We start from the raw sequence: 85,444 nt of genomic DNA, 5'->3' as shown, positions 1-85,444 counted from the left end.
CCGCGAGGTAGTGGTAGGGGAGCATTGTAGCGTTGTCGAAGCTTCAGTACGTGAGTCGGAGTGGAGATGCTACAAAAGCAAATGTAGGCATAAGTAACGATAAACAAGGTGAAAAACCTTGTCACCGCAAGACTAAGGGTTCCTGATCAACGCTAATCGGATCAGGGTTAGTCGGGGCCTAAGGATAACCCGTGAGGGGATTCCGATGGGAAACGGATGGATAATTCCGTACCATTGTAAACTGCGAAGGAGGGACGAAGGAGCGTAAGGGCTGCGCACGGACGGAAGTGTGCGTTAAAGGTAGTAGGCTGTGAGGTGTTCAGGCAAATCCGGACACTGAGCTGAGAGCTGATAGTACTCTGAACCTTCGGGAGAGGAGATAATGCCCCCAAGCAAGCTTCCAAGAAAATCTTCTAAGCAAAAGGTATACAATGCCTGTACCGCAAACCGACACAGGTAGTCGAGGAGAGTATCCTAAGGTGCTCGAGTGAATCGTGGCTAAGGAATTAGGCAAAATAGTCCCGTAACTTCGGGAGAAGGGACGCCTCCCCATGCGAATGGGAGGCCGCAGTGAAGAGGCCCAGGCGACTGTTTAACAAAAACACAGGACTCTGCCAAGCTGAAAGGCTAAGTATAGGGTCTGACACCTGCCCGGTGCTGGAAGGTTAAGGGAGGGGGTTAGAGGCAACTCGAAGCTCTTGACTGAAGCCCCAGTAAACGGCGGCCGTAACTATAACGGTCCTAAGGTAGCGAAATTCCTTGTCGGGTAAGTTCCGACCTGCACGAATGGTGTAACGATCTGGGCACTGTCTCGGCCACGAGCTCGGTGAAATTGTAGTAACGGTGAAGATGCCGTTTACCCGCAGTGGGACGAAAAGACCCTGTGAACCTTCACTATAGCTTAGCATTGATACTGGGTAAATGATGTGTAGGATAGGTGGGAGGCTGAGAGACGGCTACGCTAGTAGTTGTGGAGCCAACGTTGAAATACCACCCTTTGTTTATTTAGTGTCTAATCCTGCGAGGGAGACAGTGCTTGGTGGGTAGTTTGACTGGGGCGGTCGCCTCCAAAAGAGTAACGGAGGCTTCCAAAGGTGCCCTCAGCACGCTTGGTAACCGTGCGTAGAGTGTATTAGCATAAGGGCGCTTGACTGCAAGACCGACAAGTCGAGCAGGTAGGAAACTAGGGTAAAGTGATCCGGTGGTTCCGCATGGAAGGGCCATCGCTCAAAGGATAAAAGGTACTCCGGGGATAACAGGCTGATCTCCCCCAAGAGCTCACATCGACGGGGAGGTTTGGCACCTCGATGTCGGCTCGTCACATCCTGGGCTGGAGAAGGTCCTAGGGTTGGGCTGTTCGCCCATTAAAGTGGTACGCGAGCTGGGTTCAGAACGTCGCAAGACAGTTCGGTCTCTATCTACTGTGGGCGTTAGATATTTGCGGAGGGCTGATACTAGTACGAGAGGACCGTATCGGACGAACCTCTAGTGTACCGGTTGTGCCGCCAGGTGCAGTGCCGGGTAGCTATGTTCGGTTGGGATAAGCGCTGAAAGCATCTAAGCGCGAAGCCTGCTTCAAGATGAGATATCTTTTAAGGGCAGTTGAAGATGACGACATTGATAGGTGGCAGGTGTAAAGATGGAGACATCATAGCCGAGCCATACTAATCGCCCGTAAACTTTCACAAGTTCTATACTGCTTAGTTGGTTGTTTGCAAAGATGGATGTTTGATTTGTTGCTGTTGTAGATAATACAGTTGTAAAGGGTCAATCGCCAAAATAAAGACAATCAATAGTTGTACAGCGAGCAGAAGCAATGTTAGCAAAGAACACTACTTATAATCAATTAGTAAATCAATGGGAGTTGGAGCAGTATTTCGATATTGCATTTCTATTCCGTTGTTACTTGCCTACAATACTGGCAGATATTTAGTTTGGTTAATTAAACAATTGAACAAAGATCTGCCAGTTATTTAGGGGCAAGAAAGCATAAACTAAAAGAGGCGAGGTGTTTATTGATTAATTAGCGTGCGTGTATGTGAATGTAAATTTTGAAACGCAAAAGGTATTGATGATACCTACGACAAAAATCTGGAAAAGAGCCTGTTTTGACCTTAATACTTATTACAAATGTTTAAATTGTTTGATTTCAATTACTTAAAAGTTCTACCATATAAGAGATAAAAACGATGCGATAAACAAGAAATACAGCGCTGTGTGCGATATGTGTGTTGTTTAAGCCGTTAAAATAATTTCTTTCTTGTCATTAATTTATTGATAACACAATAAATAACAAAACACAAACCAGAAGACAAAATTTGTTGGCTCAGGCCTAACAAAATAGGGCGGCAAAGCAACGAGGTGATTATAGCGGGGAGGCACCACCTCTTCCCATCCCGAACAGAGAAGTTAAGCTCCCCAGCGCCGATGGTACTGCCGTAAAGGTGGGAGAGTAGGACGTTGCCGTTTATTTTTACTTTTGTTTGTAGCAATTGTTTAGTGAGTTTAATAGTTAATTGTTTAATTAGTTTTTAACACAACACAGTTGCCAACAACAGTAAACGCTTTATTGCCCTTTTTTGGTTTGTGTTTTTTGTTTTTATAGCCCATCCTATAATAAACCGCAGTATGTAGTTTGCACCATGCGAAAACTCTGCTATGCGACCTATTGCCCAAACCATGAAATTTCGCCCGGCTAAAATTCAACGAGTAGCGGGTTAAAGGATGAGTAGGATTTAAAGGTTTACAGGATTAACCCACCCCTGCGCCTCTCCGGAGCTAATCTTGTAGGGGTTTTAAGGAGACTCCGACTTTGATGTAATAAAACCGCTCTAAAGCACCTGCTAAAATCTTGACTCCGGGCAATGGCTGTTTTTTAGATGGTGCAAACCCCAAAATTTTACTCAGGGCAAGAACAGCATCTTTTACCGTTGAAATTGTTTTTTTTGCTACTTGCTCTAAAGTTTTATTTCGGCGGGTTCAAAAACAGTTTCGGCTTTTTCATCCGGATTTTCGCGTATCAGGTAGGTCAACATTAATAGCTGCCATGCCACTATCGAATAAAAAGCTAAGGCATTTATGGTGACTTGTGTTTTAAATTCTAAATTTTTATTTTGGAGTTTTAAAAAATATTATGCTGGCGGTGGGCTTGGAGACGAGGAAATTAGATATAAAAAACAATTTATAGAATTATTACCAATACCCCAACTCACTCCATCTGAGCAGCAGCCCTTTATTCAATTAGTAGATGAAATATTGCTAAAAAAAGAAAAAGGCGAAGACACCACCGCCCTTGAAACCCAAATAGACCAACTTGTTTACCAGCTTTACGATTTAACCGAAGAGGAGATTAAAATTGTAGAGCAAGGCACTTAAATTGGCAGGGTAGCCGCAGTCAAAATGGTAAATATTTACCATTCCTAAAAAAAATAGATATGCTTAGGTGCAAATTTAGTAAGCTTATATGTACCTTTACAGCAGTTTTCACCTATACTTAACTAATTTATGAGCATAAAATTTACTCATATATTATTGCTGCTCGGCAGTATCGTTTTTCAAACTGCTATTGTTTTTGCCCAAGTTAATACAAGCATCCAACAAACAGCCCTGCAAACTTTGCAGTTAAACCATAAAAAATTGGGTTTTGCTGCCTCCGATATTGAAAGCCCCGTAATTACTGATAGTTATACCTCGGCGGGCGAAAAAGTATCGCATGTATATATTGGGCAAACCTATGCCGGAATTGAAGTGCAAGGCGCCGTTGCCAATTTTAATATTGCACCAAACGGGCAAGTGTTTAGCTGGTATCAAAGTTTTGTAAAAAATATTGCGGCAAAAATTAATACCACAAAGCCCAAAATTACGCGCGAGGCTGCTATAAAAACAGCTGCTTTGGCAATGGGTTTGCCAAAACCTAGCAATTTAAAACTGCTTAAGAAACAACCCTTGCCCAACCAATACGCCTTGTATAATACGGGCGACATATCGCAGGAAAATATTCCGGTAAAATTGATGTATTTTATTCCGGAGGGAAGCGAAAAAGCATTCCTGTCTTGGAATTTGAATATTAACCCCGCAACAGGCGGTAACTGGCTCGATTTATGGATTGATGCCATAGATGGTAGTTTGCTTGGAACCATTAGCTGGACAAAAAACTGCCAATTTGAAGAGCCGACAATTATTGGGGCGCATCCGGAAAAAACATTATCCGGAAATGCCCTGCATAACCACCATAGCAACTGCGAACACAGTTTTACTCCTTCGGCACAGCTATTATCTTCTTATGTAGCTCCAAATGATTACAAAGTTTATGCCGTACCTACCGAAAGCCCCAATCATGGGGGGCGCACAACGGTAAATGCCCCCTGGACAAGCGCAACCAATGCCTCGCCCTACGGCTGGCACGACACTAACGGCAGCAGCGGCGCCGAATACACCATAACGCGCGGCAATAATGTACTTGCCCAAGAAGACCAAAATGGCAATAACGGCACTGGTTACTCGCCTAACTCGCCTACTTTAGATTTTAATTATACGATTAACCTATCAAACCAGCCAAGCACCTACGTTGATGCCTCGTTGACCAACCTTTTTTATTGGAACAATATTATGCACGATATTATGTGGCAATACGGTTTTACGGCAGCAGCGGGCAATTTTCAAGAAAACAATTATGGCACGGGGGGTGCCGGCAGCGATTATGTTTTGGCAGATGGCCAAGACGGCAGTGGCACTAATAATGCTAATTTTAGCACGCCGGTAGATGGCAGCAAACCCCGGATGCAAATGTATTTATGGACATCGAGCAATACGCCCTATTTAATTGTAAACTCGCCCAGCAGCGTGCAAGGCTCTTACACCGCCGTACCTGCGGCATTTGGTCCTGCTTTGCCCAACTGGCCAAGCGGTATTACAGCCAATGTGGTAATAGCACAAGATAATGCCAGCCCATTTAGCGATGCTTGTTCGGGTTTAACTAACGGTAGTTCCATTAGTGGTAAAATAGCCTTAGTGGACAGGGGAAACTGCAATTTCAACCAAAAAGTGCTTAACTGCCAAGCGGCGGGTGCCGTTGCGGTTATTGTATGTAATAATGTGTCGGGCGCGCCTATACAAATGGGGGGCAGCGGCGCGGGCATTACAATTCCGTCGGTAATGATTGGCAAAGCCAACTGCGATGTGCTGCGTGTTTATTGCCCCAATTTAAATGCTACGCTTAGCAATACCGGCACCCCACCAAATTTAGACTGCTCGCTTGACAATGGTATAATATGCCATGAATATGGGCACGGCGTTTCGACACGTTTGACGGGCGGGCCTAACAACGTAAACTGCCTTAACAACCAAGAGCAGATGGGCGAAGGATGGAGCGATTATTTTGGAATAGCTTTAACCATGAAAACCGGAGATACCGGCCCAAAAGTGCGCGGTATGGCAACCTATGCTAACTCTGAACCCATAGACGGAAATGGCATTAGGCCGGCACCTTATAGCACCGATTTTTCAATTAACGACTATACCTACTCCGACCTTTGCGATGGCAATATAACAGTACCGCATGGCGTTGGTTTTATTTGGTGCACCATGCTTTGGGAAATGACCTGGGACCTAATCGGAAAACATGGCTTCAGTACCGACTTTTATAATGCAAACGGCACAGCAGGCAACCAAATTGCCATGCGTTTAATTGTTGAAGCCCTAAAACTGCAACCATGTAGCCCCGGATTTGTTGATGGCCGCGATGCCATAATATTGGCCGACCAAATTTATTATGGTGGTGCTAATAGTTGTACTATTTGGGGTGCTTTTGCCAAACGCGGCTTAGGCTATGGCGCATCGCAGGGTAGCTCGGGCAGCCGTTGCGATGGAACTGCTTCGTTTATTACGCCCAGTACTTGTTCGTTAAGTATTGAAAAAACAGCCGATTTTATTGATGAAGTTGAATCGGGCAAAACAATTACCTACAGCCTTACCGTTAGCAATATCCGCCCAGTTCCGGCAAATAATGTTATTGTCCGCGATACAATTCCGGCAGAACTCAACTACGAAACTAACTCCTTATCGTGCCCCGGAACAGTTACCGGGCAAGTTATCGTTATTAATTTAGGTACATTAAACGCCAACGAAGTTAAAACCTGTACCTACAAAGCTAAATTGCCCATAAACAAATACAGCACTGTGTATTTTACAGACGACTTGGAATTAGGAAGCGACAACTGGATAACCACCGCCGGCACCGGAAGTACAAACTGGGAATATATTAATAGCAATGCGTACAGCCCTACCCATTGTTTTTATGCCGCTAATGCAAGCACAGCCACCGACCAATACCTGCGGTCAAAAAACAAATACACTATTGCCGGCACCAAACCTATGCTAATTTTTAGGCATAAATATAATACCGAAGCTGGCTGGGATGGTGGCGTTGTTGAAATATCGGCCAACGGCACCAACTGGGGCGATATTGGCATCGAAGCTATTAAAAATGGGTACAACGATGTAATTGGCAACAACCCTGCCAGTGCCATTAGTAACCGCCCTGCTTTTTCGGGCAATAGCGACGGTTATATTTGGACAATGATTGACCTTGCCGACTACGTTGGGCAAACTATGTATTTTAGATTTAGATTTGCCACCGATGGTGCCCAAGGCGGCGATGGCTGGTATGTTGATAATATTGAAATTATTGACGGCTTATTGCTGCACAATACCGCTTGCGTAAGCGACCAAAGCGGCGGCAACGATTGTAGCAGTTACGATTTATTGGCTTACCCCAACCCTTGCTTAGCCGAGGCGGGTAATATAATTATACCCTCTGGAAGCACTTTGCCTTTAGAAATTTGCCAATATAGCGACTTAGGGGTATTTTCGCACAATTATAGCCCTGTGCAGTTTCCGCCGCCGGCAAATTATAAGTATGCCTATATTTTAACAAACGACAATGCGCCTATCTACTCAATTATAGATTATGGTTTGCTAACAAATGCCGATTTTGATTTTTCGAATCTTCCGGCCGGAAGCTACCGCATTTGGGGCTTTTCTTATAATCCGGATTTTGGCGCAAAAATTCCACTCAATACCTATATCCAGGCTAAACCAAGCGTACAACAAATTCAAAACGATATTACATTAAGCGGGCAAGTGTGTGGCCATTTAACAAACCAAGACGAAGAGGGCAATCCGATAATTGTAACGATTACTAATAACGCAATTGTGGTGCAGATAAAAACCAATTTACAAGGTGCATACAACACCAATTCTAATTTAATGCGCACCGACTTAAATAACGCCGGATTATTGCCTTTAACTCACCCGTATTCAAATGTGCCTTGGAATTATACCGGAACAGAAGCAGTAACAAGTTTTGCCCCTGATATTGTAGATTGGGTATTGGTTGAGGTGCGCCGCGCTGCCGATACAAGTATCATTGAGCGACATGCAGCCCTATTGCGCAACGACGGCACTGTAGTTGATGCGGATGGCATAACCAATGGCATTCGTTTTTACAATTTTGCTTGTAATACACCGTATTTTATTGTGGTGCGCCACCGCAACCATATAGATATTATTTCGAGCCAAGCGGTAATATTGCCCAACACAACGCCCCTTAATTTTACCGACCCAAATAGCGTACTACAAGGCGCGTTACAACTTGTTGCCGTAGGTAATACTTATGCCATGCGCGCCGGAGATGGCGATGGCAACGGAAACATAACAATTGCCGATTTTAATATTTACAACAGTCAATCGTCGGCAATTAATAAATACTACCAAGGCGATTTTAATATGGACAAAAATGTAACCATCACCGATTTTAACTTGTACAGCCCCAATGCAAGTCATATTGGGGTTAAGGCAATTAGGTATTAGAAAGATTGAGATTTTTTTAATTGCAAGAGCCTAAAAATCAACAATTTAAGTTGATTTTTAGGCTCTTGTAGCGTCTTGTTTTTTAATTAGGTTATTTCCGGATTATATTAAAACGGCTATTCTGTTAAGGATAAAAAATTAGTTCAAAAAAATATAAAAAAAAGTAAAAAAAAAGTACAATCTTTACAATTTACTTGAACCTTTGCGCTTTAATTTAAGTTTGTTGATTATTAGTTAGAAAGAACTTTTGTTGCAGCAGTTTTCATTTTTAAGAACCTAGAAGCAAGGTAAAAATCCGGATAAAAAATATATTCAACCATTGGGTTAAAAATTAGAAACAGCGTGCTGTTTTATAAATTTTTGCTCCAATCCGGAGTTTAAAATACGAGACAATAATTAGCAAAATAGCAATTAGTCTAGAAACAGCAATTAAACTTACTTGTCAATTAAAAAGCTTCATCTACATATTTATAAATTATCATGAAAATACGACTACCACACCTGCACGCTTTTTGGCCTTTTGCCCTTGCCTTTTTTACTCTTTTTACTATTATTGCCGGCATTTGGGCTTGTAGTAATACACTAGGAGACGCACTGACTGTTAAAAGCCGCAGCTTTACCGACGAGGTGAGCCAAAGGGAAAACCTAACCTTTACTTTTGACCGGGATGTTGTTACCGACTCTATGTTAAACCAATGGGATTCAACTGCCTACATCCATTTTGACCCGCCAATTAAGGGGCAATTCCAATGGAAAGCAACCAACGAGTTGGTTTTTTCGCCCTTGGCAGCCTTGCCACCCGGCACCGACTTTAAAGCTACGCCTACCAAGTTACTTGGCGAGCTTAAACCCGACAAGAAAGTGAAGGTAAAAACAGAAGCAATTTCTTTTCATACGCCCTATTTAGCCCTCGAAAGTACCCAAATGTACTGGAAACGGCCTGCTGCCGGCGAAAACAAAGGTGTTTTAGGGGCTGTTTTAGGCTTTAATTACGAAGTTGACCCTAAATCGCTGGCACAAAACTTAACCATCGAAATAGACAACAATACGTACCACCCCAAACTAATAACCAATAATGCCAGCACACAAATTGAGCTTGAAGTTGAAGGAGTGCCCTTAAACGAAAATACGCAGGCAATATTTACAGTAAACAAAGCCGTAACCTTACCCGGAGGCCTTTCGGCAACCAAATCAGACGTTACCATTAAAGCCCAGTCGTATGCGCCTGGCAGCATGACCGTTACAGACGTTTCGGCCTCGCACGACGGCGCCGAAGGCAGTGTTTATGTAGCATTAAATCAACAAATTACCGAAAATACTGCCTTAGAAAAATTAATTAGCTTTAAGCCGACAGTTAATTTTGAGGTAGATATGCTAACCAATGGTTTTGCCCTTCGCAGTGCCGATTTTGACATCACAAAAGTGTATGAAGTAACTATTGACGGCAAAATATCGGGGGTATTTGGCGGCGAAATGGGCAACGACGTAACCCAACAAATTGCTTTTGGTACAATTGAACCTACAATACGCTTTGCCGAGGCAAATGCCGTTTACCTTAGCAACCGAGGGGCTAAAAATATGGCTATCCAAATAATAAATGTACCCAAAGTTAAGGTGAGTATCAGCAAAATTTTTGAAAACAATTTATACGCCTTTTTCCGGACTGGCCAAGAGTATGGCTGGTACGATGAATACCACGAAGATGGCGATTATTACAATTATTTTGACTACGCTTATTATAATATTGACAATTACGGCTCTCCAGTTTACACCGCCGAAATTGCCACCAATAAACTTCAATCGGTTGGCAATGCCAATATGCGCTTGCTAAATATAGATTTTGCCGATAAACTACCCCAATTTGACGGCATTTATGTAGTTAAAATTGAAGATACCGAACACAAAATACGTACAATCGTCAAAAATATTTGCTTTCTCGGATTTGGGAATTATTGCAAAACACGAAAAAAACAGGTTACATGTATTTGTAAACTCTATACGCGATGCCACACCAATAAAAGGAGCACAAGTAAATTTTATTTCAAAAAGCAACCAGCGAATTTTTACTGCAACCACCAACGACCAGGGAGTAGCAATTTTTGACGACATGGCCAGCCGAACCCCCGGATTTACCGTAGGCATGTTAACCGTTGATTACCAAGACGACTATAATTTTTTAATGTTTGATAAAACAAACGTTGATTTGACCCGCTTTGAAATTGGCGGTAAAATGCCAAATGAAGCACAATACGAAGCGTTTATTTATGGCGGACGCGATATTTACCGCCCCGGAGAAACCATTAACTTAAATACTATTGTTCGGGATTTGGCGTGGAATACCCCTGTTAATATTCCGGTTAAATTTAAAGTATTACTACCCAATGGCCGCGAATATAAAACCATCCGGAAAACATTAAACGACCAAGGCGGAGCCGAAATAGCAGTCGAAATTCCGGCAAATATGGTTACCGGCACCTATAATGTTGAAGTATATACCGCTAATGATTTGCTGTTAGCAACAAAATCAATTAGTGTTGAAGAGTTTATGCCCGACCGTATAAAACTCGAAGTGAATGCAAGTGCCAAAGAATTTATGCCCGGAGAAATAATGATATTAGAAGGTACGGCTACGAACTTTTTTGGCCCGCCGGCTTCAAACCGGAATTATGAGGTTGAAATGATTTTAGAACGAATGCCTATGTTCCGCGATAAATTTCCGGATTACAATTTTAGTGTAAGCAGCAATCAATATTTAGAATCCGTAGTTAACGAAGGTAAAACTGACGAAAATGGGCGTATCTCTGAAGCGTTTGCCCTTAAAGAAACCTATGAAAATTTAGGCATCTTAGAGGGTAAATTTTATGTAACCGTTTTTGACGAAAATGGCCGCCCAGTAAGGCGTTTGGCTCCATTTAAAGCCATTACCCAATCTGTATTTTTTGGCATAAACACCCAAAACAGCTACGTAAACACGCGCAAACCGTTTAATATTCCGCTTATAGCCCTCGACAAAGATGGCAGTGATGCCAATGCCAAAGCCAATTTAAAAATTATACGTTATGAGTGGCGTACCGCCATACAACGCGCCGAAAATGGCACCCTTAGCTACGACTCGCAACGCGAAGAAATTGTTGAACTAAACAAAGTAGTTAATATTACCGGAAAACAAAACTACGAATTTATTCCACGGGTATCAGGCGATTATGAAATACGAATTAGCCCACAAAACGCCCCCGAAGCGTATGTAGCACAATCATTTTATGCTTACGGCTGGGGCGACACCCAAACAACTTCTTTTGAGGTAAACCGCGACGGCGCAATAGATATTAGCTTTGATAAAAAACAATACAATGTTGGCGAAAAAGCCAAAGTATTATTTAAAACACCCTTTGAAGGTAAAATGTTGGTAACACTCGAGCGCGACAAAATTATAAAACACATGTACGTTGAAACCGATAAAAAATCGCGCGAGCTAAGTTTTGATATTACAGCCGACCTTACCCCCAATATTTTTGTCTCGGCAACCCTTATACGCCCCTTGCGCGATATGAATGTGCCGCTAACCGTAGCACATGGCTACAATGTGGTAAAGGTAAATAATCCCAGCACAGAAATTCCGGTAAATATTACAGCAGCAAAAGCATCGCGCTCAGATACTAAACAACATATTAAAGTAAAAACCAAACCGGGCAGCGAAGTAACCCTTGCCGTAGTTGACGAAGGTATTTTACAACTTAAAAACTTTAAAACACCCGACGTACACGGCTACTTTTATCAACAACGCGCCCTTGAAGTAAAAAGTTACGACTTATACCCGTTTTTATTTCCCGAAATTCAAGGCGGCAGTTTGCTGACTGGCGGAGACGGCGGGTTTAATTTGGGCAAACGTTTGAACCCCTTTAGCAATAAACGTATAAAATTAGTGTCGTTTTGGAGTGGTCAAAAAAAGGCTGATGCTAATGGTGTAGTCGAATACGATATTGATATTCCGCATTTCTCGGGCGATTTGCGTGTTATGGCCGTTGCCTACAACAAAAATGCCTTTGGAAGTGCCGAACATAATATGATTGTTGCCGACCCCATTGTAGTTAGCACCGGGTTACCTCGCTTTTTAAGCCCCGGCGATACGACTTTAATGCCTGTAACCTTAGCAAATACCACCGATAAAAATGCCGAAGCCCAATTGCGTGTAGAAGCCGAAGGCCCCGTAACTGTAGTTGGCAATGGCAAAACCAATTTAATGCTCAATGCCAACAGCGAAGGAAAAGCCGAGTTTAAAGTAGTAGCTAATAATAGTGTTGGCGTTGCTAAAGTGCGCGTAATAGCCGAAGCTATGGGCGAAAAATTTAAAGAGGAGATTGAACTTCCTATCCGGCCAGCCGCTACCTTGCAAAAACAATTTACATCGGGCGTAATTGCCGGAGGAAATACACAAAAAATAACATTGCCTCATAATTTTATTCCGGAAAGCATAGATGGCAGTTTAGTTATTAGCCGAAGCCCATTAACTGAATTTGGAGACGATTTGCAATATTTAATTGGCTATCCGCACGGCTGTTTAGAACAAACTATTTCGAAAGCATTTCCGCAAATTTATGCGCAAGACCTCATTAAAAATTTACGCCCTAAAAATGTTTTAACTTCTGACTTAGCCAACGAAAACAACCCCAATTACAATGTACAAACAGCTATCCGGAAAGTTGAAAGTATGCAGTTGCCCAATGGCGGCATATCGTATTGGCCGGGTGCACAAGATGAAAACTGGTGGGCTACAGTTTTTGCCGGACACTTTTTAACAGAAGCAAAGGCAGCAGGTTTTGAAACAAACCCAACTGTTCAAGAAAAATTGGTGGGGTATTTAAAACAAAAACTATCGAAAAAAACCACTTTCACCTATTATTACTGGAGCACAGGCAATACCCGCAAATCGGACACAAAAGCCAATCGCGAAGCCATATATTCCTTATATGTTTTAGCCCTAATGAACAAGGCCGATATGCCTACCATGAACTACTACAAAGCCAATACTAAATTGCTAACCCCCGACAGTAAATACCTACTGGCTGCCGCCTTTAACCTTGCCGGAGACCGCGAAAAAGCAAAAGCAGTAATGCCCGAAACTTACCCCAACGAAAAATCAGACAGGGAAGATTTTGAAAGTTTTGCCAGCCCCTTGCGCGACAAAGCCATTGCCCTCTGCACATGGCGCAAACCGACCCCAACCACCCGCAAATTGGTGTGTTGAGCAAACAGTTAATTACCGACTATAAAAAAGCCCAATACAAAAACACCCAAGAGCGCGTGTTTACTATATTGGCATTTGGCAAAATTGCACGCTTAGCAAACAACAGCAACGCAACTGCAACTGTTACCGTAAATGGCAAAAATGTTGGCAGTACAAGCGACAGCCCTTTAAAACTATCGTATAATACTTTGCAAACAAATACCGTTTCAATCGAGGTCTCCGGAACCGGCAATATGTACTATTTTTATGGCTTGGAAGGTTTAAGCAAGGACGGCACTTACAAAGAAACCGACCAAAATTTGATGGTTCGTAAAACCTTTTTAGACCGAACAGGTAAACCCATTTTAGGCCGTACCTTTAACCAAAATGATCTGTTTGTGGTTAAATTGACGCTTCAAACGAAAGGAGTTGAGCAAATTGAAAATATTGTGCTAACAGATATTTTACCCGGAGGTTTTGAAATTGAAAACTCACGTATCAGCGATTTGCCCGATATGGAATTTACCCAAGATGGTGCATTGCCTACCCATAAAGACATTAGAGACGACCGGATTAATTTGTACGTTAATGCCGAACGCAAAGCCCAGGATTATTTTTATTTGGTTCGGGCTGTTTCGCCAGGTACTTACCGCATGGGGCCTGTTAGTGCCGATGCCATGTATAATAACGAATATTACTCGGCTCACGGCGGAGGAACGATAACTATAAATAAAGCAATGTAGTGGCGTAATTTATCCGGATGAATAAATTAAAATCCGGATAGAGAGGTCGCAAAACAAAAGGCAAAGAATTTATTAGTTCTTTGCCTTTTGTTTATTTATATCCTACCTTTGCAAAAACAATAACGGCAAAATATTACTATCACTACTAAAATGGCAAAACCTAAATATAAATGTTACGTGGTTTGGGAAGGCCAAAAACCCGGCATTTATAACTCGTGGGATGATTGCCAAAAAGCAATATTTGGGTATCCGGGAGCTAAATTTAAGGGCTTTTACTCGTGGCAAGAGGGAGAAATTGCCTTTGCCCAAGGCCCAGAAACATATTATGGTAAAGAAAAGACAACCGGAAAAGGAACAGAATTATCAATTTTTGAAACGGAAGAACCCAAATCAGCAGTTGTTGGCACCAAATTACCCATTTTAGACAGTATTACGGTAGATGCTGCTTGTAGTGGCTACCCCGGACCTGTTGAGTACAAGGGTGTACATACCCGCACAAAACAAGTAATTTTTCATCAAGGGCCTTTTGCTTATGGCAATGTAAATTTAGGCGAATTTTTGGCCATTGTACACGCCTTGGCCTATTGTGAAAAAAATGGTTTTACCTACCCTATTTACTCTGACTCACTTACAGCGCGGTCGTGGGTGAAAAAAGGCATTATTAAAAGCCAACACCCCCGCGTGCCACAAAACAAACCCCTTTGGGATATGGTTGACAGGGCTTTGCTATGGTTGCAAAAATATACAGCCAAACATTTTGAAGGCCGCGTTTTAAAATGGGAAACCACCCTTTGGGGCGAAAACCCCGCCGATTTTGGACGAAAATAAGGGCTAAAAAAAACCTGATGTTAATGAGCCTCCCAAGGATTTGAACCCTCGACCTGCTGATTACGAATCAGCTGCTCTACCGCTGAGCTAAGGAGGCAATTTTTGTTAAAAGAACAACATAAAATTGAACAAATGCCGGCATATTATTTTATTAATCCTTTTGCCCTTAAATAATCTTCAAATTCTATTTCATTTAACACTTTGTCGTATCTGCTATTAACCTTCTTGATTTTCTTATCATCAATTATGTTTTGCAGAAAATTGTTAAAATCTTTGTTTTCACTTGCCAATCTATCCATGGCATCAATATCAAGTTCTTTTTTACTTGTTGCCATTACAATTATTTGACTGCTTTCAATATTTTCGGGTTCAAGTTTTATTAAACCAATTCCAAAAAAGTTTGCTAATCTTCTTACCTCTTCAATAACATCGTTATCTAATTCAAGTGTAACCAAATAACCTTCATTCGCCCAACTTGAATTTGAAACTGCTTGGAAATAAGCCTCACGCAAGTTACTAAAATCTAATTTTATTTTCATCTCAAAAGAAAACAACTTCGTTGCTGTTATGGCAAAATCATTTTGAAATTCTATTACAACTTTTTCATATTCTCTTATTTTGTCATTAAAAGAAAAATAGACCCCAACTAAATCCGGATGAATCCATTTATTATATCCCTTTTTATTCTTGTTTGAATTTTCATGATAAATTGTTTTCAGTTTTGCACCTCGAAAATGATAAAATGTGTCTGCAAATTTTACTAAAACTGGGTGCAAGTCTCTTTCATTGTATTTTTCAGTTTTAATTGCAATAGGTTCATCAATTTTATTGGGTGTTTCTTCCGGTTCATTCATTTCTATATTTGCAGGACCTAATTTTTTGAGCCAAAAGCGAATGGGGCGTTTTCCGACCGCCTCGAAAACAGTATTTTTATTATCTCTTATATCAACATATAGCCTTGCGGCAACAGATGCCCAAGGTGTTTTACCTTTTGTTTTCAATTGCTTGTCAAATCCAAATTCAACGGCCTTTTCCCAAATCTCATTTTGAGTTAAGGGCCTATTGCTGCTTTAATTGTTTGCGTTGCTAATTCTAAGAAATTCATAGGTTTTTTTATGTTTTTAGTTGTTAGTTTTCAATTCCGGATGTATTAAGCTGCAAGTCCTGTTTTGTTTAATTAATATGGTGGCGATATGGTAATTTCATCCTCTTCGCCAAAATCGAAATCGGGTTCTGGTTCGGCGGATAGGGCGTTTTCGGTGGTATCGGCATCTAAAAATTTTGCGGCTTCGTGGTACAAAGCTTCGGCATTAAGTGGGGCAACGCCTACGGCCTCGCATACCAAGCCGGCGGCAATATTTGCCAATTCGGCGGTAGCAAAGGGGTCTAATCCTAAAGCCAATCCGGCGGCCATTACACTGATAACGGTATCGCCCGCTCCCGAAACATCGACAATATTTCGTTGGTAAGATGGTATAATTTCGCTGTTATTGGGTGTTGCCACAAATATACCTTTTTCGGACATGGTTAGTATGGTGTACCGGTTATTTATCATAGCCCTAAGCATGGCATCGGCTTCGCGAAGTGAGTTTATATCATCCGGATTAATTTTTATGCCCAACCCTTCGGCGGCTTCGCGCAAATTTGGTTTAAATAAGGTGCATCCGGTGTAGCTAAAAAAATTATCTTTCTTGGGGTCAATTGCTGTTGCAATATTATTTTTGCGGGCGTGGTGCATGGTGTTGGCTATAATTCGTTGGGACAATACGCCTTTATTATAGTCCTGAAAAACAATAACATTTGGTTCGTATTGAGAAATACACTCAATAATATAATCGAGCAGTGCCAATTCGGTATTTTCGTTCAAAGGCGTGCTGTGTTCTTTGTCGAATCGCAACATTTGATGGTTGCGGCACAGCACACGCGATTTCACGGTGGTAATCCGGTCTTGGTCAAGTACAATGCTTTCGCCAGAGATGCCATGGTGTTGTACCAATTCTTTTAAAATATGGCCATCGTCGTCATCTCCGGTAACCGAAGCCAAATAAACCGTAGCACCCAATGCTTTTAAATTAGCAGCTACGTTTGCAGCACCGCCTAAGCGATTTTCGGTTTTAACAATATCAACTATAGGCACGGGGGCTTCGGGCGAAATGCGGTTTACCTGCCCAAATATATAATGGTCAAGCATTACGTCGCCAACAACCAATGCTTTAACTGATTTAAATTGCTCAAATATGTTTCTCATAGTTTAATTAATGATAAATTACACAGATATAACCGCGCATAAATAAAGAATAAAGTAATAGCACAAAATTACGTTAATTTTTGGAGCGCATTTTTAAAACGTGTCATCCCTTCGATAATTTCGGCTTCGGAAGCAGCATACGATATCCGGATACACTGGTCGTTGCCAAATGCTTTGCCGTTCACTAAGGCTAAATGTCCTTCGTACAATAAATAGGTTTCTAAATCTTCAATATTATTAATTTTATATTGGCCGTGGGCTTTGCCAAAATATTGACTCACATCGGGGAAAACATAAAAAGCACCTTCGGGGGGTAGGTGGTAATATTTGGTATTTGGTTGAGCAAGTTAAGAATTAAATTGCGGCGTTTGGCAAACTCGTTGCGCATATCAATGGTTGGCTGCATAAAATCGGCCAAAGCCACTATAGCCGCCCTTTGCGAGATGGAACAGGCGCCCGATGTAAACTGCCCTTGTATTTTTTCGCAGGCTTGGGCAATTTCTTTAGTTGCGCCCATGTAGCCTAAGCGCCAGCCCGTCATGGCATAGGCTTTTGATAAGCCATTAACGGTTACCACCCTGTCTTTTATAAAATCGAAACTTGCAATACTTACATGGGGGGTATTGTAGGTTATGTGTTCGTAAATTTCATCCGAAACTACAACCATATTGGGAACTTGGGCAATTATTTTGGCTAATTCGTTTAATTCATCCTGCGTATAAACTGCCCCCGTTGGGTTATTTGGCGAGGCAAAAATGAGCATTTTTGTACGCGGTGTAATGGCATTTTGTAGCTGCTGCGGTGTTAATTTAAAGCCATGTTGCGGTAAGGTTTCAATTTCGACACAAACGCCTTCTGCCAACTGTACTTGGGCGGCATAACTAACCCAATAAGGTTTGGGTAAAATTACCTCGTCGCCGGGGTTAATAATGCTAAGTATGGCGTTTGCTATGGACTGTTTAGCGCCCGTTGAAACAACAATTTCGTTGGGCTTGTAAGTCAAATTATTATCGCGGTAAAATTTATGGCAAATTGCCTCGCGCAAATCTAAATATCCGGCAACTGGCGGATAGCGCGTAAAACCCTCGTCAATGCCACGTTTAGCAGCTTGGGCAATATGGGCGGGGGTATTAAAATCGGGCTCGCCAAGGTTTAATTTAATTAATTTTAGCCCTTGAGCTTCTAACTGCCGCGCCATTGCAGCCATTTGCAAGGTAGCCGACTCTTCGAGTTCAAGAACGCGCTGGGAAAGTAATGGCATAAATTTTGGTCTTAAAAAAAAGAAGAAAATGATTTAATAACAACTACAACTAAACTCAACGCTGCCGACTATGTTTTTTTAAACACGTGGCCTCGTTTTGTTCTGTTTATGATTGTGTTATTAGTTGCGCAAACTTACGCCATTTTTTCCGTCTTACAAAATTAATAATATTTGTGTTATGACAAGGCAGCTATTTACTTTTTGAAGGCTTTAGAAAATTATACATTATCTAAAAAAAGAATTGTCATAAAAAAGTAAGGCCACCGAAAAGCATATCCGGAAAGGCTTGGCAAAGTTATCCACATCTTGTGAGAAAAAACTTTCATCTAAACCTAATCGTCTGATTTATCTTCGTTGCCCAAATTAAAAAAATTATTTACTCAAAGTTCAAATCACATTTTAACAAAAATACTATTCATTTATTTATGTTTGTTATTAAACGCGATGGCCGCCGTCAACCGGTAAAATTTGATAAGATTACACAACGTATTGAACAACTTTGCTTTAGTTTAAATCCTATGATTGAACCGGCAAAAGTGGCTCAAAAAGTAGTTCAGGGCTTGTATGATGGCGTTACCACTACCCAGTTAGACAACCTTGCCGCCGAAACCGCCGCCACTATGGCTACTACGCATCCGGATTATGCCGTTTTAGCTGCCCGGATTGCTGTTTCAAACTTACACAAAAATACAAAAAAATCGTTTGCCGATACCATTAACGATTTATACCATTATATTGACCCCAAAACAGGACAAATAGCTAATTTAATTTCGTTTGAAATATATGATTTGGTAAAAAACAACGCCGACGTTTTAGACGAAGCAATTATACATGGCCGCGATTTTTATTTTGATTTTTTTGGCTTTAAAACCTTAGAGCGCTCGTATTTGCTTAAAATGAACGGCTCGGTTGCCGAGCGCCCGCAACATTTATTTATGCGTGTTGCACTTGGTATTCACGGAAATGATTTAGATGCAGCGATTGAAACCTACAATTATATGTCGGGGAAATGGTTTATACATGCCACCCCTACTTTATTTAATGCCGGAACCCCTAAGCCGCAACTTTCGAGTTGTTTTTTACTGACCATGCAAGACGACAGTATTGAGGGCATATACAACACGTTGAAACAATGCGCCGAAATTTCTCAATCGGCCGGAGGTATTGGGCTGAGCATCCATAATATTAGGGCAAAAGGCAGTTATATTAAGGGCACAAACGGCGAATCGAACGGTTTAGTGCCTATGTTGCAGGTTTTTAACGCTACTGCCCGATATGTTGACCAAGGGGGCGGCAAACGCAAAGGGGCATTTGCCATTTATATTGAACCCTGGCACGATGATATTTTTGAAGTGCTTGACCTTAAAAAAAATCATGGTAAAGAAGAAATGCGAGCACGCGATTTATTTTACGCGCTATGGATTCCGGATTTATTTATGAAGCGTGTAGAGGCAAATGCCGAATGGTCGTTATTTTGCCCCAACGAAGCTCCCGGATTATATGATACCTGGGGCGAAGAATTTGAACACTTATACACCGAATACGAACAAAAAGGCATGGCACGCCGTACCGTTAAGGCGCAAGAGCTTTGGTTTGCCATACTAACCAGCCAAATTGAAACAGGTACGCCTTATATGCTGTATAAAGATGCCTGCAATGCAAAATCGAACCAACAAAACCTCGGAACTATCCGGTCGAGCAATTTGTGTACCGAAATTTTAGAATACACCTCAAAAGATGAGGTAGCCGTTTGTAATTTGGCCTCTATCAATTTGTCAAAATTTGTAATAAATAACAAGTTTGACCACGATAAACTGTACGAAATTACCCAGGTTGTAACACGCAACCTCAACAAAGTTATTGACGTAAACTTTTATCCGGTTCCGGAAGCCAAAAATTCAAACCTAAAACACAGGCCTATAGGTATTGGCGTTCAAGGCTTGGCAGACGCATTTTTTTTAATGCGCTACCCTTTTGACAGCCCCGAAGCAAAACAACTTAACCTCGAAATATTTGAGACGATTTATTTTGCCGCCCTTCAAACCTCAAAAGAATTAGCTAAAACAGAGGGACATTACGAATCGTTCCCCGGATCTCCGGCCAGTAAAGGCATTTTGCAATACGATATGTGGGGCGTAACTCCTACAAACCGCTGGGATTGGGCAACCCTAAAATCTGAAATTAAACAGTATGGTTTGCGCAATAGTTTGTTATTGGCGCCTATGCCAACGGCCAGTACCTCGCAAATTTTGGGCAATAACGAGTGCTTTGAACCCTACACCTCCAATATTTACTCGCGGCGCGTTTTATCGGGCGAGTTTGTGGTAGTAAATAAGTACATGTTAAAAGATTTTATTGCCCTTGGAATTTGGAACGAAGACCTTAAAAATATTATCATCCAAAACAACGGCTCCATACAAAATATTGAAGGCATACCGCAATATTTAAAAGATATTTATAAAACATCATGGGAAATAAAACAGCGCGATGTTATAGATATGGCCATTGACCGCGGGGCTTATATTTGTCAAAGTCAAAGTTTAAATATTTTTTTAGAAGAAGTTAATTTTAGCAAACTGTCGAGCATGCACTTTTATGGTTGGCGCAAAGGGCTAAAAACGGGCATGTATTACTTGCGCACCCGCCCTGCCGTTGACCCCATTAAATTTAGTATTGACAAATCGAAGTTACACAATCAATTAATTGATTCGGCTTCAAAAATTATATCGCAGCAAGATACTATGCACAATGACCCTTCGCCCATAAAACAACCTATTCCAAAAAATAACGATGACTTAGCCTTTGATGACATGAACGAGGTTATTAACTGGAATGAACAGCAAACTTTGAAGATGGAAAACCAGCAAATAACGTTAAAAGCGTGCAATATAAACGACCCGAATTGCGATTCTTGCGGAGCATAGTTAAGGCTACCGCACCTAACTAAAAGGTCTTGTATTGATTTATTGTAGCACACCTATATATACCGGCATTTATTTGAGAAAAGATTTTTTCTACTTATTTGCCGGTATTGTTTATTTTTGCACTGCCATTCTATTTTATTATGGATTGTGCCAAATACATCCGGATAAAATAAAATATTAACCACACAAAAGACGTTTTTATGAAGTTTGCTCTTAACAAACAAGATAGTTTTGCGATTTTGTCTATCCAAGAAGAAAAATTAATTACCCTTAATGCCCCCGACTTAAAAACAGAGTTAGTTATTTTACATAACGAGGGTTTTCATAATATAATTATAGATTTAACAAACACTAAATTTATTGACTCATCGGGTATAAGTGCTTTGTTAGTGGGCAATCGTCTGTGTAGCAACGCCGACGGCTGTTTTGTTTTAACCAATTACAGCGATCCTGTTTTAAACTTGCTCAAAATATCGAAATTAGATACGGTGCTTAATTTAATACCTACTATGCCCGAAGCACGCGATTTTATTATGATGGAAGAATTACAACGGGAATTGGAAAATAGTGAAGACTTTGAAGCTGAAAGAATTACAGATGAAGACGACTAACAAAATATTGATGGTATTTTATTTGAATTAATACCCTTAATTGGTCAGTTAGTTAGTTAGTTAGTTAGTACGCTGAATAATGTATTGTAACGCTTTTACCATCAGCATTTTAGGCAGCAATGCGGCAAAACCATCGGCAAAACGCAATCCCAGCGGCCAGTTATTACAATATGCTAATTTTTACGCCCTAATTGATTGCGGCGAAGGCACCCAACAACAATTATTAAAATATGGTTTAAAAACCAGCCGGATTACCCACATTTTTATATCGCATTTACACGGCGACCATTTTTTAGGCCTTATGCCTTTGCTTGATAGCTATGCGCTAAGCAATCGTACATCTGACTTGCACATTTTTAGTCCATCGGCAAATTTAAAGGTGTATTTTGAAATGCACACCCAAATTAGCCAGGCACATTACCCCTACCATATTGAGTTTCATGTGGTAAACCCCAACGAAACAGCTATTATTTTTAAAAATGATTTATTAACAGTAAGAACTATACCGCTTAAACATACAGCACCCTGTTGTGGCTACCTATTTACCGAAAAACAACTTGAGCGGAAATTTTTGATTGAGTTTCAGGAAGAATACGCTATCCATTTTTCAAAAATTCCGGATATAAAAAAGGGAGCTGACTATGTATGTCCAAACGGGCAAATTGTGCCAAACGAGCAAATTACCCTTCCGCCCCCGCCCAGCCGAAGCTACGCTTATTGCAGCGATACCAGTTTTTACCCCTCAATAGCCTCCGCAATTAAAGGTGTAAACTTATTATACCACGAAACCACCTATTTAGACGAACTGCAAACCAGGGCCGAACAACGCGGCCACTCAACCACTACAGATGCTGCCAAAATTGCAAAACAAGCCCAGGCAAAACAACTCTTAATAGGGCATTTCTCAACAGCTTACAACGACCTTGCACCATTTCTTGCCGAGGCAACAAACATTTTTAGCAATACCGCTTTAGCAATCGATGGGCAAACTTTTACCATCGAATGACGGCCACATAATTGACTGCTAAACATAATTACTACCGGACAAGAAAATTAATCTTTTTATTTGTATCATAAGAACTTCACTTTTTTACCAATATTTACCAAATTATTGATGAAACAAGTTAATGTGTACTTTAAATAAATATATGAAAAAAATATTATTTATTATCCTCTTACTACAATTAAGTCAAAATGGGTTCACTCAGAAATGGATAGATACCACCTATCAAATTTCGACTGTTAATGAAATTGTGTACGGAAATCCAATTGATTTTAAGGGAGCACCTTATATAGCGGCTTTAGATTTATCTTTTCCGAGCAATGATATACCGCCAGATTGTGGTCGCCCACTTATGATAATTGTTCATGGCGGAGCCTGGTATGGTGGAGATAAATCAGACCTAATGCTCGCCTTTCTCAGAACAGATTTTGCCAAAAGAGGCTATGTAACAGCTTCGGTTAATTATCGCCTTGGATTGTTCAATACCGACCAAAATATAAATTGTGGTTTAGATGGATGGAAATGTTTAAATATGACCGATACCAGCGAATGGTATAGGGCTAATTACCGAGGGATACAAGATGTAAGAGGCGCTGTGAGGTACTTGGTCAATAATAAGGATTTGTACCAAATAAACCCCAACAACATTTTTTTGGTGGGCGAAAGTGCCGGAGCTTTTGTAGTTTTGGGTGCTGCCTTTATTGATGATGAAACAGAGGTTTTAGCAGAGCTCGTCGGTGAATACGAGGATGCACTCGCTCCAAATAAAATTTATGAAAACGACTGCATAAAAAAATGGGGTATAGGTAGTAGCATTGCCGAAATGAATTTAAGCCGACCCAGCTTAGGAACAGCCGATGGCGATCTTAATTATCCGGCAATTGATAGTTTTAGAATAAGAGGTGTAGGAAGTTTTTATGGCGCAGTATTCAACAATATTTTTGAATCGCACACCAAAAATAGTCCGGCACTATATCTATTTCATCAACCATGCGATTTAATAGTTCCATTTGATTATAATAAATTGTTGGCTGGCTATAATGACTGCGCAAAGGAATTTCCAAATTACTGCCAAAATATAGTTAACAGACCCTTTGCACATGGTTCGTATTCAATTAAAACTTTGATTGACAGCTTGCAAGCCAATAATATACCTACCTGCAACTACTTTTTTGATAATAGCGAAAAAACCTATTCCTGTTTGGAACAGGTCTTTAACCCTTCAATTAGTTGCCATGCAGTTGATAACTACTGGTTGCGAACAACAAATATGGCTACATTTTTTGCCGATAAAATAGCAGAATGCCCAATAACAAGCTCGCCCAACTTAGCCTCAGATAATGAATTGGTAACGCTTTACCCAAATCCGGTTAAAGATAAATTGATATTAAAAACAGCGACACCAAAAACAAAACTAAAAATTAGTATTATTGATGTTTTTGGAAAAGAAATTTACAACAATATTATTCCGAACGCCAATACTCACACAATCGATTTATCGAGGGTAAGTCAAGGTATTTATCAAATTTTAATTGAGTTTGACAACAAGATCTCCTCTCATAAAATAGTGAAAATATAGCTGTTGTACAAGGCAGAAATAAACGGTTATAAACCCAAAAATCACTATAATCCTAAAAATACTATGCTAAAAAGATATAAACCAAGCGACGAAATAGAAATTGTTAATTTTTCAGACGAGTTTAAAGATGCCATCAAGACCTTAAATTACGAATGGCTGCAAAAATATTTTCGCGTTGAGAAAGGGGATGAAGTTTCACTTTCAAACCCAAAAGAAACTATTATAAACAAGGGTGGTTTTATTTTTTATGCCAAAAAAGACAGCGAAATAATAGGAACAGCTTCCTTGCTAAAAAAAAGCGAATTAGTTTACGAATTAGGAAAAATGGCGGTTTCAGAGAATTACCAAGGCATGGGCATTGGTACAGTTCTGCTTGAACATTGTTTGAATTTTGCCAAACAAAACCAAATTGAAAAACTCATTTTATATTCAAATACAGCCTTAAAATCGGCAATACACCTTTATAAAAAATACGGTTTTGTAGAAATTGAACTCGAACTAGGGCTTTACGAAAGGGCAAATATTAAAATGGAAAAATTAATTTTTTGAAGATTAAACCAACAATGGAAGTTAGGAAAACCCAGTGTTTGATCCTTTTTTCCGGACAAAATGCTATCCGGAAAGAAGCAAACCATTTCAACCCAAATCATCTGGCAAATATAGCCTCTGTTTTTTTCCGGATTTTTATTGTTTGCAGTCAGGTTGTTTCCCCCGGTAAACAAATTTGCTTCATTCAAAAGAATTATGCTATTTTTGAACCATGAAAAGGTTGTTTTTGAAAGACTTTGACTTTCTGCAACTATAAAATAAATTACAACCCACGCCCAAACTAAACCATAAAAAACGTATGAAATTACCTAAATTTTATTTACTTATCCTGTTGTTTTTTTTTAACCAAATTATATTTGCCCAATCAGGAAAGGCCCTACAACTCGACGGAAACGGTGATTTTATGTCTGTTGCCGACCACAACGATTTAGACCTTGAAGCAGGCGAAAATTTTAGTATATCTTGCTGGGCGAAATCAACCAACAACAGCAATTTTTATAGAATTGCCTGCAAACGCGGCGGTACCGCAGCCAATTTTCCCGGATATGAAATGATAACCAAAACATCATCGGGCGAGTTTGGTATCAACTTGCGCAGCGTAACTGGTGCAAACGCTGGCCCCCCTTTTGGCATACAAAGCATAACCGACGGCAAATGGCACCATTTGGCCTTGGTAGCTAATTCGGCAACCAATCAGTCGCTTGTTTATGTTGATGGAGTTCTTGAAAAATCGAATACCACGTCTGTTATTGGCACTGAAAGTTTCGAGAATGAATTTGACCTTTTAATTGGGGCATCTTCGGGTAAAGATATTTTTTGGGGAGGCAATATAGACGATTTTCGCATTTGGTCTAAGGCATTAACAGATGTAGAGGTTTTAGCTGACATGAAAACTACCGTTTTAGGTACGGAAGAAAATTTAATTGCAGCCTGGGATTTTGAAACAGCAAACGGCCAAACCGTACCAAGCCTTACGGGTGAGCATCCCGGAACCTTAGAAGATAACGCCGTTTGTATAGACCCAAATTCAGCCAATATGACGCTTGCCGAAGTAGAACAATACCACCCCGAACTACCAACAGGCATAGGCGAACTAAATGAGCGTTTAGTGTCTATAAATTTTAAAACCTTGGGCGAAAACAACCCCTTGACAATAAGCGATATAAAATTTTCCATAGATCCACAAGCCGATACCGTGGCTATGCAAAACCTAAAACTTTATTTTAACGGAACCTCCCCCCGGCTCGATTTGGCTACCGCCGAACTACTTGGCGAAGCTCAAATAAAAGACTTACAAGTAGAATTTAATTTTTCTAAACCGCTAACCGAAGGTAATAATGTTTTTTGGCTTTGCGCCGATATTACCACTAATGCTAACGAGGGCGCATTAATTGGTGCTCAGCTTAGTGCTTACAAGCAAGATGGAGCAGAAATAATGCCCACAATCGAGCCGGCTGTTCCGCTTCGTTCTGTTTTATTAGTACACAAGCTCTTGTTTTCGGGGGGCGATTTTGGCTCGGCAGCCTACCGCATACCCGCTTTGGCAAGTATTGGCAAACGGGTTATTTTAGCCGCAGATGCCCGTATTAATAACAACGGCGACCTGCCAAACAATATTGATATTGTTAGCCGATTTAGCGATGACGGTGGAATTACCTGGTCTGAACCTGTTGTAGTGGCAGATTTAGGCGAATTTGGGGCAAGCGACCCCGCTTTGGTTTACGACAAAAAATCGGGCGATTTGCTCTGCCTTTTCGCTTCGCATAAGGGCTTGTTTGGCTCTACCCCAACCGATAAAATTCGTTTTCAGGTTGCGCGAAGCGCAGACATGGGTGAAACATGGAGCGAACCTAAAGAGTTTTCAGACCAAATTTATTTGCCCGGATGGTACGCCGCCTGGGTAGCCTCGGGCAGTGCCCACCAAATGCCCGATGGCAAAATAGTGGCTGCCATTGGCGCACGTAAAAACTCGGGCAATACTATTAGCAATTTTATGATATATAGCGACGATGGCGGGTATTCGTGGCAAACCTCGCCTGGGCAGGCATCGGCTGTTGGAGACGAAGCCAAAATTGTTACCCTCGACGACAGTCGTTTATATATGGCCATCCGTTCTAAAGGCGAACGCAAAATAACCTACTCGAGCGATAAAGGCACATCTTGGACAACGCCCGTAGCTGAACCCGAACTTGTAGAGCCTGGCGTAAATGGCGACTTAATTCGTTATACAACGGTAAAAGATGGCTACAATAAAAGCAGACTGCTGTTTTCTATTGCCTCGCACCCTACACAAAGGCGCAACTTAACCGTTTTTGTTAGCTACGACGAAAGCGAAACATGGGGTACTAAACGGGTAATTTATCCTGGCTCATCGGGCTACTCTGCCCTTACAAGTTTTGAGGACGGCACAATTGGACTATTCTACGAAAATGGGGAATACGAAAACTACCAGTTAAATTTTGCAAGGTTTAGCCTCGATTGGCTTACCAACGGTACAGACACTTGGTTGCCACCGCTTGGGATAAAAGGAACAGAGTTAAACGAAACAATGTTTTCTATATCGCCCAATCCTGCTTGTTCATCAGTAAAAATCCGGATTGATAGTCCAAAAAACGAGTTAATGAGTATTGAAGCCTTTGATATGGTAGGCAAATCGGTTCAAATGATTTTACCACCTTCGAATCGTTCCGGACAACAAGAAGTGGTTTGGCAAACAAACGATCTTAATCGGGGTGTTTACTTTTTACGGTTTCGTTGTGGGGAACATGCAGTGGTAAAAAAAGTGATAGTTCTATAAAAAATCCGGATAAAAATATTTACCCTTTCAAGACTCTATTCAAACTAAGTAATTGACAATTAATAATTAACAACGAATAATGAAATAAGTGGTTCATTATCAGGCGATTACCACAAATAATAGTATAAACTAATTTTAGCGAACTACTTAATTTACCGAATCCTATATAGCCGCTTGCTCCCTATCCGAGTAATTGCAAAAATATTAACTATGATTATTCTATTTTTTTTAACACTCTTATTTTGCCCACCCAAACCCACACAGCCACCTGCCGCGCACCATTACTACGCAAGCCTTAGTACAATTGTTTGGAATGAAAAATCTAACACAATTGAATGTAGTGTGCAAGTTTTTTCAGATGATTTTGAACATACGCTAACCAAAACCGGATGCCAACAACCAGCTTTAGTGCCCAATACAATACACGTTGATACCGAAAATTGTATTGAAGATTATTTAGCTAACCATTTTAAAATTTGGATAAATGACACCGTGCTTTCTCTGAATTATATTGGCAGCGAAATTGGTTTTGATAACACTATTTGTTATTTAGAATCGGGTGCGCTAAACGAAGCTCCTCAAAAATTAAAAATCCGGAATGATTTGCTCTGTGCAATTTTTCCCGAACAACAAAATCGTGTAAATATTGAAATAAAAGGAAAAAAAAGCAGTGCTTTACTCCACAAAAAACATACCGAAGAACAGCTAAATTTTAATTTTTAGAAAGGCAACAACAGCCAACAGCCATCAGCAACAGCCCCAAGCCAACAGCCCCAAGCCAACAGCCCCAAGCCAACAGCCCCAAGCCAACAGCCATCAGCTAACAGCCAATAGCCATCAGCCAATAGCCATCAGCCAAAAGCTAACAGCCATCAGCTAACAGCCAATAGCCATCAGCCAATAGCCATCAGCCAATAGCTAACAGCCAACAGCCCCAAGCCAAAAGCCAAAAGCTAACAGCCAAAAGCTAACAGCCAATAGCCAATAGCTCTCAGCCAATAGCTAACAGCCAATAGAGCCAAACAAATCAAAATCGGTAGCCTCGTGTATGGTTACGTTGGCAAAATCGCCAATACGTGCATACTGGGTTTTTGCATCAACCAGCACTTCGTTATCCACTTCGGGCGAGTCAAACTCGGTACGGCCAACAAAATAATCACTTTCCTTCCGGTCAAAAAGCACACGATAGGTGTTGTCAATTTTTTGTTGGTTAAGTTCTGCCGAAATAGCTGCTTGTATGTCCATTATTTGATTAGCCCGCATAGCTTTCTCTTCTTGTGGCACATCATCCGGATAGTTTTGACCGGCAAAAGTGCCCTCCTCGTGCGAGTATTGAAAAATACCCATCCGCTCGAAACGTATTTTTTGTATAAATTCAGCTAATTGGTCAATATCTTGCTGGGTTTCGCCCGGAAAACCGACAAGCATAGTAGTTCGCAAAGCAATATTGGGCAATATATCGCGAATTTTTAATATTAACTGTTCCGTTTCTTGTTGGGTTATTAAACGCCGCATACGCTTTAAAACAGGGTCGCTTATGTGTTGCAGCGGTATATCTAAATAATTACAAACTTTTTCGCACTGAGCCATTGCCTCAATAATTTCGAGTGGAAACTTGTGCGGATAAGCATAATGCAAACGTATCCACTCAATACCTTCGACCTCGTTATTTAGGCGGCGCAACAAATCGGGGAGTTGGCGTTTTCCGCTAATATCAATGCCATAAAAAGTTAGCTCCTGAGCTATTAGCATAATTTCTTTAACCCCTTGTTTGGCCAGGTTTTTTGCTTCGGCAACTATGGTGTCCATTGTTTTAGAAACATGCTGCCCGCGCATTAAGGGTATGGCGCAAAAAGCACAAGTGCGGTTACAGCCCTCCGAAACCTTAAGATAAGCGTAATGGTTAGGTGTTGTAAGCAAGGGGCGTTCGCCAATAAGTTCGTGTTTATAGTTGGCGTTAAGTTCTTGCAATAAAAAAGGTAAATCGAAAGTGCCAAAATACCCATCTACTTCGGGAATTTCGTTTTCGAGTTCATTTTTATAGCGTTGCGACAAACATCCGGTAACATATAATTTATCTATTTGTTTACTTGCCTTTGCATCTGCATAAGCCAAAATAGTATCTATTGATTCTTGTTTGGCTAAATCTACAAAACCACAGGTATTTACAATTACAATATTTGCATCGCTTTTATTTTGTTCGTGGGTTACCGGTATTTTGCTTGCATATAATTGGTTCATTAATACTTCGCTGTCCACCAAGTTTTTTGAGCAGCCAAGTGTTACAATATTTACTTTGTTTGATTTTTGTTTTTGCGGTTTGGTTTTCATGTCTTGTTCGGATGTATTTGCTTGATTAGCTAATTATAGAGGATTGGTTAGAGGCAGGTTGTATCGGTTTGTTGGTATATTTCAAGAAGATAAAAGTTACAGGTGTCTAATTTGCTTAATATAGTTTGACTTGTATCGTTGTACAAAAGTGCTTCGAGAAGGTATTTTTTTGCTTCTTCAAACTGTTTTATTTTTATTTCGTAGTCGGCTTGTTTTAAAAGTAGGGCAACTTTTTGGGCAGCAACCTGTGTTAATTTTTTCTCTAAGCTTTTACCTTCTTTATGTTTTGGGTTTAGTTGCAGTAATTGTTTTAGCCACAGCAGCGCTTGTGTAGTATTGCCGGCCTTAGCTTCGTCTTGGGCTTGGCTAAATAATTTTTGCTGGTTGGCTTCTTGTATTGCCTGCCTAATTTTGGGCATATAGTTAGTGTCGCGGGTAAACACCCCATTTAAAACCTGTTTTTGCTGCACGTAAGGCAATAACAAATCAATAGCTTGGTTGTAGTTTTTGTTTGTTATATGTTGTTCGGCCAGTTTCAAATCGGTTTGGGCTTTTTCGGCATCGCGGTTGGTAAAAAATTTAATATAAAACGCATAGGCAACCAACGAAGTTAGCAATAAACCTAAAATGGTGCTAAAAAAAAGTCGCCAGTTAAATGTAAACGAGCTTGGTTTTTTTTTGTTGCTGTGCGGTGGAATTTGTTGTGTTATTTCGTTTTCATCAGCTAATTGGGTGGTTGGTGCTGCTATTAATTTATCCGGATAAAGGCCAATGAAAGGTAAATCATTCCATGTTTGGTCGGGGAAAAAATTGGGCTGTAAACTAGTTTTTTTATCCGGAATTCGTTGTGTGTCCGGAAAAAGTTGCCAACCAACAATGTTTGCATTTTGGGACTGCCCCAGCTCAAAAACGGCAATCTCCTCTAAAGTATTAATGGTTAATTGCGGTTGTGCCGCATTTTGTGTAGTGGTGCAACTAAAACCGGCATTAGGGGTGCCAAGCCAATATAAAATTTGTGTTTGCGGGTGAACAAAAAAGGCCGAAACGGCAAACAAAGGGTCGGTGTTAGGTAGCCCTGCGCCTCGCATAAAGCCATAAATGGCCATTGTAAGGTGGGTAAGCGTAAAATCGGTGCCAAGGTTAGTTAATGCCTTTTCGAAAAAAAGGGCAAAATTTTTAGTGCTGGCCTCCACACTACCCATGGCCAAATACACAATAGCGTTTTGCAGCGTATTGCTATTGTCTGTGTTATGTCCGGCATAAAACACCGGCAATGTGTTAATATTACCAGTAGATAAAGATAAAAATGCCGGCGTATTGGTTATTATTTGTGTATTGGCAGGTGGGGCAAGCAACATAGCAAATAGTGCAAAATATTGGGTAAAATTAGCAATAAATTGGGGCAAGTTTAATAATAACCTCTTAGCACTTTTACCACAACAAATAAATTAAACAAAAAAGCCTGTTGCAACTAAGTTACCACAGGCTATCGTTTCACCTTCTTGTGATTCCGCTGGGACTCGAACCCAGGGCCCATACATTAAAAGTGTATTGCTCTACCAACTGAGCTACGGAATCGTCCAACCTTTTCATAAAAGGCGGTGCAAAGATACAATTAATTTTTTAAACACAAAGTTTTTTTTCAAATAAAACCAATTTTGATGGCATGGTAAATTTAAATGGAGTAGTTATTATTAATTAGGGAAAAGTGTTGGGATTAAATGTCTGTCTAAATAACACATAGCCGCCAATATAATTAAGGGTTGGTTATAGCTAAAGTTTTCCATGTCACTTTTGGCAGCAATAAACTGCACGTCGTTCATAATATAGTTAGTTAGGTCGGCTTTTAGGTTTTCGAGTTTGGCTCGTAGCGGGTCAATATTGGTTAAATATCCGGTTTCGCGGCCTGTTTCAAAATAAATGTTTAAAAATTTCTCAAACTGTTCAAATTTGGCGGGGGGTGTTAGGGCGGGTAAATTTTTGAAATGTTCAATTTTAAGTTCGGAGTTTACCTGCAAGGTTTCATTTTGGTAGGTAAAACCGGCTTCGCCTATTAAGTCGTTAAATGTATCGGCTAATTTTTCCACATCTTTAGTCGAAGAAAGTCCAAACGATACTTCCGATTTAATATTTTTACGGTCGTGGTTAAAATTAATTTTTACCTGCCGATAGGCGTCACCCATGCCAGCTTTTAGGCAAGCCTCGTAATAAGCTGTTACTCTCGAGTTTGTTAAAAACGAGCTTAGCCAATCGAAAATACGGCCACCTTTACCAAATGGAAATAAATCGAAGGTATTTACCGAGCTTATACCTAATTGTTGGAGGGTATGGGCAATTAATTGTCCGGAGTAAAACAATAAAATTCCGGATATATAGGCAGGTACGGCAAACATTGGCCTTGCATTGGCTTGCACGGCAGGACTTTGGTAAATTTGTCCATAAAATGTTTCAAAATCGTTTTCAGGAAGTCGGTCGAAAATTAAGTTTAAAAAATAGGGGGCAGTGCTTGGGGTTGTCTCCATATTATTAATGTGCTTAATTCGGATGGATTTACTGCTATCAACAAAATGCCGCAGGGCTTTGCGAACTGCCTCTGATTTTTGCGCCACCACCGACAATTTATTGGCAGCAAGTCTTATTGAGCTTTGCTGTACCAACTGTAATTTGCCCTGGTAATTGGCAACCATTAAAATATCGCTGGTACTACCGCCCACATCAATACCCAGCATCATATTATCCGGGTGTATGGCTACGCCGCCCTTGTAAATAGCATAGTTGCAAACGGCTTCACTCTCGGTCATAGGCTCTTTAACATCAATAGTAGCACCACTAATTGCATTAAGTTGTTTAAGTTCACGGTACATAGCATTATAACTATATACGTCGGCGCGGTTTAAGGCGCTTGGGTGTGCCCACATTAATTCAATTTTTTTAGGCACATTAGCACTATCAATTGCATATAATTCGGCACAAATTGCCATCCATAAGGTTTTTATATACCCTTTTTTAAAATTCATGCCGTAATCGTCGTTGCGCCATTTTAGGTTATGGCTAATTTGGCCGCGCCGGGTGCGTATTATTTCTGATTCAACTTCTAAAACATCTAAATTAGGTTCAAAAACAGGTGTTCCGCCGGCTATTTCGGCACTTTTCATATGGTTAGGCACGTAGCGTTGGTCGTGTTGTTGTATCCACGATTTAATTTGGCCATTGTTAGGTTCTTCGTTTTGGAAAAACAACAGTTCGTGTAGGTCGGCTAATTTTTCGCTGTTTGGGTCAACTACTTCATTGCCTATAAACATAACGCGTCTGCTTTTAAATTTAACAGGCTCAGAGCTAACGCCGCGCAGTATAGAGTAACTTATGCACGAATTATTGCTACCAAAATCTATACCCACTTTAGCTTCAGCGCCGTCGCGAGGAATATTGTCGTGGGTTAGGTTTTTAACTTGTTTTGAATCGGCAACTTCTCCGGTTTTAGTAATTAAAAATCCACATGTTTGAACTTTACCTTTAAATTCGCTGATAAGTTCAATTCCGGCAATTGGTTTAGTGCTTTTATACACCTCGTATTTATGCGATGAGCTATCTACAATTCCGGTCGGATAAACTATCAGATTATCAATTAAAAGATTTTTATCTTGGTTAGTTTCTCGCAAGAGTTGTTTTACTGTGCCAAGTTGCGTAGGAACATCAATGTAGATGAGTTCGTCAGGGTCGGCATTTTTAAAAACAGGTTTAGTCCGGATAGTATCAATGGTATTTCCCGGAATTTCGGAATACAAATAGTATAAATTCCAATGTGCCGAGTAAAAATTAGGCCAAAGTATAACCCGGCGTTCCCAAACCGACTCGGCTACCTTGTATTTGCGCGATATGGCAGGCATGAACGAGTTATTAATGTACAAACGCAGGTGTACGGTAAGGAGTAGATTGTCGTTGTCGTCTCGGGTCAGTTCGGCATTTAGCTGATGATAATCAGTTTTTTGACCCAGCAAGCCGCCTAACTCTTTTTGGAAAACAAAAAGGCCAATATCGCTGAGTGGGATTGAAAAATAATAGGTTTCGTTGTTTAGGGTAGCCGTTAAATAATGCACCGCCGATTTCGACAAGGGCTGGTCGTAGTCTGTTTGGGTAAAACGTATCACCGAATCGCCTTGCAACAAAAAGTCTTTAGTATCTATTTCAATATAATCAGACCCGTCTGTTGGCGCCTGACTTAACAGCCGGCGGTAGTCAAAATAAACAGCGCGTTTAATATTAAACAAGTTATAATAGGGTTTGCCCACCGAAAACATACCGTCTATGGTGCCTTCGTCAATAATATTCCGGTTTTTATTGTATATTTCGGCAGCCCATTGTTTTACAAATGCCGTTAAGCTGGTCAGTTTGTATGGTGTTTTTTCGCCTCGGTTTTTATTTATATCTAACTCAAATTGGCGCAAGTGTTTTTCAATATTTTTTACGAGTATGTATAGTTTTTGAAGTGCGTCTTTATTTTTTGTGCCATCCAAATAATTCAGTGGGTTTTGTAATTTATCATTTTCAAACCAAGGCACTTCTTTTCGGCTTATGTCGCCGTAATTGGCGGCGGTAAATATTAACGAGTAAGGCGAAAAGCCTCCAATCAAATTGCCATTATAGTAAATTAGCTGTATAAATGGGTGGCTGTCAATAGTGCGTGTGGCTAATGCCTCGGGGTTGCACCACAAATCCACATCATCAAATAAAATATGGCCTAAGGTTGCTTTAAGGTCAAACAAGTTATTGGCATCTGCGCCTTGTAAATATATGGGTGGCGAAAGTGTTATATTAGTAGCATGTATAGCCATCAAGCCTATTAGTCCTTTCCACTCATCGAGCAGCATTTTATAAAATTTAATCAACGCCGTTTCCCCAACTTGTGGGTCAATATCTACGGCATAATTAAATGCCATGCCAAACAATTTGGCGCGGGCCCAACCCGAAGGTACGCCCGAAATCATGACATTAAGGGTGGCGGCATCTAAATTTTTAGAAATATCGCCTGTATCTATGGCTTCAATATAATTTTTAGGTTGTTCAAAAACGTGCCATTTGCCCGATTCGAGCGCAGATTTGCCTTTGCTGCTTTTAATGAGTAAGTTTTTAGTAGGCATATAAAATTTGTATATTTATTGCGTAAATAGTTCGATATTTTGTGTGTTTGAGTGAGTGGTGAGCGGCTGAGAAGATGGTATTAATTAGTTTGGTTTTAAGATACTGTTTAGCATTTTGGCAAATGCATACAGCGATGGAGTTGTATAGTTATGATGGTTACTTGAAGTGTTATGATTTAAAAAAACCGGAATCATATTGGCGTTAAGGGCAAACTCAATATCGGTTAGCGAGTCGCCCACCATAATTGATTTTGAAAAATCTATTTCGTTAAAATCGTTTTTTGCCTGTATAGCCATACCTGTTTGAGGTTTTCGGTAGTTCGAGTTTTCGGTTGCCAATTGTGGTGCGTAATAAAAAGCATCAATATTGCCGCCCTTAATTTTAACTAATTGTAAAATATATCTGTGAATTTGTTTTAAATTGTGGTGTGTCATTAATTTTTTGCCTATGCCTTGCTGGTTGGTAGCGACAATAATTTTTCCGAAAAATTGCGATAAAATTACAATTGCTTTAATGGCGTTTGGTAAAAGTTGTAATTCGTGTATGTCTTTAACATAGTCATTTTCAAGTTTTTTATTAATTACCCCGTCTCGGTCTAAAAACAAAGTCCAAGTTTTGTCAATTTTTGAAAAAACATCCAATTCAAATTTAGTTTTCTTAAATTTTTCCGGATTAGCCATGCTTACAAGTTTTATTTAATATTTTCGTGCAAGTTCAATAAATTATCCATCAAAATTTCCCACGTATATTTCTTTTTTTCTTCGATGATGTTTTCAATAAAGGTATTTTCTTTGTTTTCGTCAAAAAATTTTAAGATGGCACCGGCTATTTCATCCGGATTTGGATTAACCACATACCCAACTTTATCGTTTGGGCACATTTCGGCCAGGCCGCCAACATTTGTTACAATCATCGGTTTATTAAAGTGGTAGGCAATTTGCGTTACCCCACTTTGGGTAGCCGAAATATAAGGTTGAACTACAAGGTTGGAGGCACAAAAATAATACTTCACCTCCGAATCAGTAATAAACGCATCAGTTTGTATTATTTCGTTTTCTAATTGAAGTTGTTTAATTAAGTTTGTATAATATTCTTTATCGGCATAATACTCGCCCGCTATAATTAATTTAAGGTTCCGGTTTCTAAAACGACTGTCGGCAAAGGCTTTAAGCAACAAATCCAAGCCTTTGTATTTTCTAATGAGGCCAAAAAACAGCAGATAATCGCAGTTTGTAGGCAAATTTAGTTTTTGTCGCGCCTCGGTTTTTGAAATACTTTCACCAAAATTATCAAACAACGGATGAGGCGACAATGCTATAGGTTTATCAACATTAAAAGTTTTGGTATCGTTTAAAACTGCCTCCGACATAACCAAAAAAGCATCTACGGGTTTTAAAAAGTATTTGGTAAATAATTTATCGCCCATTCTTGCCTCGTGGGGTATTATATTGTCTATTAACGAAATTATTTTAGTATGCTTGTTTTTTTTTATTAATCTTAAAATTGTACCCAAACTTGGCCCCATAAACGGAAGCCAAAACCTAACAATTACCAAATCGGGATTTTGTTTTTTTATATGATTTCCTGTGCTAAACCAGTTAAAGGGGTTAATTGAGTTTATTTTTTGTTTAATATTTAAACTATTAGGTTGTTTTTCGGCTGAATATTGTGTTTTTCCGGGAAATAAAAAATTAGGATATTGTACGGTAAAGGTATATATTATTACATTGTGGTTATTGTTTTGCAGTGTGGTGGCAAGTCTTTCGTTGTACGAAGCTAATCCGCCTCTAAACGGGTATGCTGGTCCTATTATCGCTATCTTCATACGTTCATCCGGAAATTAGTAGAATAAAAAGAAGCATTAAAATTTATATAGTAGTGCCAAAGTATCGTACATGCGTTTTATCATGGCTTCAAGCAGGTTGTTTAAGGATACATGGCTGGTGTTTTTTACAAAAGTATCTTTAAACTTATCGAAAGTACGACCAACAGCACTCGTAAACCCCCACGAAATATCTAAATTGTGCATTTTATATTTAGGGTTCGAAAATATTTCGTGAAATTTGATATTGGCAACGTTTTCTGAAAATATATCCGGATTAAAAAGCAAATTGTTATTACCGCCCGCAGACCGGTGCAGTTGCCTTAGCCAGTCGTTTTGTAAACTTCCGGCATTATCTCTAAATCCGAACAAATAAAAACAAAAATACCGTTTCAAAGCATCTACCTCTTCTTTGCCTAATTGGTGGTAATTTGTTTCGCCTTCAATTTTGTTGTTTCGGGCGGCTTCAATAAAATCGGTATTATCTAAATTTACTAAAAACGCCATAGCTGTAAACCAAGTAAAGCGTTTAATAAAGGTATCGTTGTTTATAAAGTCTTTAAAATCGAGTGCGCCGGTTTGGTCAATTGATTTAAAATAATAAACAGCACTATCGTTTACCGTGTTAGTGTTAAAAAACGAATGGGCTGCGCCAGCCGCAATTAACTCTAAATAATGTGATTGGTTGCGTTGTTTGTCGCCGCCGGTAATGGTATCTTTTTGGTTTGGAATTAGCTGGTAAGTGCTGTTTTCGGTGCCTATTATATAAAACGAATCGTAGGTTTCAATTACGGTTTTATCGTTTTCGTAAAACATAAGGGCGGCCTGCGAGTTGATTGGGAAGTTTTTGGCATCGGCCAATACTTTTTCGCGGGCGCGCTCGGTGTCGCTGGCTAAATTAAAGGTAAAATAATGGGTTAGCAGCGCAGCCCCATAGCGTATATTGGTAAGTGCGGCTTTGTTAAAAGCTTTAAAAGCGGCATCGCGCAGGGCTAAGGGCACTACCGGAATAGACGATGCACCCGTACCACCAAATACCGAACCCATTACAAACACTTTGGCTTCGGTGCCGGTTTGACTTTCATCGAGCAGGGCTTTTAAAAATCGGGCAATATCGGTATTAAGGTCGTTTACCGCCTCTAAAATGCCGTTGTACATAAGCATAGAGCCCATGTGCGTTTGCGTTCGGTAGCCGTGTTTTAGGTCAAACTCCTGAACATTTTTGGTAAACAGTAAATTGGCTAAATCGGTACTGTTTTTATCTTCGTGCAGTAAACCAAAAATTTTTGAAGGGTTTTGTGTATCGGTTTTTGAGTAATCCGGAGAAAATTTATAAAATTTTATATTGGCCGAAAAAAAAGTATCTTTAAGGGCGGTTCGTTTGGCCTCGTCTTGGCCTTTAATGGGTAAGTAGCAGTCGTTTATTAGTTTTTTAAGGTCGGCAAAATTTGCGTTGTCCAAATCTGTATCGAGGGCTAATAAGTGTATTTCCTTATCATCGAACATACCCATAGCGCATAAATGCACAAATGCTTGCAGGCAGCGCATGCCTGTACCACCCGAACCTATAACAAAAAGCTTTTCCATATTATTTATTAAATAACTACTATTATTATATCAGTTTGAAAAGTGAATTGAAATTAAATTAATTATTATTGCCCGGAAATAAAGTTCCGTATTTGCGATTTTTAAATACAAACCGGCTTAACAAAAAACCTGCTAAAACGTAGCCGCCAAACAGTAGCAGCGTTGAGGCAACAAATGTTGTTACAAACTCGCCCTCAAAGGCAGGGCTTATGCTGCACGATAACCAGGCGTAGTTGTATAAAAAATAGCCAAGCGTAAAAAATATGCCAATGGCCCAAAACCAAAAACGACGGCGGTGGGCATCGCGGGCATTAACGCTGCCCTCAAAAGCTATGGCATTGGCCACAACGTACGAAATTACCAAGGCAATAACCATCATAGAAACAGCCAAAATAACATCAGAGGTTTGGGTGCTTGAAAAATGTTGTGGTGTTTTTACGGTTATGGGTTGGCCAAAAAAATCGCAGAACGGAGAAATCATAATCACTATATTGTAAATAATTAAAATTTGATAATCATTAGAATTGCACTTTGAAATTGCGCAAAGATATTCGTTTACAGCAAGTTTTTCAAGTAAGCAAGCGTAAATATCCGGATTTTTTTTATAACAGCAGCAAAGAATTATTCATTTTGAATTGTGATACTTAGCCTACAATTTAAATCGTGGGCTATGAATACCCTACACCACGGTTTATTCAAAGGATGGCAAGCGGCAAAATACTGTCAATACTTTAATCTGTTTAGATTAGTAACTAAGATAATTTTCCGGAAACAAAAGAAAAAATCAGTGGTTCAAGACGTTTTTTTTTTACCCCAACTCTTGCCATTAAATAAAAAATGCTATAAATTTGCTGCTAACTAATATAATTTTCATTTTAAATTTTAAAAATTATGAAGCAACACAAAAACAATGCGTTGTTTCAATACAGCGCACGCCTTGTTGGTAAATCAACCAACACATTATTCACTTTTACATATATTGGAGAGGGGGTATAAATTCATTTTATATATGTTGTTGTTTTTTCTTGGTTTTGTGGGTGGCAGCCTTGTGGCAAAGGGGCAACCGACATTTATAACCGAAATAACTGTTTCGCCTAAAGACCTAAGCCCTGCTCAATACGCAATATATCAACAATTACTTACCCAAAACACGCTCGCCCCTCCATCAAATTTATTGAACTGGCAAACCTTGCCGATGCCCAGCAAAACGGATGGCTCAGTTTAAATATTCCGGGTAAAAATTGTACTGCACAAGTTCAAGCAAAGTATGTTGCCTCATCTGACCAAACAAACGACTTTTATTGGTATGGCGTGGTTATAGGCGATTTTTATAGCATGTTGGTGCAAGATAGCATAGCCGATTTTATTTAATACCAAATTAATAGATGACTAATGAACAACGCACCCACAGGCGTGTATGTGTATAGGCTCGCCTACACCAACCATTTATCCGGATTAACTGAAACAACAAAACACAATATTACCTTGTTGTGGTAACCCAGCCTTTGGTAACAGATACCCCTGCAAAAAGAATATTTTTTTTGCAGGGGGATTTTTTTTCTTTTTCATCCGGAAAAAACAAGATTAGCGTGAATAAAACCTTGTAAAGCCCATAACCCGTTTAAGAAGTGGTATTGCCATTTTGCCGTATCTTTGCAGCTTGTTTTTTATTTTCATAAAATATGTATGCGCAATACTGAACTTACTATTTACAACACCTTATCCGGACAAAAGAGAAGTTTGCCCCTTTAAAAGCGGGATTTGTGGGCATGTACGTGTGTATCTACAGTTTACAATTATGTTCATTTGGGTAATTGCCGAACCTTTGTATTTTTTGACGTACTGTATCGTTACCTAAAACATATCGGTTACAAAGTGCGTTTTGTGCGCAATATTACCGATGTTGGCCACCTTGAAAACGAGGCTGCCGACTCGGGCGAGGATAGAATTGGCAAAAAAGCCCGCTTAGAGCAATTAGAGCCGATGGAAGTGGTGCAAAAATACAGCAACAATTTTCATGATGTAATGGATTTGCTAAACGTAAGCCGGCCAAGCATTGAGCCAACAGCATCGGGGCATATACCCGAGCAAATTGCCATGGTACAACAAATAATTGATAACGGTTTTGCCTACGAAGCTAAAGGCTCGGTGTATTTTGATGTGCCAAAATATGCCGAATATTTAAAAAGTCATCCGGATAAACCCATGTACGGCCAATTATCGGGAAAAATTTTAGAAGATTTAATTGCCGCTCTCGCGATTTAGACGGTCAAGACGATAAAAAATCGCCGACAGATTTTGCTATCTGGATAAAACAGCCCGTTGAACATATTATGCGTTGGAAATCGCCTTGGGCGAAGGCACCCCCGGATGGCATTTGGAATGCTCGGTAATGAGTCAAAAATATTTAGGCGAGGTTTTCGATATACATGGCGGCGGAATGGATTTAAAATTTCCGCATCACGAGGCCGAAATAGCGCAAAGCATTGGCTGCTGTGGCAATAGCCCGGTACAATATTGGATGCACTCGAATATGCTGACGGTTAATGGCACAAAAATGAGCAAGTCGTTGGGCAACTCTTTTTTACCTGCCGAACTATTTGCCGGCGACCATCCGGTGTTAGAGCAAGCCTACTCGCCCATGACTTTGCGCTGCTTTTTTATGACGGCGCACTACCGCAGCACGGTCGATTTTACCAATAAAGGTTTGCAAGATGCCGAAAAAGGCTACAAACGCTTAATGGAAAGCCTCCGATTGTTAGACGGCTTAAAACACCCGGGAAACGAAATTGCCACCAATATTGAAGCCGATTTGGCCGCCCGCCAAATTTGTGCCGATTGCTACACCCATATTAACGACGATTTTAATACCGCTCGCGTACTTGCCGATTTGTACGAAATAGCCAGTATTATAAATCGCCTTCACAACCAACAACTGCCCCTTGATGCCTTAGCACAAAACACTTTTGAAGAGCTGGCCAATACTTACCGCGCTTTTTTGTTGGATGTGTTGGGTTTAAAAGATGAAACAGCCGCAGCATCGACATCGTCAAAAAATGCCAGCCTAACCAATGGCCTTATGGATTTGGTGCTGCAAATTAGAGCCGAAGCGCGCGCGCAAAGATTGGGCAACCAGCGATATTATTCGCAATAAACTTGCCGAATTGCAAATTACGGTTAAAGATGGCAAAGATGGTACAACTTGGACAAGTTAGTTAGTTCATTCATTAATTTATCCGGAATTAATTAATTGACATTATTTTATTTATCTATATAAACGTCAATTTCGCTGCCTACACAATATCGGTAAATGTACCCAGCCCGTTTTTTACATTATGTTTTATATTAACGGGGGCTCCCATAGGGCCATTTGAATTGGCACTATACTCGAGCGTATTTAGAAAGAGGTAATTAGCATAATCAATGGTGCAAAATTTTACTTTAAGCGTATCTCCTATTTTGCAGTAGCCAAAAGTATCCGGATCTATTTCGTCGCTGCTGTTGCGTGCCTCGGCTTTATTTGCCGGAAAGAAAAATGATTTTCCGTTTATAAATAAATCATCAGAAACCGAACTAAAATTGGTTAAATACCCTTGGTTGTTGTAGTTAGTAAACAAGCGATAATAATTTCCCAAAGTGTCGGGGTCTTTAAACTGAATTAAAACGCGGCGCAGCGAGTCGGCATATTTAGGGTCTTTGTGCTTTTCGAGCCAAAAACTATCAATGGCCACCGGATAGGGGATAGTGGTAAGGCTTGTTAAGGTATCGCCTTCTTGCGTGTAAATATTAAGCGTGTATGTTTTGCCGTTTTCACCTTTTAAGGTTGGATTTGGACTAAATTCGGCATAAACACAAAGGTCAAATCCAGACGGAAGCGAATCAATAGTAATACCAAATTGTTTGGCTAATAATTCTTGCTCAAAATCTGATAATTTTGACCAACAAATTTCGGGCATGGTAACTTGCTTTTCCCCATCCGATACTACCACAACGGCATTATGCACATAGTTTGCAGCATATTGGGTGGCGGTAATTTGCCCAAAGTACGGGAAATTCCGGTTTAATACAACAGTAGGCTGCCCATTTGTTTCAATCCTAGCCTCAACCACAATTTTGGGCTCAGGTGGGGGTATATCTAAAATAATTTCTTTTTCGCAATTGGTTAGTATTAGCAAGGCTAAAATTCCGGTTACAAACAAAAATACTTGTTGGCTGCGCTTCATACAACTAATAGTTTTCACGTCAATCTTTTAAGAACAAAAAAAATGTATTTGCTAAAACAAAAATTAAACTATTAGGTTTACAATATCTATAACGCCGCGCTATTTTTTTTAAGTACATTAAAATTAAATAATTTTTAGCAAACTTGCTTATAATTGTAAGTTTTAGTTTTTTTCTTTCTTTTCTTTAAGTATTTGGCAAAACTCCCTATCTTTGCGAGGTCTTAATTTTATCTGCATTAAATTTTTTAATTAAATTAATACGCTTTATGAAAAATCTATACTTCCTTTTTCTTTTGTTAACAAGCTCTGTTTTGGCTTTTGCCCAAGGCCCCGGAAAAAAAGTTACTTTCCAGCTTGACCTTTCAAACGAGCAAGCCGCCGATGTGGTTTCGGTAGCCGGTAATTTTCAAAAAGCTGCCGGTTTTGAAAACGACTGGGCACCTGGAATAACCGTTTTAAAAGACGACAACTGCGATTTTATTTACGAAATAACCGTTGAACTGCCCCCCGGCGCGTATGAATACAAATACATAAACGGCGATGCTTGGGGTGAAGATGAGGCTGTTCCAACCGACTGTGCAACCGGAGGAAACCGCACTTTTCAGGTTGCCTCACTTGCCGATGTAACACTTGGTCCCGATTGTTTTGCCGGATGCGGTGTTTGCATGAGCACCATGCCTGTAACCGTACCCGTAACCCTTCGTTGCGACTTATCTTTACAAACCCCTGCCGCAAAAGTTTCGGTAGCGGGTGGCTTCCAAAAAGCCGCAGGCTTCCCTAACGACTGGGAGCCCGGTGCTGTTTTAATGACCGACGACGATGGCGATAAAATTTATGAGGTAAATTTAGAATTGCCGCCCATGTCTTGCTTTGAATACAAATTTATTAACGGCGATGCTTGGGGCGCAGATGAAGGTGTTCCCGGAGAATGTGCTAGCAATGGCAACCGTTTGATGCGAATATCGAACAAGGGCTTAGATATGTCCCCCGTTTGCTTTGGAACTTGTGCCGCATGTCCTACAAATATTGACACCATTAATGTAACTTTTCAGGTTGATATGACTAACGCAAAAGATGTAAGTCTGGTTAGCGTAGCTGGTAGTTTTCAGGCTGCTGCCGGATACCCCGGCAACTGGCAACCCGGCCAAACCATTATGACCGATGACGATGGCGACAAAATTTATACAATCACCGTTAAATTACCCGAAGGTACATACGCCTACAAATTTATTAACGGCGATGCCTGGGGTAAAGACGAAGCTGTTCCTTCGGCATGTAGTGTTAGCAATAACCGCGAAGTAGTGGTTAAAGGCCCCAACGATATGGTAATACCAGTTGTATGTTTTGCCACCTGCGAGCCTGTTTGCCCCGAAATTTTGCCCGCCGTTGATGTTACTTTTAGCGTTGATATATTAAACAGTGACGAAATTTACAACACTTCGGGCTTGTTTGTTGCCGGCGCATTTACCGACCCCGCCTGGCAAAAAAATATTATTCAAATGACCGATGGCGATGGCGATGGCGTTTATTCGGCAACAGTAAAAGTTGTGCCCGGCGAATACCAATACAAATATTACAACGGCACTAACGGCGACCCCGGCAGCGATGAATTTGCCGAAATCTATAAAGATACCCCCAAAGATTGTTTAGTTGAAAATGGCTTAGGTGGTTACAACCGCCTGTTAAATATTGTAGGCGCAAAAGATCCTGTATCGGTTCCTACCTATATTTACGATAAATGTGCTCTTTCAACTGTGGGTATTAACAATGCTCCGGCGTTTATGCAATTTAGTTTGTTGCCCAACCCAAGTTTTGATCTAACCGTTTTAAGCTTTAACAATTACAACGCTGCTAATTATATAGTTTCGGTAAGTAATTTATTAGGCCAAACCGTTCAAATTCATCAAACAACAGGCAAACAAGTTTCAATTGATACCGCCCATTTGCCAAACGGTTTATATTTGGTAACTTTAACTAACACACAAGGACAGCAAGTAAGTAGCAAACTAATAGTTAACTAAACCTGCCTTTTTTAGAACAATTTTAAATACTCCGGATGGTAAGTTTATGCTCCATCCGGAGTATTTTTATGCGCATTTATATCGAGCATTAGCTACCTTTGCGAGTAAAATACATACTTAATATGAGCAACTTATACGCCGATCTTTTAACGAAATTCAATCAGTATTTACACGAGGTAAACCTTCAAAACAAACAACCATCCGGATTATATGCCCCAGCCCACTATTTAATGCAATTAGGTGGGAAGCGCGTACGACCCTTACTTTGTTTCTCCGGATGCTTATTAGCTGGGGGTAATATTCAACAAGTTATGCCCGCCGCATTTGGCATTGAGGCTTTTCATAATTTTACCCTGGCCCATGACGATATTATGGACGACTCGCCACTGCGGCGCGGACAACCCACACTGCACGAAAAATTCAATTTAAATACTGCCATACTGTCGGGCGATTTATTGTTTGCCTTGGCTTATCAACAAATTTGCCAATGCCCTGATGCCATTTTACCCCACGTTACAAGGGCGTTTAACCATGCAGCCATAGGCGTTTGCGAAGGCCAGCAATACGATGTTGATTTTGAAACCCTGCCTATTGAAGCTGTAACAGTACCGCAATATATAAATATGATTCGGCTAAAAACTGCGGTGCTATTAGGTGCAAGTTTTGAGATAGGAGCCCTTTACGGCGGTGCAACACCCGAACAAGCCCGCTTGCTATACCATTACGGCGAACTGACGGGTATTGCTTTTCAAATTATTGACGATATTTTAGACGTATATGGCGATGCCGCTGTTTTTGGCAAACGCCCTGCCGGCGATATTATCCGGAATAAAAAAACTGTATTGTTATTACATACCGCTCAAACCCTGCCACCACCACAACAAAAGGCATTACTGCAATGGCTGTCGCATCAACCAACTGACGACCCTCAAAAAATTGAAGCCATCACCGAACTATTTCAGCAGGCAGGTGCAAGGCAGTACGCGCAGCAAATTGCCGATGATTATTACCAGCAGGCCCAAACCTATTTGCAACAATTTAATACAACTAATTACGAAGCCTTAACCCAATTACAAGGCTTTATGGAGGCATTGCGCACTCGCGAACAATAAATAGCTAAGAATATTTGCGTCCAAATACAATATTAATTTCCGGAAAAATTAGGTTTCCGTTTTTCAACAAACGCAGCCATTCCTTCTTTTTGGTCGTTGCTGGCAAAAGTCAAGTAGAAATTTTTACGTTCAAAGAGCAAGCCTTCGTCTAAGGTTGAATTAAAGGCCTGCAATACGCTTTCTTTGGCCAACTGTACGGCAACAGGAGATAGCTCGGCAATTTGTGAAGCCAATTTTACAGCTTCGGCTAAGTACAATTCGATGGGTACGACGCGGTTAATTAATTGTGCGGCAAGTGCTTCGTGGGCAGAAATGAAGCGGCCAGTAAGTACCATTTCCATAGCTAATGCTTTGCCAACAGCTCGCGTTAGGCGTTGTGTGCCACCTGCGCCGGGCATGGTGCCAATTTTAATTTCGGGCTGACCAAATTTAGCTGTTTCGCTGGCTACTAGCATATCGCAGTGCATTGCCAACTCGCAACCCCCACCCAAGGCAAAGCCCGATACGGCGCCAATAATAGGTTTTTTTGTTTTTTTAATTTGGTCCCAAGTGGTAAACTGGTCGATTTTTTGCATATCAATTGCCGATTTTCCGGCCATTTGTTTTATGTCGGCCCCGGCGGCAAATGCCTTTTCATCGCCCGACAAAACGATACACCGCACCGAGCCATCAGCATCTAATAATTTTAGGGTGTCGCGCAATTCGGCCATCAACTCTAAACACAAGGCGTTTAATACATCGGGGCGATTTAGCTGAATATGGGCAACGCCGGGGGCAATGGCTAAGTTAAGTTTTAAATATTGTAAGGTTGGGTACATAACTAAAAATATAAAATAACAGACACAAGATCTATTTGTTTAGATTGAAACAGGGCAAATTTAGGCCAAACCTAAACCTTAGTTTGATGATGTTTTTTTGAAGGCAACGAGAAAATTAATTTTATTTTACCCGGAACTTGAAGGTAAAACTGCCCATTTGAATTTCGGGCGCATCTGCAGAAGGGCTGAACTTAGCCTTTTTAGCGGCGGTAATAGCCTTGGCTACAAGACCTCCGCTAATATAAGTCGAGCCTTGTGAGTTGTATTGGGCATCAATAACATTTCCTTGCCTGTCCACCCTAATACGAAGCACCAAAGTGCCAACTTCTTGTGAATCATCGCTAATTGGTGGCGATGTGGTTAGCTCGCGGCCACCCAAATTAAAGCCAATATCGCCAGTACCTATGCCGTTGCTGTTTGAGCCTGCGCGGGGAATATTACTATTTCCCATTGGGCTGCCTTCATCGCCGGTTTTGCCAGGTGTATTGCCCTGCGAACCCGTTTTTTTGCCCTTTTTTGACTGGAAAAGCGAGCCGGCCTCCAATTCGGGATTTGCCGGGGCATTATTGTTGGTGTTGTTTGTTGAACTACCCTGCGTGTTGGTATTGTTGGGGGGGTATTTGAATTATTGTTTGCCGGCTGGTCTTCATTAGGTTGGTTTTCGGTTGCCGGCTTGGTTTTGCTTGGTTGGGGGGTAGCTGAAGGTAAAACGGGTGCTTCGGGTTCGTTGCTGTTTAATAGCTCTTCGTTTTGCATTGGGTTTTCGGTTATGGTGGTATTGGTTTGGGCGGCGGGCATTTGTTGGTTAGCAGCAATATCGGCGGCGGTAATATTGAGTTGAGCGTTGGCTACGGGCATATCAATAAAAGGTTGTTCGTTGCCAAAACCAGTTTCGTTTTCAAACCCAAAATTAAGCGCTACACCTCCTTCTTCGTTTTTAGTGGGCAATTGAAACTTAAACAAAAAAGCAAAAATTAACAATAAAAGCAAATGCCACAAAAGCGTTGCCGCCAATGCCTCGGGCGATATTTTTTGCTCGGGTGCCGCTGGTAATGGTGTGTTTGATGCAGGTGTGGTAGTGTTCATGGTCAATGCAAATAAAATAACTAATGTTAGCTGCCCTTTTGCCTACAAAATTACCTAAACTTTTTGATCTAAACAGGAATTGGATAAAAAAATATTTTAAGAGACTGTCTAAAAATTAAAAATTGGCATGCCAGTCCTAAAAATTGATAGGAAAAAAGTTATTAAAAGAGATGTGAATAAAAGACTATCAGTTTGACGTTTAAATAATAATTCATAGCTTTATGAAAATCAAACACATAAAGTAAAATGAAAACCTACCCAAGCAGTCTCACCGATAGTCAATGGAGTGCAATATTAGGCATTTTAGACGACAAACGGAAACGAAAACACAGTTTAAGAGAAATTTTTAATGCGCTGTTCTATTTGCTTAAAACTGGCTGTCAATGGCGCATGCTGCCGTTCCATTTTCCGTCATGGAAGCTTGTTTACTACTATTTTACCAAGTGGAAGAAGGATGGGACGATAGAACTCATCCATGAAATACTCAGGGATAAGACTCGAAAGCAAGCAGGCAGGGCTTCATCGCCAAGTGTTGGTATAATTGATAGCCAGAGCGTAAAGACAACAAGCGTCGGAGGCTTGTGCAGAGGGATTGACGGGGGTAAAAAAGTTAAAGGCAGAAAGCGGCATATTATTGTAGATACAATGGGACTACTTTTAGCGGTTGTGGTTCATGCGGCAAATGAGCATGACAGTAAATCAGCCCCAATGGTTATAGCTGACCTCAGAGGCAGGTTTTGCAGATTGGTAAAGATAGTAGCTGATGGCGGGTATAGAGGCGAGTTAATTGAAAATACCCGCAAAACGTTTGGGTGGGTGGTTGAGGTTGTAAGTAGATCGAATACAGCCTCGAAATTCGAAGTATTGCCAAAAAGATGGATTGTTGAAAGAACTTTTTGCATGGCTCGAAAGCTATCGAAGATTGAGTAAAGACTTTGAGTTCCAAACCGAAACGAGCCAGACAATGATCCAACTTGCCATGATAAAATTGATGCTTAATAGAATTAGAAAATAAAATTTAGACAGGCTCTAAATCTAAAGTACACTCGCCTACAATACTCCGAAAAAATTAATGCTTAAAAGCTATATGTCAATTAGAAATTTTATAATTTTTTAGCTTGAAGGTTTATTTTTATACCTGTGTTTTAGTCCGAAATATGATTGTTTAAGCAACGCAGCGTTTGTTTTTACAGTTTAATAGAGTACAGGCTAAATTCCGGAGTTCTTTTACTTAAAAAAACCCTTCCGGATATAATTTTTTTTGCCTACCTTAGCACGTTATTTTATAAATTCTTTCTTACTCGTTTTATTTATGATATTGCGTTTCTCCTTATTGCCAGTTTTATTTGCGGCTGCTTTATTGCTTTTTTTGGCAACAGCTTCGGTTAATATAGCTGCTCAGCCATGCACTATTTTTTTAGATAATTTAAACAATAATATTAGTCCACCAAGTGGCGCAACGATTTGCGACAATGAGCCATTAATATTACCCCCGCTTGAATTTATTCCGGGTGGTGCTATGCCTAATCCGGCTGTTATGTGGGCTATTTACAGTTGCCAGCCCGAAAGCACCGACCCCAGTATTGATGCCTGCAATACTTTGAATGTAATTGTATCGAACAGCGATGGCCCTGTTTACAATGACGGCACCGGCGACCTTAGTTTGGCCGGCCTTTTTACGGGCAACGAACCCAGTATAACCATTGTAATTGTGCCCTTACTTACCCCCGATGCCGACGGCTCGTTAAATTACGATAGCGATTGCACCGGAATTGACCCCAATTTTGACTACCCAACTTATACCATTTTAAACTCGGCGCAAAACCCAATTTTATGTAATCCTAACTGCAACGGTAGTTTTGTGTTTAACGATGAATGTGCCGGCGCACAAGTTTTTGACATCCAAAACCCTGTTGCTATAAACATGCCTTTCTCGAACGAGTGCGCAAGTGCTATTAATTCTGACCCCGCCGGCGATTGCTTTTTTGACAACGACCCTTATTTGCATACGGTTTGGTTTAGTTTTACCGGCACAGGCGGCACTTATAATATTATTACCAAAAATTGCCCTGGCTCGGTAACGCCTCAGCTTTCAGATACCCAAATGGCCATATACAAAGGCAATAGCTGTGGCGACTATCAACTTTTGGCTTGCGACGACAATACTACATTGGGCACAACCTATGCCGGAGTAAATAATTTTGTAACCGAACCTGGCGTAACCTATTATATTATTGTTGATGGGTACGACACCAATGTGGGCGAGTTTTGTTTTGACGTTGCCGAAGTAAGTCCGCCGCCTTGCGAAGATACATCCGGAACAGGAAATTTGGAAACAATAAATCCAATTTGCCAACAAGACATGTTTACCGTAACGGTATCCGGAAATAATACCTCTTCGGAATATATCACCAAAATATTGGTTTATACAGCCGACTCTCCCGAAACATTAGTAGGCGTTTACGATGTTGGAAGCATCTCGGCAGCCGATTTTGCCCCCGGACAATATAAATTGGTAGTGATTAATTACGCCTTAGAAGTAGAATCGGATATCGCCGACTGTTTAAAACCGGGCGCATCAATTTTATGTGCAGCATTAAACAACGATTGCGTATCGCTAAGTAATGTATCCGGAATTTTGACGGTACTTGACCCCACCGACCCACTGTGTACGGGTTGTTTAGCAGATGCTGGTCTGGGGCAAAATGCTATGATTACAGAATGTGTTGGCTTTATGGGCAACTTTATCATTGCCGACGACAATAATGACCCTCTTTATGCCACAAAAATAATTGTGATAGATAATAGCACGAACACTATTCTTGTTATAGCTAACGAAGGCGAGACTATTGCCTTCGACACACCCGGACAATTTGCCATTTTTGCGGTTAATTACTTAAAAGCCGATGAAGGCAAATTGTTAGATTTAATTGAAATAGGTGGCTTTATGACCAAACTTGAGAGTGCAATTTTGGAAAACTTGTTGTGTGCAGATACAGTTCAGTATGTTGTTATTGAAATAACCAACTGCTGCAATGCTAATTTTGGTACACCAACCTTGCTTACCAACGCAGTAGTTTGCCCCCCTGACTCGCCCGCAGGCCAAGAAATTGTTATTGCGGCAACCGGTGCCAGCGAAACCGATTACACCACCTTGTATCTTGTATCAAATGGCGCACCATTATACACGCAACAAACCTATTCATTAACTGGCGATGGTATTGTTTTACCCGAAGGAACATGGTTTATTCATACAATTAACGTCTTAAACACCGATCTGCCGACTGTTACTAATGCCTTAGATGGCGGCGCATCGGCTTTGGATTTGATGGACTTAATAAATGGCGGGCTTTGTGCCGTACTTGATTTGGCCGGAGTTGAGGTAACTGTTGAGCCGGGTAATAGTTACGACTGCCTATTGTGCTCGGAAGTGGCTTTAGATATTACCACCCTAGATGCTTCCGCCTATTGCAATGATGCCGTAATTAATATTGAAGCTATGGCTACCCCCTTAGTTACCGATGGCGACTACCTAACTGTATTTATTGTAGTGCCACAAGGCGGAGATGCTATTACTGCTACCTCAACCGCTATTGCCGCACCATTTAGTAACGCTGTGCTGAACCTTGCCGATTTAGGCTTAATTACCGGAAATTACACCGTCCATACCTTTACTTATTATATAGACAACCAAACCGATATTGAACCACTTATTGCCCCCGGCGCTTCAATTACCGACCTTATTGCGGCAATTGATGCCAAAACATGGTGCGCCTATTTAGATAAGACCGGCGCCGCATTTGAAATCCTCGACCCCACCTCGCCCGACTGCACAACTGTTGATTGCGAAGCTAATATTGGGCAAATTTTTCCAGTTGACCCCATTGTAACCTGCGATGCTGGTATCTTTGGTTTTACCGCCGATGGTGATAATACAAATGGCTATTCAACCTATTACCTATTTACAAAAGACAACCAAATTTTAGAAATAAGTACTTTGGGCGAATTTGAATACCCCGCCGAATCCGGAATGTACGCAATTTATGGTATTAACTTTAAGTCCGGAGAGGAAGCTATAATACTTGCGCTTACAAATATTGACGACTTAGATAATTTGCCCGATTTTTGTTATGCTATGGGCTTGGGTAACGCTGTAGTTGTTACAAGTTTAAACGTTTTGGACGAATCAACTTACAATTATGATACAGACGATTTTACTATTACCCTGTTAGTAAAAGGTGGCGTTGAGACGAACGGATATACTGTAATTTTTAATAACGATACAAGCTTTGAAATAGCAAGTCCGGATAGTATTCTTTCTATTAAGAGCGTGCCCAATAAATCGGTAAATACCGTCGAAGTTATTAATAATATTACCGGATGCACCCAAACCCTAACTATTCAACTTAGCGCCGTACTGCCCATTAATTTATTAAGTTTTGAAGGGGTAGCTCAACCAAAAGGCAATTTACTGCAATGGCAAACCGCTACCGAAACTCAGGTAACAGCCTATCAAATAAATCGTTTAAATGCACAAGGGCAATGGTCGCTAATTGGTAGCCTGCCTGTGAACGGAAACAGCACAACACAACGCAACTATCAGTTGTTTGATGCCAACCCCAATAATGGTGTTAATTATTACCAATTGGTAGCCATTGACAACGATGGAAAATATCAAAATTTAGCCACAAATCAGGTTGAGCGCGCAAATAGTAATTACCTTATGCAATTAGCTTTTCAACAGGTTTGTCCGGTACCATTTGCCAATGTGTTAAATGTCGATTTTACAATAGACAATACATCATTTGACAAAGGTAATACAATGGTTGAGGTTAATTTATACGATATTTCCGGACGTAAGGTTTATAGTCGTCAGCTAACCGCTCAACATTCCGGATTAAATAGTTTACAAATACCCACTCAACAGTTGGCAAGTGGCATTTACACCTTATCTGTCAGTAATGCCCAAACAACCATCGTTCAAAAAGTTGTAAAGTAAGCGGCTAAAATTGATTTATTAATTTTATTGTCTTATTTGCTCGCTTTTATGATAAGCACAAACGCACTAAATAATGAACTAGTGCGTTTGTGCATTTTGTTGTATCATCTCACCTCTTTTTTTATTTTTTAATTTGTTTTTACCCATGAGCAAATTTCCGTTCTTAGCAACCACCCATTTTACCCTGCCAAAGCAAATTCCCGAACAAGCTTTATTACAATATTTAAACGATTGGGTCGCCAAACACCGGCCAAGTTCGCAAACCCAACATGGTAATACTACTCAGTTTACCAACGCAGTTTACCGCTTGGGTATTGATAGGCGTTACCCGCAACTGCGCTCGTTTAGTTGGGGAAGTATTGCTTTAAAACCTAACTCCGATGGGCATTGGTTGGTAGAGTTTGAAGGAAAAATTACCCGGATTTGGGTGCAAATAGCCATTATTACTACCTTATTTGTAGTGATGGGCTTAGTTAAAGGAGATTTATCGGCTACTTTTTGGCTAATTATTGTTGCTATTTTGTTGCTAATGGGTGCAATGCGCTTGTATGGCGCTTTTGGTATCTTCCCAATGTATTTTAAAACTTTGCAACACGATATTCTGACTCATTTTAACTATAATAAATAATATTAAAGTATTAGCACTCGGATAAACATAGGCAATTAAATAAAATGAGCTTTGCAATACAAAAATTAGATATCTTGGCTTTCGGGGCGCATCCGGATGATATAGAACTTAGCTGCGCCGGCACCCTAATGGCTGCCATAGCCCAAGGCAAAAAAGTAGGTGTGGTTGATTTAACAAAAGGCGAATTAGGAACACGTGGCACCCCCGAGTTGCGTCTTGAAGAAGCCACGAAAGCTGCTGCTATTATTGGGTTAAATATCCGGATAAATTTAGGCTTTGCCGATGGTTTTTTTGCCCACGATGCCACCCACCAGTTAGGAATCATTCAAGTTATAAGGGCGTATCAACCCGATATTGTTTTGGCCAACGCTATTGACGACCGCCACCCCGACCATGCCAAGGGGGCAAAATTAGTAGCCGATGCTTGCTTTTTATCCGGATTGCGCAAAATTACTACCACAGACATCAACGGGCAAGCCCAACCTGCGTGGCGACCTCAAGCCGTTTATCACTATATACAGGATAAATTAATGGTGCCCCATTTTGTTGTGGATATATCGGCATTTATTAATCAAAAAATGGCAGCCATTACTGCTTATGCCTCGCAGTTTTACAACCCAAATCCTAACGACCCTGAACCAGCAACTTATATATCGGATAAAAACTTTTTAGAGCGGGTAAAAAATCGCAATGCCGACTTTGGTAAACCTTGCGGCTTTGATTTTGCCGAAGGCTTTATCGCAAACCGTTACGTAGGTGTAACTGATTTGTTTGCCTTGATATAACGACGAAAAGAAAAAAGCGCTTCTCTTTGCCCAGCTAAAAACCGAAACAGGGTAGGGGAGAGGGCAAAATAAAATTCGATTTAAAGCCTACCTGAATAATTAAAATTGGGCAGCTAAAAGTATGCGTTTAAAGGGGTAAAACACCGGGTTGTTTGGGTAGTAAGCCTCTAAAATATTGAGGTACTGTGATTTGAATGACGCTACTAATTCATCGGGCAAGCGTTCAAAATAGGGCACCAAAGCAGTACCCATTGCCCAGTTAAAAAGGTCGGTAGCATTATTTAGGGTGTGTGGGTATATTTTTTCGTAAATAGTTATTTGGGTAGCCCCGCAATCGTGTAATAATTGTGCGTATTGCTCGGTTTTTAGTACTGGGGCCTTGCGAACAAAACCATTTAACGCTTTGTGGTAGGGCATTTGCGAGGCTAAATGTTGTATGGCTAAATGGGTAATATGGTTGTGGTTCGAGGGCATTTGAGCAATTAACTGCCCGCCATTTTTATTTATTTTGGCTATGATTTTGGCCAGTGTATCAACATGATTTTCGACCCATTGCAGGGCAGCATTTGAAAAAATAAGGTCGTAGGTATTATTTCCGGATAAAAAAGCCTCAATAGGCATCAATTCAAAATGCAACTTGTCGGTTTTATATTCGTTGGTGCGCAATAGCATTTCAGGCGAGCTATCAATGCCTGTTATATGGCAATCGGGCAAATGTTGGGCTAACAAGTGAGTTAGTTCGCCGGTACCGCACCCTAAGTCCATAATTTGTGCCTGTTGTTGCTGGGGTTTTACAATAGGTTTAATAAGGGCAAGTAAATCGTAAAACGGGGCGTAACGCTCGGTTTTAAACTGGTTATATTGGTCGGGGCTCCAGGGCATAAGCAGCAGGTAATTTAGGTTATAAAAAAATGTATTGGCGCTGTGGTTGATTGAACTTGCGTAAAGATAATTAGCAATTTTGTATTTACAGTATTTTAAGTGATAGCTGGTTTAATCTTTTACTTCTTCGTACTCAATGTACTCGCCGCCACGTTTTGAAGTGGAGGCTTTGGTTTGGCTGTTATTCGTTGGTTTAGATTGATTGTAATAGTTTTGTTGGGCATTTAGTTGTTCTTCTACCTGGGCTTTTATTTTATTATGAAGCCGGTAGATTGGCAGTATGTATTTGGTTGTTATTTTATATAAAATATACAAAATTAAAAGGACAACAACAAATTTAAACATGACGAGTATTGATTTTGTTTTTAATTGTAAATTTAAACAGGTAATGATGTGTTGGCAATTTCGACCAAATAATTGCCGTAGCCACTTTTTAGCAAAGGTTGTGCGAGTTGTAATAATTGTTTGGCGTTAATAAATCCTTTCCGGAAAGCCACCTCTTCTATGCAGCCAATTTTTAGCCCTTGCCTTGTTTCAATTACTTGTACAAACTGACTTGCCTGCATCAACGAGTCAAAAGTACCAGTGTCGAGCCATGCTGTGCCGCGGTCGAGGGTAATTACGCGCAGGTCGCCGCGTTGTAGGTAGGCGCGGTTTACATCGGTTATTTCGTATTCGCCGCGTGCCGATGGTTTAAGGTTTTTTGCAATTTCAATTACATCGTTATCATAAAAATATAATCCGGGAACGGCATAGTTTGAGCGCGGTTTTTCGGGTTTTTCTTCAATGGATATAGCTTTGTAATTGCCGTCAAACTCAACTACGCCATACCTTTCTGGGTCAGAGACGTGATAGGCAAATATTACACCTCCGTTAATTTGGGCGGTTTGTTCGAGTTGTTTTTCAAAGGCAGTTCCATAAAAAATATTATCGCCTAAAACTAAAGCCACACGGTCGTTACCTATAAATTGCTGGCCTAATACAAAGGCTTGCGCCAAGCCGTTGGGCTTATGCTGCTCCATATAGCTAAAATGGCAGCCTAATTGTTGGCCATCGCCCAATAAGGTTTTAAATAGTGGTAGGTGTTCGGGGGTCGAAATTATCAATATCTCATTGATACCCGCCAACATAAGTGTCGAAAGCGGGTAGTAAATCATGGGTTTGTCGTATATGGGTATTACTTGTTTGCTTAATACGTATGTTATGGGGTGCAAACGGGTGCCTAGGCCTCCGGCTAAAATAATGCCTTTCACGCGAGGAAATAGTTAATTAAAAAAACAAATTAATTACAATAAAATAATGAATTGAAGTGATAAACTTAATATTTAATCTGAGGGTATGATAACTAAATAGTTATTTCAGGCTTAAATAGTTCCTTAATCCGGAAAAAATAATAGCTAGATTCTTTAAAATATCCGGATAAAATTTAAAAAAAAATGACGGTTAATTTTTTTGTGTATATACTTAAAATATTTATACTTCAATTCAAAGTCTTGATGAGTGCTTACTTAAAGCGAAATATTATAAAGTCCATTTAAGCATTTTTTTTACTAATTTAAGTGGTAATTTATAAGGGGGGTAGCGCATCCATGGGTCAAAATTAGTGGCGTGGTTTATATAACCTTTTTGGTTGGTAAACATTTGGTAAGTTTGTTTGCCGCCATAATTGCCCATACCGCTTTCGCCTACGCCGCCAAACGGCAGGGCATCGTTGCCAAAATGTATGACGGTATCGTTTATGCAACCGCCGCCGGCCGGTATATCGTTTAATAACTGGTTGCTGATTTGGGTGTTTTCGGTAAAAAAGTAGGCCGACAGTGGTTTGGGAAACTGGTTAACAAAGGCAACGGCTTCGTCTAAATTTTTGTAAGTAAAAATAGGCAAAATGGGGCCAAAAATTTCCTCTTGCATCAGTGGCGCGTTAGGTGTTAGTCCCTCAACTAAAGTTGGACTAATATATAGGTTAGCGTAGTCGGTATGGCCGCCATAAATAATGCCTTCGGTTGGCAGCATTTTTGCCAAGCGTAAAAAATTGCGTTCGTTTATGATACGGCAATAGTCTGGACTTTTTTGCGCGTCTTCTCCGTATTGTTTTTGAATGGCAGCTATTAAATATTGAACGAATTCGTTTTTAACCGCTTCGTGAACCAGTAAATAGTCGGGGGCAATGCAGGTTTGCCCACCGTTTATAAATTTACCCCAAACTATGCGTTTTGCTGCAACAGGCAAGTTGGCATCGCGGTGTACAATGACTGGGCTTTTGCCACCAAGTTCTAAAACAACCGGCGTTAGGTGTTTGGCGGCTGCCTGATAAACAATTTTACCTACTTTCGAGCTTCCGGTAAAAAAAATGAAATCCCATTTATGCTGTAATAAGCTACTTGCTACGTTGGGGCCGCCCTCAAAAACGGCTACAAAATATTCGGGGAAAGTTTCGCGCAACAAATTAGCTACTACGGCGCTGGTTTTTGTTGCTAACTCGCTGGGTTTTACGACAATGGTATTTCCTCCGGATATTGCCCCAATAATAGGGCGTAACATTAATAAAACGGGGTAGTTCCAAGGGCCAATAATAAGTACCTGCCCTAATGGTTCGCGGTAAATAAAACTATTGCTTTTAAAAAAAAACAGAGGAGTTTTTACAGGGGTAGGCTTAGCCCACTGCGCCAATTTTTTAATGAAACGGTCAATTTCTATTATAACCAAACCAATTTCTAAGGCATACGATTCGAAATTTGGTTTATTATAGTCGGTTTTTTGTGCGTTTAGCAGTTCTTGTTCGTATTTTAAAACAGCGGCACGCAGTTTTTTTAATTGTGCTATTCTAAAATCGAGGGTTTTGGTTACGCCGGTATTAAAAAAGTCGAGTTGTTTTCGCTTAATTTCGGCGATTGTTGTTTCGGTAACGGTGTCATTTGATTCAAAATCGGTATTGGTTATAACGGCGGTGCTTGTTTGTATCATTTATTATTGTTTGGAGGTGTTTTTGTTGTTCTTTATGATATAAGCTTTGAATGGAAGCTTATAATTTGTTTCCGGATAAGATATAATCCGGCAAGCAGTTACGTTATTATTTCTTATTGTTTTCAGGCTATCGGGTAAAAATTTTGTAAATATCGTTGCCAAAGGCAAAAACCATCAGAGCCATTACTAGAACAAAACCCACTATCTGCGCTTTTTCAAGGATATGCTCGGGTACTTTGCGACCCATTACCGCTTCGATGCCCAAAAATACAATATGACCGCCATCGAGGGCTGGTATGGGCAATAGATTCATAAAAGCCAACACCAATGAAAGCATGGCAGTTATGCTCCAAAATCGGCTCCAATCCCATTCACTGCCATAAATTTGGGCTATGCCAATGGGGCTGGCTAAGTTTTCGCGAACGTTAATATCGCCTTTGAACATTTTGCCAATACTTAATGCCTGACCAATCAATAAGTCCCAGCCATCAGAAATGCCATAGCCAAAAGCGCTGCCTATGGTGTATGGTTTTTTGGAGTAGCCGGCTTCGTAATCCGGAATAAAACCCAATTTGCCTGCTGTATCAACTTGGGCTGTAATTGACAAAGGTTTGCCCTCGCGTAAAATTTCAAGTTGAACCGAACTGTTTTTGTATTGAGCCAAAGAGTCTCTGAATGGTAAAAACCTGCCTACCGCATGGCCTTGTAGTTTGGTTATTTCGTCGCCTTGTTTTAAACCGGCTTTATCGGCTCCGAGGTCGGGGGCAATTTGGCTGATGACAGTTTTTTGAGGCAGGGGGGCAATAAATCCGGCTTTAAGTTTATTTGCAAAATCGGGTGGTGTTTGTATTATTTGTTTTTGACCGTTGCGTTCAACCTCAAAACTGCCGTTTAACATAACTCTAAAGGTTTTGGCATCGTTAAAACGTTCAGGGGTTGAACCGTTAATGCTTATTATTTTATCGCCATTTTTAAAGCCTATTTCTTCGGCGGCCGGCAAAGCGTAAATACCTTCTTTGTTAATTTCGGTCATTGGTATATATTCAGCTCTGTAATGTTTGGTTATAAATACAAACAGCATAAAACCCAAAATTAGGTTCATAACAATGCCGGCTATCATTACTATAAAACGTTGCCATATTGGTTTAGCTCTAAACTCCCATGGTTCGGGTTCTTTTTGAAGGTCTTTTGCGCTTTGCGTTTCATCTATCATGCCCGAAATTTGCACATAGCCGCCCAAGGGTAGCCAGCCAATGCCATACTCGGTATCTCCTACTTTTTTGCTCCAAAGTTTTTTCCCCCAGGCATCAAAAAAAATAAAAAACTTAGGTACACGCATGCCAAATAATTTAGCGGTAATAAAATGGCCAAACTCGTGTATGGCGACTAAAATTGTTAGCGCCAAAATTAACTGCGCGGCCATTACTAACTGATCCATAATTTTATAAGGTTTTTTGTCAGTATATCAATCAAAAAAATGATATAATTAATAAGAATTTAGAATGAAATTATAATAAAATAGAAAAAAACAAAAATTGAGCTGCAAAGTTCCATGTTTTTGTTTGTAAATAAATGGATTAAACATAATTTAACCAAAACGATACTTTTGCCTAATGGTGCTTACTACTTTTTTACTCAATTAATTGCGTAAAAAAGATAGCTGTTTAACTGATTCACAAGGCTGCGGTCGTTGGCCAGCCGGGGCACTTTGTTTTGCCCGCCTAATTTACCTATTGATTTCATGTACTGTTGAAAAGCACCTTTAACCAACGGGCGTATTTTTAGGCATTGCAAAATATTGCCTCGGCGCAGGTCGGCGTAATACACATTTTTTGCTTGCAGGGTTTCATCTATTTCGCGGGCAAACTGTTGTAAATCTTGTGGGTGGTTGTTTCCAAACTCAACATACCACTCGTGGTAGGGGGGTTCGTTGTGGGTTTCAATTTGTGGTGCAACAGTAAATTCGGTAACTGCAATTTGTTGGTGGTTGGCAGCCGTTAAAATTGCGGCCTCTACTTCTTCGCCAATCACGTGTTCGCCAAACGCCGAAATAAAATGTTTAACTCTGCCCGTTACTAAAACGCGGTAAGGATTTAGCTCGGTAAATTTTACCGTATCTCCTAAATTGTAGCTCCAAAGTCCGGCGTTTGTAGTAATTATTACGGCGTAGTTGGTGTCTAAACTAACTTCGTGAAGTCGTAGTCTTGTTGGATTTGGATTAAAAATTTCGGCAATTGGAATAAACTCGTAAAAAATTCCGGCATTAACATTTAGCAACAACGACAAATCAGCTTGCGATGTTTGATAGGCAAAAAAACCTTCGCTTGCCGGATAGGTGCCAATCATTGCTACTGTTTTGCCAATAGTAGTTTCTAATTTGGGGCGATATGGTTCAAAATTAACGCCACCATGCACCAAAAGATTAAAATTTGGGAAAATATCTTTTATGGGTCGGTTAAATTTATCTACCAATCTGTCAAAATACATTTGTACCCATGGCGGAATGCCGCTAATTAGGGTCATATCTTGGTTGGCAGTTTCTTCTACGATGTAGTCTAACTTTGTTTCCCAATCTTCAATACAATTGGTTTCGAAACTTGGCAGGCGGTTGTGTTGTAAGTATTTTGGCACATGATTTTGCACAATACCCGACAAGCGGCCTATTTGAATTTTATTTTTAACGGCTAATTTTGGGCTTCCGGATAAAAAAATCATTTTTCCGGAAACGAAATCGGCATTTCCGGTATCTCTTATATGAAACAGCAAGGCCATTTTTGCGCCATCTATATGGTTTCCTATGCTATCGGCGGTAACCGGTATATATTTTACCCCCGATGTTGTACCGCTTGTTTTGGCAAAATAAAGAGGCAAGCCACGCCATAAAATGTTTCGTTCGCCGTTTTTTACTCTTTCAATATAGTGTTTTATAGCTTCATAGTCGGTTATTGGTACTTGTTTGGCAAAACTATCGTATTTTAAATTGGGTGTTAAGTGGTGGTCTTTCCCAAAAATTGTTCGGCTACCCCAAAAAAGTAGTTCTTCAAAAATATTTTTTTGACATTGTCTTGCCCGTCGCGCGTCGTGTAAGGCGCGTTCGGTTGCCCACATTGCATAGGGTTTGGCTATGATTGATTTTATAGACACGCTGCAAAGTTAGCAATTTTTAAACAAGTAAATAATATAAGATTGGCTTAAAAATAACACCGTCGAAAAAAAGAAGTTAAAAAATTGCTTCTCAGTTGATTGGCAGGTTAAACGCATTAAAAATAAAAGAAAGCCAGATAGGAATTATTTTTGCGGCATGGAAACAATTAAATTTTTCGCCGAAGTAAAGGATTTTCGTATAAACCGCAAGAAGTTGTATAGCCTGCCTGAGATATTGCTTATTAGTTTATGTGCAGTGGTAAGTGGTGCGGAGGATTTTGAGGAAATAGCCGAGTATGGTCGTCAAAATTGTCTTTTTTAAAGACATTTATGGAATTACCCAACGGCATTCCCTCTCACGACACTTTCAACCGAGTATTTCAGCACTTAGACAAAGATGCGTTTTCGTCAAGTTTATATCGTTGGTCGAAGGAACTTTTAGAGCCTGTCTAAATTTTATTTTCTAATTCTATTAAGCATCAATTTTATCATGGCAAGTTGGATCATTGTCTGGCTCGTTTCGGTTTGGAACTCAAAGTCTTTACTCAATCTTCGATAGCTTTCGAGCCATGCAAAAGTTCTTTCAACAATCCATCTTTTTGGCAATACTTCGAATTTCGAGGCTGTATTCGATCTACTTACAACCTCAACCACCCACCCAAACGTTTTGCGGGTATTTTCAATTAACTCGCCTCTATACCCGCCATCAGCTACTATCTTTACCAATCTGCAAAACCTGCCTCTGAGGTCAGCTATAACCATTGGGGCTGATTTACTGTCATGCTCATTTGCCGCATGAACCACAACCGCTAAAAGTAGTCCCATTGTATCTACAATAATATGCCGCTTTCTGCCTTTAACTTTTTACCCCCGTCAATCCCTCTGCACAAGCCTCCGACGCTTGTTGTCTTTACGCTCTGGCTATCAATTATACCAACACTTGGCGATGAAGCCCTGCCTGCTTGCTTCGAGTCTTATCCCTGAGTATTTCATGGATGAGTTCTATCTTCCCATCCTTCTTCCACTTGGTAAAATAGTAGTAAACAAGCTTCCATGACGGAAAATGGAACGGCAGCATGCGCCATTGACAGCCAGTTTTAAGCAAATAGAACAGCGCATTAAAAATTTCTCTTAAACTGTGTTTTCGTTTCCGTTTGTCGTCTAAAATGCCTAATATTGCACTCCATTGACTATCGGTGAGACTGCTTGGGTAGGTTTTCATTTTACTTTATGTGTTTGATTTTCATAAAGCTATGAATTATTATTTAAACGTCAAACTGATAGTCTTTTATTCACATCTCTTTTAATAACTTTTTTCCTATCAATTTTTAGGACTGGCATGCCAATTTTTAATTTTTAGACAGTCTCTTAGGTTTTTTAGCCGACAAACAGGTCTGTATTGATGGCAAGGTTTTATGCGGAACCGACCGTTCAGGGTCAAAAAAAAGCGGTATATGCATTGTAACTGCTTGGGCGTGTGAGCAGCGTTTGGTGTTGGGGCAGCAAAAAGGTGGCAGCAAAGAGCAACGAAAAGACGGCAATCCCCGAACTTTTGGATGCTCTCGAACTGGCAGGCAGCATAGTTAGTATAGATGCCATTGCTTGTCAGCCCCATATAGCCGAGCAAATCCGTAATAAAAAGGCAGATTATGTACTGGCACTGAAAAAGAACCAAGGTGTTTTGTTTGAAGAAACCGTCAGCCGATTTTCATCATTAGCTGCTCAACTGCCAAGTTTCGAAAAAGTGGAGTACAACGGCGGACGCATCGAAAAACGCACCTGTACGGTGCTAAATCAATTGTTTTTTGTCGATTCGGCTGCAAAATTCAAGGATTGCCAATCAATTATTCGTATTATTGCCGAGCGAACTTTGAAAACCAACCCGAAAAAAACTACTCAGGAAGTTCGCTATTACCTCACCAGTCTCGATATAAGTCCACAAAACGCTTTGACAATTTGCCGAAACCATTGGGTATTGAAAACAACCTACACCTGGATGCTCGATGTTGTCTTTAATGAAGACCATAATCGTAGCAGAACCAAATATGCTGCTGAAAACTTTGCTACTCTCAGAAAAATAGCCCTACAAATCTTAACCCAAAATGACGACAAAAACAGTATTAAAAAACGAAGACACATCGCCGCTTGGAACGATATGTATCTCCTCAAATTAATCCAACCACTATTTTAATGCGTTTAACCTGGTTGATTGGTTTAAATTCTGTGTTTTACAAATATAGGCGTAACTTTGTGGGTACGCATTGTATTATTTTTAAAGTTTAAAGTTTTGAAAATTTTTATCCGGATTTTTATTGTTGCGACTTATTTTTTAGCTTTTCAAACTGCTTGTTTCTGGCAAGTTAAAAGCAATGGAAACCTTCCGCCAAATCATCACAATAAATATATTGTTGACAGCAAGCCATTGGTTTCGCCCAAGCCCACATTTTTTGGTCCTAAACCTGTAAATGTTATTTTTATGATTGGCGATGGCATGGGTCTTTCGCATATTACGGCGGGCATGTTTGGCAACAACAATACCTTATCGCTCGAAGGGTGTTCGCATGTTGGCTTAAGTAAAACATATTCGGCAAGCGATTTAATAACCGATAGTGCTGCGGGTGCAACGGCACTTGCATCGGGGGTTAAAACTTATAATGGTGCAGTTGGCCTTGATGCTAACGGGCAGGGGAAGCCTACTTTGTTAGAGGCTGCTGAGTTAAAAGGCTTAAGTACCGGAATTATTACTACTTGTAGTGCTACCCACGCTACGCCTGCTTGTTTTTATGCCCACCAGCCAAGTCGCAAAATGGTGTACGACATTGCTGCCGATTTATTAAAACTTTCTCATCCGGTAGAGGTGTTTATTGCTGGCGGGCAAAGCCATTTCGACAAACGCCCCGATGGCCTAAACCTGTTGCCTGATTTAGAAAAACAAGGCTATACAGTTAAAACCAATTATACGGCAAATTTCGACAGTTTAAAACCACCCTATATTGCTTTTACTGCTGTAAACGAGCCGGCAAAATTTACCGAAGGGCGCACCTATTTAAAATCTGCAGTACAGCAAAGCCTGCCGCAGTTGGCACAAAATACAAAGGGTTTTTTTTTAATCGTCGAAGGTTCGCAAATAGATTGGGCTGCCCATGGCAACGATACCGATAATTTAATTGCCGAAATGATAGATTTTGATCACGCTATTGGGGCTGCCCTAAATTTTGCCAATTTAAATCAACAAACTTTGGTCGTAATTACTGCAGACCACGAAACCGGGGGCTTTGCTATTGATAAAGGCTCGGTATTGAACGGCCCAATAAAAGGAGGGTTTGTTAGCACCTCGCACACTGGCAGTATGGTGCCGGTTTTTGCTTATGGCCCGGGTGCCGAAAATTTTGCCGGAGTGTATGAAAATACGGCTATTTTTTCTAAAATTAAAGCTGCCCTTGAATTGAAATAAAGATTATATATTTGCGATAACCAATAAACTCAAGCATCCGGAATTTTTTGCGTTTTACTTTATTTAAGCTTTTCATTCTTATAAGGGAATACGTTTTTTTCTTCCGGATGGGCGCTAATTTAGGGTATTGTTATACTCAAAAAATGAAATAATCAATAAAAAAAACGCAATTCGTCTTTTTAATAATATTATAAACGAATTGCGGTTTAAATACAGTATAGTTTTAAAAACTATTTTTTCTTTTTGTTTATAAAGCCTTTATGATATTTGTTGCTTGTGCGTTTGAGGCATCTAACTCAAGTACTTTTTGGCAGTACAAACGGGCGTTAACGTAATCGTTGGTTTTGTAATAATAGTAGGCTAAATAATTATAGGATTCTATTATGTTTTTCTTTTGTTTTTCAAAGGTTTCGGGGTCTTTTGTGGCAACTTCTATAAATTTTTCGTAGTGAGGTTTAGCCAATCCGCTGGGGTTCTCGTTCGACTCTAAGCGGGCATTTGATTTGGCACGCCATATATAACCAACGGTTGCATCGGGACGCAAATTTACAACAAGGGTAAATAAACTGTCGGCTTTTTTATAATCTTTGCTTGAGTAGTAGGTGCCGCCTAAGTCGTAAAAGTCTTGTGCTACGGGTTTTTCTAAATTAGAAATTTTAAGTTCATAATATTTTATAGCTTCCGGATAATTTTTTTGATCGCTATAGTGGTCTGCAATTAGGCCGGCAATATCGGCACGCACTTTTTTTGAGGTATCTCCTTCATAAGCCTTGTTAAGTAAAGGAATGGCTTCGTCGGGTTTGTTATTTTTTAGCAATAACTTGCCGTAGTATTCGTAGTCTGAGTTTAATGTTTTATCGGCGGGTACATTTTCCATAAATTTGGCCATAAAATCCAATCCTTCGGCATATTTTTCTGTTTTGTAATACGAGTAACCAATTAAACGGTTTAGGTAATTTTTTGAGGCATCCTTTTTTATAATATCTTGGATAGTGGTAATGGCTTTCTCGTAGTCTTCGGCCAAGTACAGCGAGTTGGCGTATTGCATCCAGTCTTCTAAGGATGGTTCGCCTAATTGCATGTATTTTTCATAATTGGCGGTTGCTGTATTAAAACGGTAGGTGTTGTAATAAAAGTCGCCAAGGCGGCGGTAAGCGGGGGCAAAATTGGGGTCTAAGGTTATGGCTTGTTTGAGGCTTTTTACGGCTAAGTCTTCATTTTTTGCCTGCACCCAAATAACGCCAATTTTGTAATATGGTTCGGGGTTTGTTTTGTTTTTTTCAATGGCATATTCGTATTGCGAAACGGCTTTTCCGGCATTTTGGCTGGCATAAAACGCATCGCCCAACGCCATATAACTTTTGTCGCTTTTGTCTAATTCGGTTGCTTTAGTGCCCCAGGCAATAGCCAATTCGGTATTTGGTTTATCGAGCATTAGCAAAGTTGCAATTGCCCAACGATAAATGGCGGGGTTTTTCTTTTTGCTCAATTTGATGGCAGATTGTAAGGCAGCAACTGTATTTTCGGCATTTTTTCCGATGGCATTGATGCGTGCCACACCAATTTGTGAAAATGGATTTTTGGCATCAACCGACATTAGTTTACCGTAGGTTGCTTTCGCTTCTTCGGGCCGTTTGGCAATGGTATAGGCATTACCCAGATACAGCAAAGTTTCGGCATCGTTGGGTTTTGCGGCTGCTAATTTTTCAAAAGCGGATATTGCGCTGTTGTATTTTTCGTAGGTTAGTAGTTTTTGCGCTTCGGCTAATGTTTGGGCGGCAAGGGTAGAGGTGAAAAAAACTAATAGCAGGATGGATGATAAGAGTATTTTTTTCATTTTTATTTTGAATTTAATTATTGTGTATTTATATTTATAAAATTACAATGATGTTATGGTTTCATTGTAATAATATTTGTACATATTGCAGTATATGACAAATTTAGTTTAGGTTGGTTTAGGCATCTTTACTAATTTAATTTGCTTTAGTCGTGTTGTTTTTATAGGGTATGGATGCTTAAAATATTAAAAAAGATGCTTTTGGAGCTGTGCTAAACGGTTTTAATTTGTTGCTATTTTAAGAATTTTTCCGGATTATATAAAAAACTGAGTGTCGTTGTTGCCAAGTTTATCTTCGCCCAATCTAAGGTCAAAAATATTTAATATCTGTGCAAATTCTTTTTTAATACTTAATTTAAGGTCAATAATTTTACCGGTATGAATATCAAAAACCCATCCGTGTACTTGGGGGTATCCGTATTTGTGCCATGATTTTTGAACGTGATCAGTTTTTAATATGTTTATACATTGTTCGCGCACGTTTAATTCAACTAACCGATTAAAACGCAAAGTTGTATCTTTTATGGACTCAATTTCTTTAAAATGTAACCGGTAAACATTTCGCAAAGTTTGCAACCATGCGTTTAGCTGCCCCATATCATTTGGGTTAAGCGCAGCTTGTACACCGCCGCAGTTATAATGCCCGCATACAACAATATGTTTTACTTGCAAAAATTCGACTGCGTACTGGATAACTGCATTTACGTTATTGTCGGTTGGTATTACCTGGTTGGCAATATTGCGGTGCACAAAAACTTCACCTGGTTCGGCACCCATAAGTTCTTCGGCGGTAACACGGCTATCGCTACAGCCTATATAAAGCACTTCGGGCCATTGACCTTTGGCTAAACGGGCAAAATAAGTTGGGTCGTATGCTAATTTATCTTGAACCCATTTTTTATTCTTCTTAAATATTTTGTTAAAATTAATACTCATATCTAATAAAACCAAGTTCGGTTAGCAAGCGGCAATCGCTCTGATGCACTTTTCGCGAATTTCCCATAAGTTTTCAATATTGTACGATACTTCTGGGTGCTGAGTCAGCCATTCGGCTAAAAAATTTTTATGGAATGCAATTTTGAACGTTTTTGTTTGTATGGGGGTAATTTCTATTTCGGTTAACAAATAGGGTTTAAAATTTAGTGCATTTATTTTGGCCAATGTAAAATCGTAAACTGTTTCTGGTTCTACTTTCAAATAATTATGTGCTTCGGGCAGGCAGGGCAAATTGTATTTTGTTAAAATAGGTTGTATGGCGGGTGTATTTTGCCCGTTCATATAAAAAACTCCCATCATTAATTGTATTTGTGGGCAATTGTTTTCAAGGGCAATAGATTTAAGCAAAGCATGTTTAGTACTACATGTCCCGCATTTTTCGTCTAAAACGCAGACTGGATTTGTTTTGTTTGAGTTACGTTTGTATGGAAGGCTACTTATATATATACATGCCTCGTGGAAGGTGCGTATATTTGTGGTACTTAATATTGCCTTTGATATTTTTCCGGATAGCTGGATGCTAAAATTTGGTAAATTTTGAAGTAACAAGTCGAGTTTGGGATTTGTCCTTGTAGCAGAAACATCGTCCATTATCTCAAAGCACTTTTTATCTTACCTCCGGATGGAGATTGTGTGAGTAAAATCGCTGTTTTTAACACTATTAGCAGCCGAGCTAAGGTCGTCGGCAATATCTGTCGATTTAAACACCAATTTAGTTAGCCCAATTTGTATGGTATCGCCGTCGCGTAAAAAAACAACTTTATCTTTTGTTAAGCGGGTTGCGTTGCCGTTTACATAACAGCCGTTAGTACTGGGTTGCCCGTTGCGCGCGGTACCATCGTCGGCCAATTCGCATCTAAAGCGATGTAAAAAATCTTTAAAAATACGAATTACCGCATGAACCCGGCTTACATATTCATCGTCTTCTATGCGCACATCAACATGTTGTCCTTCGGGGCGACCTATTAAATTACTCCCTTCAAACAGTTCGTAGGTTACGGGCAATTTATTTTCGGTATGAACCACTAACCAGCCGCCTACAATTTTTCCGGATTTTTCCGGATTTAAATTCTTCTTTACAATTACCGGGCCTGTGGGGGTGCGCTGAACCCTTTCATCGGCTTTTAGTTTAGTCAGCATATCCTTTATTTCTTTCAGCGAATCGGGCACATCTTTTACAGCTTCTTTTATTTCTTTATCATTTTTAAGGGCATCTATAACCGATTTGTCTTCTTCGGGCAGTTTTGGTTTTTCAATTATTATTTCTTCAGGTTTTTCTTCTTTTTCGGTGTGTACGTATTTGTTTAATGGGTAGTTGCATATTTTACACCGATAGTTTGGGGCAACTACCGGGGTAATTTGTTTGCAGTTGTAACATTGTATTTTTGCCATAAAACCTTTATGTTATTTAGTATTTATATTATATGTTATTTGCTTTTCTATTTCGGGTGTAATTTTTCGATATTTTAGCTATCCGTTAACAATTTTCGACATTAGTTCTAACACTAAGGGTCTGTTTTCGTCCCGGGCTTTGTGCATTAATTCTCTACCCAAATCAACGTCATGAGCGCCGCCGCATTTACCGTTATAGTACATAAAACCTAAATAAAATTTGGCTTCCGTATCTAAAGCTGTATTGTAAAGATATTTATTTAGGTATTTAAAACTTTCGGGGTAGTTGCCTAATTTAAACAAGTTTTTGCCGGTGCTAATTTCGTGAACGGTGGTTTTGTTTACTTCTTTTACATATTTAGTTGGTGGCAAATTATTTCGGTTATTGCCATCTGCGTTGTTATTGTTCGAGGGTAAATTGCGGCGGTCTTTTTCAATTACACGGGTTTCGTCGTTATTATTGTTTTGTTGTTGATTATCGGGTTGCTGGTGCGAAATAGTTGGCTTATCGGTATCGTTAATGTAGTTAGTTTTATCATCCGGATTTGGCACCTTAATAGGCGTTGTTTCTTGGTTGTTATTAACAGGGAGCAGTACGGTTTCTACCCGTTTTTCGCCTTTTAAAATATCAATAAGTTCTTCGGCCTGCCTTGCCCTTAGGGTTGCCTTTTTAATTAAACAGCGCTCAACAATGGTACGGTAAGGTTCATCAAGGACGGTAAAATCAATTTCTAAATCCTGAAATAAAATATTATTTAATATTTGTTCATAAGTAATACCTTTGCTCCGGCTGCCAAAGGGCAAGTTTTGGGTAAATATTTCGTAAATAATAATACCAATTGACCATAGGTCAACGTTTGTATCAAGTTTACCGTCAATACCATAAACAGCGGGCGCAAATTGTTCGGGCGGCATGTATTCTACACTGCCTAACAATTGAGACGACAAAGTGGCATCGTCTGAGCCAACCCGCTTGCTAATACCGAAGTCGGCAATTTTTGCTGTTATGCGCCCGTTATCTTCCTTGCTAAGTAAAATATTTTTGGGTTTAAGGTCGCGGTGGGCAATTCCATTCATATGGAGGTATTGCAAACCTTTCAAAATATCAAAAATAATACTTTTGTAGGTGGCGGGTGTGCGTTTTACTTTAAAAAACGAGCTAATATCACCATGATTGGCATATTCTAAAATGCCAACCTGGGTTTTTTCGCGCTCTCCAAGCGCGTTTACGCCTTCTATCATGTCGGCGTCGTAGTAACGAATCAAGTTGGGATGTACAATATCGTCCATCCGGTTAATTTCGCTAATTATATCGTATTTATCTGATTCAACTCCGGTATAAAACTTAAGTGCCACAGTGCGTTTGCGCAAAGTGTCGGTGGCCTTATATACTTTTGCAAATCCTCCTTTGCCTATTAGGTCTTTTAGGGCATCAAATTGGTATCGCTGGCGAAAATCCATGCAGGCGGAAAATCTTTCTTAAAATTAAAAATTTTATTAACTAAAATATGTGGTTTTGTTAAAAAAAACTTAATGGTTTTAATTATTGGCAAAAATAGGTTACAAAACTGGTAATTGCGCTATTTTTGGTAAAATTAGGTTTTTTGGTTATGAAGTAGAAAATATTTTCTTAAACTTTGTTATTTTTAGCAAAAATGAGATAAAAACATCAGAGTGCTTGTTTTTGCGGGTTGTATGGTTTGGTAATCGATTATTAACAGCCTTACCACATAGGCTAAAGCTACTAACAACCAAACCACCATTGCCCACCAGCTTACAGTGGCAATTTCAGAGGCTAAGGCTTTTCGGTTGTTAATTTTATGATAAGCCCAGGCAACAAGTCCTGCAACCGGACTAAGTAATAAACAAACTGCAAAATATATCCATTTAGTTTGAGGTGTAATGACATCTGTTGGTGTTAAATTTGCCTTAGCACTGTTATTGTTGTTGTTGTTGTTGTTGGCCGATGGCCATTTCCGTTCGGGTAGGGTTATTTTCTCGCTGTTCGAGCGCAATTGAGGTGTTTGTGTTGGTTGGTTTAAAACAAGTGCCGGGGGGGTAGAGGTAGTTTCAATTGTATCTTCATTTCTTGTTGTTATTTCGCTTTGGGGGGTATTTGTTTTAGTTTCGTTATTTGTTGGGTTTAATGGGGCTGCGGTTTTAATTTCGCTATTGCTATTTTCTGTTGATTGTGCTGGTATTGGCATCATGTCTAATAATAGCTGGGCATTATTTACCCGCTTGGGGGCTTCTTTAACCAAGCACCATTTAATCATGCTTAAATAGGGTTCGGGTATTTCGTTTAATATGTCTGTGTTGGGTTCGCTGCGCAAAATATTGTACATCACCTGTTCTTGGGTGTAGCCATCTTGCCGCGAGCCAAAGGGCAAATCGCCCGTAAAAAGTTCGTATAATAAAATTCCAGTTGCCCATAAATCAACATTTGTAGCCAAACTGTTTTCTATGCCGTAACGCTTGGGGTCAAACTGTTCGGGGGCCATAAATTCAACTGTACCCAACAATTTTGACGAGTCGCTGTTTTCGGTTAGATTTTTGGCCAGTCCAAAATCGGTAATTTTACAATGCAACTGCCCATCGTGAGTTTTGTGCAGTAAAATATTATGCGGTTTAATATCGCGGTGAGCTATACCCCGATTGTGTAAATAGGTTAAACCGCTAAGTAAGCCATAAACCACCTGCGCAATAGTATCCAAATCCGGAAAAGTTTTTACAAACGCATTCCAGTCTCCGGCATTGGCATATTCCATAACACCAACCTGAATATTGTTGTTTCCCGTAAATTGGTCATCACTCTCTAAGGTAACAACATCAAAGTACCGCACTAAATTTGGGTGTTTAAGAGGCAAAGCATGGCGCAGTTCGGCCATTAAATCGTAACGTTCGCCTACCGAGCCAGTATAAAATTTAAGCGCAACGGTTTGGTTTAATGTGGTATCTAAGGCTTTATAAACTTTGGCAAACCCACCTTTCCCTATAAAATCGGTTTCAATATCGTAAATAAAACGGCGGCGAAAATCGGTGGTTTTCATTTACCTATTATAATGGTAATAATTTATATTAGGAATGGATGGCTTAAGCAGTAGTTTTTGTAAAGAAACAAGCTTGCAAAACAAGCAGTTTAATTTTATCTTATAGGTCTTGGGTGTCCGATTTATCCGGATTTGACTTTTGTTGTCTTTTCAATAAATAAAATAAAATACACAAAATTATTTTGAAAAGATAAATAAAAGAAAAAACCCAGTTATAGTTTATATAACGGGGTCTTTTTTTAAAATGATATTTCTTTGATCAAAAACGCCAACAAAATAAATTTTATCCGGAGAAAAAACAAACCGGTTATTTTGTAAATTTTGCGTACTTTTTTTGAAATTTTTCAATACGGCCTGCGGTATCTACAAATTTCATTTTTCCGGTAAAAAATGGATGCGAGTAACTCGAAATCTCTAATTTTATCAAAGGGTATTCCTGGCCGTCTTCCCAAACAATGGTTTCTTTGGTGTTGGCAGTCGAACGACCTATAAACGAATCGCCGCTCGAAAAATCTTTAAAAACAACAAAACGATACTTTGATGGATGAATATCTTTTTTCATGGATGGCAAATAAACAAAATTTAAAACAAAGAATAAAACCCGCTTAATTAGTTACAAGCAAGCAAGTAATAATTTGGCCTGCAAAGATACAACTTTTTTTAAGTATTTTAAAAGGTTGTTGAAAAAAAAAGTTAGAAACTTTAAAAATTAACCTTTAAATTAGCGGTTAAAATACTTTTCTGATTTTAGAAAATAAATTTAACAAAATGATGTACTTTTGTTTGCTTGTTTGATTGTCTATCAACTCAATATATTTATTTGAATGAAACATGTTTTTACCATTATAACACTTGCCGTTGTAGTAAATTTGTTTTCAGTACCACTAACTGCACAGCCTGCTGCATGGCTGTCAAAAGGTATTGGCGGCGGCGGCGCTTTTTTTATGCCCTCTATAAATCCGGCAAACCAACAGCACTGTTATATTGCCAGCGACATGGGCGGTGTTTACCATACTACCGATTTTGGCAACACTTACTCAATGGTTAATTTTGCCCAACTTTTGGGTGGTACACGCGCAAAAGTACACTTTACGGCCACATCGGGGCTAATGTATGCCCTCGACAAAAGTAATAATATGGTTAGGTTATATAAAACTATAGACGATGGTATTACATGGGCACCCGTAACCACTAATTTAGACCCTAGCGACGAAATTTTCTACTTAGCAGTTGATTACAATAACCCCAGCCATATTATTATTACACTTTACAACCAATTGTATTTTTCAAACGATGGTGGTGCTAATTTTACGCTCAAATATACAGGCAACGACCCTTCATCCGGACTAATTTTGGCCGGTGTTTTTTTTGACAATACTAATATTTACGCCGGCACAAACAATGGCTTGCTTACTTCAAGCAATAGTGGTACTACATTTGGTTTGGCAAGCTATGGAGGTATTCCTGCTGCGCAGCAAATATACAGCATGGCGGGTGCTAAACAATCGGGCACCGTAAGGTTGTTTGCCTTAACGGTTAATAATGGAACCACTTGGGCGGGGCAAATGTATTGTGGCGACTTTTGGGGCATGGCCAAAGGGGTTTATAAAATTGAGCCGGGCAGTATGATAAACTGGGCTGCGGCGGCAACAGGTATTGATTTCTCGACCCAGTTTGCTGCTTATTTAGACATGGCCGCCAACGATATTAATACCGTTTACTTAGCAGGGCTTAATGACTTGAGCCATCCGATGGTACTTAAAACAACTAATGCCGGAACTAATTGGAACAATGTCCTTATGACAGTTAATAACCAAAATATTATTACCGGATGGCAGGGCTACCAAGGCGATAGCGATTGGTGGTACGGCGAGTGCGCACTTGGTTTCACTGTTTGCCCTAATAATGCCAATCTTGCAATTATTACCGACTTGGGCTTTGCCCATTTTACCGATGACGGCGGTGCAAACTGGCGGCAAGCCTACGTTAATGCTGCCAATCAACATGCTGCCGGAAGTCCTACCCCTAAAAACCAAAACTACGGCGGTATTGGCTTCGAAAACACATCCTGCTGGCAGGTTTACTGGCACTCGGCTGATGATATGTTTGCCTGTTTTAGCGATATTACCGGCATAAAAAGCAATGACGCAGGCCAAACTTGGAATTTTAACTATACCGGAAACAATGCCAACACTACTTACCGCATGGTAAAACACAATACCGATGCTGTTATTTTTGCAGCCACCTCGGGCATACACGATATGTACCAAAGCACCCGCCTGCGCGATAACCCCTTAGACAACAACGACGCTGAAGGAAAAATTATATACTCAACTAATGGTGGTGCAAGTTTTACCTCCATGCACACCTTCAATCATCCGGTAATATGGTTAGCCACCGACCCTAATAATAACAACCGCTTATATGCAAGTGTAATTCACTCAACAGACGGCGGCATTTTTGTTTCAAATAATATTGACCAGCTTGCCGCCTCAACCTGGGCAAAATTGCCCAACCCACCGCGAACCGAAGGCCATCCTTTTAATATTGTAGTGCTAAACGATGGTAAAGTGGTATGCACGTATTCAGGCCGGCGCACGTCGGGGGGGAGTTTTACGGCAAGTTCGGGCGTATTTATTTACGACCCTAATGCCAACACTTGGGCTGACGTTTCGGATGCCGACATGTACTATTGGACTAAAGATATAATAATTGACCCTAACGACCCTAACCAAAATACCTGGTATGTTTGCGTTTTTTCGGGATGGGGAGGGCCACCTAATGGTTTGGGGGGCATTTACCGAACAACAAACCGTGGTACTTCATGGGCTAAAATATCCGGATCAACGTTTGACCGTGTAGGCTCGCTCAGTTTTAACCCAAACAACTTAACCCAGGCCTATATTACCACCGAGGGGCAAGGCTTGTATCTGAGCAATAATATTACCGATGTAACTCCAAATTATACTTGGGTTAGCAATTATCCGTTTCACCAGCCCGAACGGGTGTTTTTTAATCCTTATGACAATTCGCAGGTTTGGGTTACAAGTTTTGGTGGTGGTTTAAACATGGGTAATTTATGTACCTTTACCCCCGAAATTACAGGCAACCAAAACCCATGTAAAGACAACCAATATACTTATAGTGTACCTGCTGTTGCGGGCGCAGTGTATAATTGGAGCGTTTCGGGCAATGGCAGCGTGTTGTCAGGTTTAAACACCAATAGTATTGTGGTACAATGGAATTCGGGGGCTGTAGGCCAGGTTTCTATCGTTCAAATAAACCCTTAATAATAAAACATGAAAAAAATTATACTTTTATTGCCTTTTATTATGGCAACTGTGTTTTTTTGTTTTGATTCGCAGGCACAAAACCTTATTGGCCGGATGGTATTTTTTGACCAGGAAAAGATTGCCTTAAAAAGCGAATACACTGTTTTAAAAGAAAAACCTCTGGTTAAGCATGGACTTTATACCGAGTGGTATTTAGGCGATTTTTATGGCACCGGCAAACAAACTACTTACGAAAAAGGTAATATTTGGAAAACTGGACTTTACGAAAATGGCCAACCCGTAGGTGAATGGAATTTTTATTATATTAATGGCGTACAATCGGCAAAAGGATTTTACCGGAATGGCCAGCGCAACGAACATTGGATTTTTTATTTTTATAACGGCAAAATTAGCCATGAGGGCAATTACGTCAACGGAGTAAAAACAGGTGATTGGAAATACTATGACACTAATCAGGATGGAAAAATTCATTTTTCTGTTAATGCCAATCAAGAATTAGCCGAAACTACAGTTACAAACACGCCCAACAATAAAGCTAATGCCACCACTACAAATACGGAAGAGGATATAGACGAAAATATAGACGAACACACCCCAATTATTAATCCTAACGCCAATGATGTTTTAGAAATTGCCGAAATTAGTCCTGAGTTTGCCGGAGGCGAGGCTTCGTTAGCGCGTTTTTATGCCGCTAATCTATTGTATCCATTTCAGGCAGAAGAAATGGGTGTATCGGGTACAGTATTTATTGAATGTATTATAGACGAATATGGTTTTATAACCGAACCCAAAGTGGTGCGTGGGCTTGGTAGCGGCTGCGACGAAGAAGCTTTGCGGGTAGTAAAAGCTATGCCACGGTGGCAACCAGCTATGCAAAGCGGTAAAAGAGTTAGTGTTAAATATACATTACAAGTGAAATTTATATTGTAATATTTTGTTTATTAATTTGCCGACTCTTTTCCCCCTGTTTTTTTCCGGATGGGGTTTTGAAGCGCTTCGGCTGTTTTCTTATCCCAGTTATAAATATCGCGGTAATAATAAACAAATCCTAATTGGTCGGTATAAACAGTTTTGTAGCGCAAATAAACAGGTATATGTTTGTTTAGCGTAATTGGTGTTTGTTTTTGACTGTACAAGACCTGGGCAATTCGTGTTGAGTCCCAAGACGGGTCATCAGTTTGAAGTATGGTCAAGGCCAGTTCTAATGGGTTTTGCAGGCGCACACATCCGTGGCTTCTGCTGCGAATCGAATAGTCAAAAAGTTCTTTTTCGGGGGTATCGTGGATATAAATATTGAATGGGTTCAAAAATTGAAATTTTACCACCCCCAAAGGGTTAAAAACATTTACAGCATGTTGAAACAAATAATCATCCGGATTTGCTTTTTTCCAGTTTATACTGCTGGCGTCTATTAATTTGTTGCCTTTCAGCACTCTGATGTCGTGATTAGTAAAAAACATGGGGTCTTCGGCCAACATGGGCATTAGCTCTTGTTTTGCAATACTTTTTGGTACATTCCAGTATGGGTTTATAATTATTTTTTGAAGCGTATCGTTTAAAATAGGGGTGGCAAATACATCGCGCCCCACAACCACTTTTTTGGTTAATTTTCTGGTGTTGCCGCGTTGGTATTTCAACTCAAATGAGGGAATATTAACCTCAATAAATACAGTATCTTTTTCCGGATTTTGCCTTGGTTGCCAGCGCAATCGCTCTAAATTGGCTTTAATTTGGTCGCAACGTGTTTGTGGCGAAATATTAAGCATTTGAACAGTTAAATGTTGCAACGAGCCATCGCAATATAGCCCATTTAATTGTTGAAATCGCATTAACGAATGTTCTAATTTCTCATCAAACAATTGTGGATTATTTATTGGTTGATCATCGGCGGCAAACTCACCCGATGCGGTAAGCCGCTCCCGCAAAACTGCTACTACCGGATGCGATTGCCCTTTTTGTAATACTTGTAAGCCGCCCATGTCAATTACTGGCCAGGTTTTATTTTTAAGTAACAGTAATTGTTGTTGTAAAATGGCATACTCGAAGGTGGTTGGCAAAAAATCTTCGAGTATTTGGCTGGGGTTTTCGCCGTCAATTTCTTGTAAAAGTTTAACAACTGGGTCAAAAGGGTTGGGGTCATCAAGGGTTTCGTACCCCCAGTTCCAGTTGGCATCTGTTTGGTGTGGCACCAGTTTGCCCAAATAATAATGCCTTGCTAGTGCTAACCAGGCATCGGTAAGTAAAACATCGTAAACGGCAAGCTCGGTATTGGTGGGGGGTAAATAATTTTCAATGTATTGTTGCCAAATATGGCTTAGGGTTGGCAAATGATAATCGTTTGAGGGTAAGCCATTTTTTTCGGCATTTTTAACACTAAGAACCATATTGATATTTTTGGCTATAATGTCTTTGCCAATAAACCATCCGGGAACATAATTGCGTTGTTCATAAAATTTTGCGACCTCTTCCGGATAATTTAAATTTACGTAAGCGTCTGCTAAGGTATCGTTTAAAGTTCTGGCAGTAAATAGATATTTTATATTATGTGTAACTTGGGGGTAATTAATTTCAGGCGCGTTTTGGGCTGTTGCTTTAACGCCCAATCCACTAAAATTAAAACTTGCCATCAGTAACAATAAAACGACAGCAAAAAAATGCTTGACTTTAGTATAAAACAGGCAATTAAAAAAAATAGCAATATAACAAATCATGAGGTGAGAAATTTATTAAGTTGATTTTTTTGTAGTGTTGGTCAAAATTTGCACAAAATTAGCAATTTGTGGGGCAGCATCCAATAATTTTGAGCCGTACCATGAAAACCATTCGCCCGGAATAAATTTTACTTGGGTATTTGGCAGCGCATTTTGTATTTCAATGGCATGTTTTGTTTTAAACGGGTACGGCTCGGATGATAAAATAACTACCTCCGGGTTTAATTGAACCAATTCAGGTAGGCTAAAAATAGGGTAACGCGGCTGGTTTTTAAATACATTTTTGAAGCCACAGCGTTGAAGCAAATCGTGGATAAAAGTTTCGCCACCGGCAGCCATCCACGGGTTGTGCCATATACAATAAGCTGCGCTTAGGTTGGCTTTGGGCATTTTTATAAAATCTGCTTCTATATTTTGGGCTAACTGTTGAGCTATGGCTGTGCGGTTGGTAAGTTTGCCAACTTCTATAATCATTTGCAAAGCTTGTTCAAAACTGTAAATATCACTCATCCATACGGCGTACTTTTTTTGTAAAAGCGTTATGCCCTCGGGGTAATTTTCTTCTTTATTGCCAATAACGAGGTCGGGATTTAGTGCAGCTATTGCTTTGAAATTAAAATTTTTTGTGCCTCCAATACGTGTTTTACTGCGCCACCACTCGTCCGGATAAATACAAAATTTTGTAATACCAACTACCTCGGCCTCTAAACCCAAATGATATAGTAACTCTGTTTGCGAAGGAACTAACGAAACAATACGCTTAACCTTTTTAGGCACTTGCAGTATGTTTCCCATTTGGTCGGTAAATAAACGGTAGGGCATATTGTTGTGCGTTTTAATATAGTATCTAATACCTAAAACAAGATAAACAACATTTAACAGCCCAATGTTTGTTTTTTAGGACTTAGTTAAAATCAGTTTTCCGGATATAAAAGAAAAAGAAATAAATCGGCCTAAATTAGAACTGTGGCCAACTATTTGTGTGTTCTTTTTGTCTTAACTATGTCTTGGCACAAAAAATGCCAACTAATTGAGCATACAAAAGTTTGTTGCTGTATTTTGTTGCGTGTACCTATATTAGCCTTTTTGTAATATTACAAGTTTTTGATTCCCTAAATTAAAACATGACAACCAAAAACAACTGCGAGTTTATTTTTAAACCATGGGCTTATAATTTGCAACATATATTATGGATAGGCTTGTTTTTTGGTCTGCCACTATCAAAGGGGATAGCTTCGGTGGCTTTGATTGGCATTATAATTTTTACGGCTGTTTGGTTATTTGCCCGCTTTAAGCCTGCCATCTATTTAATATGGCAGTACAAAGGGGTATCGGTGTTAATTTTACTGCCGTTTGCCTATTTATTGGGCATGGTACACACTGAAAACATAAAACGGGGTTTCGATTTTTTGTATATCATAAACGCTTTATTGGCTGTACCTATTGCTGTCATTGCCTATCGCAAGCAATTATTTAAGCATCTAAGCACTTATATTTGGTCGTTTTTGTTGTCGCTTTGGGTTTCGTGTTTGGGTGTACTGCTGCTTAATTTTATACCACACCATACTGCTGCAAATATAGTACAAGCAGCAAACGGCTTAATGTTGCCATTTCAGGCGCAATCGCAAAACCCTATGTTTGGCTTGTATAGCCCATTTATTGACAGGTTACATTTGTGCAATATGTTGGTTTTGGGGGTATTTACCTTGTTTTGGTGGTATGTGCAGCGGCTTAAACGCCCCGTTCAACCGAGCCATCAAGTAGCGTTTTTTAGCACTTTATTGCTGTTGGTTTCTACTATTGCCATTTTGGGCGGCAGGGCAGGGCAAATAGGCTTTGTATTGGCGTTGGCGGTATGGGTAATTGTATTTTATAAACAAGTTATACATATCCGGTTAAAAAAGCGGCTTGGTAAAACTGGCTCTATAGCCGTTCTGGCAATAACCTTACTGGTTTTTATGGTAGTTGTCCCTTATACCACTTCAAAAACAATTCCGGCAGTATATTACAGGTACGAGCAGCTTCGCTGGGAAATATCCATGTTAAAAAGCGGCGACTACCAAAGCGTAAACTATACCGAGTTTACCTCGTTACGCCGTTTATTGTCGTGGCAAAACCATTGGCAATTAGTAGCCCAAAATTGGATTTGGGGCGTGGGTACTGGCGATGTGCGCCCCGAGTTAGGCAAAATTTATGAGCGCACTAATCAAAAGCAACTTATGAATATACACCATCAATGGCTTTATATATGGTCGGCATTAGGGGTAGCGGGTTTATTGCTATTGGTTTGGGTTTGGTGGCTTTGGCTTAGGTCGGTATTATTTTTGCAGCAACAGGCACCAATTAATAGCTGGCTTAGCGCATGGGCTATTTCATTTTTTATATTGTATATGGTAGTGTTTAATTCCGATATTCCTTTAAACACTCAGGCGGGCACTATGGGTTTTTGCCCTTTTTTGGTCGCTTATTGGGCTGGCAAAATTTTACCCTTTCAGCAATGAATAATTTGCAGATTACTGAACAATTAAAATACAGTTGGCATCCCTATCTCCGGAGGAAGGAGTGAATAAACTAAAGCTTGAGTGTTTTTGCCCCAACGGTAGAAAGGCAAAAAAAGTCGCCCTTAATTTTAATTTTATCCGGATGTTTTTTTTTTTGCCCTACCAGCTCCACCATTAATATCGGCATTTAGGTTTGTTTATCTTAGTAAATCCGGCAAAACAAAACAAAATATTAACTTTGTGCCATAAAAACAGCTCAAATTTAAACGCTGTGGCAGCATGGAAATTCAATTTACCATCCTCGATATTAATTTTATTGGCGGCTTAAACCAACAAAATGTGGTAGAGTTGGCTTTGGCACGGCATAACGGCGAGCAAATTACCCAAACCTGGCATAGCTATATTAACCCCCAAAAAGAAATTACCGATTTTGACCTCGCTACCGTTCACCTAACCGAAGCGCAATTGGCAAACGCCCCTTCTTTTGCCGAGCTTGCCCCCCAAATTGAACAATTTATACAAGGCACAGTGCTTACCGGACTTGCTATTAGGCAGTTTTACGCTATTTTACGCCACGAGTTTAAGCGGCTGAGTATGCGGTTTCAATACAAAAACTTAGACCTGCAAACCCTGCTAAACAAACAAACAGACTTTCTCACACCCAATCCCAATTTAGCGCAAATTTGCCAACACCTTAACTTGCCCTATCATCAAAACATGAACCCCCAGGCACGTGTGGTTTTAATGGCGCGGCTTTTTGAAGACTTGTATATTACCCCAAACAAACCCATCAAAAAACAACAAGTTCATTCCGATGCGTTAAATACTAAGTTCCCCGTCAATTTGCCCCGCAAAACAGCCGAAGAACTGCCCAATCAAACAGGTATTTATTATTTTTTAGACCAAAAAGGACGCATCATTTATTTAGGTAAAAGCAAAAATATTAAAACAAGGGTTTATACCCATTTTAACTCCGATTTAGATTCGCTAAAACGCCTTCAACTTAAAGCCCGAATTTACTCGATACAATACCAACTTACCGGAAGCGAACTCATTGCCTTGCTTTTAGAGTCGGATGAGATAAAACGATACATGCCAGCTTTTAACATGGCACAACGCCGCAAAAAATACCGTTATGGTTTGTTTTACCGCAAAAATACCGAAGGCTATTTAATATTTTATATTGCTCATTTATTGCCCGATAGCGAACCTTTGCAGCAATTTAGTACCCGCTGGAGTGCGCTTGCTTTTGTAGCTAATTTGGCGGCACAATACCAATTAAATTTAGAGCTTTGTGGCATAGCCAAAGTTGAAGAATGGATGACACCGCATTTTTTTCCGGAAGACTTTATACCACCCGAAAAACCAAACACTGCCGACCATAACGAAAAAATAAGGCAAATTATTAGCTGGTATAGTTACCCCCATCCTAATTTATTAATTATTGACCACGGACGCACCCCCGACGAGGTTTCGGTAGTAATGATTGAGCGCAATAAATACACTGGGTTTACATTTTTGCCGCTCGAAAAAATTCGACCAATTATCCAACAGCAAATACTGCCAACTTTTCAGCGCTTAACCATATTACCCAAAATACGGCAACAAATAAAAACCTACCGCGACAACCCCGATATACGCCGTATTATACGAACCTGGTTGCGCAAGTACGAGGCGCAAAATACCAAGCATATTAGTATTGTTGAGAGCCAAAACCAAACGTATCTTCCTACAAATGACAACCCACCGTCAACACTTGAAAATATTTCCGAATCACTTGCATATCCGGATTTTAATAGCACACTACTAGCGCTAACAGATAATAACAATAAAGAGCCAAACAATCCGGAGGAAAAACCAACTAATTTCGATACCTATTCAAATGTTATTCCTAACTCAGCAAACGCTTTACCCTCAAATGAAGAGAACGAAATTCTGTTAATATTACCCAAAGTAATACAGTTTTAAAATTTTGTCTTTCAAATTTCCAATAAAAAACAAAAAGCGATTTTTTCGTAAACCGAAAAAATCGCTTTCTTTGTTTGAGTTTGTTTGGTAAATTCTTATTTAAAAAGGTGTAGTGATTTTTATTTTTCGGAAAAAACGGTGGGGCTGTTTTTGGGGCAACAGCCCACCATAAAACATATCACTGCACTATTTTTTGTTTGGATTAATTTACCATTTTGTAGCCCAGTTGCTAACCGAACCATCGGCGTATTTGTACAAGGTGCCGCTTCCGTTGGGGTAGTTATTCATTATAGACATGGTTAAATTGTGGCCAAAACCGCTGGTAATATTATTGGTGCTGGCTATATTGCCAATAGTGCCAACTGCCATTTGTTGAGCTTGGGCATCGCTGTAACCTTTGGCAAGGGCTTGTTGGTAAACAGCATGGCCTTGTGCCATAAGTTCTGCTTGAATTCTAGTAGCGTCGGCTTCAGCGTTGGCAATAATTTGGTTAAAAATTTGTGAATAGTAGGCGTAAGATTCTTCGTAGCTGCGGTTTACCATATCCATTAGTTGATTATAGTAAAGTTGTTCGTTTTCGCGTTGTTGCCTTTCTATTTCGGCGTAATCGTTCATGCCTTTGTCGTAGGTTTCTTGGTAAGATTTGTTTACCGTATTCATTAGCTCATCGTACATTTCTTGCCCTTCTTGGTTCCAATCTTGGGCTTGTAGGTTGGTAGATGGGTTAATAAAAGCAATAATTAGGGTTAGTAGTGCAAAGCTGATGATGTTTTTCATTTGAAAAAAATAAATTTGATGATAAAATTGTTGATGTTTAAAATTATTTGATTGATAATTGGTTGTTTGATGTTACAAAAATACAGCAAGAAAGGGGGGGATTGCAAACCTAAAAAACTTGTGTTTTAACTCCTAAGCAATAACTAATCTAATCTTAAAGTTTTGATAATCAATTAGTTAACGATGAAAATTATTAATTTCCGGAGGCTAAAAAAAGGGCTTATTTTTTTTTAAAAACTATAAAAAAGGGCCTCCTTGTTTGGTAAAATTATCATTTAAATTGCGTTTCAGTAGTTAAATGTTATGGGCAAAATGGTGGGCTGTTTTGGGGCAACAGCCCACCATAAAACATATTACTGTACTATTTTTTGTTTGGATTAATTTACCATTTTGTAGCCCAGTTGCTAACCGAACCATCGGCGTATTTGTACAAGGTGCCGCTTCCGTTGGGGTAGTTATTCATTATCGACATGGTTAAATTGTGGCCAAAACCGCTGGTAATATTATTGGTGCTGGCTATATTGCCAATAGTGCTAACAGCCATTTGTTGAGCTTGGGCATCGCTGTAACCTTTGGCAAGGGCTTGTTGGTAAACAAGTTGGCCTTGTGCCATAAGTTCGGCTTGCATTTTGGTGGCATCGGCTTCGGCGTTGGCAATAATTTGATTAAAAAGCTCAGAGTAGTACGCATAAGATTCTTCGTAACTGCGGTTTACCATATCCATTGCTTGCTCATAGTAAAGTTGTTCGTTTTCGCGTTGTTGCCTTTCAATCTCGGCGAAATCGCTCATGTGTTTGTCGTAGGTTTCCTGGTAGGTTTGGTTTACCGTATTCATTAGATCCTCGTACATTTCTTGCCCTTCTTGGTTCCAGTCTTGGGCTTGTAGGTTGGTAATGGGGTTGATGAAAGCAAAAGCTAAAGTTAGTAGTGCAAGGGTGATGATGTTTTTCATTTGAAAAAAGTTTAAATTTGATTAGAAAATTGTTGTTATTTAAAATTGTTTGTTTGATATTGCAAAAGTACATTCTCGACATAAGGCATTACAAACCAAAAAAAATGTGTTTTTTAACGCTTAAAAAGCAAATTATTCAATCTTAAACTATTGATAATCAAGTAGTTATGGGGAATAATAATTAATTTCCGGAAGCCCAAATAACATGTTTTTTTTTTGAAAAAAACTATAATTTTTTTGAAATAGCATGAATTTTATGTTTTTTCATGATGGCTGAACCCTAAAATTTTATCCGGAAAAATTGAATTTTAACAAGATTTAGCCTTTTAACGACCTTGTCTTAAATTTAATCGGCGTATCTTTCGCGCCCAATTCAGTACAACAATAATGCTATTGTTAAATTAGCCTGCCTTTTGTGAAAAAACGTATTTATTTATTGGGCACAATACCTGTTGCCGCTTTTGTTAGTTTGTTATTTGCCACCTCGTCTTGCAGTAATGATTTTGAAGTGGCAGCACCTTGGAAAGAAATTACCCTAATCTATGGTCTCTTAGATGCCTCGAAACCCGAACAATTCATCCGGATAAACAAGGCCTACTTAGACGAAGAAACAGACGCTTATGTAATGGCCAAAAACAACGACTCGTTATATCATAATGGCGAGCTGGCTGTAATGCTAAGAGCTTATAAATTGTCGGGCAATACTGTTATTTCAACCCTCGAATGGCCACTGGCCAAGGTAAATGCCGCCGATTATGGTATTGTAAAAGATACAGGTGTTTTTGCCAACAACCCTTATTATTTGTATTATTTTAATACCCCACTAAAAATTAAAGAAAAACCCGATTATAACTACAAATACGAAATATCGGTTAAAAGCCAATCCGGAAATACTGCGACTGCCGAAACTGCTATTTTAGACACCTTTAAAATTATAAAACCTAAGTCGGGACAAACCGCCGAACCTATTTCTTTAACAGGAGACGATTTTGACATACGCTGGCAAAACGTAAAAAACGCTTTTAATTATGATGTCGATTTATATTTTAATTATTACGATGTAATATCAACCGGAAATGGCGACACCATTGAGGTTTATAAAAGTATAAAATACGATGTGATTGAGAATTTTTCTTCCGACGGGTCGGCATCGGGGTTTATTACCTATACCATGCCAACCGGTGCATTTTTTAAATTTTTGCGCAATCACCCTTCAATTACCAACAAACCGGATAATTTAATGTATAGGCGTTTTTCTAATATTGATATTGAAGTATTTGCCGGCAGCGAAGACCTGCGTATCTACCAAAATGCCACTCAAGCGCAGTTTAGTATT

General features: G+C 39.9%; 57 protein-coding genes, 2 tRNA genes, 2 rRNA genes and 5 pseudogenes (2 of these 66 cut by a window edge). 31 read left to right on the top strand and 35 right to left on the bottom strand.

Going from position 1 to position 85,444, the window contains the following annotated elements; translation table 11 throughout:
- From IPI59_14965 to IPI59_14935, 7 genes are all read left to right on the top strand, one after another.
- A 23S ribosomal RNA gene (locus tag IPI59_14965) occupies positions 1–1,688 on the top strand; it begins 1,211 nt to the left of the window's first position.
- A gap of 669 nt (positions 1,689–2,357) precedes the next feature.
- Positions 2,358–2,469, top strand: a 5S ribosomal RNA gene (rrf, locus tag IPI59_14960).
- Between the two features lie 609 nt (positions 2,470–3,078).
- Positions 3,079–3,375, top strand: coding sequence for a class I SAM-dependent DNA methyltransferase (locus IPI59_14955; protein MBK7528801.1), 297 nt, complete (start codon positions 3,079–3,081; stop codon positions 3,373–3,375).
- A gap of 129 nt (positions 3,376–3,504) precedes the next feature.
- Positions 3,505–7,869 (top strand): T9SS-dependent M36 family metallopeptidase, encoded by a 4,365-nt coding sequence (locus tag IPI59_14950; protein ID MBK7528800.1) that lies wholly within the window; start codon positions 3,505–3,507, stop codon positions 7,867–7,869.
- Between the two features lie 1,942 nt (positions 7,870–9,811).
- Complete coding sequence (locus IPI59_14945) at positions 9,812–13,114, top strand: hypothetical protein (protein MBK7528799.1); 3,303 nt, start codon at positions 9,812–9,814, stop codon at positions 13,112–13,114.
- Positions 13,072–13,836 (top strand): hypothetical protein, encoded by a 765-nt coding sequence (locus tag IPI59_14940; GenBank protein MBK7528798.1) that lies wholly within the window; start codon positions 13,072–13,074, stop codon positions 13,834–13,836. Before IPI59_14945 ends, IPI59_14940 begins: the two co-directional genes overlap by 43 nt.
- 150 nt (positions 13,837–13,986) lie before the next feature.
- Positions 13,987–14,664, top strand: coding sequence for a ribonuclease H family protein (locus IPI59_14935; protein ID MBK7528797.1), 678 nt, complete (start codon positions 13,987–13,989; stop codon positions 14,662–14,664).
- A gap of 26 nt (positions 14,665–14,690) precedes the next feature.
- Here IPI59_14935 and IPI59_14930 read toward each other — a convergent pair.
- The 4 genes and pseudogenes from IPI59_14930 to IPI59_14915 form a co-directional block, all read right to left on the bottom strand.
- Positions 14,691–14,761 (bottom strand) — tRNA-Thr (locus IPI59_14930).
- Between the two features lie 46 nt (positions 14,762–14,807).
- Positions 14,808–15,704 carry an HrgA protein gene (locus IPI59_14925; GenBank protein MBK7528796.1) on the bottom strand — a complete coding sequence of 299 codons (897 nt, stop codon included), beginning with the start codon at positions 15,702–15,704 and terminating at the stop codon, positions 14,808–14,810.
- Between the two features lie 137 nt (positions 15,705–15,841).
- A complete protein-coding gene (locus IPI59_14920; GenBank protein ID MBK7528795.1) occupies positions 15,842–16,912 on the bottom strand; it encodes a D-glycero-beta-D-manno-heptose-7-phosphate kinase in 1,071 nt (356 codons plus the stop codon).
- 68 nt (positions 16,913–16,980) lie between these two features.
- Positions 16,981–18,173 (bottom strand): annotated as a pseudogene (locus tag IPI59_14915) (pyridoxal phosphate-dependent aminotransferase).
- 425 nt (positions 18,174–18,598) lie between these two features.
- Between IPI59_14915 and IPI59_14910 the strand changes: the two are divergent.
- From IPI59_14910 to IPI59_14880, 7 genes are all read left to right on the top strand, one after another.
- Positions 18,599–21,097, top strand: a complete 2,499-nt coding sequence (locus IPI59_14910; GenBank protein MBK7528794.1) for a ribonucleoside-diphosphate reductase subunit alpha — start codon at positions 18,599–18,601, stop codon at positions 21,095–21,097.
- A 200-nt stretch (positions 21,098–21,297) separates the two neighbouring features.
- On the top strand, positions 21,298–21,708 hold the full coding sequence (locus tag IPI59_14905; protein MBK7528793.1) for an STAS domain-containing protein: 411 nt from the start codon (positions 21,298–21,300) through the stop codon (positions 21,706–21,708).
- A gap of 79 nt (positions 21,709–21,787) precedes the next feature.
- The gene (locus IPI59_14900) at positions 21,788–22,714 is read left to right on the top strand and encodes a ribonuclease Z (protein ID MBK7528792.1); all 927 of its coding nucleotides are present in this window, start codon (positions 21,788–21,790) and stop codon (positions 22,712–22,714) included.
- Positions 22,715–22,856: 142 nt separating this feature from the next.
- Complete coding sequence (locus IPI59_14895; protein MBK7528791.1) at positions 22,857–24,290, top strand: T9SS type A sorting domain-containing protein; 1,434 nt, start codon at positions 22,857–22,859, stop codon at positions 24,288–24,290.
- 63 nt (positions 24,291–24,353) lie between these two features.
- Positions 24,354–24,839 (top strand): GNAT family N-acetyltransferase, encoded by a 486-nt coding sequence (locus IPI59_14890; GenBank protein MBK7528790.1) that lies wholly within the window; start codon positions 24,354–24,356, stop codon positions 24,837–24,839.
- Between the two features lie 298 nt (positions 24,840–25,137).
- On the top strand, positions 25,138–27,636 hold the full coding sequence (locus IPI59_14885) for an exo-alpha-sialidase (GenBank protein ID MBK7528789.1): 2,499 nt from the start codon (positions 25,138–25,140) through the stop codon (positions 27,634–27,636).
- Between the two features lie 210 nt (positions 27,637–27,846).
- The gene (locus tag IPI59_14880) at positions 27,847–28,359 is read left to right on the top strand and encodes a hypothetical protein (GenBank protein ID MBK7528788.1); all 513 of its coding nucleotides are present in this window, start codon (positions 27,847–27,849) and stop codon (positions 28,357–28,359) included.
- On the opposite strand, the pseudogene IPI59_14875 reads toward IPI59_14880, so the two are convergent.
- The 9 genes and pseudogenes from IPI59_14875 to IPI59_14835 all read right to left on the bottom strand — a co-directional run bounded on the left by IPI59_14875 (position 28,356) and on the right by IPI59_14835 (position 38,996).
- Positions 28,356–28,664 (bottom strand): annotated as a pseudogene (locus IPI59_14875) (hypothetical protein). The gene IPI59_14880 and the pseudogene IPI59_14875 overlap by 4 nt on opposite strands.
- Positions 28,639–29,967 (bottom strand): 30S ribosomal protein S12 methylthiotransferase RimO, encoded by a 1,329-nt coding sequence (rimO, locus tag IPI59_14870; protein MBK7528787.1) that lies wholly within the window; start codon positions 29,965–29,967, stop codon positions 28,639–28,641. Before rimO ends, IPI59_14875 begins: the two are co-directional and overlap by 26 nt.
- A 47-nt stretch (positions 29,968–30,014) precedes the next feature.
- Positions 30,015–31,373, bottom strand: coding sequence for a hypothetical protein (locus tag IPI59_14865; protein ID MBK7528786.1), 1,359 nt, complete (start codon positions 31,371–31,373; stop codon positions 30,015–30,017).
- A 99-nt stretch (positions 31,374–31,472) separates the two neighbouring features.
- Positions 31,473–31,545: transfer RNA gene (locus IPI59_14860), tRNA-Lys, on the bottom strand.
- A 116-nt stretch (positions 31,546–31,661) separates the two neighbouring features.
- On the bottom strand, positions 31,662–35,105 hold the full coding sequence (locus tag IPI59_14855) for a hypothetical protein (GenBank protein ID MBK7528785.1): 3,444 nt from the start codon (positions 35,103–35,105) through the stop codon (positions 31,662–31,664).
- Positions 35,106–35,189: 84 nt separating this feature from the next.
- On the bottom strand, positions 35,190–35,786 hold the full coding sequence (locus tag IPI59_14850) for an HAD-IIIA family hydrolase (protein MBK7528784.1): 597 nt from the start codon (positions 35,784–35,786) through the stop codon (positions 35,190–35,192).
- An 11-nt stretch (positions 35,787–35,797) separates the two neighbouring features.
- Entirely contained in the window at positions 35,798–36,931 is a 1,134-nt protein-coding gene (locus tag IPI59_14845; GenBank protein MBK7528783.1) for a glycosyltransferase, read from the bottom strand.
- A 36-nt stretch (positions 36,932–36,967) separates the two neighbouring features.
- Complete coding sequence (locus IPI59_14840; GenBank protein MBK7528782.1) at positions 36,968–38,515, bottom strand: hypothetical protein; 1,548 nt, start codon at positions 38,513–38,515, stop codon at positions 36,968–36,970.
- Between the two features lie 58 nt (positions 38,516–38,573).
- A complete protein-coding gene (locus IPI59_14835) occupies positions 38,574–38,996 on the bottom strand; it encodes a hypothetical protein (protein ID MBK7528781.1) in 423 nt (140 codons plus the stop codon).
- Positions 38,997–39,425: 429 nt separating this feature from the next.
- Between IPI59_14835 and IPI59_14830 the strand changes: the two genes are divergently transcribed.
- Together IPI59_14830 and IPI59_14825 are read left to right on the top strand one after the other, a co-directional pair.
- Positions 39,426–39,740 (top strand): hypothetical protein, encoded by a 315-nt coding sequence (locus IPI59_14830; protein ID MBK7528780.1) that lies wholly within the window; start codon positions 39,426–39,428, stop codon positions 39,738–39,740.
- Positions 39,741–40,284: 544 nt separating this feature from the next.
- Positions 40,285–41,730 (top strand): annotated as a pseudogene (locus IPI59_14825) (cysteine--tRNA ligase).
- Positions 41,731–41,808: 78 nt separating this feature from the next.
- Here IPI59_14825 and IPI59_14820 read toward each other — a convergent pair.
- A complete protein-coding gene (locus IPI59_14820; GenBank protein MBK7528779.1) occupies positions 41,809–42,756 on the bottom strand; it encodes a DUF4249 domain-containing protein in 948 nt (315 codons plus the stop codon).
- Positions 42,757–43,004: 248 nt separating this feature from the next.
- Between IPI59_14820 and IPI59_14815 the strand changes: the two genes are divergently transcribed.
- On the top strand, positions 43,005–44,759 hold the full coding sequence (locus tag IPI59_14815) for a T9SS type A sorting domain-containing protein (GenBank protein ID MBK7528778.1): 1,755 nt from the start codon (positions 43,005–43,007) through the stop codon (positions 44,757–44,759).
- Positions 44,760–44,881: 122 nt separating this feature from the next.
- Entirely contained in the window at positions 44,882–45,871 is a 990-nt protein-coding gene (locus IPI59_14810; GenBank protein MBK7528777.1) for a polyprenyl synthetase family protein, read from the top strand.
- A gap of 32 nt (positions 45,872–45,903) precedes the next feature.
- Here IPI59_14810 and IPI59_14805 read toward each other — a convergent pair whose 3' ends face one another.
- From IPI59_14805 to IPI59_14795, 3 genes are all read right to left on the bottom strand, one after another.
- Positions 45,904–46,689, bottom strand: coding sequence for an enoyl-CoA hydratase/isomerase family protein (locus tag IPI59_14805; protein ID MBK7528776.1), 786 nt, complete (start codon positions 46,687–46,689; stop codon positions 45,904–45,906).
- A 121-nt stretch (positions 46,690–46,810) separates the two neighbouring features.
- Positions 46,811–47,140, bottom strand: coding sequence for a hypothetical protein (locus IPI59_14800; protein ID MBK7528775.1), 330 nt, complete (start codon positions 47,138–47,140; stop codon positions 46,811–46,813).
- The gene (locus IPI59_14795) at positions 47,092–47,775 is read right to left on the bottom strand and encodes a hypothetical protein (protein MBK7528774.1); all 684 of its coding nucleotides are present in this window, start codon (positions 47,773–47,775) and stop codon (positions 47,092–47,094) included. Before IPI59_14795 ends, IPI59_14800 begins: the two co-directional genes overlap by 49 nt.
- Positions 47,776–48,021: 246 nt before the next feature.
- On the opposite strand from IPI59_14795, the pseudogene IPI59_14790 reads away from it, so the two are divergent.
- From IPI59_14790 to bshB1, 4 genes and pseudogenes are all read left to right on the top strand, one after another.
- Positions 48,022–48,790 (top strand): annotated as a pseudogene (locus tag IPI59_14790) (IS5 family transposase).
- 297 nt (positions 48,791–49,087) lie between these two features.
- Positions 49,088–52,774 carry a T9SS type A sorting domain-containing protein gene (locus tag IPI59_14785; protein MBK7528773.1) on the top strand — a complete coding sequence of 1,229 codons (3,687 nt, stop codon included), beginning with the start codon at positions 49,088–49,090 and terminating at the stop codon, positions 52,772–52,774.
- A 145-nt stretch (positions 52,775–52,919) separates the two neighbouring features.
- Positions 52,920–53,402, top strand: coding sequence for a hypothetical protein (locus IPI59_14780; protein MBK7528772.1), 483 nt, complete (start codon positions 52,920–52,922; stop codon positions 53,400–53,402).
- 44 nt (positions 53,403–53,446) lie between these two features.
- On the top strand, positions 53,447–54,187 hold the full coding sequence (bshB1, locus tag IPI59_14775) for a bacillithiol biosynthesis deacetylase BshB1 (GenBank protein ID MBK7528771.1): 741 nt from the start codon (positions 53,447–53,449) through the stop codon (positions 54,185–54,187).
- 99 nt (positions 54,188–54,286) lie between these two features.
- Here the strand turns inward: bshB1 and IPI59_14770 are convergent, their stop codons facing one another.
- From IPI59_14770 to IPI59_14745, 6 genes are all read right to left on the bottom strand, one after another.
- A complete protein-coding gene (locus IPI59_14770) occupies positions 54,287–55,069 on the bottom strand; it encodes a methyltransferase domain-containing protein (GenBank protein ID MBK7528770.1) in 783 nt (260 codons plus the stop codon).
- A gap of 111 nt (positions 55,070–55,180) precedes the next feature.
- Positions 55,181–55,414, bottom strand: coding sequence for a hypothetical protein (locus tag IPI59_14765; protein ID MBK7528769.1), 234 nt, complete (start codon positions 55,412–55,414; stop codon positions 55,181–55,183).
- A gap of 32 nt (positions 55,415–55,446) precedes the next feature.
- Positions 55,447–56,322: a glucose-1-phosphate thymidylyltransferase RfbA gene (gene rfbA, locus IPI59_14760; protein ID MBK7528768.1), complete on the bottom strand. Its 876-nt coding sequence runs from the start codon at positions 56,320–56,322 to the stop codon at positions 55,447–55,449.
- 268 nt (positions 56,323–56,590) lie between these two features.
- Entirely contained in the window at positions 56,591–58,033 is a 1,443-nt protein-coding gene (locus IPI59_14755; protein MBK7528767.1) for an aldehyde dehydrogenase, read from the bottom strand.
- A 127-nt stretch (positions 58,034–58,160) separates the two neighbouring features.
- The gene (gene rseP, locus IPI59_14750; protein ID MBK7528766.1) at positions 58,161–59,471 is read right to left on the bottom strand and encodes an RIP metalloprotease RseP; all 1,311 of its coding nucleotides are present in this window, start codon (positions 59,469–59,471) and stop codon (positions 58,161–58,163) included.
- Between the two features lie 197 nt (positions 59,472–59,668).
- The gene (locus tag IPI59_14745; protein ID MBK7528765.1) at positions 59,669–61,177 is read right to left on the bottom strand and encodes a GH3 auxin-responsive promoter family protein; all 1,509 of its coding nucleotides are present in this window, start codon (positions 61,175–61,177) and stop codon (positions 59,669–59,671) included.
- Positions 61,178–61,334: 157 nt separating this feature from the next.
- On the opposite strand from IPI59_14745, the gene IPI59_14740 reads away from it, so the two are divergent.
- Together IPI59_14740 and IPI59_14735 are read left to right on the top strand one after the other, a co-directional pair.
- Positions 61,335–61,499 carry a transposase family protein gene (locus tag IPI59_14740; protein MBK7528764.1) on the top strand — a complete coding sequence of 55 codons (165 nt, stop codon included), beginning with the start codon at positions 61,335–61,337 and terminating at the stop codon, positions 61,497–61,499.
- Positions 61,500–61,507: 8 nt separating this feature from the next.
- On the top strand, positions 61,508–61,630 hold the full coding sequence (locus IPI59_14735) for a transposase family protein (protein ID MBK7528763.1): 123 nt from the start codon (positions 61,508–61,510) through the stop codon (positions 61,628–61,630).
- 3 nt (positions 61,631–61,633) lie between these two features.
- On the opposite strand, the pseudogene IPI59_14730 reads toward IPI59_14735, so the two are convergent.
- A pseudogene (locus IPI59_14730) lies at positions 61,634–62,399 on the bottom strand (IS5 family transposase).
- A gap of 255 nt (positions 62,400–62,654) precedes the next feature.
- On the opposite strand from IPI59_14730, the gene IPI59_14725 reads away from it, so the two are divergent.
- Together IPI59_14725 and IPI59_14720 are read left to right on the top strand one after the other, a co-directional pair.
- Positions 62,655–63,368 (top strand): ISAs1 family transposase, encoded by a 714-nt coding sequence (locus IPI59_14725; protein MBK7528762.1) that lies wholly within the window; start codon positions 62,655–62,657, stop codon positions 63,366–63,368.
- A gap of 285 nt (positions 63,369–63,653) precedes the next feature.
- The gene (locus IPI59_14720) at positions 63,654–64,631 is read left to right on the top strand and encodes an alkaline phosphatase (GenBank protein ID MBK7528761.1); all 978 of its coding nucleotides are present in this window, start codon (positions 63,654–63,656) and stop codon (positions 64,629–64,631) included.
- Between the two features lie 247 nt (positions 64,632–64,878).
- Here the strand turns inward: IPI59_14720 and IPI59_14715 are convergent, their stop codons facing one another.
- The 7 genes from IPI59_14715 to IPI59_14685 all read right to left on the bottom strand — a co-directional run bounded on the left by IPI59_14715 (position 64,879) and on the right by IPI59_14685 (position 72,468).
- Complete coding sequence (locus IPI59_14715) at positions 64,879–66,468, bottom strand: tetratricopeptide repeat protein (protein ID MBK7528760.1); 1,590 nt, start codon at positions 66,466–66,468, stop codon at positions 64,879–64,881.
- A gap of 255 nt (positions 66,469–66,723) precedes the next feature.
- Entirely contained in the window at positions 66,724–67,404 is a 681-nt protein-coding gene (locus IPI59_14710; protein ID MBK7528759.1) for a carbonic anhydrase, read from the bottom strand.
- A 21-nt stretch (positions 67,405–67,425) separates the two neighbouring features.
- Positions 67,426–68,055 carry a hypothetical protein gene (locus tag IPI59_14705; GenBank protein MBK7528758.1) on the bottom strand — a complete coding sequence of 210 codons (630 nt, stop codon included), beginning with the start codon at positions 68,053–68,055 and terminating at the stop codon, positions 67,426–67,428.
- A gap of 21 nt (positions 68,056–68,076) precedes the next feature.
- Positions 68,077–68,856 carry an FHA domain-containing protein gene (locus IPI59_14700; GenBank protein MBK7528757.1) on the bottom strand — a complete coding sequence of 260 codons (780 nt, stop codon included), beginning with the start codon at positions 68,854–68,856 and terminating at the stop codon, positions 68,077–68,079.
- A gap of 78 nt (positions 68,857–68,934) precedes the next feature.
- Positions 68,935–70,317, bottom strand: coding sequence for a serine/threonine-protein kinase (locus IPI59_14695; GenBank protein MBK7528756.1), 1,383 nt, complete (start codon positions 70,315–70,317; stop codon positions 68,935–68,937).
- 185 nt (positions 70,318–70,502) lie between these two features.
- A complete protein-coding gene (locus tag IPI59_14690) occupies positions 70,503–71,906 on the bottom strand; it encodes a protein kinase (GenBank protein MBK7528755.1) in 1,404 nt (467 codons plus the stop codon).
- A 307-nt stretch (positions 71,907–72,213) separates the two neighbouring features.
- Entirely contained in the window at positions 72,214–72,468 is a 255-nt protein-coding gene (locus IPI59_14685; protein MBK7528754.1) for a type B 50S ribosomal protein L31, read from the bottom strand.
- 262 nt (positions 72,469–72,730) lie between these two features.
- Between IPI59_14685 and IPI59_14680 the strand changes: the two genes are divergently transcribed.
- Positions 72,731–75,196, top strand: coding sequence for a hypothetical protein (locus tag IPI59_14680; protein MBK7528753.1), 2,466 nt, complete (start codon positions 72,731–72,733; stop codon positions 75,194–75,196).
- A 9-nt stretch (positions 75,197–75,205) separates the two neighbouring features.
- Complete coding sequence (locus IPI59_14675) at positions 75,206–76,129, top strand: TonB family protein (protein ID MBK7528752.1); 924 nt, start codon at positions 75,206–75,208, stop codon at positions 76,127–76,129.
- An 11-nt stretch (positions 76,130–76,140) separates the two neighbouring features.
- Here IPI59_14675 and IPI59_14670 read toward each other — a convergent pair whose 3' ends face one another.
- Both IPI59_14670 and IPI59_14665 read right to left on the bottom strand, forming a co-directional pair.
- Complete coding sequence (locus IPI59_14670) at positions 76,141–77,826, bottom strand: L,D-transpeptidase family protein (GenBank protein ID MBK7528751.1); 1,686 nt, start codon at positions 77,824–77,826, stop codon at positions 76,141–76,143.
- 99 nt (positions 77,827–77,925) lie between these two features.
- Positions 77,926–78,732: an ABC transporter substrate-binding protein gene (locus IPI59_14665; GenBank protein ID MBK7528750.1), complete on the bottom strand. Its 807-nt coding sequence runs from the start codon at positions 78,730–78,732 to the stop codon at positions 77,926–77,928.
- A 302-nt stretch (positions 78,733–79,034) separates the two neighbouring features.
- Between IPI59_14665 and IPI59_14660 the strand changes: the two genes are divergently transcribed.
- Together IPI59_14660 and IPI59_14655 are read left to right on the top strand one after the other, a co-directional pair.
- Positions 79,035–80,411, top strand: coding sequence for an O-antigen ligase family protein (locus IPI59_14660; GenBank protein ID MBK7528749.1), 1,377 nt, complete (start codon positions 79,035–79,037; stop codon positions 80,409–80,411).
- 279 nt (positions 80,412–80,690) lie between these two features.
- Positions 80,691–82,379, top strand: coding sequence for a GIY-YIG nuclease family protein (locus tag IPI59_14655; GenBank protein ID MBK7528748.1), 1,689 nt, complete (start codon positions 80,691–80,693; stop codon positions 82,377–82,379).
- Positions 82,380–82,586: 207 nt separating this feature from the next.
- Here IPI59_14655 and IPI59_14650 read toward each other — a convergent pair whose 3' ends face one another.
- Positions 82,587–83,156: a hypothetical protein gene (locus IPI59_14650; protein ID MBK7528747.1), complete on the bottom strand. Its 570-nt coding sequence runs from the start codon at positions 83,154–83,156 to the stop codon at positions 82,587–82,589.
- 382 nt (positions 83,157–83,538) lie between these two features.
- Positions 83,539–84,108: a hypothetical protein gene (locus IPI59_14645; GenBank protein MBK7528746.1), complete on the bottom strand. Its 570-nt coding sequence runs from the start codon at positions 84,106–84,108 to the stop codon at positions 83,539–83,541.
- A 415-nt stretch (positions 84,109–84,523) separates the two neighbouring features.
- On the opposite strand from IPI59_14645, the gene IPI59_14640 reads away from it, so the two are divergent.
- Positions 84,524–85,444, top strand: partial view of a DUF4249 family protein gene (locus tag IPI59_14640; GenBank protein MBK7528745.1) — the 5' portion only. The gene runs 195 nt beyond the window's last position; only the first 921 of its 1,116 coding nucleotides appear in the window; the start codon lies at positions 84,524–84,526; its stop codon lies beyond the right edge, outside the window.

The sequence above is a fragment of the Sphingobacteriales bacterium genome (assembly GCA_016706405.1).
Taxonomy (GTDB): Bacteria; Bacteroidota; Bacteroidia; order Chitinophagales; family UBA2359; genus BJ6.
This window is presented reverse-complemented; position numbering and strand designations above follow the sequence as displayed.

Coding starts and splice junctions, on each gene's coding strand:
- IPI59_14905 (MBK7528793.1), top strand. CDS start 21,298: ATGAAGTTTGCTCTTAACAAACAAGATAGTTTTGCGATTTTGTCTATC.
- IPI59_14800 (MBK7528775.1), bottom strand. CDS start 47,140: ATGGGAAATAGTAATATTCCCCGCGCAGGCTCAAACAGCAACGGCATA.
- IPI59_14840 (MBK7528782.1), bottom strand. CDS start 38,515: ATGGAAAAGCTTTTTGTTATAGGTTCGGGTGGTACAGGCATGCGCTGC.
- IPI59_14705 (MBK7528758.1), bottom strand. CDS start 68,055: ATGGACGATGTTTCTGCTACAAGGACAAATCCCAAACTCGACTTGTTA.
- IPI59_14805 (MBK7528776.1), bottom strand. CDS start 46,689: ATGTACCCAACCTTACAATATTTAAAACTTAACTTAGCCATTGCCCCC.
- IPI59_14895 (MBK7528791.1), top strand. CDS start 22,857: ATGAAAAAAATATTATTTATTATCCTCTTACTACAATTAAGTCAAAAT.
- IPI59_14830 (MBK7528780.1), top strand. CDS start 39,426: ATGCGTTGTTTCAATACAGCGCACGCCTTGTTGGTAAATCAACCAACA.
- IPI59_14675 (MBK7528752.1), top strand. CDS start 75,206: ATGAAAAAAATTATACTTTTATTGCCTTTTATTATGGCAACTGTGTTT.
- IPI59_14845 (MBK7528783.1), bottom strand. CDS start 36,931: ATGAAGATAGCGATAATAGGACCAGCATACCCGTTTAGAGGCGGATTA.
- IPI59_14710 (MBK7528759.1), bottom strand. CDS start 67,404: ATGAGTATTAATTTTAACAAAATATTTAAGAAGAATAAAAAATGGGTT.
- IPI59_14700 (MBK7528757.1), bottom strand. CDS start 68,856: ATGGCAAAAATACAATGTTACAACTGCAAACAAATTACCCCGGTAGTT.
- IPI59_14855 (MBK7528785.1), bottom strand. CDS start 35,105: ATGCCTACTAAAAACTTACTCATTAAAAGCAGCAAAGGCAAATCTGCG.
- IPI59_14780 (MBK7528772.1), top strand. CDS start 52,920: ATGAGCAAATTTCCGTTCTTAGCAACCACCCATTTTACCCTGCCAAAG.
- IPI59_14935 (MBK7528797.1), top strand. CDS start 13,987: ATGGCAAAACCTAAATATAAATGTTACGTGGTTTGGGAAGGCCAAAAA.
- IPI59_14920 (MBK7528795.1), bottom strand. CDS start 16,912: ATGAGAAACATATTTGAGCAATTTAAATCAGTTAAAGCATTGGTTGTT.
- rimO (MBK7528787.1), bottom strand. CDS start 29,967: ATGAAAACCAAACCGCAAAAACAAAAATCAAACAAAGTAAATATTGTA.
- IPI59_14950 (MBK7528800.1), top strand. CDS start 3,505: ATGAGCATAAAATTTACTCATATATTATTGCTGCTCGGCAGTATCGTT.
- IPI59_14740 (MBK7528764.1), top strand. CDS start 61,335: ATGGAAACAATTAAATTTTTCGCCGAAGTAAAGGATTTTCGTATAAAC.
- IPI59_14785 (MBK7528773.1), top strand. CDS start 49,088: ATGATATTGCGTTTCTCCTTATTGCCAGTTTTATTTGCGGCTGCTTTA.
- bshB1 (MBK7528771.1), top strand. CDS start 53,447: ATGAGCTTTGCAATACAAAAATTAGATATCTTGGCTTTCGGGGCGCAT.
- IPI59_14720 (MBK7528761.1), top strand. CDS start 63,654: ATGATTGGCGATGGCATGGGTCTTTCGCATATTACGGCGGGCATGTTT.
- IPI59_14680 (MBK7528753.1), top strand. CDS start 72,731: ATGAAACATGTTTTTACCATTATAACACTTGCCGTTGTAGTAAATTTG.
- IPI59_14755 (MBK7528767.1), bottom strand. CDS start 58,033: ATGATACAAACAAGCACCGCCGTTATAACCAATACCGATTTTGAATCA.
- IPI59_14665 (MBK7528750.1), bottom strand. CDS start 78,732: ATGCCCTACCGTTTATTTACCGACCAAATGGGAAACATACTGCAAGTG.
- IPI59_14735 (MBK7528763.1), top strand. CDS start 61,508: ATGGAATTACCCAACGGCATTCCCTCTCACGACACTTTCAACCGAGTA.
- IPI59_14885 (MBK7528789.1), top strand. CDS start 25,138: ATGAAATTACCTAAATTTTATTTACTTATCCTGTTGTTTTTTTTTAAC.
- IPI59_14685 (MBK7528754.1), bottom strand. CDS start 72,468: ATGAAAAAAGATATTCATCCATCAAAGTATCGTTTTGTTGTTTTTAAA.
- IPI59_14650 (MBK7528747.1), bottom strand. CDS start 83,156: ATGAAAAACATCATCAGCTTTGCACTACTAACCCTAATTATTGCTTTT.
- IPI59_14890 (MBK7528790.1), top strand. CDS start 24,354: ATGCTAAAAAGATATAAACCAAGCGACGAAATAGAAATTGTTAATTTT.
- IPI59_14900 (MBK7528792.1), top strand. CDS start 21,788: ATGTATTGTAACGCTTTTACCATCAGCATTTTAGGCAGCAATGCGGCA.
- IPI59_14955 (MBK7528801.1), top strand. CDS start 3,079: ATGGTGACTTGTGTTTTAAATTCTAAATTTTTATTTTGGAGTTTTAAA.
- IPI59_14695 (MBK7528756.1), bottom strand. CDS start 70,317: ATGGATTTTCGCCAGCGATACCAATTTGATGCCCTAAAAGACCTAATA.
- IPI59_14715 (MBK7528760.1), bottom strand. CDS start 66,468: ATGAAAAAAATACTCTTATCATCCATCCTGCTATTAGTTTTTTTCACC.
- IPI59_14850 (MBK7528784.1), bottom strand. CDS start 35,786: ATGGCTAATCCGGAAAAATTTAAGAAAACTAAATTTGAATTGGATGTT.
- IPI59_14880 (MBK7528788.1), top strand. CDS start 27,847: ATGATTATTCTATTTTTTTTAACACTCTTATTTTGCCCACCCAAACCC.
- IPI59_14660 (MBK7528749.1), top strand. CDS start 79,035: ATGACAACCAAAAACAACTGCGAGTTTATTTTTAAACCATGGGCTTAT.
- IPI59_14765 (MBK7528769.1), bottom strand. CDS start 55,414: ATGTTTAAATTTGTTGTTGTCCTTTTAATTTTGTATATTTTATATAAA.
- IPI59_14645 (MBK7528746.1), bottom strand. CDS start 84,108: ATGAAAAACATCATCACCCTTGCACTACTAACTTTAGCTTTTGCTTTC.
- IPI59_14815 (MBK7528778.1), top strand. CDS start 43,005: ATGAAAAATCTATACTTCCTTTTTCTTTTGTTAACAAGCTCTGTTTTG.
- IPI59_14910 (MBK7528794.1), top strand. CDS start 18,599: ATGTTTGTTATTAAACGCGATGGCCGCCGTCAACCGGTAAAATTTGAT.
- IPI59_14670 (MBK7528751.1), bottom strand. CDS start 77,826: ATGGCAAGTTTTAATTTTAGTGGATTGGGCGTTAAAGCAACAGCCCAA.
- IPI59_14940 (MBK7528798.1), top strand. CDS start 13,072: ATGGCGCAAACCGACCCCAACCACCCGCAAATTGGTGTGTTGAGCAAA.
- IPI59_14835 (MBK7528781.1), bottom strand. CDS start 38,996: ATGATTTCTCCGTTCTGCGATTTTTTTGGCCAACCCATAACCGTAAAA.
- IPI59_14770 (MBK7528770.1), bottom strand. CDS start 55,069: ATGCCCTGGAGCCCCGACCAATATAACCAGTTTAAAACCGAGCGTTAC.
- rseP (MBK7528766.1), bottom strand. CDS start 59,471: ATGGATCAGTTAGTAATGGCCGCGCAGTTAATTTTGGCGCTAACAATT.
- IPI59_14810 (MBK7528777.1), top strand. CDS start 44,882: ATGAGCAACTTATACGCCGATCTTTTAACGAAATTCAATCAGTATTTA.
- IPI59_14690 (MBK7528755.1), bottom strand. CDS start 71,906: ATGAAAACCACCGATTTTCGCCGCCGTTTTATTTACGATATTGAAACC.
- IPI59_14795 (MBK7528774.1), bottom strand. CDS start 47,775: ATGAACACTACCACACCTGCATCAAACACACCATTACCAGCGGCACCC.
- IPI59_14655 (MBK7528748.1), top strand. CDS start 80,691: ATGGAAATTCAATTTACCATCCTCGATATTAATTTTATTGGCGGCTTA.